Origin of the sequence: Vibrio sp. SALL6 (assembly GCF_002002385.1) — a bacterium.
GTDB lineage: Bacteria > Pseudomonadota > Gammaproteobacteria > Enterobacterales > Vibrionaceae > Vibrio > Vibrio parahaemolyticus.
Window position 1 is genome coordinate 230,686 of record NZ_MQVK01000023.1, and the last position, 115,343, is coordinate 346,028.

General features: G+C 45.0%; 109 protein-coding genes, 1 tRNA gene, 2 riboswitches and 1 other annotated feature (1 of these 113 running past the window's edge). Of the genes, 38 read left to right on the top strand and 72 right to left on the bottom strand.

Annotated features, from left to right (window positions below):
• Window positions 1-102: 102 nt before the first annotated feature.
• Together BIW15_RS15715 and BIW15_RS15720 are read left to right on the top strand one after the other, a co-directional pair.
• Window positions 103-915 carry an ABC transporter permease gene (locus BIW15_RS15715; protein ID WP_005495697.1) on the top strand — a complete coding sequence of 271 codons (813 nt, stop codon included), beginning with the start codon at window positions 103-105 and terminating at the stop codon, window positions 913-915.
• Window positions 916-1,152: 237 nt separating this feature from the next.
• Window positions 1,153-1,290 (top strand): hypothetical protein, encoded by a 138-nt coding sequence (locus tag BIW15_RS15720; RefSeq protein ID WP_005478877.1) that lies wholly within the window; start codon window positions 1,153-1,155, stop codon window positions 1,288-1,290.
• Between the two features lie 72 nt (window positions 1,291-1,362).
• Here BIW15_RS15720 and focA read toward each other — a convergent pair whose 3' ends face one another.
• Complete coding sequence (gene focA / locus BIW15_RS15725) at window positions 1,363-2,223, bottom strand: formate transporter FocA (RefSeq protein ID WP_005462425.1); 861 nt, start codon at window positions 2,221-2,223, stop codon at window positions 1,363-1,365.
• A 299-nt stretch (window positions 2,224-2,522) separates the two neighbouring features.
• On the opposite strand from focA, the gene BIW15_RS15730 reads away from it, so the two are divergent.
• Window positions 2,523-2,759 (top strand): TIGR02647 family protein, encoded by a 237-nt coding sequence (locus BIW15_RS15730; RefSeq protein ID WP_005462432.1) that lies wholly within the window; start codon window positions 2,523-2,525, stop codon window positions 2,757-2,759.
• Window positions 2,760-2,843: 84 nt separating this feature from the next.
• Here the strand turns inward: BIW15_RS15730 and BIW15_RS15735 are convergent, their stop codons facing one another.
• The gene (locus BIW15_RS15735; protein WP_015296537.1) at window positions 2,844-3,266 is read right to left on the bottom strand and encodes a PACE efflux transporter; all 423 of its coding nucleotides are present in this window, start codon (window positions 3,264-3,266) and stop codon (window positions 2,844-2,846) included.
• A gap of 88 nt (window positions 3,267-3,354) precedes the next feature.
• Here BIW15_RS15735 and BIW15_RS15740 point away from each other — a divergent pair, with 88 nt between their 5' ends.
• The 3 genes from BIW15_RS15740 to BIW15_RS15750 are packed head-to-tail and all read left to right on the top strand — an operon-like array spanning window position 3,355 to window position 5,710.
• Window positions 3,355-4,239, top strand: coding sequence for a LysR family transcriptional regulator (locus BIW15_RS15740; protein ID WP_077281274.1), 885 nt, complete (start codon window positions 3,355-3,357; stop codon window positions 4,237-4,239).
• An 8-nt stretch (window positions 4,240-4,247) separates the two neighbouring features.
• Entirely contained in the window at window positions 4,248-5,075 is an 828-nt protein-coding gene (locus BIW15_RS15745; protein ID WP_025524856.1) for an NAD-dependent epimerase/dehydratase family protein, read from the top strand.
• A complete protein-coding gene (locus BIW15_RS15750) occupies window positions 5,072-5,710 on the top strand; it encodes a YdcF family protein (protein WP_005462434.1) in 639 nt (212 codons plus the stop codon). Before BIW15_RS15745 ends, BIW15_RS15750 begins: the two co-directional genes overlap by 4 nt.
• Window positions 5,711-5,782: 72 nt before the next feature.
• Here the strand turns inward: BIW15_RS15750 and BIW15_RS15755 are convergent, their stop codons facing one another.
• Both BIW15_RS15755 and cysS read right to left on the bottom strand, forming a co-directional pair.
• The gene (locus BIW15_RS15755) at window positions 5,783-6,361 is read right to left on the bottom strand and encodes a thymidine kinase (RefSeq protein WP_005450744.1); all 579 of its coding nucleotides are present in this window, start codon (window positions 6,359-6,361) and stop codon (window positions 5,783-5,785) included.
• A gap of 82 nt (window positions 6,362-6,443) precedes the next feature.
• The gene (cysS, locus tag BIW15_RS15760; RefSeq protein ID WP_005478905.1) at window positions 6,444-7,826 is read right to left on the bottom strand and encodes a cysteine--tRNA ligase; all 1,383 of its coding nucleotides are present in this window, start codon (window positions 7,824-7,826) and stop codon (window positions 6,444-6,446) included.
• A gap of 203 nt (window positions 7,827-8,029) precedes the next feature.
• Here cysS and BIW15_RS15765 point away from each other — a divergent pair, with 203 nt between their 5' ends.
• From BIW15_RS15765 to BIW15_RS15780, 4 genes are all read left to right on the top strand, one after another.
• Window positions 8,030-8,524, top strand: coding sequence for a peptidylprolyl isomerase (locus tag BIW15_RS15765; protein ID WP_005487618.1), 495 nt, complete (start codon window positions 8,030-8,032; stop codon window positions 8,522-8,524).
• A gap of 60 nt (window positions 8,525-8,584) precedes the next feature.
• Complete coding sequence (gene lpxH, locus BIW15_RS15770) at window positions 8,585-9,313, top strand: UDP-2,3-diacylglucosamine diphosphatase (protein ID WP_024702734.1); 729 nt, start codon at window positions 8,585-8,587, stop codon at window positions 9,311-9,313.
• A gap of 108 nt (window positions 9,314-9,421) precedes the next feature.
• Window positions 9,422-10,636 (top strand): EAL and HDOD domain-containing protein, encoded by a 1,215-nt coding sequence (locus tag BIW15_RS15775; RefSeq protein ID WP_017448335.1) that lies wholly within the window; start codon window positions 9,422-9,424, stop codon window positions 10,634-10,636.
• 73 nt (window positions 10,637-10,709) lie between these two features.
• Entirely contained in the window at window positions 10,710-11,213 is a 504-nt protein-coding gene (locus BIW15_RS15780) for a YchJ family protein (protein ID WP_077281275.1), read from the top strand.
• Window positions 11,214-11,280: 67 nt separating this feature from the next.
• Here BIW15_RS15780 and hisIE read toward each other — a convergent pair whose 3' ends face one another.
• From hisIE to hisG, 8 genes are all read right to left on the bottom strand, one after another.
• Complete coding sequence (gene hisIE / locus BIW15_RS15785; protein ID WP_005460001.1) at window positions 11,281-11,916, bottom strand: bifunctional phosphoribosyl-AMP cyclohydrolase/phosphoribosyl-ATP diphosphatase HisIE; 636 nt, start codon at window positions 11,914-11,916, stop codon at window positions 11,281-11,283.
• Entirely contained in the window at window positions 11,913-12,686 is a 774-nt protein-coding gene (gene hisF / locus BIW15_RS15790) for an imidazole glycerol phosphate synthase subunit HisF (RefSeq protein ID WP_020840389.1), read from the bottom strand. Before hisF ends, hisIE begins: the two co-directional genes overlap by 4 nt.
• A complete protein-coding gene (gene hisA, locus BIW15_RS15795) occupies window positions 12,668-13,405 on the bottom strand; it encodes a 1-(5-phosphoribosyl)-5-[(5-phosphoribosylamino)methylideneamino]imidazole-4-carboxamide isomerase (RefSeq protein ID WP_005495717.1) in 738 nt (245 codons plus the stop codon). The genes hisF and hisA overlap by 19 nt, the downstream gene beginning before the upstream one ends.
• Before the next feature lie 12 nt (window positions 13,406-13,417).
• On the bottom strand, window positions 13,418-14,032 hold the full coding sequence (hisH, locus tag BIW15_RS15800; protein WP_077281276.1) for an imidazole glycerol phosphate synthase subunit HisH: 615 nt from the start codon (window positions 14,030-14,032) through the stop codon (window positions 13,418-13,420).
• 26 nt (window positions 14,033-14,058) lie between these two features.
• Window positions 14,059-15,132 carry a bifunctional histidinol-phosphatase/imidazoleglycerol-phosphate dehydratase HisB gene (hisB, locus tag BIW15_RS15805; protein ID WP_069515391.1) on the bottom strand — a complete coding sequence of 358 codons (1,074 nt, stop codon included), beginning with the start codon at window positions 15,130-15,132 and terminating at the stop codon, window positions 14,059-14,061.
• A 65-nt stretch (window positions 15,133-15,197) separates the two neighbouring features.
• Window positions 15,198-16,238, bottom strand: a complete 1,041-nt coding sequence (gene hisC, locus BIW15_RS15810; protein WP_005480420.1) for a histidinol-phosphate transaminase — start codon at window positions 16,236-16,238, stop codon at window positions 15,198-15,200.
• A 15-nt stretch (window positions 16,239-16,253) separates the two neighbouring features.
• Window positions 16,254-17,549 (bottom strand): histidinol dehydrogenase, encoded by a 1,296-nt coding sequence (gene hisD, locus BIW15_RS15815; RefSeq protein ID WP_005460022.1) that lies wholly within the window; start codon window positions 17,547-17,549, stop codon window positions 16,254-16,256.
• A gap of 5 nt (window positions 17,550-17,554) precedes the next feature.
• Window positions 17,555-18,451, bottom strand: coding sequence for an ATP phosphoribosyltransferase (hisG, locus tag BIW15_RS15820; RefSeq protein WP_005480403.1), 897 nt, complete (start codon window positions 18,449-18,451; stop codon window positions 17,555-17,557).
• A gap of 54 nt (window positions 18,452-18,505) precedes the next feature.
• Window positions 18,506-18,643: a sequence feature (His leader region), on the bottom strand.
• Window positions 18,644-19,007: 364 nt separating this feature from the next.
• On the opposite strand from hisG, the gene BIW15_RS15825 reads away from it, so the two are divergent.
• Window positions 19,008-19,961, top strand: coding sequence for a sigma-54-dependent Fis family transcriptional regulator (locus tag BIW15_RS15825; protein ID WP_005480409.1), 954 nt, complete (start codon window positions 19,008-19,010; stop codon window positions 19,959-19,961).
• Window positions 19,962-20,137: 176 nt separating this feature from the next.
• Window positions 20,138-22,510, top strand: a complete 2,373-nt coding sequence (locus BIW15_RS15830) for a hypothetical protein (RefSeq protein ID WP_077281277.1) — start codon at window positions 20,138-20,140, stop codon at window positions 22,508-22,510.
• A 105-nt stretch (window positions 22,511-22,615) separates the two neighbouring features.
• Here BIW15_RS15830 and tet(35) read toward each other — a convergent pair whose 3' ends face one another.
• The gene (gene tet(35), locus BIW15_RS15835; RefSeq protein ID WP_005460042.1) at window positions 22,616-24,217 is read right to left on the bottom strand and encodes a tetracycline efflux Na+/H+ antiporter family transporter Tet(35); all 1,602 of its coding nucleotides are present in this window, start codon (window positions 24,215-24,217) and stop codon (window positions 22,616-22,618) included.
• Between the two features lie 113 nt (window positions 24,218-24,330).
• A riboswitch (Lysine riboswitch) is annotated at window positions 24,331-24,511 on the bottom strand.
• 597 nt (window positions 24,512-25,108) lie between these two features.
• Between tet(35) and BIW15_RS15840 the strand changes: the two genes are divergently transcribed.
• The gene (locus tag BIW15_RS15840) at window positions 25,109-25,516 is read left to right on the top strand and encodes a DNA-binding protein H-NS (protein WP_005460020.1); all 408 of its coding nucleotides are present in this window, start codon (window positions 25,109-25,111) and stop codon (window positions 25,514-25,516) included.
• 126 nt (window positions 25,517-25,642) lie between these two features.
• On the opposite strand, the gene BIW15_RS15845 is transcribed toward BIW15_RS15840, so the two are convergent.
• Both BIW15_RS15845 and BIW15_RS15850 read right to left on the bottom strand, forming a co-directional pair.
• On the bottom strand, window positions 25,643-26,947 hold the full coding sequence (locus BIW15_RS15845; protein ID WP_005459989.1) for an inosine/guanosine kinase: 1,305 nt from the start codon (window positions 26,945-26,947) through the stop codon (window positions 25,643-25,645).
• A gap of 117 nt (window positions 26,948-27,064) precedes the next feature.
• Entirely contained in the window at window positions 27,065-27,334 is a 270-nt protein-coding gene (locus BIW15_RS15850; protein WP_005459999.1) for a hypothetical protein, read from the bottom strand.
• Between the two features lie 189 nt (window positions 27,335-27,523).
• Here BIW15_RS15850 and mnmA point away from each other — a divergent pair, with 189 nt between their 5' ends.
• The 3 genes from mnmA (at window position 27,524) to purB (ending at window position 30,788) form a co-directional block, all read left to right on the top strand.
• Window positions 27,524-28,648, top strand: a complete 1,125-nt coding sequence (gene mnmA / locus BIW15_RS15855) for a tRNA 2-thiouridine(34) synthase MnmA (protein WP_005459992.1) — start codon at window positions 27,524-27,526, stop codon at window positions 28,646-28,648.
• 10 nt (window positions 28,649-28,658) lie between these two features.
• Window positions 28,659-29,276 (top strand): high frequency lysogenization protein HflD, encoded by a 618-nt coding sequence (gene hflD, locus BIW15_RS15860; RefSeq protein ID WP_005495726.1) that lies wholly within the window; start codon window positions 28,659-28,661, stop codon window positions 29,274-29,276.
• 141 nt (window positions 29,277-29,417) lie between these two features.
• Window positions 29,418-30,788: an adenylosuccinate lyase gene (purB, locus tag BIW15_RS15865; RefSeq protein WP_005460028.1), complete on the top strand. Its 1,371-nt coding sequence runs from the start codon at window positions 29,418-29,420 to the stop codon at window positions 30,786-30,788.
• A 126-nt stretch (window positions 30,789-30,914) separates the two neighbouring features.
• Here purB and BIW15_RS15875 read toward each other — a convergent pair whose 3' ends face one another.
• The 9 genes from BIW15_RS15875 to htpX form a co-directional block, all read right to left on the bottom strand.
• Window positions 30,915-31,454, bottom strand: coding sequence for a DUF3833 domain-containing protein (locus BIW15_RS15875; RefSeq protein ID WP_029823691.1), 540 nt, complete (start codon window positions 31,452-31,454; stop codon window positions 30,915-30,917).
• A complete protein-coding gene (locus tag BIW15_RS15880) occupies window positions 31,451-32,044 on the bottom strand; it encodes a chalcone isomerase family protein (RefSeq protein WP_042761917.1) in 594 nt (197 codons plus the stop codon). Before BIW15_RS15880 ends, BIW15_RS15875 begins: the two co-directional genes overlap by 4 nt.
• Complete coding sequence (locus BIW15_RS15885) at window positions 32,004-32,516, bottom strand: DUF2878 domain-containing protein (protein ID WP_077281278.1); 513 nt, start codon at window positions 32,514-32,516, stop codon at window positions 32,004-32,006. Before BIW15_RS15885 ends, BIW15_RS15880 begins: the two co-directional genes overlap by 41 nt.
• A gap of 5 nt (window positions 32,517-32,521) precedes the next feature.
• A complete protein-coding gene (locus tag BIW15_RS15890; RefSeq protein ID WP_025550604.1) occupies window positions 32,522-33,778 on the bottom strand; it encodes a cyclopropane-fatty-acyl-phospholipid synthase family protein in 1,257 nt (418 codons plus the stop codon).
• 35 nt (window positions 33,779-33,813) lie between these two features.
• Window positions 33,814-34,590, bottom strand: coding sequence for a DUF1365 domain-containing protein (locus BIW15_RS15895; RefSeq protein WP_179115292.1), 777 nt, complete (start codon window positions 34,588-34,590; stop codon window positions 33,814-33,816).
• Between the two features lies 1 nt (window position 34,591).
• Complete coding sequence (locus BIW15_RS15900; RefSeq protein WP_025570964.1) at window positions 34,592-35,884, bottom strand: NAD(P)/FAD-dependent oxidoreductase; 1,293 nt, start codon at window positions 35,882-35,884, stop codon at window positions 34,592-34,594.
• Between the two features lie 11 nt (window positions 35,885-35,895).
• Window positions 35,896-36,621, bottom strand: a complete 726-nt coding sequence (locus BIW15_RS15905; RefSeq protein ID WP_025556010.1) for an SDR family oxidoreductase — start codon at window positions 36,619-36,621, stop codon at window positions 35,896-35,898.
• The gene (locus BIW15_RS15910) at window positions 36,618-37,037 is read right to left on the bottom strand and encodes a nuclear transport factor 2 family protein (RefSeq protein ID WP_005495742.1); all 420 of its coding nucleotides are present in this window, start codon (window positions 37,035-37,037) and stop codon (window positions 36,618-36,620) included. The genes BIW15_RS15905 and BIW15_RS15910 overlap by 4 nt, the downstream gene beginning before the upstream one ends.
• 215 nt (window positions 37,038-37,252) lie before the next feature.
• Window positions 37,253-38,116: a protease HtpX gene (htpX, locus tag BIW15_RS15915; RefSeq protein WP_005459987.1), complete on the bottom strand. Its 864-nt coding sequence runs from the start codon at window positions 38,114-38,116 to the stop codon at window positions 37,253-37,255.
• 357 nt (window positions 38,117-38,473) lie between these two features.
• On the opposite strand from htpX, the gene BIW15_RS15920 reads away from it, so the two are divergent.
• On the top strand, window positions 38,474-38,641 hold the full coding sequence (locus BIW15_RS15920) for a hypothetical protein (protein ID WP_005459995.1): 168 nt from the start codon (window positions 38,474-38,476) through the stop codon (window positions 38,639-38,641).
• Between the two features lie 82 nt (window positions 38,642-38,723).
• On the opposite strand, the gene bioD is transcribed toward BIW15_RS15920, so the two are convergent.
• Genes bioD through bioB form a run of 4 tightly spaced genes read right to left on the bottom strand, consistent with a single transcriptional unit; the run spans window position 38,724 to window position 42,403 of the window.
• Window positions 38,724-39,410: a dethiobiotin synthase gene (bioD, locus tag BIW15_RS15925; RefSeq protein WP_005460040.1), complete on the bottom strand. Its 687-nt coding sequence runs from the start codon at window positions 39,408-39,410 to the stop codon at window positions 38,724-38,726.
• Window positions 39,407-40,213 carry a malonyl-ACP O-methyltransferase BioC gene (bioC, locus tag BIW15_RS15930; RefSeq protein WP_077281280.1) on the bottom strand — a complete coding sequence of 269 codons (807 nt, stop codon included), beginning with the start codon at window positions 40,211-40,213 and terminating at the stop codon, window positions 39,407-39,409. Before bioC ends, bioD begins: the two co-directional genes overlap by 4 nt.
• On the bottom strand, window positions 40,213-41,364 hold the full coding sequence (bioF, locus tag BIW15_RS15935; protein ID WP_031812361.1) for an 8-amino-7-oxononanoate synthase: 1,152 nt from the start codon (window positions 41,362-41,364) through the stop codon (window positions 40,213-40,215). The genes bioC and bioF overlap by 1 nt, the downstream gene beginning before the upstream one ends.
• The gene (bioB, locus tag BIW15_RS15940) at window positions 41,351-42,403 is read right to left on the bottom strand and encodes a biotin synthase BioB (protein ID WP_077281282.1); all 1,053 of its coding nucleotides are present in this window, start codon (window positions 42,401-42,403) and stop codon (window positions 41,351-41,353) included. Before bioB ends, bioF begins: the two co-directional genes overlap by 14 nt.
• Window positions 42,404-42,532: 129 nt before the next feature.
• Here bioB and bioA point away from each other — a divergent pair, with 129 nt between their 5' ends.
• Entirely contained in the window at window positions 42,533-43,813 is a 1,281-nt protein-coding gene (gene bioA, locus BIW15_RS15945; RefSeq protein WP_077281283.1) for an adenosylmethionine--8-amino-7-oxononanoate transaminase, read from the top strand.
• A gap of 69 nt (window positions 43,814-43,882) precedes the next feature.
• Here bioA and BIW15_RS15950 read toward each other — a convergent pair whose 3' ends face one another.
• From BIW15_RS15950 to lrp, 6 genes are all read right to left on the bottom strand, one after another.
• On the bottom strand, window positions 43,883-44,149 hold the full coding sequence (locus tag BIW15_RS15950) for a DksA/TraR family C4-type zinc finger protein (RefSeq protein WP_077281284.1): 267 nt from the start codon (window positions 44,147-44,149) through the stop codon (window positions 43,883-43,885).
• Window positions 44,150-44,345: 196 nt separating this feature from the next.
• Window positions 44,346-45,653: a serine--tRNA ligase gene (gene serS / locus BIW15_RS15955; RefSeq protein WP_005495761.1), complete on the bottom strand. Its 1,308-nt coding sequence runs from the start codon at window positions 45,651-45,653 to the stop codon at window positions 44,346-44,348.
• A 91-nt stretch (window positions 45,654-45,744) separates the two neighbouring features.
• Window positions 45,745-47,034 (bottom strand): replication-associated recombination protein A, encoded by a 1,290-nt coding sequence (locus BIW15_RS15960; RefSeq protein ID WP_021447448.1) that lies wholly within the window; start codon window positions 47,032-47,034, stop codon window positions 45,745-45,747.
• Window positions 47,035-47,100: 66 nt separating this feature from the next.
• The gene (gene lolA / locus BIW15_RS15965) at window positions 47,101-47,727 is read right to left on the bottom strand and encodes an outer membrane lipoprotein chaperone LolA (RefSeq protein ID WP_005460060.1); all 627 of its coding nucleotides are present in this window, start codon (window positions 47,725-47,727) and stop codon (window positions 47,101-47,103) included.
• A gap of 74 nt (window positions 47,728-47,801) precedes the next feature.
• Window positions 47,802-50,888, bottom strand: a complete 3,087-nt coding sequence (locus BIW15_RS15970; RefSeq protein WP_077281285.1) for a DNA translocase FtsK — start codon at window positions 50,886-50,888, stop codon at window positions 47,802-47,804.
• Window positions 50,889-51,040: 152 nt separating this feature from the next.
• Window positions 51,041-51,535 carry a leucine-responsive transcriptional regulator Lrp gene (gene lrp, locus BIW15_RS15975; RefSeq protein WP_005378234.1) on the bottom strand — a complete coding sequence of 165 codons (495 nt, stop codon included), beginning with the start codon at window positions 51,533-51,535 and terminating at the stop codon, window positions 51,041-51,043.
• A gap of 156 nt (window positions 51,536-51,691) precedes the next feature.
• Between lrp and ald the strand changes: the two genes are divergently transcribed.
• Window positions 51,692-52,816 carry an alanine dehydrogenase gene (gene ald / locus BIW15_RS15980; protein ID WP_077281286.1) on the top strand — a complete coding sequence of 375 codons (1,125 nt, stop codon included), beginning with the start codon at window positions 51,692-51,694 and terminating at the stop codon, window positions 52,814-52,816.
• Window positions 52,817-52,908: 92 nt separating this feature from the next.
• Here ald and BIW15_RS15985 read toward each other — a convergent pair whose 3' ends face one another.
• Together BIW15_RS15985 and cysB are read right to left on the bottom strand one after the other, a co-directional pair.
• Window positions 52,909-54,105: a methyltransferase gene (locus BIW15_RS15985; RefSeq protein WP_025518570.1), complete on the bottom strand. Its 1,197-nt coding sequence runs from the start codon at window positions 54,103-54,105 to the stop codon at window positions 52,909-52,911.
• 57 nt (window positions 54,106-54,162) lie between these two features.
• Window positions 54,163-55,137, bottom strand: a complete 975-nt coding sequence (cysB, locus tag BIW15_RS15990) for an HTH-type transcriptional regulator CysB (RefSeq protein WP_005459882.1) — start codon at window positions 55,135-55,137, stop codon at window positions 54,163-54,165.
• 314 nt (window positions 55,138-55,451) lie between these two features.
• Here cysB and BIW15_RS15995 point away from each other — a divergent pair, with 314 nt between their 5' ends.
• The 4 genes from BIW15_RS15995 (at window position 55,452) to BIW15_RS16010 (ending at window position 59,646) form a co-directional block, all read left to right on the top strand.
• Window positions 55,452-56,216 (top strand): hypothetical protein, encoded by a 765-nt coding sequence (locus BIW15_RS15995; protein WP_005459911.1) that lies wholly within the window; start codon window positions 55,452-55,454, stop codon window positions 56,214-56,216.
• Window positions 56,217-56,341: 125 nt separating this feature from the next.
• Window positions 56,342-57,112: a tRNA isopentenyl-2-thiomethyl-A-37 hydroxylase MiaE gene (locus BIW15_RS16000; RefSeq protein WP_025571265.1), complete on the top strand. Its 771-nt coding sequence runs from the start codon at window positions 56,342-56,344 to the stop codon at window positions 57,110-57,112.
• Window positions 57,113-57,361: 249 nt separating this feature from the next.
• On the top strand, window positions 57,362-58,690 hold the full coding sequence (locus BIW15_RS16005) for a sphingomyelin phosphodiesterase (protein WP_025571266.1): 1,329 nt from the start codon (window positions 57,362-57,364) through the stop codon (window positions 58,688-58,690).
• The gene (locus tag BIW15_RS16010; RefSeq protein WP_179115293.1) at window positions 58,687-59,646 is read left to right on the top strand and encodes a chromosome partitioning protein ParA; all 960 of its coding nucleotides are present in this window, start codon (window positions 58,687-58,689) and stop codon (window positions 59,644-59,646) included. Before BIW15_RS16005 ends, BIW15_RS16010 begins: the two co-directional genes overlap by 4 nt.
• 71 nt (window positions 59,647-59,717) lie before the next feature.
• Here the strand turns inward: BIW15_RS16010 and trpS are convergent, their stop codons facing one another.
• Entirely contained in the window at window positions 59,718-60,740 is a 1,023-nt protein-coding gene (gene trpS / locus BIW15_RS16015; RefSeq protein WP_077281288.1) for a tryptophan--tRNA ligase, read from the bottom strand.
• 637 nt (window positions 60,741-61,377) lie between these two features.
• Between trpS and BIW15_RS16025 the strand changes: the two genes are divergently transcribed.
• Window positions 61,378-62,334 (top strand): AEC family transporter, encoded by a 957-nt coding sequence (locus BIW15_RS16025; protein ID WP_005495781.1) that lies wholly within the window; start codon window positions 61,378-61,380, stop codon window positions 62,332-62,334.
• Between the two features lie 74 nt (window positions 62,335-62,408).
• Here the strand turns inward: BIW15_RS16025 and BIW15_RS16030 are convergent, their stop codons facing one another.
• The 7 genes from BIW15_RS16030 to BIW15_RS16065 all read right to left on the bottom strand — a co-directional run bounded on the left by BIW15_RS16030 (window position 62,409) and on the right by BIW15_RS16065 (window position 73,444).
• On the bottom strand, window positions 62,409-62,861 hold the full coding sequence (locus BIW15_RS16030; protein WP_015296501.1) for a MarR family winged helix-turn-helix transcriptional regulator: 453 nt from the start codon (window positions 62,859-62,861) through the stop codon (window positions 62,409-62,411).
• Between the two features lie 201 nt (window positions 62,862-63,062).
• Window positions 63,063-66,224 (bottom strand): multidrug efflux RND transporter permease subunit VmeB, encoded by a 3,162-nt coding sequence (gene vmeB, locus BIW15_RS16035; RefSeq protein ID WP_077281289.1) that lies wholly within the window; start codon window positions 66,222-66,224, stop codon window positions 63,063-63,065.
• 2 nt (window positions 66,225-66,226) lie between these two features.
• Complete coding sequence (vmeA, locus tag BIW15_RS16040) at window positions 66,227-67,366, bottom strand: multidrug efflux RND transporter periplasmic adaptor subunit VmeA (protein ID WP_077281290.1); 1,140 nt, start codon at window positions 67,364-67,366, stop codon at window positions 66,227-66,229.
• Between the two features lie 424 nt (window positions 67,367-67,790).
• Complete coding sequence (locus BIW15_RS16050) at window positions 67,791-69,428, bottom strand: methyl-accepting chemotaxis protein (protein ID WP_005485898.1); 1,638 nt, start codon at window positions 69,426-69,428, stop codon at window positions 67,791-67,793.
• Between the two features lie 457 nt (window positions 69,429-69,885).
• Window positions 69,886-69,973, bottom strand: a tRNA-Ser gene (locus tag BIW15_RS16055).
• 144 nt (window positions 69,974-70,117) lie between these two features.
• Window positions 70,118-70,567 (bottom strand): L-alanine exporter AlaE, encoded by a 450-nt coding sequence (locus BIW15_RS16060; RefSeq protein ID WP_005459815.1) that lies wholly within the window; start codon window positions 70,565-70,567, stop codon window positions 70,118-70,120.
• A 456-nt stretch (window positions 70,568-71,023) separates the two neighbouring features.
• On the bottom strand, window positions 71,024-73,444 hold the full coding sequence (locus BIW15_RS16065; RefSeq protein ID WP_077281291.1) for a hybrid sensor histidine kinase/response regulator: 2,421 nt from the start codon (window positions 73,442-73,444) through the stop codon (window positions 71,024-71,026).
• Between the two features lie 53 nt (window positions 73,445-73,497).
• Between BIW15_RS16065 and BIW15_RS16070 the strand changes: the two genes are divergently transcribed.
• Window positions 73,498-74,109: a YecA family protein gene (locus BIW15_RS16070; protein WP_005459839.1), complete on the top strand. Its 612-nt coding sequence runs from the start codon at window positions 73,498-73,500 to the stop codon at window positions 74,107-74,109.
• A gap of 73 nt (window positions 74,110-74,182) precedes the next feature.
• Here BIW15_RS16070 and BIW15_RS16075 read toward each other — a convergent pair whose 3' ends face one another.
• The 21 genes from BIW15_RS16075 to aspS all read right to left on the bottom strand — a co-directional run bounded on the left by BIW15_RS16075 (window position 74,183) and on the right by aspS (window position 93,618).
• Entirely contained in the window at window positions 74,183-75,349 is a 1,167-nt protein-coding gene (locus BIW15_RS16075; RefSeq protein ID WP_017448283.1) for a glutathionylspermidine synthase family protein, read from the bottom strand.
• Window positions 75,350-75,351: 2 nt separating this feature from the next.
• Entirely contained in the window at window positions 75,352-75,921 is a 570-nt protein-coding gene (locus BIW15_RS16080; RefSeq protein WP_077281292.1) for a DUF1190 domain-containing protein, read from the bottom strand.
• 8 nt (window positions 75,922-75,929) lie between these two features.
• Complete coding sequence (locus BIW15_RS16085; RefSeq protein WP_005459831.1) at window positions 75,930-76,346, bottom strand: DUF350 domain-containing protein; 417 nt, start codon at window positions 76,344-76,346, stop codon at window positions 75,930-75,932.
• Window positions 76,346-77,389, bottom strand: a complete 1,044-nt coding sequence (locus tag BIW15_RS16090) for a potassium channel protein (protein ID WP_023585413.1) — start codon at window positions 77,387-77,389, stop codon at window positions 76,346-76,348. Before BIW15_RS16090 ends, BIW15_RS16085 begins: the two co-directional genes overlap by 1 nt.
• Before the next feature lie 118 nt (window positions 77,390-77,507).
• Window positions 77,508-78,569, bottom strand: a complete 1,062-nt coding sequence (nadA, locus tag BIW15_RS16095) for a quinolinate synthase NadA (protein ID WP_005459805.1) — start codon at window positions 78,567-78,569, stop codon at window positions 77,508-77,510.
• Between the two features lie 211 nt (window positions 78,570-78,780).
• The gene (ybgF, locus tag BIW15_RS16100) at window positions 78,781-79,536 is read right to left on the bottom strand and encodes a tol-pal system protein YbgF (RefSeq protein ID WP_015296493.1); all 756 of its coding nucleotides are present in this window, start codon (window positions 79,534-79,536) and stop codon (window positions 78,781-78,783) included.
• 15 nt (window positions 79,537-79,551) lie between these two features.
• Window positions 79,552-80,076 carry a peptidoglycan-associated lipoprotein Pal gene (gene pal / locus BIW15_RS16105; RefSeq protein ID WP_077281293.1) on the bottom strand — a complete coding sequence of 175 codons (525 nt, stop codon included), beginning with the start codon at window positions 80,074-80,076 and terminating at the stop codon, window positions 79,552-79,554.
• A gap of 30 nt (window positions 80,077-80,106) precedes the next feature.
• The gene (tolB, locus tag BIW15_RS16110) at window positions 80,107-81,459 is read right to left on the bottom strand and encodes a Tol-Pal system beta propeller repeat protein TolB (RefSeq protein WP_005459807.1); all 1,353 of its coding nucleotides are present in this window, start codon (window positions 81,457-81,459) and stop codon (window positions 80,107-80,109) included.
• A gap of 10 nt (window positions 81,460-81,469) precedes the next feature.
• The gene (gene tolA, locus BIW15_RS16115) at window positions 81,470-82,540 is read right to left on the bottom strand and encodes a cell envelope integrity protein TolA (protein ID WP_005483633.1); all 1,071 of its coding nucleotides are present in this window, start codon (window positions 82,538-82,540) and stop codon (window positions 81,470-81,472) included.
• A 12-nt stretch (window positions 82,541-82,552) separates the two neighbouring features.
• Complete coding sequence (locus tag BIW15_RS16120) at window positions 82,553-82,996, bottom strand: ExbD/TolR family protein (protein WP_005459813.1); 444 nt, start codon at window positions 82,994-82,996, stop codon at window positions 82,553-82,555.
• A 5-nt stretch (window positions 82,997-83,001) separates the two neighbouring features.
• Window positions 83,002-83,700 carry a protein TolQ gene (gene tolQ / locus BIW15_RS16125; protein ID WP_005485405.1) on the bottom strand — a complete coding sequence of 233 codons (699 nt, stop codon included), beginning with the start codon at window positions 83,698-83,700 and terminating at the stop codon, window positions 83,002-83,004.
• Window positions 83,690-84,109, bottom strand: coding sequence for a tol-pal system-associated acyl-CoA thioesterase (gene ybgC, locus BIW15_RS16130; RefSeq protein ID WP_005483618.1), 420 nt, complete (start codon window positions 84,107-84,109; stop codon window positions 83,690-83,692). The genes tolQ and ybgC overlap by 11 nt, the downstream gene beginning before the upstream one ends.
• 172 nt (window positions 84,110-84,281) lie before the next feature.
• Window positions 84,282-84,584, bottom strand: a complete 303-nt coding sequence (gene ybgE / locus BIW15_RS16135) for a cyd operon protein YbgE (protein WP_005495828.1) — start codon at window positions 84,582-84,584, stop codon at window positions 84,282-84,284.
• Window positions 84,577-84,684, bottom strand: a complete 108-nt coding sequence (cydX, locus tag BIW15_RS16140) for a cytochrome bd-I oxidase subunit CydX (protein ID WP_000270284.1) — start codon at window positions 84,682-84,684, stop codon at window positions 84,577-84,579. Before cydX ends, ybgE begins: the two co-directional genes overlap by 8 nt.
• 12 nt (window positions 84,685-84,696) lie before the next feature.
• Window positions 84,697-85,833 (bottom strand): cytochrome d ubiquinol oxidase subunit II, encoded by a 1,137-nt coding sequence (gene cydB, locus BIW15_RS16145; RefSeq protein WP_005483614.1) that lies wholly within the window; start codon window positions 85,831-85,833, stop codon window positions 84,697-84,699.
• Window positions 85,834-85,850: 17 nt separating this feature from the next.
• Window positions 85,851-87,437 carry a cytochrome ubiquinol oxidase subunit I gene (gene cydA / locus BIW15_RS16150; RefSeq protein ID WP_005457265.1) on the bottom strand — a complete coding sequence of 529 codons (1,587 nt, stop codon included), beginning with the start codon at window positions 87,435-87,437 and terminating at the stop codon, window positions 85,851-85,853.
• A 460-nt stretch (window positions 87,438-87,897) separates the two neighbouring features.
• Entirely contained in the window at window positions 87,898-88,902 is a 1,005-nt protein-coding gene (gene ruvB, locus BIW15_RS16155) for a Holliday junction branch migration DNA helicase RuvB (RefSeq protein ID WP_005457270.1), read from the bottom strand.
• 21 nt (window positions 88,903-88,923) lie between these two features.
• Window positions 88,924-89,538 carry a Holliday junction branch migration protein RuvA gene (gene ruvA, locus BIW15_RS16160; protein ID WP_005486097.1) on the bottom strand — a complete coding sequence of 205 codons (615 nt, stop codon included), beginning with the start codon at window positions 89,536-89,538 and terminating at the stop codon, window positions 88,924-88,926.
• Window positions 89,539-89,616: 78 nt separating this feature from the next.
• Window positions 89,617-91,068 (bottom strand): methyl-accepting chemotaxis protein, encoded by a 1,452-nt coding sequence (locus BIW15_RS16165; protein ID WP_069525022.1) that lies wholly within the window; start codon window positions 91,066-91,068, stop codon window positions 89,617-89,619.
• Window positions 91,069-91,189: 121 nt separating this feature from the next.
• Complete coding sequence (gene ruvC / locus BIW15_RS16170) at window positions 91,190-91,711, bottom strand: crossover junction endodeoxyribonuclease RuvC (protein ID WP_005457261.1); 522 nt, start codon at window positions 91,709-91,711, stop codon at window positions 91,190-91,192.
• Between the two features lie 128 nt (window positions 91,712-91,839).
• A complete protein-coding gene (aspS, locus tag BIW15_RS16175) occupies window positions 91,840-93,618 on the bottom strand; it encodes an aspartate--tRNA ligase (protein ID WP_077281294.1) in 1,779 nt (592 codons plus the stop codon).
• A 273-nt stretch (window positions 93,619-93,891) separates the two neighbouring features.
• Here aspS and BIW15_RS16180 point away from each other — a divergent pair, with 273 nt between their 5' ends.
• The 7 genes from BIW15_RS16180 to BIW15_RS16215 all read left to right on the top strand — a co-directional run bounded on the left by BIW15_RS16180 (window position 93,892) and on the right by BIW15_RS16215 (window position 100,535).
• On the top strand, window positions 93,892-94,758 hold the full coding sequence (locus BIW15_RS16180; protein WP_179115297.1) for a DUF72 domain-containing protein: 867 nt from the start codon (window positions 93,892-93,894) through the stop codon (window positions 94,756-94,758).
• A gap of 143 nt (window positions 94,759-94,901) precedes the next feature.
• Complete coding sequence (cmoA, locus tag BIW15_RS16185) at window positions 94,902-95,639, top strand: carboxy-S-adenosyl-L-methionine synthase CmoA (RefSeq protein WP_005457217.1); 738 nt, start codon at window positions 94,902-94,904, stop codon at window positions 95,637-95,639.
• Window positions 95,640-95,751: 112 nt separating this feature from the next.
• Entirely contained in the window at window positions 95,752-96,723 is a 972-nt protein-coding gene (gene cmoB / locus BIW15_RS16190) for a tRNA 5-methoxyuridine(34)/uridine 5-oxyacetic acid(34) synthase CmoB (RefSeq protein ID WP_005457248.1), read from the top strand.
• 221 nt (window positions 96,724-96,944) lie between these two features.
• A complete protein-coding gene (locus tag BIW15_RS16200) occupies window positions 96,945-97,691 on the top strand; it encodes an ATP-dependent zinc protease (RefSeq protein ID WP_005457212.1) in 747 nt (248 codons plus the stop codon).
• Window positions 97,692-97,702: 11 nt separating this feature from the next.
• Complete coding sequence (locus BIW15_RS16205; RefSeq protein WP_005495851.1) at window positions 97,703-99,208, top strand: inactive transglutaminase family protein; 1,506 nt, start codon at window positions 97,703-97,705, stop codon at window positions 99,206-99,208.
• 3 nt (window positions 99,209-99,211) lie between these two features.
• A complete protein-coding gene (locus tag BIW15_RS16210; RefSeq protein WP_005457241.1) occupies window positions 99,212-100,180 on the top strand; it encodes an alpha-L-glutamate ligase-like protein in 969 nt (322 codons plus the stop codon).
• Window positions 100,181-100,382: 202 nt separating this feature from the next.
• A complete protein-coding gene (locus BIW15_RS16215) occupies window positions 100,383-100,535 on the top strand; it encodes a hypothetical protein (protein WP_005457235.1) in 153 nt (50 codons plus the stop codon).
• A 168-nt stretch (window positions 100,536-100,703) separates the two neighbouring features.
• On the opposite strand, the gene mukB is transcribed toward BIW15_RS16215, so the two are convergent.
• From mukB to cmoM, 4 genes are read right to left on the bottom strand one after another with little or no spacing between them, the layout of a single operon-like run.
• Entirely contained in the window at window positions 100,704-105,167 is a 4,464-nt protein-coding gene (gene mukB / locus BIW15_RS16220) for a chromosome partition protein MukB (RefSeq protein ID WP_077281313.1), read from the bottom strand.
• Between the two features lie 2 nt (window positions 105,168-105,169).
• Complete coding sequence (gene mukE / locus BIW15_RS16225) at window positions 105,170-105,895, bottom strand: chromosome partition protein MukE (RefSeq protein ID WP_005483111.1); 726 nt, start codon at window positions 105,893-105,895, stop codon at window positions 105,170-105,172.
• Window positions 105,876-107,213 (bottom strand): chromosome partition protein MukF, encoded by a 1,338-nt coding sequence (gene mukF / locus BIW15_RS16230; protein ID WP_005483103.1) that lies wholly within the window; start codon window positions 107,211-107,213, stop codon window positions 105,876-105,878. The genes mukE and mukF overlap by 20 nt, the downstream gene beginning before the upstream one ends.
• A 2-nt stretch (window positions 107,214-107,215) precedes the next feature.
• Window positions 107,216-108,007: a tRNA uridine 5-oxyacetic acid(34) methyltransferase CmoM gene (gene cmoM, locus BIW15_RS16235; protein WP_021485426.1), complete on the bottom strand. Its 792-nt coding sequence runs from the start codon at window positions 108,005-108,007 to the stop codon at window positions 107,216-107,218.
• A 114-nt stretch (window positions 108,008-108,121) separates the two neighbouring features.
• On the opposite strand from cmoM, the gene elyC reads away from it, so the two are divergent.
• On the top strand, window positions 108,122-108,907 hold the full coding sequence (gene elyC / locus BIW15_RS16240; RefSeq protein WP_005457224.1) for an envelope biogenesis factor ElyC: 786 nt from the start codon (window positions 108,122-108,124) through the stop codon (window positions 108,905-108,907).
• Between the two features lie 69 nt (window positions 108,908-108,976).
• Here elyC and torR read toward each other — a convergent pair whose 3' ends face one another.
• Window positions 108,977-109,690, bottom strand: coding sequence for a two-component system response regulator TorR (torR, locus tag BIW15_RS16245; RefSeq protein WP_005457237.1), 714 nt, complete (start codon window positions 109,688-109,690; stop codon window positions 108,977-108,979).
• Between the two features lie 265 nt (window positions 109,691-109,955).
• Here torR and torD point away from each other — a divergent pair, with 265 nt between their 5' ends.
• The 5 genes from torD (at window position 109,956) to BIW15_RS16270 (ending at window position 114,332) form a co-directional block, all read left to right on the top strand.
• On the top strand, window positions 109,956-110,603 hold the full coding sequence (torD, locus tag BIW15_RS16250; RefSeq protein WP_005457256.1) for a molecular chaperone TorD: 648 nt from the start codon (window positions 109,956-109,958) through the stop codon (window positions 110,601-110,603).
• A gap of 437 nt (window positions 110,604-111,040) precedes the next feature.
• Window positions 111,041-112,045: an HTH-type transcriptional repressor PurR gene (gene purR, locus BIW15_RS16255; RefSeq protein WP_015296483.1), complete on the top strand. Its 1,005-nt coding sequence runs from the start codon at window positions 111,041-111,043 to the stop codon at window positions 112,043-112,045.
• A gap of 266 nt (window positions 112,046-112,311) precedes the next feature.
• Window positions 112,312-112,401: riboswitch (cyclic di-GMP riboswitch) on the top strand.
• 116 nt (window positions 112,402-112,517) lie between these two features.
• A complete protein-coding gene (locus tag BIW15_RS16260) occupies window positions 112,518-113,108 on the top strand; it encodes a TfoX/Sxy family DNA transformation protein (RefSeq protein WP_005457243.1) in 591 nt (196 codons plus the stop codon).
• A gap of 211 nt (window positions 113,109-113,319) precedes the next feature.
• Window positions 113,320-114,012 (top strand): TVP38/TMEM64 family protein, encoded by a 693-nt coding sequence (locus BIW15_RS16265; RefSeq protein ID WP_077281296.1) that lies wholly within the window; start codon window positions 113,320-113,322, stop codon window positions 114,010-114,012.
• Window positions 114,012-114,332 carry a putative signal transducing protein gene (locus BIW15_RS16270; RefSeq protein WP_005483105.1) on the top strand — a complete coding sequence of 107 codons (321 nt, stop codon included), beginning with the start codon at window positions 114,012-114,014 and terminating at the stop codon, window positions 114,330-114,332. Before BIW15_RS16265 ends, BIW15_RS16270 begins: the two co-directional genes overlap by 1 nt.
• A 41-nt stretch (window positions 114,333-114,373) precedes the next feature.
• On the opposite strand, the gene BIW15_RS16275 is transcribed toward BIW15_RS16270, so the two are convergent.
• Window positions 114,374-115,177 carry an alpha/beta fold hydrolase gene (locus tag BIW15_RS16275; protein WP_005495870.1) on the bottom strand — a complete coding sequence of 268 codons (804 nt, stop codon included), beginning with the start codon at window positions 115,175-115,177 and terminating at the stop codon, window positions 114,374-114,376.
• 122 nt (window positions 115,178-115,299) lie between these two features.
• On the bottom strand, window positions 115,300-115,343 hold the 3' portion of the coding sequence (glgA, locus tag BIW15_RS16280) for a glycogen synthase GlgA (protein WP_077281297.1). Its footprint extends 1,414 nt past the window's final position; only the last 44 of its 1,458 coding nucleotides appear in the window; its start codon lies off the right edge, out of view — the gene reads right to left on this strand; it ends in the stop codon at window positions 115,300-115,302.

The window sequence follows — 115,343 nt, forward strand, 5'->3', positions numbered from 1 at the left end:
CTCTCGCAATTTCCACCATGAAAAAAGCAAAAATTACCCATTGAGATTCATATAGAGAATGGGGTTGGTTACAATTCTAAGCGGCAATTTCAAGGAGTGATTATGAACAGTGTGGTGGACATTAGTTGGGCAAAATTAGCGGCTTTCAGTTTGATTCTGTTAGTGCCACTTGCGATCAATGCACGCTATAGATTAGGCATCGCGAAAGATGCATCAGTCAGCGTTGTGCGTATGACTTTACAGCTCGTTCTGATCGGTGTTTATCTTGAATATCTCTTTCAATTAAACAGCTTGATCATCAACTTACTTTGGCTTGCGATTATGCTCGTCGTAGGAGCAAGTTCCATTGCAGGGAAAGCACGTTTACCGAAAAAGCCGCTCATGCTGCCACTTCTAACTGGGCTTGTATGTGGCTTGTTTCCATTACTAATTGCGATCACCGCTGGCTTGGTGCGCCCTACTCCGCTTTACAATGCACAATATATGATCCCATTGGCAGGCATGCTGTTAGGCAATAGTCTGAGCAGTAATATCATCGCGCTACAAAACTTATTCTCTGCTTTTGAAGAGCGTAAATCTGAGTACGAAGCTGCCATCTCACTGGGTGCCGCCCCTAAATACGCTTCCTTTCCTTTCGTTCAGGAGGCTCTGAGAAAATCGTTAGCGCCAACGCTAGCCTCAATGACCACGATGGGCCTTGTCACGCTTCCTGGTATGATGACGGGGCAAATCCTAGGGGGCGCAAGCCCATTGGTTGCCATTAAATATCAACTGGTCATCATGCTAGCTATTTTTGTCATGATGAGCGTCTCTGTTGCCATCACACTTGAAATGACATTGAGCTTTGTACAAACAAAAGAAGGCCGTGTTACGGTCAAAGTACGCCCAGTTGATGGAATGAAGCGAGGTCAGTAATTGGCCACATAACCCCCTAATTTTATGAAATTTTCTGGATCTTCAGAGATACTCACGATCTTTGATACAGGTTATCCACAGAAAATGTGGATAAGCCACCAAAAGATATACGCAACCAGAAACATAGCCACATTTCTGAGTCTCCTGTCTTATCAACATGCAATGGTCACATTTTAGTCAACTCAATGACATCTTCGGCTTCTACATTGTGCTTAGAGACAAAATGGAGCAGATATCATGGACGTATTGATCATGGCGGAAAAACACGATGAGTTACTGTCTGACTTGCCGGTTGAATGGCTTGTGCAAGAGCCAAAAGAGATCACTTCTCACTGGTTGCCAAACGAGTTTGGAATCAATGAAGAGCTGATTTAGAAAGCACTTTCACCCAAATACGACGTACAAAAAAGGCGAGCTACCTAGCTCGCCTTTCTCTTTCTTTGGGCTCTATCGCAGATGCTTGTCTTCATCACGTAGATAGATCATCCAGTACCACATACCGACGAACACACCGCCGCCGATGATGTTACCGATCGTGACTGGGATAAGGTTGTTAACGATAAAGCCCATCATGTTCAAGTCCGCATAATTTGCGATATCAGCACCTGTCATTTGCCAGAAGGCTTCTGGCGCAAAGTATTTGATACCAATAGCCATTGGAACTTGGAACATGTTCGCAATACAGTGCTCAAAACCAGCGGAGACGAACATCGCTACTGGCAAAATCATTACCGCGATTTTGTCTGTTAATGTACGGCCACTGAATGTCATCCAAACCGCAATACAAACTAACACGTTACACATGATGCCAAGTGCAACCGCCGCAAAAAAACCATGGTGCAATTTATGTTGTGAAATGGCCATGGCATTCAAACCAACTTGACCGTGATCGAACATGTATTGCTTTGTCACCAACATACACGCCACCAGCAAAATAGCGCCAACCATATTGCCGAAATAAACCACAAACCAGTTTTTAACCAGCGTTTTCCATGAAATTTTGCCACTCGCACGTGCAACCAGAGTCAGAACCGAACTGGTAAAAAGCTCGCCGCCAGTAACCACCACCAAAATCAAACCAAGGCTAAATGCTAGACCGCCAATGAGTCGTGTGATGCCCCAAGGCAGATCGCCCGCGCCTGTCGTTACTGTGGTATAGAAAATGAAAGCAATACCAATATGAAGCCCCGCAGAAATGGCGAGCAGAAAAGATTTGATTGGAGCTTTCGTTGCTTTGCCTACACCTACTTCGGCGGCACGTTCAGCAGCCTGAGGTGGCAATAAAGAGTCAAACTGATTGAAGTTCATGGAAGTGTAACATTTAGAAACAATTAAAGAGGCGCGGATAATCGCTCCATTTCCTGACTTTTTCAAGGGCTATTTTTCATGTTTACTAAAAATGTTGTTGGTGAGACGGAAATCGATAAAACTCAACTATAGTTTGTTGTCTTAACTATCATTGATATTAAACAAGATACTCAGCGTTCGAACAAAAATTCCACGTTATATCAGTCTGATAGCAATGCAGTTAACACTTCTTGTTGTTTTGTGTTGCTCAACACTGGTTTTAAGACTAGCTTGGATAAAAAAGCGCAAAGGAATTATCTATGAAATATTCAGCTGAACACATCGCCGAACTGAACCTTCTTCTTCAATTCGATTTAAGCAGTGCAGCGACAGGCATTAAAGTCCATTCAGATGCCTCAGAAGAGATGCAAGCAGCAGTTGCGCGTCTTTACCAAAAGCAATTGTGTACGCAACCTGATGGTGGTTATCTAACCGACGAAGGCATTGAAGTTGCAGAACACGCAGACAAAATCTTACGCGTACTTTCTGCAGAATAACTACCGCCCACTGACCAATAAAGCCACCGAAATACGGTGGCTTTTTTCTAGTTACTCCAATCGCATTTGGGGAATCTCACTCGGCTACACCAGTAACTTTCTCATTTTCCCAAACGGTTGAACTTTATCGTACAACCAGTTAAAGCCTGTGGCGTAAAACAAGAAGAAGACTAGAAACCCCGCTTCGAGCATCAATGCTTGAAGGAACGTAATCTCCAAGAACCATGCGATCACAGGTATAGAAATAAAGATCAACCCACCTTCAAACCCAACAGTGTGACCAAGGCGCATTGCTAAACTCCTGTCTGCTCGGTTGCTGCCAAACCACTTATCGAAGTACAAGTTGTAAATGTAGTTCCAAACTACGGTGTACAAACTCAAACCGATCCCTACTAACGCCAAATCACTTGAACCTTTGCCTGTGATCAACGCAGCTGCAGGCACAATGATCGCTAACGCCATCAATTCAAAAAGTACTGCGTGGAAAATTCGTTCGTTACGAGTCATGATTATCTACCCATTTGTTCTACTCAATGACTGAAATTTTATCTATGATTGAGATAATAAAAAATTAGATACCATCGGTAAAAGCGATATGTTTACTATCGAACAATTGCAGGCGTTTGTTGCCACATCCGAATCCGGCTCATTTTCCGCAGCAGCGAGAAAGTTAGGTCGAGCCCAATCCGTGATAAGCCAACACATTATGAACATGGAACTCGACTGTGGTGTCGATCTGTTTGATCGATCCGGCCGTTATCCCAAACTGACCGAGAACGGCAATGCTCTGATGCCTTACGCGCAAGCGGCGATCAGTCAACTCGACCGATTAAACAATAAAGCGACTCAGCTCTTTTCTGCGCAGGCGAGCGAGCTTGTTCTCGCGATTGATGAAGGGATTCCGCTGACTCGATTACCGGATGTGCTTAAAAACCTAGAGCAACAATTTCCGCAACTACAAGTCGAATGTTTAACGGCATCTAGCCCAGACATTATTGAACTGGTGAAATCTGAACGTGCGACCACCGGAATTATTCTGAGCGATCTGCAAATGCCTAGGCATATCGATTTCACCAATCTTGGTAATATCGCATTCGATGTGTATGTCTCTTCCGATCACCCATTAGCGGCTCAGCGAATTACCCATATCGATCAACTCAAACAATATCGCCAACTGGTGATACGCTCAAAGAGTGCAGAGCCAGGTAGCCTCAACCAAGCATTGAGCCCAGATATCTGGTACGCTGATAACTACTACATTTTGTTGGAATTAGCGAACAAAGGGTTTGGATGGTGCTTCCTGCCGGAGCACTTAGTCGCAGACTCACCAAACACGTTAAAAAAAGTTGGGGATGATTTCACAAAGCTGGCTTGGCAAGTCAATGTTGACCTGATTCAGCATCAAAAATGGCATTCTGATCCCCTCCATCAACAAGCCAAAGCAGAGCTCATTACTCTCTTTGAGCAAACAATTAAGTAGGATAAATAATGGCAAACACATTGATTGTAGGTGCAGGTTGGCTTGGTACTCCGCTAGCGCAAGCCTTGTTAGTCGAGGGACATGATGTAGTTATTACGCGTCGTAGCCAAGCTCGGTTAGATGAACGGCCATCCACTATTGCTAACGCCGCCCTGCTTGATCTCAACGATGAAAACGCAACGCAAAAACTGGATGAAATAATTCAGTCGAATCATATCGAGCGTATTGTTGGCGCGTTTCCACCTGGGTTTCGTAGAGGGTCTGGTCGAGAGTATGCGCAGCAATGGTCAACGTTAGTTAAAGCGGCAAAACAGAATGCGATTGAAAAGCTCGTCATGATCAGCTCTACAACGGTCTACCCTAATTTACCAACGGAGATGAAAGAAGAATCCGCATCGCTCGCTCTCGCGCAAACCCACCCTCACTTTTCTGACAATGCGAAAATCATGCTCGAAGCGGAGCAATCCGTTATCGACTCTGGCATAAACTACGCCATCTTACGTTGCAGTGGTTTGATTGGCCCAGACAGACACCCCGCTCGCTTTGCCATGCGCCTAAAACAAGTCAGCCGTAAAGCCCCAGCCAACATGCTTCATCAAAGTGACGCAGTCGCTGTGGCACAATTTGCATTGGATCACCTGAGTAATCAGATCATTAATGTCACAACGCCTCACACCGTGAGCAAAGCTGAGTTTTACCAAGCAGCAATCACCAAAAGTGGCGCAGAGATTTCGCTACCTCCCGTTACAGAAGATGCCGATAAACGCATTTTAGCGGACAAACTGGTTTCACTTGGGTATCAATTCCGATTCAATTCAACGCTGGATGCACTATGAAGTTATATCAACATATAGAAACGCTTTGGGATTACATGCAGCTAAAACAGGATTTAAAGCCTGCCGACTGCTTGTTTGTTATGTGCAGTAACGACGTGCGAGTTGCTGAGCACGCCGCTGCGCTTTACCACCAAAAACTCGCACCATTGATTGTGTTCTCCGGTGGTGAAGGCCGTTTTACGGATGGGTTGTTTGAAAAAAGTGAAGCCGAAACATTTGCAGACATTGCGCGTTTAGCTGGCGTACCAAGCGATGCCATTTTAGTAGAAACACGTTCAACCAATAGTGGAGAAAACGTCCGTTTCACCGAGCAGTTATTAAAAGAGAAAGGCATCCAATGCGAATCTATTATTTTAGTGCAAAAGCCATTTATGGAACGCCGCGCCATCGCTACGTTTGAGAAGCAATGGCAATCGCCCTACTCGCAAGTGCAAGTCAGTTCTACCGCTCATCCATTCTTTGAATACATCAACGAAGACATGCCGCTAATGATGGTGTTAGAAGCGCTGATGGAAGATTTTTCCCGCGTCAAAAGCTATCCCGAAAAAGGATTTCAAACTAAACAAGACATTCCAAAGCAAGTGGATTCATCTTATCAAGTCTTGTTAGAGCGATTCGGTTTTGATCTCGTCTGAGCGAAATGAACAATTAAAAAGCCACCGAATTCGGTGGCTTTTCTGTACTGCTTTGAAGCTGAATGGATAGGTTTATTTACCTAGGGCTTCTTTGTAGTGCTGACGGCAAACCGAGACATAACGGTCGTTGCCACCAATCGCCACTTGGTCACCTTCTTTGATTGCGACTCCGTGTTCGTCGGTGCGGATAACCATGTTTGCTTTTCGGCCACAGTGGCAAATCGTCTTCAACTCAACCAGCTTATCAGCCCAAGAGAGTAGGTACTTACTGCCTTCAAAAAGTTCGCCAAGAAAATCGGTACGAAGACCATAGCAAAGTACTGGAATATGCAGCTTATCCACTACTTCTGTAAGTTGGTAAACCTGCTCTTTCGATAGGAACTGACACTCGTCAATAAGAATACAGTGACGTTTTTCGACTTCATGCAGGGCTGCAATCTCTTGGTATAGGTTCGTATCTGGACGGAACAAATGCGCGTCCGATTGTAAACCAATACGAGAACTTACTTTGCCTACACCATAGCGGTCGTCCAACGCCGCAGTGAAAATCACTGGCGTCATACCGCGTTCTTGGTAGTTAAATGAAGATTGAAGAAGAGTTGTCGATTTACCCGCATTCATTGCTGAGTAATAGAAATACATCTGAGCCACAGAGCATTACCTAAAGTTAAAATTTTATTGATGAAATTGGAAAATAAAAGGGCTGAATCATCAGCCCTTTTAAAAGATTCAATTACTTACGACGCCATGTTGTGCCTTCTGGGCCATCCTCAAGGACAATGCCCATCTCCGTCAGCTTATCACGTGCCATGTCGGCGTTTGCCCAATCTTTCGAAGCACGCGAGTCGTTACGCAGTTTGATTAACGCTTCAATTTCAGCGACTTCATCATCGTTGCCAGCATTACCTTTTAGGAAAGCTTCAGGATCTTGGTAAAGAATACCAATCACGTCTGCTAGTTCGCGCATTAGCGCACCAAGTTCACTCGCTTTCTCTACGCTTTCTGTCTTAAGGCGGTTAACTTCGCGCGCCATATCAAACAGAACTGAGTATGCTTCTGGTGTGTTGAAGTCGTCGTTCATCGCCGCAGTAAAGCGAGATACGTACTCCTCACCACCCGCTGGTGCTGCATTTAAATCCAGACCACGCAGAGAAGTATATAGACGCTCAAGAGAAGCGCGTGCTTGGTTTAGGTTATCTTCACTGTAGTTCAATTGGCTACGGTAGTGACCAGACATTAGGAAGTAACGCACGGTTTCAGCATCGTAGTGACCAAGAACGTCACGAATAGTGAAGAAGTTGCCTAGAGATTTAGACATCTTTTCGCGGTCTACCATCACCATGCCACTGTGCATCCAAGTATTTACGTACTTAGTGTCGTGTGCACAGCAAGATTGTGCGATTTCGTTTTCGTGGTGTGGGAACTGTAGATCAGAGCCACCGCCGTGAATATCGAAATGATCGCCTAGGATCGTAGAGTTCATTGCTGAACATTCAATGTGCCAACCTGGACGACCTGGACCCCATGGCGATTCCCATGTTGGCTCGCCTGGTTTAGACATTTTCCAAAGAACGAAGTCTAGTGGGCTACGTTTTGCTGTTTCGATATCAACGCGCGCACCAGCTTGAAGCTGATCAAGATCTTGCTTAGAAAGCTTGCCGTACTCGTCAAACTTACCCACTTCAAACATGACGTCGCCATTGTCTGCAACGTATGCGAAACCACGTTCGATAAGCTTTTCAACCAATTCGATGATTTCTGCGATAAATTGTGTTGCGCGCGGCTCAACGTCAGGACGCTTCATGTTCAATGCATCAAAGTCTGCGTGCATGTCGCCAATCAAACGTTCTGTAAGTGATTCACAAGATTCGCCGTTTTCTGCTGCACGTTTGATGATTTTGTCATCAATATCTGTGATATTGCGAACAAACGTTAGGTCGTAACCAAGGTAGCGCAGATAACGTGATACTACGTCAAAAGAAACGAAGGTGCGGCCGTGGCCGATGTGACAGAGATCGTAGATGGTTACCCCACAGACATACATGCCAACTTTACCGGCTGTAATTGGTTTGAATTCCTCTTTCTGTCTTGTGAGTGTGTTATATATCTTTAACATGATCTCTATCTATGATTGTGAATGAATACAAGAACGTCGAGTATATCAAGTCCGACCTTATTAGGTAATAGCAATTAACCGATAAAACGATAATCGGCTAAACTTCAAGCACAAAACGAAGAATTTACTCTTCTCGAGTTTTTAATGCGTTATAACTTAGGCTAGAATCTCGGGCTCAACACAACACAGTAAAGGAAAGTAGCATGATCACCCTTCACACTAATTTTGGTGACATCAAGATTCAACTAAACGAAGAGAAAGCGCCAGAGACAAGCGCAAACTTCCTTCAGTACTGCCGCGACGGCTTTTACGACAACACTCTTTTCCACCGTGTTATTGACGGTTTCATGATCCAAGGCGGCGGCATGGAATCAGGTCTACGTGAAAAATCAACACGTGCACCTATCAAGAACGAAGCAAACAACGGCCTAAGCAACAAAGTAGGCACAATTGCTATGGCTCGTACGATGGAACCACATTCTGCAAGCTCTCAGTTCTTCATCAACGTAAACAACAACACTTTCCTAGATTTCCGTAGCGAAAGCCTAGATGGTTGGGGTTACTGTGTATTCGGTGAAGTTGTAGAAGGTATGGACGTTGTAAACAAGATCAAGGGCGTTAGCACTGGTTCTTACGGCATGCACCAAGACGTACCACTAGAAGACGTGGTAATCACTGGTACTACAATCGCAGAGTAATTCTTGCGAATTATTCCCAAGAGATAAGTAATTGGGGAGGCTTCGCCTCCCCTTATTTCTATGACGACATTATTTATATCAGACTTGCACCTTACGCCGTCACGTCCTGACATCACAGAATGTTTCATTACATTCATGCGTACGGAAGCCAAAAATGCCGAAGCTCTTTATGTATTAGGCGATCTTTTCGAGTTTTGGGTCGGTGATGATGACAAAACACCGTTTGCAAACCAAATTCGTACCGAGTTCAAAACGCTCACCGATCAAGGTGTCCCGGTTTTCTTTATTCAAGGCAATCGTGACTTCTTGTTGGGCGAACGCTTTTGTAAAGAGACGGGCATCACTTTGCTTGATGACGTTTGCACCATCGACTTATATGGCACAAAAGCGGTGATTTTACACGGCGATACCCTGTGTATTGATGACGTGGAATATCAGAAATTTCGTAAAACTGTGCATCAACCTTGGTTACAATGGATCTTTAAACGCATCCCATGGTGTTTAAAGAAAAAAATTGTCTCTAAAGTTCAATCAGACATTCGCGACGATAAACAGATGAAGTCTTTAGATATCATGGACGTGAATCAAAGCGAAGTTGAAAAAGTGATGTCTCAGAATTGCGTCAACTTGATGATTCATGGCCACACTCATCGCCCAAATACACATTTTTTTGACGCAAATGGTGCTAAAAACACGCGCATCGTCTTAGGGGACTGGTATACGCAAGGCTCAGTTTTACAAGTGAATTCTGATGGTTTTGAACTGCAAAACCGGCCTTTCAACACATAATTTACGCTAAGCATGTCGAACATGTAGAAGATTCGCATTCAAAGCGTAGATATTTTGTAAAAAATCGCTATTATCATATTACTAAGTTAAACAGAACGAAGTACCTAATTGAAGTATTCTTACGTAGCTCGCCAACCGATTCTAGACAGAGAAAAGCGAACCATAGGTTACGAACTTCTCTTTCGAGACGGCCCCAAAAATACCTTCCCTGAAGTAGAACCTGAGCTTGCTACTAGTCGACTGCTATCTGATCATTTTTTGTCGACGCATTACAACACGTTAGGTAACAAACTCGGTTTTGTTAACTTTCCCCACCAAAGCTTGGTCAACCTTGTTCCGACACTGTTTCCGAAAGATTCTCTGGTTATTGAAGTACTCGAAGATTGTGAGCCTACGCAAGAGCTTCTCGATGCAATAAAACATCTGCACGAATGCGGCTACCGAATTGCACTGGACGACTTTGTACCAACTAAGGCTTGGAAACGCTTTCTTCCGTACGTATCGATGATCAAATTTGATATTCGTTTAGTACCAATTGAAAAAGCGGCAATTTTCATCCAAGCATTGAGCCAGTTTAATATCGATTTTTTGGCTGAAAAAGTCGAAACCTATGAAGAGTTTGAACAAGCGCTTGACGCTGGTTTTAACTACTTCCAAGGTTACTTCTTTAGTAAACCAGAAATGATCCAAAAGAAGCGCCTCAACCCGGCGTTTTTAACCGTCATCCAGTTGTGTAAAGAGATTGCTGACAAGCCCATCGACTTCAATGAAGTGGAGCGTCTGTTCTCTATTGATGTGACGCTTTCCTATAAGTTGCTCACTTACGTCAACTCGGGTTACACGCTCACAACCAAGATCAAATCGTTTAGACAGGCGCTGATTTATCTGGGCGAAGAACGTTTACGACGCTTTATTTCACTGGTTGCAATCGCTTCTGTGCAAGAGGACAAGCCCGATTCACTCTACTCGCTTGCTATTCAACGCGCTCGTATGTGTGAAATTTTGCTTAGCCAAATGAACACCAAGTACGATCCTGGACAAGCCTTTCTGACTGGTATGTTCTCATTATTAGGCTCGCTTCTCGATCAGCCTCTGTCGGATGTGATTGAAGACATTCCCGTCGATGAAGACATCAAGCTTGCACTGACAAGTCGAAAAGGTGTGCTTGGGTATCTCCTTTCTATGTGTATTGCTTACGAACAAGCAGATTGGGAACTGGCTGAAAGATACTGCTCCGTATTGAAGTTAACGGAAACTCAGCTAGCTGATGCATTCAATGAATCGACAGAGTGGGCTCAAGAACTGCTTTCTCAAACACCTTAACTCGCTATAATGCTTCTCTCCCACTCTATTGGGATTATTTGTTTCATCGCTTTACCTAACGAGATTTCATCTTATGGCTTCTTCTTGTCCTTGCGGCGCTAACCGTACCTACCAACAGTGTTGCGAAATTGCGCACAACAATCACGCTGACGTCAAAACACCAGAACAGTTAATGCGCTCTCGCTATAGCGCTCATGTGCTAGGCCTCGTTGACTACGTTGTGAAAACATATCACCCAAGTTGTAACGCAGAAGAACAACGTGAAGGTATCGCACAATCGATCGACAGCGATTGGTGCAAACTGGAAGTCGTCAAAGCAGAAGCTGGCAGCCATGAAAATGAAGGCTTTGTTGAGTTCAACGCCTATTTCAATGAAGACGGCCAACGCTACTGCCTGAGCGAGCATTCACGCTTCGTGAAAGAAGATGGGCTGTGGTATTACATTGATGGCACTTTCCCTGAAGAAGAATCCGAGCAAGATCCGCGACTTAATCAATCCATCAGCAGCTTAAAAGTAGGCCGTAACGACCCATGTATTTGTGGCAGCGGTAAGAAATTTAAAAAGTGCTGCGGATAAAATCGCACTATCAAGAAAAAACAAAGGCTTCCACATGGAAGCCTTTGTTTTATTTCTTTGATTTGAACTACTTGTGACGCTCTTTAAGCTTATTCACCACATCGTTCATTGATAAACCTTGGTCTTGTAAAAGCACCAACAAGTGATAGATCAAATCTGCAGATTCACACACTAACTCCGCCTTATCGCCCGACGTCGCCGCAAGCGCGACTTCAACGCCTTCTTCGCCCACTTTCTGCGAAATACGCTTGGTACCACGGGCATAAAGACTGGCGGTATAAGAGGAGTCTGGATCGGCACTCTTGCGGGCAGCCAGTAGCTGCTCAAGTTGATGAAGCCACACCATTTGTGATTCCTCTTGTGCATCGCCGTCCCAACACGTTGTTGTGCCTGTGTGGCAAGTAGGCCCAATAGGGTTCACTCGAACCAGCAAAGTATCATTGTCACAATCTAGAGAGATATTCACGAGTTGAAGAACATTGCCAGACGTCTCACCTTTAGTCCATAAACGCTCTTTAGTGCGAGAGAAAAATGTCACCTGACCCGTTTCACCCGTTTTTGCTAGCGCGTCTTGGTTCATGTAACCCATCATAAGCACTTGGCTCGATTGGAAGTCTTGCACGATGGCAGGTACCAAGCCATCCACCTTTTCCCAATTGATTCGCTCCGACAGCGAACTGACTTCGGCGGCTTTAAAACTCATAGTCGTACCTCAATGCCTTGTTGTTTCAAATACTGCTTTAGTTCACCAATATTGATGACTTGCTTGTGGAATACCGAAGCGGCCAGCGCACCATCCACGTTTGCTTTTTGGTATGCTTCTGCAAAGTGCTCCATGGCACCTGCACCACCGGAAGCGATGAGAGGAACTTTACACACTTCGCGTACCATATTGAGCTGTTCAATATCGTAACCGTTACGCACGCCGTCTTGGTTCATCATGTTGAGCACGATTTCACCAGCGCCGCGCTTTTGCACTTCTTGTACCCAATCGCGCGTTTCCCACTTCGTCGCCTTTGTACGTTCTTCGTCGCCAGTAAACTGGTAAACCTGATATTTACCAGTATCTTTGTCGTAGTAGGAATCGATACCAACTACGATACACTGAACGCCAAATTTATCTGCTAAATCAGTAATAAGCTGCGGGTTAGCCAACGCAGGCGAGTTGATAGAGACTTTGTCTGCACCAAACTCCAGAATACGTGCAGCATCCTCCGCGGATTTAATACCACCAGCCACACAAAAAGGAATGTCGATCACTTCCGCGACACGAGCCACCCAACTTTTATCAACTACACGACCATCGCTTGATGCAGTGATGTCGTAAAACACCAGCTCATCAGCGCCTTCTTCAGCGTAGCGTTTAGCGAGAGGGACAATGTCGCCGATGATCTCGTGGTTGCGAAACTGAACGCCCTTCACCACTTGTCCATCACGAACATCAAGACATGGAATTATTCGCTTTGCCAGCATGCAAATGCCTCCTCTGCTGTGAACTTACCATCTAACAACGCGCGACCAACAATCACGCCTGCCACACCGCTGCCTTTTAGCGCTTCGATATCCGCTAATGAGCCGATACCACCTGAAGATTGGAACTGCACTTGTGGGTACTGTTTACATAGGTCGACGTAAAGCTCTACGTTTGAGCCTTCTAGCGTACCGTCACGAGAAATGTCAGTACACAGCACGTGCTGTAGACCTACCGTCAGGTAATCGTTGATCAGAGCTTCAATAGTCACGCCTGAATCTTCTTGCCAACCAGAGATCGCCACTTTACGCGTGCCGTCTTGGTCGATGTTGATGTCCAACGCGAGAACGATTTTCTCTGCGCCGTATTTTTCCATCCAACCTTTTACTAACTCAGGCTGTTTTACTGCGGTTGAACCAACCACAACGCGCTGTGCACCCGCTTCTAATAAGTCCACAACGTCTTGTTCGGTACGCACACCGCCACCGATTTGGATGTTCGCAGGCGTGCTTGCTAATAGCTTTGCAATCAAATCAAGTTGGCGCGCAGATGTATCTTTCGCGCCCGTCAGATCCACCAAGTGCAGCCAGTTAGCCCCTGCTTGGTGATACAAGTTGAACTGCTCTGCTGGGTCGACTTTGTACTCGGTTACTTGGCCGTAATCACCTTGATAAAGGCGAACCACCTGTCCTTCAATTAAATCAAGAGCTGGAATAATCACACTAAATCCCTTTTATAATTCTAAGAAGTTTTGAATAAGCTTCGCGCCCGCCTTTGAAGAACGCTCTGGGTGGAATTGCACACCATAATAGTTACCACTTTGAACCGCAGCAGTGAATGGATTTCCGTAATCACATTCTGCAATGGTGTAGTCTCCAACAGGCATCGCAAAGCTGTGCACAAAATAGAAGTACTCACCCTCTTCAATGTCTTTGAACAACGGATTGCCTGCTTTTGCAGAAACGGTATTCCACCCCATGTGTGGCAGTGGCAAATCGCCAGTTTGTAGCAGCTTCACTTCGCCATCACAAAGTCCAAGACACTCAACTAACTCGTAGGCTTTCTGCCCTTTCTCTTGAGAAAACTTACCCAATAACTGCATACCTAAACAGATACCAAGCAATGGCTTTTCAACTTGCTTAACGAGATTGATAAGATCACGCTCTTCAAGGTTTTTCATCGCTTCGCTTGCTGTACCCACACCAGGTAGGAACAACTTGTCTGCTGACAGCACCACTTGAGGATCTTTTGAAATCGTTACGTCATAACCTAAGCGTTCAATGGCAAACCTCACCGAAGAAACATTGGCACAGCCCGTATCGATAATGACAACTTTTTGTTCTGTCACTGCTTTTCTCCTTGCTCACATGAGCCTTAAAGGACGCCTTTGCTGCTTGGCAGCTCCGTACCTTCCACCTTGATTGCTTGGCGTAACGTTCGACCAAACGCTTTGAATAGGCTCTCAATGATGTGGTGATCATTATCGCCATCAGAAGAAAGGTGTAGCGTACACGCTAGTGTGTCAGTTAAAGAACGGAAGAAGTGAACCACCATCTCTGTCGACAAGTCTCCAACTTGATCACGGCTAAATTTCGCGTCAAATTTCAGGTAAGGGCGACCAGACAAATCCAACGCACATTGCGCCAAGCACTCATCCATCGGCAGGCTGAAACCAAAGCGACCAATGCCACGCTTATCGCCCAACGCTTCTTTTAATGCCTGACCAAGGGCTAATGCGGTATCTTCAATCGTGTGGTGATCATCAATGTGTAAATCACCGTCGACTTTGCACACCATTTGGAAGCCACCGTGAGTGGCAATTTGATCCAGCATGTGGTCAAAGAAACCAAGACCTGTTGAGATATCATTGCCACCTTGCTCATCCAGATTAACGGCAACTTTAATGTCGGTTTCTTTAGTAGTACGAATCACTTCGGCAACCCGTGCTTTCACCGTCAGATCTTTCAATATCTGCTTCCAGCCCATGGTTTCTGGATTGTATTGAATACCGCGAATTGCCATGTTTTCCGCCAATTGCAGATCCGTTTGACGGTCACCAATCACGACAGAATTTTGGAAATCCACTTTACCGCCTTGAAGATACTCTTTCACCATGCCTAATTTAGGCTTACGGCAAGAGCAGTTGTCTTCTTCAAAATGCGGACAAATCAGCACATCATCGAACTTCACACCTTGAGACTCGAAGATCTCCATCATCATGTTGTGTGGCGCATCGAAGTCTTCTTGAGGGTAGCTGTCTGTGCCTAGACCATCTTGGTTTGTCACCATCACTAGACGGTATCCCGCATCCTGCAACGACAACAGGCTTGGGATAACAAACGGTTCTAGTTTTAACTTATCCAAGCGGTCAACTTGGAAATCAATCGGTGGCTCGACAATCAGCGTGCCATCTCGGTCGATAAATAGGATTTTTTGTTGCTTGCTCACTCGAACTTCCTTATTACTAATCTTGTTTCGTTCTCGGCATGAACCGAGAACGTTGAGAATTCTATTTATGAATAGTAGTTTCTAATGAAACCCAGTGTCTTTTCACACTCGTCGCGGTTACCAACGCTGATACGCACGCAGTTTTCAATTGGTGAGTTACGTAGAATGATTCCGGTATCCCACGCCGCTTTAAACAGCGCATCACCATCTGGGAATTTAACCAATAGGTAATTGCCCCACCCTTCGAAAACTTGCAATCCTGGAATCATCGACAAACCAACCTGCAGATAAGCGCGGTTTGCATTAAGGTCGAGGACTTGGAATTTCGCTCGAGCCAAACCTGCTTCTGACAAGGCTTGAACCGCAATTTCAGCAACAGGCACTGGTACTGGGTACGGCGCGATGACTTTAAGTAGGACGTTGATTAGCTCCTCGTTTGCAAGCGTGAAACCACAACGTAAGCCTGCAAGCGCGAACGCTTTTGATAACGTACGTAGAATCGCGAGATTTGGATATTGAGCTAACAAATCCACCGTTGACGCCTCAGGGCAAAAATCGATATACGCTTCGTCCATGACCACGATTGCTCGGTCTTTTGTCATCTCAAGCAGAGAGACAATATCTTCACGCTTAACGAGGTTACCGGTTGGGTTGTTTGGCGAACAAACAAAAACCAGCTTGACGTTATCGAGATTGGATTCGATGCCAGCAAGGTCAAGTTGCCAATCCGATGTTAGCGGTACAGTCTTACGTTCAACACCAATGGTTTCAGCACTGATTGCGTACATACCGTAAGTCGGGGGGCAGTACAAAATCGCGTCTTGTCCTGGCTCACAGAAAGCGCGAACTAACAGCTCGATACCTTCGTCAGCGCCACGAGAAGTAAGCGTCTGTTCTGGCTTTACACCCGCGTAGGCAGCGTAAGCAGAAATAAGCGCTTTTGGCTGGCATTCGCTGTAGCGGTTTAGGCGAGCAAAATCCGTTTTGTACTCATTATTAAATGGAGATTCATTGGCGTTGAGCCAAACGTCACCCGTGCCGCCAATTCGGCGAGCAGATAAATACGGGGTTAATTCTTGAACTTGTTTGCGTGCTAGCTTTTCCATCTCTTTACTCTCTTATTATCTATTTTTGGTCAGCTTTTCTACTCGGATGGTGACTGCACGTTTGTGAGCGTCGAGACCTTCCGCCTCCGCCATCGTAACCACAGTCGGAGCGAGATTCTGTAAACCTTCAGCCGATAACTCTTGCACTGTCATTCGTTTAGAAAAGTCGGCAAGGCCAAGGCTTGAGTAAGTACGAGTATACCCGTAAGTTGGAAGCACGTGGTTAGTTCCCGACGCATAATCACCTGCAGATTCAGGAGACCAATCGCCAAGAAAGATTGAGCCCGCATTATCTAGTAGTGGAAGTAGCTCACGAGGGTTCTTCGTTTGCACAATTAAGTGCTCAGGGCCGTAGTAGTTAGAAATAGAAACCGCTTGTGTGATTGACTCAGAAATAATAATCAGACTTGAAGCCAACGCCTTCTGCGCGATGTCTGCACGAGACAAGGCTTTTAGTTGACGCTGAACGGCATCCGTTACTTGATCCGCGACAATAGGTGATGGTGTCACAAGAACCACCTGTGAATCAGGGCCGTGCTCAGCTTGGCTTAACAAGTCTGCTGCGATGAAGTCTGGATCTGCAGTTTCGTCTGCAATCACAAGAACTTCAGAAGGACCAGCCGGCATGTCAATCGCAGCACCACGGAAGTCATTGCTTACTTGACGTTTTGCCTCCGTCACATAGGCGTTACCCGGACCAAAAATTTTATCGACTTTAGAGACGCTTTTCGTACCGTAAGCCATTGCAGCGACCGCCTGTCCACCACCGACATTGTAAACTTCATCAATGCCGCACAACTTGGCGACGTACAAAATTTCATCTGCAATCGGTGGAGGAGAACAAAGCACCACTTTACGACAACCAGCGATTTTTGCAGGCACGCCCAGCATCAATACCGTCGATGGCAATGGCGCGCTACCACCAGGAATATACAACCCTACTTTTTGAATGGGACGTGTCACTTGCTCACACATCACACCAGGTTGTGTCTCCACTTTAATTGGTTGTGGCTTTTGTGCTTTATGAAATTTAGCAATGTTGCTGTAAGCCTGCTCCAGTGCTTGTTTCATTTCCGCAGAAAGGCGCTCTGAAGCCGCATTAATTTCTTTGGATGGAACTCGGATTGATTCCGGTTTTACACGGTCAAACTTTTCTGTAAGTTCTAATAGCGCTGCGTCACCTTGAGTACGCACCTTTGCGATCACATCCGCAACTGCAGCGGTAATATTCGCGCCTTCCGCAATGGCAGGACGCTCTAAAATTGCATCTTGTTGCTCTTCACTCAGTGATTGCCATACAACAGTTCTCATTGCCGTTACTCCATCATTTTTTCAATTGGTAGTACTAGAATTGAGCTCGCACCCAGTTCTTTTAGCTGTTCCATGGTTTCCCAGAACAAATTCTCTGTACTCACCAAATGAACGGCAACTTTCTGTTTGTCCGCTGATAGTGGTAAAACGGTTGGATCTTCTGCGCCCGGCAGTAATGCTTTGATTTGCTCCAACTTTCCAGCTGGTGCGTGCAGCATGATGTATTTTGATTCTTTTGCCTGTTGAACGCCTTGCATGCGAGTTAGCAATTTATTGATCAACTCTGCTTTGTCTGCGTCGAACTCACCAATGCGTTGGATAAGCGTCGCTTTGGATCTGAAGATGACTTCGGCTTCTTTCAGGCCGTTTGCTTCTAATGTTGCACCTGTAGAAACCAAATCTGCAATCGCATCCGCTAAGCCCGCTCGTGGCGCAACTTCCACAGAACCAGTGAGCATACAAGTTGAGAATGGCACGCCGGCTTCATCCATGTACGCTTTAAGAAGTTGAGGGTAAGTCGTTGCGATGCGTTTGCCTGCGAGATCTTGTGGACCGTTGTATTCTTCATCTTTATCGATGGCGATGGACAAACGGCAGCCACCAAAATCCAGTCGACGAAGTTGAACAAACTCACATGGCTCACCCAAAGCTTTGCGATCAAGACGAACTTCTTCTAGTTCGTTTTCTCCGATGAAACCAAGGTCAACCACGCCATCCATGATCAAGCCAGGGATGTCGTCGTCACGAACCAAAAGCAAGTCAATTGGCATGTTCTCTGAGTGAACAACAAGACGCTCACCCATTACGTTAAATTTCACGCCGCATTGCTTTAGTAGAGCTTGGCTCTCTTTGCTAAGACGACCTTTTTTCTGAATTGCAATTCTTAAGCGTTGTGTTTGCATTGCTTTATCCCTGTGCAAGATTTTGATATCTAAGTAATTTTTAAACCAGTAAAACTAAAAAACCCTCGAGAGATTGGTGTCTCCCGAGGGTTTAAAATCTGTTCTTACTTTGATTTTCACCTCCGGGAGTTTCCTGCCTCCCGGGTATGCGTACATCTCCCGAAAGACTAGGCTGGGTGATGATGGTGATGAATGTTCATTACAAAATTACGCATACTTATTTAAGACTTTAGTTAGTTGCTTCGTTAGTAACCACACTAACCAAGGATTCTTAATTTTTCAATACCGAAATTGAACTTTTCTTAACTATTTTTTCAAGTCTATGTTTTTTAAATGTTTATTTTTAGTTTCATTGCGATAGAGTGCAAGAAATGAAGTTGCTATACAACGATTTTCCTAGCAAAAAAAGTCCCTAGTATAAATTTTCTCCGAAACAAACATTTAGACTTTACCACCCACAGTAATTAACAAACTTCTCAATAAAGAGACATTCACTCACGATTGAGACGGCTAATTCAAAACTATTATTTCAGTGGGGCAAAAATAGTGATTAATGATGAAACTGCGAAAAGGTAGTACCAAACAAACGGTGCAATTCAGCGAGGCGGAGCTATATCCTCTTATTGGGAATAGCGCTTGTATCCACGAGCTTCGAAATGCCATTAAAAAGTACGCGCAATGTGACGCTGAAGTACTCATACAAGGTGAAACTGGTGTGGGTAAAGGGTTGTGTGCTCGACTGATCCATCAGTTATCTAGTCGACGCTCATCACCCTTTGTAGAGGTTAACTGCGGTGCGATTCCAAGTGGCTTGATTGCTTCCGAACTTTTTGGCCACGAAAAAGGTGCATTTACAGGTGCCATTTCTGACCGGATTGGTTTTATTCAAAAAGCACACAAAGGCACTTTATTTCTCGATGAGATTGGAGATATGCCTTCGGATCTTCAAATACATCTCCTTCACTTTTTAGAAAGCAAACAAATACACAAAGTAGGTGCGGATAAATTTATCGATGTTGATTGTCGTGTGATTGCCGCCAGCCACGTGGATTTAAAAAGCGAAGTCGTACAAGGAGAATTTAGGGAGGATCTATTTTATCGACTCAATATATTACCGCTGACCATTCCTCCACTTCGAAAAAGAGGCAAAGACATTTTGATGCTGTCTGAGCACTTTTTAACAGATTTATCTCATGGTCAAGTACACAACATGTCCGAAGAAGTGAAAGCAAAACTGCTTAAACATCGTTGGCCTGGAAATGTACGTGAGCTGCGTAATGTGATTCAGCGAGCAATTGTCATGTGTGAAGACAATACCCTACTCGTTGCTGATTTAGGGCTTGAGAACAGTGAAAGGCAATTACTCCCTTCAGTTGATCAAATTGACCTCGACTATTTGTTACAGGCCATCGAAGAAAATAAACACAATATGAGCGCAGCCGCACGCCATCTAGGTATTTCTAGAACAACACTTTATCGGCTGATTAAGAAGTACAATATCAACATCTGACAATGTGTACATGTGTAACGCAACACAGTGTAACAACGAAATCACGGCATATCATTTACTTAGCTTTTTCATATAAAACACGTCATGTAAGGCTCTTTTAAATCAATAAGTTAAAATAGGCATACTCTTTGCCTTTGTATCCTGTGTCGTCACTCATGATGACACAGGAGCAAAAAATGAATATCAACAGGTTTTTATCCAAATTAAGGACAACAACTCTTGCGATATCTTCGTTAGCTATCATGTTTGCTGTACCAGCTTTCGCTAGATTAGATGGCGCAATATTCACGACGACACCTGCTGGTGATATCGTCAATGAAAATGTCCGCTACGAGTCTAAACAAGAAGTATTTTTAGATGGAGGCCCAGGGCCTAACGCCCCAAGAACAGCCGCAGCACTGCCTGCTGGTTTGTATTATTTTCAAGTTACCGATCCATCAGGTAAATGTTTGTTATCAAGTACTTTAGATAGCGCAGACACCAACGGTGGTACCTGCTTTCAAGATGTAAAAATCAAAGGCAAGAATGCTAGAAACGCCGAAGAGTTTTACGCAGAACCATTAGCCTGTCGTCTTTTCTATTTCGACGGTGAAGGTGGTGTGACATATATGAATGACGTCGTCACCATCACTCAAGAAGTTAAAGTTCGCGGCAAAATGGTCACCCAATCGATAGACATAGAATGTCGACATCAATTGGGAAGTGAGTATTTAGATGTCGACCCAACTTCTCTGCCTGATGGAGAAACCATACAGCTATTTCCATTTGCCAACACACCTAACTCCGGTGGGGTTTACAAAGCTTGGGTATCCACAGCAGCGAGCGTAGAAGCCGCGTGTGAAGGTACTGACCTGTATGGCGAAGAAACTGGTGAAAACTGTGCCGGGTTCTTTGGATTTATCCCTCGATTCTCGAAAACAGATAACTTCAAAGCGAAGACTGCAGAGCCAGAACCGCCAAACTTTGATATTGCTTTTCGTGCGTTCCACGACAGAAACCTGAACTGCCAATATGATCCTATCATCGATGAAGTTATTCCTAATTGGGAGTTTGGTATTCGTGACTTAGCGATGGAGATGGGCGGTATGCGTAATACTAAACTTTCCAATGATTCTCCTGACGAGCCAATCACGTTTAGTGTTTTTGGGGTTGAAGACCATCAATGGAGCTTAGACCAATTCATGTGGTGGGCGAAAAAAGTTGGCTTTACCGCAATGAACACCCCATTCACTCACTTCACAACCTTCGCAGATTTAAGAGACTTTGCACCGACGTTCGAAGATGGCGATCTACATATAGGCTTTGCAAACGCTCTAGCATGTGAAACCAACTTCGACGAAACCATCAAACGTTCTGCTGGTGAGGACACAGATGAAGCCAGCGGTAATGAGGAGAATGACGTTGGTTTCATGCCTAGTGCTTGGGCTCAACCAACCTTTGATGATGATCCCGTGTTAACCATCCGTTTTGGTTCTATCGGTATTGCCAATCTTAAAGTGTGTAAGTCGTTCGATATGAACGGTAACGGTATTCATGATGAAGGCGAAGGCTTGATTCCGAATTGGCCGGTCAACCTTTACATACCTGACAGTGTACCAGTTCCTAAACCATTCAACCCTGAGTATCCAGAAAATGGTGAATTCTTAGTGATAGAACAACTTCTTCTTGATGCCGGTGTTCTTCCAGAAGGCGAGAATTTAGCGGAAGTCGATACCAATGGTTACGTACAGCGGATGACAGGAGAGGATGGCTGTGCCACATTCTTCGTTCTCGTTCCAAATGTTCGCGGTGAAGATCCCGCGCCTTATGAAGTGAGCGAAAGCCTTTCTGCTGCATGGAACAATACCAGTGATCACACCATTTCGTTCGACGTAAAATCTGTCATGAAAATGGAAAATGGCGTCCCTCTCATTATCGGTGAAGTTTACAACCGCAGTGACGCACTTGATGGTAATGAAGTGCACTTCAATAACATTTGTGAAATCACTGCAGACTTTGACACCAAAGGTTACTGGCACAACAAAAATGGCTTAAGTGAACTAACTGAAGCCGACAGAGTATATGTGAATGGATTAGCCCCTTACGCCTCTCCAAGTAACTACTTTGGAGCTGGTGACGAGCCATTTGACGGTAAATTTACTGGTGGAGAGCCAGTTGAAGCAGCATTTAGCGGCGATTCTGCTATTTGGATGGCCGGGACTTGGCAATCCGAAGTGTCACAATTCTTGGTCGATAGCAATGGCAACGCAGACCTTAACGAGCATAAAGAGCAGCTAGCTCAGCAACTACTCGCATTTATCTTTAACACTCGACATCGTCCAACCTCTGAGGGTTTAACCCAAACTACCGTTATTTGGTTTGGCGATCAGTGGATGTCTATTGGAGATATCATTAGTAACGCGGTCAGTGCTTGGGAAGGTTCAGACATCAATCAAATTGATCAGATTAAGACGGTTTTGGATGGTTTGAATAACAACGATGATGTTCCAATTCTGCCATCGTCGTATGAAGACTGTCCAACACCTGACTTCACACAGCCAGAATCTTAAAGGTTATCCCCAAAAACGCGATTGCCCCCCTCACCTAAATCGCGTTAAAAAAAAGCTCCGCTAGTTACTAGCGGAGCTTCCTCTTTTCAACAAATCATATTGCCATTAAGCGCTCTGACATGATGCTATTTTCGATTTCGACAACCATGATAGAACAGCACAGACGATAACGAATGTAATCGACGCTGCAATGAAAGAGAACGCGATTGACGTTGTCATACCAAGTGCAATAAAGCCGACACATGAAACCAAAGCAACAGACAGCGCATAAGGTAACTGAGTTGATACGTGGTCAATGTGATTACAACGAGCGCCTGTCGAAGACAAAATAGTCGTGTCCGAGATTGGTGAACAGTGGTCACCGAATACTGCACCGGCCAAAACCGCACTTAGCATAGGAAGCATTAGTGCGATGTCAGTTGCACCCGCCATATCACCAGCGATTGGTAACATGATACCGAATGTACCCCATGAAGTACCGGTTGAGAACGCCATTAGACCCGACAACAAGAACAGGATTACAGGTAACCAATGCGGATTAATGTTACCTTGAGCCATAGTCGATAGGTACGAACCCGTCTTCATGTCACCGATAACAGAACCGATTGTCCACGCAAACACAAGGATAAGAATCGCACCAAACATTGATTTAGCACCAATCCACAGTGTACGAGTAATCTCAGTCAGTGGTAGACCTTGTTTTAGAACAGTAAACAAAGCAACGGCCAAACCAAGCAAGCTACCGTAAATAAGAGACGTACCCACATCGGTATTCTCGAATGCACCTAACAATGCAAACTCTTTACCGTCAGCAGCCAACGCTTGACCACCGGTGTACATCATCGAAGCAATTGTCGCGACGATAAGCGTAACAATCGGTAGGATTAAGTCAGAGACTTTACCTTTTTCACTCTCACGAATGTCCAACTCTTCGTTAAGCTCATGCGCTTCTTGAGTGTCGTTCTCTTTGTCTTTGTCAAAACCACGACCTTGAGACGCTGCAATTTCATGCTCGCGCATCTTGCCTATATCTAGACCAAACCACGCTACTGCAAACACCATTAACAGCGCAAATACAGCGTAGAAGTTCATTGGGATAAGACGCACATACGCCCCAAGCGCTGAATACTCAGTAATACCATGTGATACTAAAATACCGCCGATGATAGTAATGATGTAAGCACCCCAACTAGAAGCTGGCATGATGACACACATAGGTGCAGCGGTTGAATCTAGGATGTAAGCCAGTTTCGCACGAGATACATAAAAGCGATCCGTTACTGGGCGTGAAATCGCACCTACAGCAAGACTATTAAAGTAATCGTCGACAAAAATGAATACGCCTAAAAAGGCTGCAAGAAGTTTAGAGCCGCGTTTACTTTTCACACGAGACTGTGCCCATTCAGCGAATGCGCGAGTACCGCCAGAAAGCGTCAATAGAGCCGTTGTCATGCCTAATAGAATTAGGAAACCAACAATGCTCATGTTCCAAGTGTTAATTCCACCATCTTCAATGAAGACAGAAGACACTTGAGTACCTACATAGCTTGCAGTTCCACCAATTGACCAGCTGTTAAGTAGAACCGCACCAAGCGCGATACCTACACCAAGAGAAACTAATACACGTCGAGTCAGAATCGCCAATGTCAGAGCAACAATAGGAGGCAATAATGAAACAGGAGAATGAGAAAAATCTATTAAATTCATGATCTTCAAAAACCAAAGTTTGGCTAGAGATCTACTGCAGACAAGTCACGCCTTCTTTATAAGAAACGTGCTCATGTTGAACTTAGCGACAGGGAAGCGAACACTCCACCCAACCCTACAGTAGCGCTCCATAGTTTAATGTAAATATACTATGGCAGTGTTGTTCCTTTCAGATACAACCCCAGCAAGGCGTTTTGATATACGACTTACTTCGGCAATCTTCGCCTTCCACTATTATTCATTGGCATCACCCCAATAATAGCTACTCTTCGAGACTGCGCCTCTACGGCAACAACAAACAATTAACCGTTAATTGTACAAATTAACAACAAATTATCTGCAATATTGCATCAGGTAGCAGCCATTGTACTTATGATGAGAACCAATGCAACACATCAAACTAAATTAAACTAATAAATAATCGCCAACCCAATTTATAAACGTCGAACAAACAAATTGAGCATTGTGCAACTGAAATCACGTTAATTTGGTTGTTTATGAAACTTTATTACTACCATAAAAATATCATGGATTATCTAATATCGATAATTTAAAGAAATATGAATAACAAATACCGTACACATTACAGCTTTCGTTTTCTGTTGCGCAAATACAAAGCTCGCCTTTTATAAAAAACACCATTCAATAGCTCTCTTGATTAGAATAATCACGTAAAACTTGAATTCACTATCAATTAAGATTTATTTCGAGTTAATTAATATTAGTTTTCAGTCAAAAAATAGCTCAATTTAAACAAAATCATGATTTAGCATTTGCACATAAGGAAAAGATAAAGTTAAATATAAGGACTTATCTTTATTTGTAGATTGGTATTATTTAATCGTAACGATTAAAAATGCCAAACACGTTAACCTATTAATAGGAATCGTTATGTCAGAGCTGACTAAAACACTTCTAAATATCCGTAGCCTTCGTGCATTTTCTCGTGAGCTGACTCTAGAACAATTGGAAGAAGCTCTAGATAAACTAACTACTGTTGTTGAAGAGCGTCGTGAAGCTGAAGAAGCAGAGCGTGAAGCACTAGCACAACAAGAAGCTAAGCTAGCAGAGATTGCAGAAAAAATTGCTCAAGACGGTATCGACGTTGAAGCACTAATTAGCGCACTATCTGGCGAAACTAAGACTAAAGCAAAATCTAAGCGCGCTCCTCGCCCAGCTAAGTACAAGTACATCGACACAAATGGCCAAGAAAAAACTTGGACAGGCCAAGGCCGTACACCTTCTGCAATTCAAGAGCAACTTGACGCAGGTAAATCACTAGACGATTTCCTAATCTAATCGTTCTTGTTTAAAAAAGGCTCCCGTTGGGAGCCTTTTTTATTTGTCTTGCGCAAATAAAAAATGGCGTATTTTTTCAAACACGCCATTTTAACATTAGTTATAAAGTGGTTAATTCGATATGAATTAACGTTCCCAGTATGCTTCTTCCAAACTGTCTTCTCGCTCTGGTAAGCCACGAGACAGACGAGGAGAATGTTGCACGAGAACTTCGTAGCTCGCACGGTTCGCATATTTACAAACCTGAGAAAAAGATGAGTAAGTTAAATACTCATTGCTGTGCTTGCTAGAGTTGGGCACATTTTCTTTATGGTATTTATTCGCCGCCATGTCATGAAGAACAGCAGACAACGCAGCATCACCCGCACCGTTTGTGTTCTTAATTTTCTCTGGCCCCCCCATGTAAGGAGAAATATGCGAATAAACTCGAATTGGATTCTGACAAGCATCTTTTTTAGCCGGACGGCTGAACTCGTAACGATTAAATTCAGCAATCGAGCCAGGAAGTAATGGCAACGTGGTTTCACGCTTCGCACTGTCTTCAGTGTAACCCGCCATAAACAGACCAACAGGACCTGCGGTACATAACACCATATCAGCCCACTCTAGCGTCTTATCAGAAGCGGCTAGCGGATCAGTTTCGCCTGTTAGAGCTTCTGCTTCGTCTTCGTTCATTGCGACAACAGAAACGTGTTCACGAATAAAGTCTTGCCAGTATTTAGGATCGTCTTGAATAACAAACTTAGTACCTAGCGTTAATACAACAGGAACGTCGTTCTTCTTCGCAAACTCAATGGCTTTCATTGTTGCTTCAGGCATTGGATCGCCTTCTTTACAACGAACTAAGTAAGATGTCAGTACTAGTGCAGAAGCATTTTTGAAAATTTTCTCAGGAATGCTGTCTGGATGAAGCTGGTTCATTTGACCTTCGCTGATCGCAAAAGTACGTTCACCGTCTTCAGTGATCAAAGCAAAACAACGACCGATAGCACCATCAACACCTTGCAGGTAATTCAGGTCCATGCGGCTCGATGTATTACAAAGGTAACGATAGCCGTAGCTGCCGATTTTGATATCCTGGCTCATCACACCAAGCAGCGTAGAACGATCGTCTGCAAGAACCGAGTAGTTATGAAGTGTATTGCCAATCGTACCACCAGCGTATTCGTTAGTGATCAGATTCTCTTCTTTTAACTGCTGGTATAGCTCTTCTGCTTTTACATCATCAATAACCAGCGAGTGACCTTTACTCAAACCGTACTTTTCAATCACATCTGACGTTACTTTTGCCTCGATATCCACCAAAGTTTGGTCAATACCGATGATGTGAGTGCGCGTCATCTTCTTGCTTTCTTGTGCTTGGCTCACCAAAGGATCACGAGCATGAACAGGAAAATAGTGCTTCGATTTGCGTTGTCCAGGAAATTTCATATTGTTAGTCTGAGTAAGGGGATGAAAAGGAGAACGGATTCTATACCGCTAATAATAAAGCGGCAATAAAAGCAATTATAGCAAACGTTTGCTGGATGCTTTTTTCTTCCGGGTTACTTATTCGCCTTCCATGAAGCTCAAATCAGGCAGCTGATTTAGGTGTTCAGTGTAACGCTTTAAATTGAACTCCCCTTCGTTTTTCATTACATCAAAGATTTCAATCGACATAGCACATGCCATCATAGCTACCGCTTCTTCTCTTGGTGTACCAGTCATCATCAAACGCATCAATGTTTCTTTAACTTTGATAGGGTTCCCGTCTTCAAGCTGATTCTCAACAATTTCAATCAACTCAGCTTCTTGCATAAATTGGTTTTCGTCACTCATTTATATTGTCCTCTTGGATTTTTGCCAACTATGCCATATATATCCTTTCTATACTTATGAAATTACTATTTAGTGATGCTGTTGCGGAAAAAGGCAGCAAAAACGAATTGTGATTTCGATCTCGGATCTGTCACCGGTCTGTGGATTCTGTTAGAATCTGCGTCCCGTTTATTTTAGTGGTGTTTAGTAATGTCTGATAACAGCCAAAAGAAAGTCATCGTCGGTATGTCCGGCGGCGTTGATTCATCTGTTTCTGCGTATCTTCTAAAGCAACAAGGCTACCAAGTAGAAGGCCTGTTCATGAAGAACTGGGAAGAAGATGACAACGAAGAATATTGCACAGCAGCAGAAGATTTAGCCGATGCTCAAGCAGTATGTGACAAGCTAGGCATCCACCTACACACCATCAACTTTGCAGCAGAATACTGGGATAACGTATTCGAATACTTCCTTGCAGAATACAAAGCCGGTCGTACTCCAAACCCAGACATCCTTTGTAACAAAGAAATCAAGTTCAAAGCATTCCTTGAATTCGCTGATGAAGTGCTTGAGGCAGACTACATTGCCATGGGTCATTATGTGCGTCGTTCTTTCCCTGAAAACGGCGAAAAGCCACAAATGCTGCGTGGCCTAGATAGCAACAAAGACCAAAGCTACTTCTTGTACACACTAAGCCACGAACAAGTTGCTCGTAGCCTATTCCCTGTAGGTGATTTGGAAAAACCAGAAGTTCGCCGTATCGCGGAAGAACAAGGTCTAATCACAGCGAAGAAGAAAGATTCAACAGGCATCTGTTTCATCGGTGAGCGTAAGTTTACTGAGTTCCTAGGCCGTTACCTTCCTGCTCAGCCAGGCAACATCGAAACGCCAGAAGGCGAAGTTATCGGTCAGCACCAAGGCTTGATGTACCACACACTAGGCCAACGTAAAGGCCTTCATATCGGTGGTCGTAAAGGCGGCGGCGGTAACGAAGACCCATGGTTCGTAGGTGAGAAAGACCTCGACCGCAATGTGCTTATCGCCGTTCAAGGTAAAGACCACCCGATGCTAAAATCAGAAGGTCTACTTGCATCACAACTTCACTGGGTAGATCGTGAACCAATTCGCGATGTTATGAAGTGCACAGTGAAAACTCGTTACCGTCAACAAGATATTCCTTGTACAATCATTCCTATCGACGACGAGAACATTAAAGTGATCTTTGATGAGCCACAAATTGCCGTGACTCCAGGTCAATCAGCCGTGTTCTACAAAGATGACGTTTGCTTAGGTGGTGGTATCATCGAGCAACGCATTAAATATTCTCAAGCTTAGGAGTTGTTACGTGGCGAATACACTTTATGACCGTACTATCGCTTTCGCTGGTATTTGCCAAGCTGTTGCTTTGGTTCAACAAGTTGCGAGAAACGGACATTGTGATCAAGATGCTTTTGAAACATCCATGAACGCCATTTTGAACACAAACCCAGCCAATACTATTGGCGTATTCGGTCGCGAAGCCGACCTAAAACTTGGCCTTGAGTGTTTGGTGAAAGGGATTGATAGCACCCCATCTGGCAGTGAAATCACCCGATACATCATTAGCCTAATGGCATTAGAGCGTAAACTAACCGCACGCACTGATGCCATGTCTCAGCTTGGTGATCGCATCCAAATGGCGAAACGCCAAACAGAACACTTTGAATTGCTAGAAGATCAAATGATCAGCAACCTAGCAAGCATTTATCTTGATGTAGTGAGCCCAATCGGCCCTCGTATTCAAGTAGCTGGCACACCATCGGTATTGCAGCAAACCGCCAACCAACACAAAGTTCGCGCTTTGTTGTTATCAGGCATCCGTAGCGCAGTACTCTGGCGTCAAGTGGGTGGCAAACGTCGCCACTTAATCTTCGGACGCAAGAAGATGGTTGAACAGGCTCAAATCCTGTTAGCCAGAATGTAATTCCATAGCTCGCGTTCATCGCGAGCTAATTTTTTTGACTAAAACAAATCTCGCGCAAACGTTTGCGCAATATTCGTGACAATTGCCACAGTTATTGGTATAAAGCTCACGAAATTTAGAAACCCAATTCAGGAGAACATCATGGAACTGTCAGCATTGACTGCTGTTTCACCAGTAGACGGCCGCTACGGAAGCAAGACAATTGCGTTACGCGAAATCTTCAGTGAATACGGTCTTTTAAAATACCGTACTATCGTTGAAATCCGCTGGCTACAAAAGCTTGCTGCTACTGCTGAAATTGCAGAAGTGCCAGCGTTTAGCGCAGAAGCAAACCAATTCCTAGACGACCTTGCTGCAAACTTCTCTGAAGCAGACGCACTACGTATCAAAGAGATCGAGCGCACAACTAACCACGACGTAAAAGCGGTTGAGTACTTCCTAAAAGAGAAAGTCGCAGACGTTCCTGAACTGCACGCAGTAAACGAGTTCTTCCACTTTGCATGTACTTCTGAAGACATCAACAACACCTCACACGCTCTAATGCTAAAAGAAGCGCGTGAAACCGTGATTCTTCCAGAAATCCGCAACCTTATTGACGCTATCAAAGCACTTGCTGTTGAGTACCGCGACATCCCTCTTCTATCTCGTACACACGGTCAGCCAGCTTCTCCATCAACAATGGGTAAAGAAATGGCAAACGTGGCGTACCGTATGGAGCGTCAATACAAGCAAATCGAAAACGTTGAAATCCTAGCGAAAATCAACGGCGCGGTAGGTAACTACAACGCGCACCTATCTGCTTACCCGGAACTAGATTGGCACAAGTTCTCTGAAGAATTCATCACTGAATCTCTAGGCGTAACTTGGAACCCTTACACAACACAAATCGAACCACACGATTACATCGCTGAGCTGTTCGATGCTGTGGCACGTTTCAACACTATTCTGATCGATTTCGACCGTGACGTTTGGGGTTACATTGCACTAGGCCACTTCAAGCAAAAAACCATTGCTGGCGAGATCGGTTCTTCGACAATGCCACACAAAGTTAACCCAATCGACTTTGAAAACTCTGAAGGTAACCTAGGTCTTGCGAACGCCGTGTTCGGTCACCTAGCACAGAAACTGCCTATCTCTCGCTGGCAACGTGACCTAACTGACTCAACGGTTCTACGTAACCTAGGTGTTGGTGTTGGCTACGCAATCATCGCCTACACTTCTACGCTAAAAGGCATCAGCAAACTGGAAGTGAACCGTGACGCGCTTCTTGCTGAACTAGACAAAAACTGGGAAGTTCTAGCAGAGCCAGTACAAACGGTAATGCGTCGCTACGGTATCGAGAAGCCATACGAGAAGTTGAAAGAGCTAACTCGCGGTAAGCGCGTAGACGGTGAAGCAATGCGTAACTTCATTGACGGCCTTGAGCTTCCTGAACACGAAAAAGCACGTCTAAAAGAGATGACGCCAGCGAACTATATCGGTCAAGCAATCGAGCTAACTGACAAGCTGTAATCTCTCAATAATGAGCGAAAAACTAAAAAGGTTGACGTGAAAGCGTCAACCTTTTTGTTTGGAAGCTTACCAACCGAGGCATTCAAATAGAGTATTTTCGCCCAATACGTGTTGAGCATCGCGGATTTAGGGTTGTTTTTGAAAGAACAAGGTTATTGTCCCCACCTCCACGCCAAACTTTTTAATTTTGGTCAGGTTGAATACGTGTTTGTCATCTTGTCGGTAAAGCCAATCATCAAAGGCAACGGTCACTGTCGAGTCGTCCATTTTTAACTCAAAGTCATATTGCCATTGCAGAGCGTTACCCTGCTCTTTTCCGTTTGCGAAACCAATAATGTCATCTGCTTTGCCTGTATACCTGCCATCCTCTGCACGAGAAATAGTCCAAACACGCTGGTCGGTTTCACCATCGTCAAAAACAAAGTCCTCAACAAGAACCAATTCATCACCCGTTATCGTACCGACAATATCAACCTCAAAGCGGCGTGTTTGTTTCTCGGAATAATCTTGCACCATTCCCCATGCCTTCACATTGCCATCAAAATATTCAAATAAATTAAATGGCGGCGTAGATGCTTGGTAATTGTCTATATCCGCCGAGCAGGCACTCAACGTAACAACAACGCACGCAGCAAAGTATCGCAATATCGTTTTAAAGATATTCACCGTCTGACTTGTCCTATAAGTTGTTTACGCAGCTTTGGAAATTCCGTTTTTGGTGACAACCAAATGGACAGGAATGCATCATTCATACGTTCGTCCGTTATTTCGCCAACCATTTTTTGCGTTTTAGTTCCTGCTTGGCGATAGATGATCTGTCCCTTATCTCCATCAGTGATGTAGGTAAGTTCATCGCCATTTTTGATACTTGGGAAGATAACTCTCAATTGAGTAATCCATTGTTGTCGGCTCGACTTAGGGAAGCCCAGTTTTTGCCACTGTTCATCCGTCACCTCAAGCAATTGCTGCTTGCTTATGTCTCGTTGATAGTTGATCTCTAAAGCAAATGGATGCGGAGAAACATCCGTAGAAACAAGGTATTGTCCATTGGGTGCTTTTAGGCGAGATCGATAAATATCAAACACAAACCAAGTGAGCTGCGCTTCGCCAACTGTTTCCCATTCCTGCCAGTTTTCTACATTCAGTCTGTCAGTACTTCCTATATCTTGTGCCTGCGAAGGTATTGCGCCCATTGCAAACACAAACAAAATACTGCTACCCATACCCCTTACGAGTTTTCTCTTTAAGCTTGCCATTGCCATACACCTTGAGAATCACCAGCATTAACACCAACCATTCCACAAACAAGGCCAGTAACGTAATACTTGTATCAAATCCAAACTCTACCGCTTGAAGCTTGTAGCCAGCGAAGTAGCTGAGCATTCCTCCAAGCCCACCTAATATTGATACGTAGATTTTGGCGAAGCGGTGCAAAAGCACTTTCAGTTGGTAGGCATACCATGCAAACAATACCCATAGACCAATCAACCACACAGGGAGCCAAGGGGTAGGGAAAACCAAAAGCGAAAAGTGTTGATTTAGCGTATCGAGAACTAGCCCGAAAATGGTGACAAAGGAGATCGCTTTCACCGAGTGAAACGCCGTCAGAATGGAATACACCAAAGTCGCCAACGCCAGTATCATCATCAACCATTGCCACTCAAACGTACCAAGCACAGCAATAAACCAGCACAGTTGAAACCAAGTCGATGCAATCAACACTCTCATAATTGTTATGGGCGCTGGAAAGTCATGTGAACGGCGCTGATCGTACGTGCAAGAAAACCGCCTTCACAATAACTAAGGTAATAACGCCACATGCGGACAAACCGGTCATCGTACCCAAACCCTCGTACAGCATCCTCTGCGCGGTTAAAACGGCGATGCCACTCATTCAGTGTTTTTGCGTAGTCTAGGCCGATGTCAAACAAATCACGAACCACCAAATCACTGTGCTTAGTGGCCGCTTGTGTCAAAGACGTCACCGACGGCAAGAAACCACCAGGGAAAATGTATTTCTGAATAAAATCGACATTGTTGCTGTAATAGTCGTAGCGCTGATCCGCAATCGTAATCGCTTGGATAGCCATCAGGCCGCTAGGCTTTAATAACGACTCGCATTTTTTGATGTAGGAAGCTAAGAACTGTTTCCCCACGGCTTCAATCATCTCGATAGAAACCAATTTATCGTACGTCCCAGTAAGGTTGCGGTAGTCTTCTTTAAGTAAAGTAATTCGATCGGCTAAACCTCGTTGTACGATTTGCTGTCGAGCATACTCATGCTGCTCTTCCGAAATGGTCGTTGTTGTTACGCGGCAACCGTATTGCTCAGCCATGTATATCGCCATCGCACCCCACCCTGTGCCAATCTCAATCACATGGTCGGTAGATTGAAGATCCAACTGCTGGCACAAGCGTTTCATTTTGTTGATTTGAGCTTGCTCTAAGGAGTCGGCACTTGTGTGGTAAAGCGCTGATGAGTACAGCATGTTGGTATCTAAAAAAGCTTCATACAAATCATTGCCTAAATCGTAATGAGCATGGATGTTCTTCCGAGAATTTTCTTGCGAGTTTCGATTCGTCCAATGGCTAAACTTATAAAGTAACTTGGTAAGCCAACTACCCTGCTCCTCAAGCTTATCAAGGGCCCGCATATTTAGCGCCATCAGCTTCATCAATGCCGTTAAATCTGGACTGTCCCACCAGCCATCCATGTACGCCTCACCGGCAGCGATGCTACCACCTTGTAATATTCTGGAGTAAAAACCTGGGTGCTTAACCTCAATGGTCGCAACGACAGGTTGGCCACTGTATTCTCCGTTTGGCGCAGTAAAACGTTCACTGCGCTCCTTTGTCTCAGTATGAAACGATTCAATAATGGTTAAGCAACCCATTTCCATCTTTTGCAGACATTGAAAAATAACTCCGCGAGCCGCTTTCTGAGTCGTCGTCAGTTTGCGCGGCAATGTTATAGAAGTCGTATTTAACATGCAGAATTCTCCTTGTGCTTATTATTTTTCTTATCTTATTTGTCGCTAGAGGCTTGACGTTCATTGGACGCCAAATATTTAGGGTGAGAATAAAACGGCGCTCCTTTAATCCATAACCTCAACGCATGCCAGTAGATTCCAACCATCACTTTTACTGTTTGAATTGGTGTTCCGATCAAGCACTTCAATAAAGAACCGCTGGAAAATGGCTGTGCTTTCATAGCCATTGTGGCGTCGAAGTGTTTTTCACCTTTATGGCATTCAAGATGGATATTTAACTTGTCTGTAAGCGGTTTTATTTTCCAGCGGTACAATTGGTCTATCGGGTTGAACGGTGACACGTGGAATGCTTTGTCTTGCTCCCAACCAAAATCTTCATCCTTTGGGTCAGCCGCTATCGCGTAATAATGGCGCTCATTCCAAGGTGTATTGCTGACTTCGGCGAGAAGATATTGCCATTCACCATTTTGATCATACAGGTAGTAAAAATTCACCGGACTAAAATAAAGCCCGAGATAACGCAAATGACAGACAGCCAGCACTTTGCCGCTGCAACGTACGCCCGTAAGTTCTGCGACTTTATCTTGCACCGCTTTTTTCAAACTCCCTTCACCGAGGTAATCATCGCGTTTGAATCGAGCCCAATTCCACCAGCGAGTCCCAAAGCCCCAAACTTTTTTCTCAAGTACGCCAATTTCATCCAAATCAATCGCTGGCATAAACATTGAGTAATTCAGCTCGTGCTTAACGGGCGTAAAACGACGATGCCTTACATTGCCTATAAATAACTGGCTTTGAGGAGGGATACTCATATTACGCAGCACCTTGTTCATAAAGAGTGTCGTTTTTCTCGTTATGTTTAGCGGCAATTCCTTTCACAACATCCAAAGCACTGCGCACGCCATCTTCATGGAATCCGTTGTACCAATAAGCGCCACAAAACCACGTATGTTGAGTTCCTTGTATTTCTTCTTTGCGTTGCTGGGCAGCGATAGACTCCATCGTAAAGACAGGGTGATGGTAGGTGAACTGACGCAGAATCTTGTTCTCGTCGATATCTTCAGTACGGTTTAAGGTGACGCAGAATGTGTGTGAAGAGTCGATATGCTGCAAAATGTTCATGTTGTAAGTCAGGGACGGCAATCGTTGCTGCTCCTCTTCGCCTCCTTCCAGCCAATAGTTCCACGATGCCCATGCAGATTTTCGTTTCGGTAATACACTCGTGTCAGTGTGAAGAACCACATCATTTGCTTGGTAAGCCATATTAGACAAAATGTCGTTTTCACATGACGAGGCATCACTGAGCATCGCTAAAGCTTGGTCGCTATGGCAAGCAAAAATGACTTCATCAAACCACTCACACTGCCCATTTGCATAAATCGCTACACCTTGTTCACTGCGAACAACTTTTTCAACCGGACTATTCAATCGAATCTTGTCTGCAAATCCTTGCGTTAAAGGTGGAATATAAGCACGTGAGCCACCCTTGATAACATACCATTGCGGACGATTCGTCACGTCTAACAAACCGTGATTGAGGAAAAAGCGTAAGAAGAACATCAATGGAAAAGCGCGCATGTCAGCGAGGGAAGATGACCAAATCGCCGCGCCCATTGGCAGAATATAGTTGTCAGAAAAGAAATCACTAAACTGGTGCTCATCCAAAAATGCACCCAGCGTTTGAGAACTCGATATTTGCTCAGTAGTAGACGCTTTTGCTAGTTTATTGAAGCGTAAAATCTCAAGAATAAAGCGATAAAATTTTGGATTAAGCCAATTTCGCTTTTGTGCGAACAATGTTGTTAATGTGTGGCCATTATATTCCAAACCGTTGCCATCGTTTCTCACGCTGAAACTCATTTGCGTCGGAATACCTTCCACGCCAATTTCGTTCATCATTTTGATAAAGTTTGGATACGTACGGTCGTTGTATACAATGAACCCTGTATCAATAGCATAATCCTCATTCCCGACACGTACATCAACCGTCGCCGTATGACCACCAATATAATCGTTGGCTTCGAACAAAGTGATATCGTGTTGTTGGTGCAGATAGTACCCACATGTCAGTCCAGAAATTCCAGTGCCTACAATAGCGATTTTCATGCTTCTTCCTTTTAAGATACGAGTTTAGCCGTCAGCCTTGCTTGCCAACTGTATGGAAGCAACGAGATAAAGCGGAGAATGCCTGTGAATCTCGCCGGAAAATAAATGTGGCTTTTATTCGCCGCTAGCTGCTTTCTCAATAATTGAGACGCTTGCTTAGTTGAAATGATCATAGGCATCTCAAAGGTGTTTTTATCCGTTAGGGGCGTTTCAACAAACCCAGGAAACACAGTAATCACTTTGATGCCTTTCTTCTTAAGATCCACAGCGAGCGTGCGCGCAAAGTAGCTTACTGCCGCTTTTGACGCGCCATACGCTTCCGCTCTTGGCAGCGCGACTTCGGAGGCAATGGAGCCAACAATGACAACGCGGTGCCCTCGCTGAAAATACGGTTGGCAAGCTTCTATACAGTTAGCTACACCTACGACATTAACATTCATCACGCGCGCCATAAGTTGCGCATCTACAATGCCATCATCCATGTATTCGCAATCACCCGCGTTGAAGATCCATGTATCCGGAATCGTCTTAAGCGAAGACAGTACTCGCTTCGTCTCCTCATAATCGGTTACATCAAACTTCAGCGTTTCAATAGATGAAGAAGTTGCCGCTAGCTCGGCAAGTACAGCTTCATTGCGTCCACATGCGATGACACGCCAACCAGACTCAGCAAAATCGAAAGCCAGCTGTTTACCTATCCCCGAAGTCGCCCCCGTAATTAAAACGACACTATTCATCGCCCCAACCTTTGCTTAATGGTTTTGATGACAGAGCCAAGCAAAGGCAAATGCTCATAAAGCATTTCACCCAAATCAAAGTAATCTCGGTGATAAATGACTTGGCCATCGGAGAACTTCATGTGGGAAACACCGCTCACAGCGATTGGAGCCCCTTTGTGTAATTTCGGATGTTGAAGATCCATAGTCCAAGTCAGGAAACCCGTGTCCCCAACCTGCTGATGATCATGGATGATGAAATCACAGCGAATCACATTCGCGTACAATGACTGGAAATAATCAGAAAGAGCAGGCAGTCCTTCTAAGCGATGAGCCGAATCTTCAAACACCACATCTTGGTGATAAACGTCTTTCAGAAGATGCAGGTTCGCTTTGTTAAGCTTCTGGTAAATGTCTCCAACCGACTGTATGTCCATTCTTTCGCTCCCAAACGTCACTGATGGTTATACAAAAATATTATATGTACAAGATAGACCAATTAGAAAAAGTTGTACAAAAAAAAACTTGTATAACTTTGTTTCTGCGCTTTGATTTTTAGAAAGTAGTACGTAATCAAATTGGTGAGCGATCATCAGGCAAAAAAAAAGGCTTGGTAAAAACCAAGCCTTTTCAAAAAACTATGTAAGTCGTATTACTGGTTACGTAGCGCCGCAATACGTTTATCTAGTGGTGGGTGGCTCATCAGTAGCTCTGTTAGAGACTGCTTACCGTTGATACCGAACGCCATCATTGTGCCATCGAGTTTCGATTCTTGGCTCATCTTCAAACGCTCAAGAGCAGCAATCATTTTCTCTTTACCTACTAAACGCGCTGCACCTGCATCGGCATGGAATTCACGGTGACGGCTGTACCACATAGTGATGAAGCTTGCTAAGAAACCAAAGACAAGTTCCAACACCATAGACACACCAAAGTACACCATCATGTTCGTGCCTTGGCCTTCTTCATCGTCGTTCGATGCCACGATATTGGCGATAAAACGCGATAGGAAGATAACAAACGTGTTCACAACACCTTGCATTAGCGTCATCGTGACCATGTCGCCATTCGCAATGTGGCTCACTTCGTGCGCCAGAACGGCTTCAGCTTCATCACGCGTCATGTTGTGTAGAAGACCAGTCGATACAGCAACCAGTGAATCATCACGCTTAGCACCTGTCGCGAATGCGTTGATGTCTGCAGAATCATAAATCGCTACTGTTGGCATACCAATGCCCGCTTGTTGCGCTTGGCGGCCTACCGTCTCAAGCAACCAATGCTCTGTTTCGTTACGTGGGCTTTCAATCACCATGCCGCCAACTGAGCGTAGTGCCATGCCCTTTGACATCATTAACGAAATCAATGCGCCACCAAAGCCAAATACGGCTGCCATGACAAGTAAACCAGACAGACTGCCTGGTTGCATTCCAGTGGTCGCGTAAACAATATTCAGAACAACACTAAGAACCAGCACAACAGCTAGGTTAGTTGCTAGGAATAACATAATTCGCTTCATTACTTTTCTCCGAGGAAGCTTATCGTTTTTTTAAAACGGATTGTTATATGGAACATCTTTTAAGGGAAATCAAACGCTATAAAAGCCGATTCCACTTAGTTTCGTGCTCCGTTGCGTTATAGATATAGTCTATCCGCGATAAAAACAAGGTTAAGCAATAAATTGCAACATTTGTTTTCGAGACTGAAAAATCATAAACAAGTTACCAACCTAAAAACAGCACCTTAGGTTAAGTATAGACTTTGGTCTTATTGTGATGACAAATGAACATGCTAGATTCAAGCGAGATGAACAAAACAGAGCACGCTCTAAGAGCGTTATTGAAGCTCGAAACTTCCATGTCTTGAGGGAAATATCATGGTAGAAACTAACGACTATCAAATGGCTATCGATTTACTACGTTGTCACCTAGGGATCTCAGAGGATGAGGCCAAACAGCAACTCGGTATTTCAACCGATCATCACTTGTCTAAACGTGTTGCTGAGACACAGCAAGCGCTGATGGGACTTAGCCAAGAAAAGTAGCAGTAATCTTATTAAGCTACACCAATAGAAAGGGCTGCAAATTGCAGCCCTTTGGTTTTGAGTACGTTTACAAGAAATGCTCTTAATCGATGTTCAGTAATGGCTCAACGTTAATGTATTTACCCAACTCTTTGCGCTTCGCACTTGGAATGTAAGGGATCTCACCTAACTTCGGTGCATCAATGCGCGATTCAAGCATTTCAATAATGTCCGCGTAATGCTCTGTGCCTGGGTTAACTCGGTTCGCAATCCAACCCACTAGGTTTAGACCATCTGCTTTGATGATTTCCGCCGTTAATAAAGCGTGGCTCAAACAACCCAGTTTAATACCCACGACAAGTACCACTGGTAGCTGCTCTTGCTGTACCCAAGTAGACAAGCTGTCTGTGTCTGACACAGGAACACGCCAACCACCAGCACCTTCTACCAATACAACATCGGCTTGCTCTTTATGTTGAGCGAGCTTTTCACTCAGCAAATCGTATTCGATTTCAACCTGCTCGTGCTTGGCTGCGATGTGAGGAGAAGCTGGTAATTCCAAAGCGTATGGGTTCACATCTTCATAAGCCACTTCTAAGGTTGCGGCTTTTTGCAAGTGCAGTGCATCTGAATTGCGCCAACCTTGCTCTGTTTTTTCGCTTCCTGCAGCCACTGGTTTGTAGCCAATGGTATTTAGTCCTTTTGCTGCGAGTGCTTGCAAGACGGCTTTCGACGCCACCGTTTTGCCTACATCAGTATCCGTACCAGCAATAAAAAATGCATCAATCATAAATGTATGACTCCAAAACAAACCTGATAAGTTGCAGGTAGAAGACCTTGATCGTTTTTGAATGCTTGGTACGCGCGCTCGACTTGCAACAAAGTACGACGACTTGTTAGACCATGTGAGCGCCCGCTTACGTGATTTGCACCAATACCTTTGAGATCACGCATAACAGAAAATGCTGAGTCGTACCAAACTGTGATGGTGGTCGAGTCTAGATGATGGTTATGGCATCGAGATTGCGCTAACGCAATTTTTACCTGATTGAGAGTAATAAAGTTATTCACGTGTTGATATGTGTCAATTTTTGCCCACGAATCACGCAGTTCGCGTAGCGAGCCATCAACAAGTGTTGAGAAGCACCCTTTCCCATTAGCAGTTAATATTCGGCGAATTTCTCTCAACGGATAACTTAAATCGACACACCACTGTAGCGCGAGACTTGAAAACACATAGTCAAAACTAGCGTCCTCGAATGGCAAGCTTTCCGCGTCTGCTACCACATAACGAACATTATGGTCACCACAACGCTCGCGCGCTTTGTCCAACATTCCTTGCGAAAGATCGGCACAAACAACGCTTGCGCCTCGCTCTAGCAATAGCTGAGAAAAATATCCGGTTCCACACCCCAAGTCCAAAACGCGCTTGTTGCTAAGATCGCTTGGGAGCTTTTCCAACAAACGATGGCCAACATCTCGTTGAAATGCAGCATGTTTGTCATAGGTGTCAGCCGCTTTGCCAAAAGACGAAGCAATCGCCTCTTTGTCTTGGTGTACGTTGTCCAACACCATGTTTTCGGCATTATCCATTACAGCGCTCCTAATGCTTGTTTCAATGCGATTGAAAGCGTTTTAACTTGTTCTGTACTATGGTTCGCAGTGAGCGTGATACGAAGGCGTGAGGTACCTTTCGGAACGGTTGGTGGACGAATCGCGGTGACCCATATGCCATTTTGTCGACAAGCGTTCGCAACCTGCAAAGCAAGTTCTGATTCGCCAATCACAAATGGCTTGATCGGGGTATCTGTTTCAACAAAGCCATCCAGATCGCTTAGATTCGTTTGATAAACCTCATTTAGCTCCACCAGCTTTTCGCGTCGCCAAGACTGCTCTTGAATCATAGAAACCGCATGTGTCAACGCGTAGGCCTGCGCAGGTGGCATTGCTGTTGAATACACATGGTGACGAGCAAACTGGGTCAAAAAGTCACCCGTTGCTTGATCACACAAAATCGCCGCGCCGGACATGCCAAACGCTTTACCGAAGGTCACGACTAAAATCTCTGGTTTGACATTAGCAAGTTCACAAGAGCCTCCACCCGATTCGCCGAGCACGCCAATACCGTGAGCGTCATCCACTGCTAACCATGCTTTACGTAAGCGAGCTACTTCCGCAATGTCTTTCAACGGCGCGCAATCGCCGTCCATACTGAAGACACCTTCAGTCACGACCAGATGATTGCCTTCGTTAGTAAACAGCGTTTCTAAATGCTTAATGTCATTGTGCTTAAAACGCTTCATTTTCGCCGTTGACAGTGCGCCGGCTTCCATCAAAGATGCGTGGTTTAATCGGTCTTGAATCAATACGTCTGATTTTTCTAGCAGAGTAAAAAGCAACGCTTGATTAGCACTGAAACCAGAGCCAAATAATATCGCCCTCTCGAAGCCCAACCATTCAGTTAACGCCGTTTCTAAGTTGCTGTGCGCAGCACTGAAGCCAGTGACCATGGGTGATGCCCCACTGCCACTACCATAAACGCTCAGACCTTGCTGCCAAGCACGTACAAGCGCTTGGTCATTGGCTAAGCCCAAATAATCGTTGCTTGAGAAGTTGATGTAGCGTCTGCCATCATGTTCTAAAATCGATTGGTTTCCGGCGAATACCACATTCATTGAACGATTCAGCCCTTGCGCTTTACGAGCAGAAAGAGCAGATTCGATTCGAGATTTAAAGGCTGGCATCGTAGAAAAGATCGTCTTTAGTTGGACGTGCAGCAACGCGCTCTACCACGCGATCCAGCAATTCGTTTTCTTCGATTTCATCAGGTTTTTGAGACACTTCTTGGCTGTTAATGCCCAGCTTCTTAAACAGCATCATGTCTTTGTCTTCAGAAGGGTTTGGGGTCGTTAGAAGTTTGCAGCCATAGAATACTGAGTTTGCACCTGCCATAAAACACAGCGCTTGCATCTGTTCGTTCATGTTTTCGCGACCAGCAGACAAACGCACAGCCGATTGAGGCATCATGATTCGTGCGATCGCAATCAGGCGGATAAAGTCGAATGGCTCAACATCGTCCACAGTCTCCAGCGGTGTGCCCTTCACTTTTACCAGCATATTGATTGGTACGCTCTCAGGGTGTGTAGGAAGGTTCGCCAATTCAACCAGCAAACCTGCACGATCGTTGGCACTTTCACCCATGCCGATGATACCGCCAGAACAAATCTTCATACCTGCATCACGAACGTGAGACAGCGTATCCAAACGGTCTTGGTAAGTACGAGTGGTAATGATGTTGCCGTAAAATTCAGGCGACGTATCGAGGTTGTGGTTATAGTAATCCAGACCTGCGTTTGCCAGCTGCTTCGCCTGCTCTGGCGTTAACATACCTAACGTCATACAGGTTTCCAAACCCATGTCTTTTACGCCTTTGATCATATCGGTCAAATGCGGCATGTCGCGCTCTTTCGGGTTCTTCCACGCAGCGCCCATACAGAATCGCGTCGAACCTGCATTTTTCGCTTTTTGAGCAGCGTCGAGTACACGTTCGACTTCCATCAGACGCTCTTTTTCGATGTCTGTGGTGTAACGAGCGCTCTGAGGACAGTACTTACAATCTTCTGGACAAGCACCCGTCTTAATCGACAGAAGCGTGCTTACTTGAACATGGTTGGTTTGTTGGTATTGACGATGAACAAGCTGCGCTTCAAATAGGAGATCCATGAATGGCTTTTCCATGAGATCGCGCACTTCAGCATGCGTCCAGTTATGACGAACTTCCACGTGTATTCCTTTAATCACTTTTTTGTTGTGTTGACAGTCTACTTAGTCTCGATAAACTGTCAACACAACAAGAAACAACAAAGTTTACATTGGTTTATTTTTTAACCTTAGCAACTATTGGAATAGAACATGGATCTCGCCTTCGACCGCCATCACATCTGGCATCCTTACACTTCAACGTTGACACCTCTGACCTGCTACCCAGTGGCCTCAGCAAATGGTGTACATATTAAATTGGAAGATGGGACAGAGCTTGTCGATGGCATGTCTTCTTGGTGGTCGACTATCCACGGCTATAACCATCCCCACCTAAATCAAGCGGCTCACCAGCAAATCGATCAAGTGTCACATGTCATGTTTGGCGGGATTACCCACCAGCCTGCAATTAGTTTGTGTAAGAAGTTGCTGTCCCTCGCACCAAATAACCTTGAGCATGTATTCCTTGCCGATTCAGGTTCCGTTGCCGTAGAAGTTAGCCTAAAAATGGCTCTGCAATATTGGCATGCGAAGGGCGAACGCCGACCGAAGTTTCTGACTTTGCGCCACGGTTATCACGGTGACACCTTTGCAGCCATGTCGGTTACCGATCCAGATAACTCAATGCACTCTCTCTACAAAGGCTTTTTACCTGAGCATATCTTTGCCCAGTCACCTACTTGTGGTTATTGGGATGAGTGGAAGCCAGAAGACCTTGCTGACTTTGAACACAAGATTGACTCGCACCATCAAGAGCTTGCAGCGGTGATCCTAGAGCCTATCGTTCAAGGTGCGGGCGGCATGCGTATCTACCATCCAGAATTTCTCAAAGGCGTTCGTAGGCTTTGTGATAAATATGACTTGTTATTGATTGCGGATGAAATCGCAACAGGGTTTGGACGCACTGGCAAATTGTTTGCCTGCGAACATGCAGATATTCAACCAGACATTCTGTGCGTCGGCAAAGCACTCACTGGCGGCTACATGACCCTTTCAGCGACGCTGGCGAGTAAACATGTCGCTGACACGGTTTGTGGTGGTGACGCAGGTTGTTTCATGCACGGACCAACCTTTATGGGTAATCCCCTCGCCTGCGCTGTAGCAACGGCGAGTTTAGAATTGATCGAACAAGGTGACTGGCAGCAGCAAACCCAGCAAATCGAAATGCTGTTTTCTGAATTACTGCCAAAACTTGAAGAATACGACTTGGTGAAGAATACCCGTTGGTTGGGTGCCATTGGCGTCGTAGAAACGCATCGCCCAGTGAATATGGAAACCATCCAAGCACTGTTTGTTGAGCACGGTATTTGGATTCGTCCATTTGGCAAACTGATTTATATGATGCCGCCATTCATCAGCAAACCAGAAGATATTGAAAAGTTAATTAATGCGATTGATGCAGCGTTGCAACGTAAAGACTGCTTCGCTTCATAGTTCAACTCAACACGAAAACGGTTTGAGTATGAGACTCAAACCGTCTCTTTATTTACAAGAACAGCAAAGCTATCGAAGTTGACTGTCTTTACTCGCTCGTCGATTAAATAATGCTTGGCGTTGAGACACCAATTCGATTGTTGACTGACATTCGATACAAAGACGAACACCTTTCATTGCAACTCGACGCGCTTCAGGTATCTCGTCTCCACATTCATCACAATAGTGAGCACTTACGCCCCCTTTAATATTGCCACGAACACGGGAAATCTCGTCGTCGATGGTATTTTGAATTTGTTGGCTAACGCTATCGTCACTTGCCCACCCTACGGCCATAAGCCCTCCTCGTTACTTGAATGAGAAAATCTACTTACCGTGGTAAGGGGGATGATTATATCGATTACAAATAACAAGATAATTAGGGTGAATTAGAAAACACTATTGCAGCTTAGTAATAATCAATTTTCACTCGACGCAGATAACAAAAAACCCAGCGCTGAGGCTGGGTTTTGGTGTTCTAGTGGCTAATGAATTAACCGATGTGCGTTGCGCCGCCCATGTACTTCTGAAGTACTGCAGGGATTGCAATGCGACCATCTGCTTCTTGGTTGTTTTCTAGGATAGCAACCATGGTACGACCAACTGCTAGACCAGAACCGTTTAGCGTGTGTACAAGCTCAGGTTTCTTCTCACCTTTACGACGGAAACGCGCTTGCATACGACGAGCTTGGAAGTCCCACATGTTAGAACATGAAGAGATTTCACGGTAAGTTTCTTGAGCAGGAACCCAAACTTCTAGGTCGTAAGTTTTACGAGCGCCGAAGCCCATGTCGCCTGTACATAGAACGACTTTACGGTAAGGAAGTTCAAGAAGTTGTAGAACTTTCTCAGCGTGACCTGTTAGCTCTTCTAGCGCGTTCATTGAATCTTCTGGCTTCGTGATTTGTACTAGCTCAACTTTGTCGAACTGGTGCATACGAATCAGACCACGAGTATCACGACCGTATGAACCCGCTTCTGAACGGAAACATGGCGTGTGTGCTGTCATCTTGATAGGTAGATCCGCTTCGTCAGTGATAGTGTCACGAACTAGGTTCGTTACTGGTACTTCTGCTGTAGGGATTAGAGACAGTTTACGTGGCTCTTCGTCGTTTACTTTTTCCGCTAGAGGCTCAGTGTGGAAAAGATCTTTACCGAACTTAGGAAGCTGACCAGTACCGAATAGGCTGTCAGAGTTCACTAGGTAAGGTACGTACATCTCTGTGTAGCCATGTTCTTCTGTATGAAGATCTAGCATGAACTGAGCAATTGCACGGTGTAGACGAGCAAATTGACCTTTCATCACGATGAAACGTGCGCCAGTGATCTTAACTGCACTTGCGAAGTCTAGACCGCCACCCATTTCGCCTAGGTCAACGTGGTCTTTCAAATCGAAGTCGTAAGTCTTAGGCTCACCCCAACGAGAGATTTCAACGTTGTCATTTTCGTCTTTGCCATCTGGCACTTCATCTGCTGGGATGTTTGGTACAGAAAGCGTGAATTCGTCTAGCTGAGCCATTACTTGCTCAAGTTCAACTTTCTTCGCGTCAAGATCGCTACCTAGAGTACCGATTTGTTTCTTGATCTCTTCTGCGCCTTCTTTGTCGCCAGCCGCCATTTTTTGGCCGATTTGCTTGGAGATGGAGTTACGCGTGGATTGTAAATTTTCTACTTCTACTTGAATGGACTTACGTTGTTCTTCAAGTTTACGAATAGTCTCTACGTCTAGCTTAAAGCCACGACGCGCCAGTTTAGCAGCTGTTTCATCCAGCTCTGTACGAAGTAATTTAGAATCCAGCATTGTTAATCCTATGCTTTTTGTTGTGAAATCACGCGCACTTTCCAAGCGTACGCGTTAAAAAAATTTACTGAACAAATGTATCCAAAAACGCCTACTTTTCATAGCGCTTTTGTTGGCTATTTGCATCTAATTTAGCCAAGTAATCTAACTTTTCGCCGATTTTGGTTTCTAGACCGCGATTTGTCGGCTGATAGTACTTACGATCCGCCATTTCTGGTGGCAAATATTGCTCACCCGCTGCATAAGCACCCGGCTCGTCGTGAGCATATCGATATTCTGCGCCATAGCCCATGTCTTTCATCAGACTGGTGGGTGCATTACGCAAGTGATGCGGCACTTCATATTCAGGCAAGTTATGTGCGTCAGTGAGCGCTTGTTTCCAAGCAACATAAACGGCATTACTCTTTGGAGCGCACGCGAGATAAACAATTGCTTGAGCAATCGCACGCTCACCCTCTGCTGGACCAACGCGTGTAAAACAGTCCCACGCGGAGAGTGCAACTTGCATGGCTCTAGGGTCCGCATTGCCGACATCTTCCGATGCTATCGCAAGTAATCGACGGGCAATGTAAAGTGGATCACAACCTGCAGCTATCATACGAGCAGCCCAATACAAAGCGGCATCTGGGTTTGATCCACGAATAGATTTGTGCACAGCGGAGATCAAATCGTACCAAATGTCGCCTTTATTATCGAAGCGAGAGACTTTCTCCCCGGCTACTTCAGCAAGCAGTTTGAGTGTTATCTCTTTTTCACCCTGCGCATTGTCCTCTGCCATATCGTAGAGAAGTTCAAGGTAGTTAAGCGACATGCGAGCATCGCCGTTCACCAACTCGGCTAGACGGTCTAACACATTATCAGCAAAGTTCGCTGGCGTATCGCCCAGGCCTCGTTCTTTGTCGTTAATCGCTTGATTTAGTGCGAGTGAGATCTCTTCTTTATCCAGTGAAGTCAGCTTGTAGACTCGAGCACGAGACAACAATGCGTTATTCAGTTCGAAAGATGGGTTCTCTGTCGTTGCGCCAATAAACGTGACGGTTCCATCTTCAATATGTGGTAAGAAAGCATCTTGTTGCGATTTATTGAAGCGATGAACCTCATCCACAAACAAGATGGTGCGGCGACCCGCCATTTTGTTCTCGCGCGCTTTTTCGATTGCAGCACGAATCTCTTTCACACCGGACGTCACCGCAGACACGCGTTCAACTTCCGCATTGGCGTAATTAGCAGCGACTTCCGCTAACGTGGTTTTACCTGTACCAGGAGGCCCCCAAAGGATCATTGAGTGGACATGGCCAGCCTCTAACGCGCGACGCAGGGGTTTACCCGGGCCAAGAATGTGTTGCTGACCGATGTACTGCTCAATAGTTTGCGGTCTCATACGAGCAGCAAGGGGACGAAAATCTTCGTCCCCCGAGAAATCTAATGTGTAATTACTCACTACCTATTAATTCCTTTGATCGTCCACTTCCACGCCTTTTGGAACTGTGAACGTAAATCTGTCTGCTTTTGGTTTGCCAAGCTTAACATTACTGAATGTAAAGAGCCCTTTCTGACCATCTTGCTCGATGACGTTAAAGCCTTTCACTACGCCTTTCGCGTCAATATTGATCTGGAACTGACCTTGAGTAGAGTCTACTGCAGTTGGGATAAGCGTAAATTCATTCCCTTTCTGGGAGATCTTATAATTATCCCAATCACTTGCTCTGTTGCGAGTTAAGAGCACAAATGGTGTTTGCTCGGTCGCTTGCTCTTGCCAGTAAATGCTGACTTGCTCAATAAACGGGCTGTAGTACCACAAAGTTTTACCGTCTGAAACCAGCAAGTTCTCATCTGGGAATGTCGTGCTCCAACGGAACAGGCTTGGACGAGCGATTTCAACCGTGCCTTCCCCTTCCATGACCGTTTCCCCTTCAGGGCTGATCACTTGCTGAGAGAAATCGGCACTGAAGCCCTCATTCATCGCGAGGCGTTTGTTCAGTTCATCTTTTGGAGAGGCTGCATTTGCAGCAGAGAAGAAAGAAATGCTTAAAACTAGCGCTGAGAAAAGTTTCGCTGAAAATCGTTTTTTCATTCAGATACCTATCAGAGGGTCAAAGACCTAAAGTTACTCACCTCAGTTGGACTAAGGTGAGTAAAACAAGTTCATTAATCTTTTGGTGGCGCAGGAGCCAAGACTTCACGGTTACCATTGTGACCCGGCGCACTCACGATGCCTTGAGCCTCAAGCTGCTCGACAATTCGTGCGGCACGGTTATAACCGATTTTGAATCGACGCTGCACGCCAGAAACCGAACCACGGCGCGACTGAACCACGTGCTCAACCACCTGATCAAACAATGGATCCATCTCTTCATCTGATTCCATTTGTTCGCCCGGAAGCAAACTTTCTGGGCCTTGGTCACCACTGATGATTTCATCGATGTAGTTTGGCTTACCACGCGCCTTCCAGTTGTTCACCACAGCATGTACATCATCATCCGATGCAAATGCGCCGTGAACACGAATCGTATGGCTAGAACCTGGAGGCAAGTACAGCATGTCACCCATACCAAGTAGCGATTCCGCGCCGCCTTGGTCAAGGATAGTACGCGAGTCCGTCTTCGTTGATACAGTAAACGCCACGCGTGTTGGAATGTTTGCTTTAATCAGACCTGTAATAACGTCAACCGATGGACGCTGAGTTGCAAGAATCAAGTGAATACCAGCCGCACGCGCTTTCTGAGCCAAACGAGCAATCAGTTCTTCAACCTTTTTACCCACAACCATCATAAGGTCGGCAAATTCGTCAACAACAACGACGATGTATGGCAATTTCTCAAGCAACGGCGGTTCTGTATCCATACTGTCGCCTTCTTGCCAGAATGGATCGTGAATTGGGTGGCCGGCTTCAGCTGCCATCTTCAACTTCTCGTTAAAGCCTTTCACGTTACGTACACCCAGTGCCGACATCAGTTTGTAACGGCGTTCCATTTCACCCACACACCAACGTAGAGCATTGGATGCGTCTTTCATATCAGTAACAACTTCGGCAAGAAGATGAGGGATACCTTCGTAAATAGAAAGCTCCAACATTTTCGGGTCGATCATAATGAAGCGTAGATCTTCTGGAGAAGCTTTGTAGAGCATACTCAAGATCATGACGTTTACACCGACCGACTTACCTGAACCTGTCGTACCCGCAACAAGTACGTGAGGCATTTTAGCGATGTCAGCAATGACAGCTTCACCCGCGATATCTTGACCAAGTACCACCGTCGTTGGCGATTTAGCTTGCTCAAATTGAGGGCTGCTGATGACGTCTGATAGATAAACCGTCTGACGACTCATGTTTGGCAACTCAAGACCGACATAAGGTTTGCCTGGAATCACCTCTACAACACGTACCGCCATCGCCGATAGAGCACGCGCCAAGTCCATAGACAGACCAGAAATTCGACTTACTTTCACACCTGGCGCCAAATCGAGCTCGAATCGAGTGATGACTGGGCCTGGGTAAATGCCGACCACGTCAGCTTTAATTTTGTAGTCTGCAAGCTTGCTTTCGACTAAACGCGCGACTTGCTCAAGCGCTTCACGATCGATGAAGTTTTCACGTTTTTCCGGATGGTAAAGCAATTCAAGTGTTGGCAGCGGCTCTTCTGGCACTGGTAAATTCTGCTCTTGCTTCATCAAGAATGGGTTTTGCGTCGCGGCAACTTTTGCTTGCGCGCTGGATACCATGCTTTGGAATGCGGCAACATCTTGATCGCCATCTTGCACTTCCTCAACCTCAACTTCTTGTGGCGCTGGTTCAAACACTACACTCGGCTCAGGTGCCTGTTCTGGTTGAATTTGAGAAACCGATTGTGGTTTAACTATAGGTTGAGGCTCTGGTGAACGCGACTGAGGTTGAGGAGCAACATATGCCTCCTCTTCATCTACTACATCAAAATCAGAGATGGTTGGTTCAATATGTTCACTTGGCTCAGCGTGGTCGGTAATGTCATCAAGCGCACGAGTGTCAATAACAGGCTCTTCGTGTGGCGTTGGTTCCACATGGCGTTGCTGTTCTTGCTGAGCAGCAAACTGTTCATACTCTTCATAGCTTGATTCTCGTTGAGGCGTATCGTGTTCAACAACCTCTTCATGCTTGGCTTGCACCTGTTCTTGATAGACTGCGTTTGTATCCGCATAAGATTGGCTTGTTTGTTCTTCTGACGCCCAATCATCTGCTTGCTGCGCTGCAGCTTCCAACTCTTCGATGGTTACATTCAGCTGCTTGGTACGCTCAACCATTGGATCCACGTTATCTGTGCTGACCGCTTTAAGTTGTGGTTCTGGTTCAACATACGTTGGCGTCGCATTTACTGCCGCAACTCGTTGAGTTTGGGGCTCTGGCGTCGGTTTTACCGTAGACGTTTCTGATTTGGCTTGCGGCATATATATAGGATATTCGTGTACTGCCGCTTTCTCTTTTGGCTCTTCAACTTCGTAAGCCGTTAAGTGAGGAAGCGTCTCGTCGTCTTGTTGATCGTCTTCAACGTGTTTTGTTGATACTTTATCCTCAACAAACTCATCAAGCTGAGGCTCTAGCGTCTCTTGTTCTGAACCTCTGAACTTATTCGCGATGGCAGCCAATACCGCTAACGAGCGATCACCAAGCCATTCGACGATGTTCAGCCAAGAAATCCCCGTAAACAGAGTAAAACCAGCCCCCCACAGAAATAGAAGGACGAGTGTTGTACCCAGTACATTCAACGTCGGCAAAGCAAGGCTTGATAGAACATCGCCTACTACACCGCCCGATGAGAAGTACCAAATATCATCGAAGTTAATATCGGCAAGGCCGCAACTGGTCATGATAAGAACAGTTAGGCCCAGTAAACGGGTTCCCCACAGCATAAAATCAATTGGCTCATCTTCCCCTCGCTTACGACAAATCACCCACGCAGCGGCAGCCAGTAGGAAAGGAATCGGATAGGCGAGAGAGCCAAAAGTGAAAAATAGAGTGTCGGCAAGCCATGCGCCAAACAGGCCACCAGCGTTATCGATCTCCCCACCCCATGCAGTTTGGGACCAAGATGGATCAGCTGGACTAAAGGTAAATAGTGCTACAGCGAGCAATACCGAGCTAAGAACGCCAACGATAAAGCAGCACTCTTTTAAGCGTTGGAAGCCATTTAAGCGTGAAGACTGAGGCTCTTCACTGGTTTTAATGATGGTTTCGACTTTCTTTGCGTTCTCTTTGAACATAAATCAACTTGAATATGGAAATGAAATAGGAATTTGCAAAACATTCCGAGCGGCATCAAGCCGCTCGGTAAATTGATTTAACCATATCAAAGAGAAAAACCCAATTACTCTATGGCGAAAGCGGAAGCATATACCGCTTTCTTTGCAAGAAATTAACGAGTTTTAATCACAAGCTGGTTAGATTGTTTCACTTCTTCCATAACTACGTAGGTGCGAGTGTCATTTACGCCAGGTAGACGTAGTAACGTATCGCCAAGTAGTCGACGGTAAGCACCCATATCAGATACACGGGTCTTCAGAAGATAGTCAAAGTCACCTGAAACTAGATGACACTCTTGAATGTCGTCTAGCTTTTGAACAGCTGAGTTAAACTGTTCAAACACATCTGGCGCACCACGGTTTAACGTAATCTCAACGAATACCAGTAGTGATGCATCTAGGAACTGCGGATTAAGTAGCGCAGTATATCCTGTGATGTAGCCTTGACGCTCTAAGCGACGCACACGCTCCAAACATGGCGTTGGAGAAAGTCCTACACGTTTTGAAAGCTCAACGTTTGAAATACGACCGTCTTTCTGCAGTTCATTAAGAATGTTGCGGTCGATACGGTCTAGTTCCTTGGACGGCTTTTTATAGTTGTCTGCCATTTTTTATTCCACCTTATTACTTCCTTGCAAAAAAATATACTACAACTTTTTAATATTTGGTGCCAAATTTTACAAACCTATAACTATACTAGTTACAAATTCGACAATAACACCCTACAAATAGTTTTTACAACCATTATAGAAAGAGGATACAGGATGATCATTGGCGTACCTAAGGAAATCAAGAACCACGAATACCGTGTGGGTATGATCCCTGCTAGCGTGAGAGAACTCATCTCACATGGCCACCAAGTTTTAGTTGAGACCAATGCAGGTGCCGGCATTGGTTTTTCAGACGATGATTACATCGCCGTCGGCGCATCCATTCTCCCTCATGCTACAGACGTTTTCGCGCAAGCAGACATGATAGTAAAAGTAAAAGAACCCCAAGCAGTTGAGAGAGCAATGCTCCGCGAAGGGCAAATTTTATTTACTTATTTACACCTAGCACCAGATTTTCCACAAACTGATGAGCTAATCAAGAGCAAAGCTGTCTGTATAGCCTATGAGACTGTAACAGATAATATGGGTCGTTTGCCACTGTTAGCACCAATGTCAGAAGTGGCAGGTCGGATGTCTATCCAAGCGGGTGCGCAAACGTTAGAAAAATCACACGGTGGTCGTGGTTTACTTCTTGGCGGCGTACCTGGTGTTGAGCCTGCTAAAGTCGTTATCGTTGGTGGTGGTGTCGTTGGTGCAAACGCAGCTCGTATGGCTGTTGGCCTTCGCGCAGACGTAACAATTCTTGACCGCAACGTAGACACTCTGCGTAAACTGGATGAAGAATTCCAAGGCCAAGCGAAAGTCATTTATTCTACAGAAGACGCTATCGAGAAGCATGTTCTAGAAGCAGACCTTGTTATTGGTGCAGTTCTAATCCCGGGCGCGGCAGCTCCGAAACTGGTAACAAAAGAGCATATTGCTAAGATGAAGCCAGGCGCAGCAATCGTTGACGTAGCTATCGACCAAGGTGGTTGCTTCGAAACGTCTCACGCGACAACACACGCCGAGCCTACTTACGTGGTTGATGATGTCGTTCACTACTGTGTAGCAAACATGCCTGGTGCAGTTGCACGTACTTCAACTTTCGCATTGAATAATGCCACTCTCCCTTACATTGTGAAACTTGCAAACAAAGGCTATCAACAAGCTCTTCTGGAAGACAAAGGCTTCCTAGAAGGTCTAAACGTGATTCACGGTAAAGTCACTTGTAAAGAAGTCGCAGAAAGCTTTGACCTTGAATATGTAGATCCTGAACAAGCTATCGCCATGTTCAACTAACAACAAAATTAAGCAATTTTGTCACGTTTTGTTTACAAAAGCCCGCAGTAAAGTGGGCTTTTTCATATAGTCGATTTAGATATAAAAAATAACTAATTCTTATATGCACAAATTAAAATATTTCTCGGCGTGACTGATTTAGGGCAAAACTCTGCCAATCTAACACGATAACCACGTTCTTCAAGATAAAGCACTTTGTCTAATGCGAGCCAGATCTCCAAAGGTCGCTGAAAAACCAGTTGCACTAAGCTCATCCTTTCCATATGCCAAAAACGTTTTATTGCCCGCTTTTCAAACTCGGCAAAGTCAATCGCTTGGTTAATCTCGATACCTTTTTCTTTCGCAGCCCAGAGACACAATGCCTCAAAACCATCACTTAACTGTGATTTTCGAATGCTTGGCACGGGTTGATACTCATCGACTCCCAAAATCTCACGAGTCAGTAAATCAAAGCCAAGCCTGAAGACCATCTCTTGTTGACGATGACGACGCACACGTTCACCGCCTGTCACCGTCTGTTGCAGTGGAATGCGCAGTTCATGCTTAGACAAAATGAGTTCAGACGCTCGTACTGATTGGGATAATGCCTGGTACGTCTCGCTTTGAATCAAATGATAACAGCAAGGTGAAATCGTCATCGCCGCGATGCCAGCTTCAGTTCCATATTCCATCAACCGAACATGAAGGTCACCACAAGCATGCAGTGCGACAGCATGTTGCGTGGGTTTGAATACTGCCTTGTTTTGAGGATCAAACGCGTCACCTTGGATAAAGGTCATTTTCCAATGATGTTCATTCGCGGCTTGTTGGCCGGAGTCGCATAACGCTTGTTGATATTCAAAACTGGTCACTGGTTGATCGGTTTGCGTGGTTAAGATCCGACCTAAGTATCCTTTACCCGAGCACCACTCTAACCATTCCTCACCTTGATGAGATTGAATCGCTGCCTCCCCCATCGCTGTGATCTGTTCTAGCTTGCGCCCTGGGATTCCACTGTCTAACCCTCTTTCCAGCGCTAGGCCATCTAATGCCATCGACTCTAACTGTGTATGCCTAAGTAAGGATGGTAAATCTGGCAAAAACACACTGATTTCAGCCAACGCAAGGTCTGGGTCAGCTTTGAGAGTTTCTATTTGAGAGGGAGAAAGCGATTCTAACCATTGGCAAAGCTGAGGGTGTGTTTCCTGCCAAGGTAATGATGGTTGAATGCTACTTTGAAATGGCTCGAATCGCCATAATGGTTGATTCTCAATTAAGCAGTCATTAATAAATTGAAATTGCGTTTGCATAGCCCCCCCCTACAATTTGGGATGGATTGTAGGGGGAATCATCACTTGAATGAAGTGTTATCTTACCGGAAGCTCGATGTCTTTAAACATCTCTTCAATTTCAGCATTCGACTTAAGAGAAATCGCCTGTTCTACAACAGGGCGCGTTAAGTGCGGTGCGAAACGCTCCATAAAGTCAAACATGTAAGAACGCAGGAACGTGCCACGGCGGAAACCAATACTGGTTGTACTTGCACCAAACAAATGGCTCGCATCAATAGCAACCAAATCGCGGTCTTGCTCTTCATCGACGGCCATGCTCGCAATCACACCAACACCGATACCCATGCGCACATACGTTTTGATCACATCCGCATCGGTTGCAGTGAACACGACTCGCGGCGTCAAACCTTCACGGTTGAAGGCCGTATCTAACTCAGAGCGACCAGTAAATCCAAACACATAAGTCACCAAAGGATAAGCTGCTAAATCGTGAATAGTAACTAAGTCTTTCTTCGCCAACGGATGATCTTTTGGCACCACAATCGAGCGATTCCAGTGGTAACAAGGCAACATGATAGCATCTTGGTAAAGATGGAGAGCTTCTGTCGCAATCGCAAAGTTGGCTGTACCTTTTGCAATCGCTTCAGACATTTGAGAAGGCGTACCTTGATGCATGTGCAAAGACACTTTAGGGTAACGTGCCGTAAAACCTTTGATGACATCGGGCAATGCATAGCGCGCTTGAGTATGGGTTGTTGAAATATTTAACGTGCCCATTTCAGGGTGAGTATGCTCGCCCGCTACCGCTTTGATACTCTCAACCCGAGCAAGGATTTCTTGGGAAATACGTACTATCTCTTCACCTGCTGGTGTCACTTGCGTTAAATGTTTACCACTTCGTTCGAAGATCTGGATTCCCAGCTCATCCTCTAGTAAACGAACCTGCTTACTAATACCAGGCTGAGAGGTGTATAAACTCTCTGCCGTCGCAGAAACGTTTAGGTTATGGTTCACAACCTCAACAATGTACTTCAGCTGCTGCAGTTTCATCGTAATCCCTTACTCATTCACGAGATAATAATGTCATAACTAAATTGACCGCTCTTACGAGCGATATAATGATTAGTTATAACGCGATCACAACGAAATGAACAGTAATTTCTAACATATAGCTGATAACCTTAAGCAAAGAAACAATATGCACAATGTTGAGCTTATAAAAACATCGATTTTAGTGATGTTGGTTCTATCAGTAACGAAAACGTGGGTGAGGCAAAATAATCAAACAAATAAGGTGCCGAGTAAGATAAGATTCATGTATTCTTGAACGCTAGCCGTAGAAAAGTAAAAGCAGACGCAAAGATATGAATATTGGTTTAATAATCGCTTTGGTAGCCATCCTACTGGTATTAATCCTAGGCTATAACATCATGTTGCAATACAAGGTTAAAGTTGAAACCGCCAAAAGGCAGGAATCGGCACGCTATGTTGCACTTATTGATGGCACTGAAGAACTGATTGGTCACGCACACCATATTCCTTTTAGTAAGGAGCTTCTGCTGTGCCTAAACAATCGTATTCTTGATGCACTAGAAAGCATGCATGAGCTTGACCCGAAAAATAAGCAACTCACTCAACGCATAGAGAATATGAAGCAACAAATCGGACAGCTAAAAGAAAACGGTCCGACTGGTGAAAGTACCTCTTTCAAAATGCCAAGCAGCGATAAGCAAGCCATCGTGATGCTTAAGCTGGTTAAGCGCCTGCGTGACACCGTTCGAAACGAGCACAACAAAGGCCGATTAGACACCCAGACTTACGTAACCGAAAATGCGCGTTTGGAAACGATGCAAATTCGCATCAACATCGAAAACGTGATTAAGCGAGCGAACGATTCCATTGCTCGCGGCCAACCGGGCACTGCGCTACAACTGCTTCGCAAAGGTATCGATGCGCTGAGTACAAAAAGCGATCCGTACTCCATCCAAGCAAAACAAAAGCTTGAAGAGATGCTTGGCGACTTAGACAAAAAACGCCAAGACAAAAGCGATGCAGAAATGCAGCAAATGGCAGACAAAGAGCGTGACAACGACATGGAAGCACTCTTCGGCGAGAAGAAAAAGTGGTAATATTCCCACCAGCTTTTCGCCCTATTCCGATTAAAGGCTGCGTTTGCAGCCTTTTTTCTATCCAGATTTCCGTTTTACTTATGCTCTGGATGAACCAAATTTGAACGTAACGTACTAAAAATAAAATGATTAATCTCGACGCCTATCAAGATCTTCTTGCTCCTATCAAGCAATTTCTGCAATGCAGCACACCCAACGAATGGGTTGAAGAAGCAAAGAAACCAGAAAACTTGCAAACCATTTTATTGGATCACTTACTGTGCGAGCTAAAAGCAGGTCAGTCAGCCATGTTCTTGATCCGCAAATACGCAGTAGATAAAGACAGTTCACATGCCTTACTTGACTGGTTCAAACCGTATGAAGATTTCGCTTACCGAAAAATCGGCTCATTAGAGACATTAAAAGGTAAGAGCAATATTTCGAAAGCCATCATGGCAAAATCGAATTCGCCGTATAGCCAAGATCTGATCGATAAAATGGTTCTCTTGATCAAAGAAGAATTACATCACTTCTATCAAGTACTGGAAATCATGGAGAGCCGTGGCGTGGAATACAAAAACATTCCCGCAAGCCGCTACGCAAAAACGCTGATTTCACACATGAAGACTCATGAGCCCGAGACGCTTATCGATAAGCTCATTATCGGCGCTTACATCGAAGCTCGCTCATGTGAACGTTTCGCCAAACTTGCGCCGCACATGGATGAAGACATTGCGAAGTTTTATGTTTCCCTACTCCGCTCTGAAGCACGCCATTATCAAGACTACCTTGTACTGGCTGAGCAGATTGCAGGCAAAGATATTAGCGAGCGTATTGCATACTTCGGCCGTATCGAAGCTGAGCTGATTTCAACCCCCGACGAAGACTTCAAGTTCCACAGTGGCATACCTGCATAGCCGCGCTAAACCGTCACAAAAAAGCCAGATGTGAGTCTGGCTTTTTTGTTTTACATCTCACCATTTCAACGTACCCCTCCGTCTGTATAAACCGCGCCTGTAACTTCATTTTGTTTACAACTCAGTTAGAACCAAGGTCACAAGTAGCGAACTATTTTCATCGAACCATAGGCTGTCATCCATCTTTAACGCTCGAGTAACATTTATAAATAAGAATGATTGCTCTAACACAAATCATGGATAAACAAGATGAAATTTTCGCAGTGGAGTCTTTTGCTGAGCACTTTAGTAGCATTGCCGAGCTTGGCTGATACGGACGTATACCTCACCAATAACTCAGACCAACCATTAACCATTCAGGTCAAACACAATGGCAGTGATTTGCTGCAATACGGAGAAGAATGGCAGCAACACGTAGAAGTATTAGGCCCTTGGGAAACAAAGCCCGTACTGAGTTTTAATCGGTGGGAAGGAGTGAAATCGGGTCAGAACTATCGCTTTGAAACTGTCGTATCTAACCCGCAAGGTGAAAGCATTACACTCCACCAAGTCATGGAAGGACATTGGTACAACTCGACCATTGAATACGGTTTGTCAGCCGCCGACGTGAACTTGGCATTAAAAGACGATCGCACGATTCATCGTTCAAATACCGAGGCGTTTGGCTCTCGCAGCGCAGAGATAGCGTTTAAATCGGATAGCACCGCGCGTTATGACGATTTGTACTACACCGTCACACCAAGCAAAGTGGATGAAGCCGTCGATAACAACGAGCAAAATCTCAAACTGATGACTTACAACATTTGGGCCTTGCCTGCGATTGCGTCACATATTGGTGACCGTTACGAGTTAATCCCCGATTACGTAAAAGGCTATGACGTACTGGCATTGCAAGAGGTTTTTGCTAGTGGTCGTGATGCATTTTTACGTGAGCTTGCAAAAGAGTACCCATACCAAACGAAGATGTTGGATAAAGATGGCTTCAACGTTTACGACGGAGGCGTAATCATTGTGAGTCGTTACCCTATCGTCAACGAGGCACAATACGTGTTCCCAGATTGTTCGGGTACCGATTGCTTCGCTGATAAAGGCGTAAACTACGCAGAGATCATCAAAGGTGGTCAGGCCTACCATGTTTTTGCTACACATACCGCGTCTTTCGATACTGATACAGCGCGTGAGTATCGTCAGCGTCAATTTCAACAAATGCGCACTATGGCGCAGTCTCTCAACATTCCGAATAACGAAACGGTCGTTTACAGTGGTGACTTTAATGTAAACAAGCTGAAGTTCCCTGGAGATTACCAGCAGATGATCGCAAACCTAAGTGCGATGGAGCCTCAATACTCTGGCTATACAGCGTCTACGTTCGACCCTCGTATCAATAACTTCGCAGGCGAAGCGCTATCTGGTGGCGAAAATGTGGAATACCTCGATTACGTCATGGTGAGCAACGAATATGACGTGAAATCGTTTAACGACAACCGCGTTGATGTTCCACGTTCAACGGCTGAGGGGTTGTGGAAACATTACAACCTGTCGGATCACTTCCCTGTCAGCGCCGTGATCAAGCCATGAAGCTTAGCTTACTAATCACTGTGTCCGCCGCTTTGGCGGGCATAGTTTGGTTTTCAGTCAATGTCGACGAGCGCGATCAGTTAACGCAGCTTTCTTCGGAGTTGCAGGATAAATCAATCACATTGGTTGATAGTGATTCGACGCCACCCCAGCGCCAAAGCAGTACACAAAAGTCCAAGTCAAAATCAGACAACATGCCCACTGAGACTCAAGATCTTGCAGAGCGACTAAACCGTTCTAAAGGTCGAGCATTGAAAGCAGAAATCGAGACGTTTTGGCACACCTGTATGTCCGAGCTTAATTGCGAATTCAAACTTAATGAACTTGCCACAGATTTGTCTGCAGAGCGCTTTAATTTGTTAGCGAACTACCATCAACTCGATGATCTTTGGCAGCAAAGCGTTGGCAATCTGTTGTTTGATGAGCAGCAACCGCTCGCCTCTCGTATCGCGCGATTAAAATCCGAAGCGAGAAAGATTTGGGGAGAGCTCGCTGAGGTTATTTTCGCCGATGAGTTCGCACTTTACGACTTCAGCTTACAAGCCGAGCAACTTGACGCCGTATCGGCTCAAGATTACGTGAAAGCATTCGAGGATTTAATCACCGAATGGCAGGGGAACGAAAATGCCTTGGGGTTAGACAGCAACCAAACAAAATATGAACGAGCGGTGGCTCTGATCCCTGCAAGTATGAAGGGGATCGAGAGACAAACCTTGATTCAAGAGTTGCAGAAAAACTATCTGTCGGAACAAGAAAGCAACCAAATCCGCACTCGTGAACAACAAATAGCAAAACAAAAGCAGCAAGTTCGCAGTTATCAAACCGAGCTAAAACAGCTCGAATCCAGATTGGCAACGCAAAGAGCCACCAGCCACGCGAGTTGGTCTGAATCTGACTGGCAGCGTTACTATCAACAAGAGATAGCGAATTTTCGTCGCGAGTTCTTTGCTTCATAAGGTGGGCATACAAAAAAGGCACGTAGCAGGTTAGCTTTCGCGCCTTTTTACTTTGTGTTCCCGAACCTATTTCAGAACAAGTTCAAGCCAAACACACTCTTAACATCGGACAAAACTTGTTCTGTTTTTTCTCGAGAGACTTGGCTGCCATGTTTAAGAATCTCAATAAGTTGCGCTTTGTCGTTCAAATACAATGCCCGTTTCTCTCGAATCGGACGCAGCATTTCTTGAAGGCATTCTTCCAATACTTTTTTCGTGGTTCCATCTCCTAGCCCGCCACGGCGATAGTGCGCTTTGAGTTGCTCGACATGCTCTTTGTCAGAGTGAAAAGCATCGAGATAAGTGAACACAATGTTGCCTTCTACTTGACCATGATCTTCGATGCGCAAATGGCTTGGGTCGGTGTACATGGATTTCACTGCAACTGAGATTTCCTTTTCAGTCGCCCCTAAGTTAATGGCATTGCCCATGCTTTTCGACATTTTATTTTTGCCATCAGTACTCGGTAAACGTGGCGCATCACTAAGCAACGGACGGCACTCTTTTAGGATCTCTTGTCCGCCAAGGTGGTTAATCTTTCTCACGATTTCATTCGTTTGCTCAAGCATTGGTAATTGGTCATCCCCAACCGGAACAAGTGTAGCGCGAAAACCCGTTATATCAGCGGCTTGAGAAATTGGGTAAGTCAGGAACCCTGCAGGAATTGAACGCTCAAAACCTTTGCTTTGAATTTCATTTTTTACGGTTGGGTTACGCTCTAAGCGAGCAATGGAAACTAAGTTGCTGTAATACATCGTCAATTCTGCGAGGGCTGGCAGCTGAGATTGCAAACAGATAGTGGTTTGAATGGGGTCGATGCCAACTGCAAGGTAATCTGCGACTACGTTTAGAATGTTCGAAGATACCTTTGAAGGATTGTGCGCGTTGTCGGTCAGGCCTTGCATATCGGCGACCAGAATGGTTTGGTCATGCTCCGATTGTAATGCCACGCGCTGTTGTAACGAACCGATGTAATGACCAAGGTGTAAAGGCCCTGTAGCTCGGTCCCCCGTGAGAATGATTTCGCGTTGTTGATGCGTTTCTTTGATGTTCATGGTTATCTCCTAGTCAAAATAGATCGCTACTGGAGATAAAAAGACAAGACACTCTTCGCTACCTTCCAGCAGCGTAAGAATGTAAGAATTCCGCGCCGCTCTACATAGAGCGCCACCAGAAAAAGTATGATGATGAAGGTGTGAAGAATAAGTTCATGCGTCTTAAGCTAACAGGGACTAAGACAATGCTCAATCCCAATGTGAAGAAAATGCAGTGTGTGAAAATTTGCCCGATTACATCGGCAAGGACATTGCGATAACGAGAACAGCACCAAATACCGAACCAGAAACAAATGCACATAGAACGGTTTTGTTGTGTTTACTTTTCATCGATGGACTCCTATTTATCACCACCAGAGCCGCACAAGGAATGAGCGCGGCTCAACTTCATTTCACTTGTCGGCGCTGGAGCTCTGTTTTATCTCCAGTGCGATAAGTCGGAGTAGTAAACCAATATATGCAACCTTCGACCAGTCGAGCTTGGTCAAACTGAGATATTAGGCTCATATCGGAATGCAACGTACATCCTAATCAACATAAGAATAAAATTTCATCGCTTCCCTATTCCCCGCCCCCTAGTTTGTGGCTTAATAGCGAAACAATAATGACTTTTTTCTTTTTTGCTGCGGATACTTACATGGATTCTGTTTTACATCAGTTGCAATTCTCTTTGTCGATCACCGGCCCCATCTGCTTAATGTTGGTGCTTGGCGTTATCTTTAAACGGTTTGGTCTCATCAACGATAACTTTATTGAAATAGGCTCTAAGCTGGTTTTTAAGGTCACGCTGCCAGCCATGTTGTTTGTCAGTATTGTGGCTTCTGAGCATGATTTTTCTGCCGCCAGTGGTTTCATCAACTACGGCGTAGTCGCGAGCATTCTGTTTTTTATTTTCACCTACATATCCGTTTCTGTTCTGTTTAAGTCTTCTCCCGATCAGGGCGTGTTGATTCAAGGTGGGTTTCGCGCCAACACTGGCATTATCGGCATTGCATACGTTGCTAATGCTTATGGTTCACAGGGTGTCGCATTAGCTGCTCTTTATGTCGCCATCACCACGTTTATCTACAACGTTCAAGCGGTGATCTGCCTGTCACCCAAAGGCGCTACGTCTGCCTCTCAAGCAGCAAAAATGATGGGAAGAACACTGACGAAGAACCCGCTTATCATCTCCATCGTTTTAGGTATGCTTTTCTACTTGTTGTCGATTCCGGTTCCAAACGTAGTCATTGATGCGGGTAACTATCTGTCGAAAATGACGTTGCCGCTCGCATTGTTATGTACAGGTGGCTCGTTGGATTTTAGTTTGATGAGAAAGGAAAAAGGCCCGTCTTGGTTTGCAAGCAGCTACAAGTTGATTGTTGCCCCAGTGTTTATCACGTTAGGCGCGTATTTTGTTGGTTTTCGAGGTATTGAATTGGGGATTTTATTCTTCATGAACGCCTCACCCGTTGCGGCAGCGAGTTACGTCATGGCCCGCTCAATGGGAGGAAACGCGGTACTGGCAGCCAACATTATTGCTTTGACAACAGTGCTTTCAACCGTCACCTGCACGTTCGGTATTGTGGTTCTAAAATCGTACGGTTTGATCTGAAAAATGAAATAAAAAAGCCTCAGAATATAGCTGAGGCTTTACAAAAAGGCTTAGATTTAACGCAGAGAAAACGCTTACGAATGATTGGCTAATGTCATTTTCCTTACCAAACGAAAAAACTCTGCCGACTCATCTTCTGATAAACAAGAGAAGAATTCGCGCTGCAAGTTCCTCATTATTTGATGAACTTTCTTTATCGTTGCTTCACCTTCTTTCGTCAAACTGAGCATTTTCAGTCGTTGGTTCGCCTCACTCTTCGAAACGCACACAAAACCACGTTTTTCCAAGTTATCGACCATGCGCTTTGCAACGCTTCGTTCGGTCAAAACGGCATCGGCTAACGCTTGTTGACTCATTGGCTGAAACTCTTCTAACGCTGCCAACGCACTGGCCATCTCTAAGGTCATCTGATTTTGACGACATAACTCTGCTTGCGCTCGGTTGCGATACATCCGTTGCATCACCCCAGAGACAAACATTGGGCTTTGATCCAAAACGGAGATAGGTGAAATTTTTTGCTCTTTCATAGCCGCCTATTTAACTTATGGCTTCATGTTATGCTTTCTGACCTTTTTATGAGGAATTCGAAACGTGATCACTCTTCCTAGGCTTGATTCAAAATCGGTGGCGTATTAAACCATCGAGTTGAAAGCATAAACAAAGAGCGCTTACGCGCCCTTTTATTATGTTTATTGTTATTAGTATAACTCAGTTAAGCTTACGAAGTCTTACTCCGACTTTTCCGTTGCTGGAGCGAGTTCTTGAGATCGCTCTTTCTGCGCTTCTTTTTGGGCACGGCGATCAAACAAACGCTCTACCACAACAAAGAACACCGGAACAAAGAAGATACCAAGCAAGGTTGCACTGATCATGCCGCCAAGCACACCAGTACCTACCGCGTTTTGACCAGCAGAGCCCACGCCAGCACTGATTGCCAACGGAACCACACCCAAGCCAAACGCCAAGGACGTCATGATGATTGGACGAAGACGTACACGCACGGCGTGCAGTGTAGCTTCAATCAGACCTGCACCTTTCTCGTAATATTCTTTCGCGAACTCAACGATCAAAATCGCGTTTTTCGTAGCCAAACCCACTGTGGTTAACAAACTCACTTGGAAGAACACGTCGTTGTCCATTCCACGACCAAGTACTGCGAGCACAGCGCCTAATACGCCCAAAGGTACAACCAACACGACCGCAAGCGGTACAGACCAGCTTTCATACAACGCAGCAAGTACTAGGAACACGACCAAAATGGACAACGCGTACAACATTGGAGCTTGGTTGCCGGACAAACGCTCTTCATAAGAGATGCCGTTCCAGTTCACCGTAAAGCCTTCTGGTAACTGCTCAACCATCGCTTCAATCTCAGCCATTGCTTCACCCGTACTGACACCTGGAGCAGCGCCACCTTGAATGTTCATCGCGGCTAGGCCATTAAAGCGTTGAAGCTGCGGTGAACCATACGTCCATTCACCACTTGCAAACGCCGAGAACGGCACCATTTCACCTTGTGCATTGCGTACATACCATGAGTTAAAATCTTCTGGCTGCATACGGAACTCTGCGTCACTTTGCACCATCACTTTTTTAACGCGACCACGGTCAATGTAGTCGTTGATATACGCTCCACCCCAAGCGGCGGATAGGATTTGGTTCACGTCGTTGATGCTGACATCCAGCGCGCGCAATTTAACGTGATCTACATGCACTTGGTACATTGGCGCATCAGATTGGCCATTCGGACGAACACCAACTAGTTTTAGATTCTGCGCTGCCATTCCCAGTAATTGCCCTTGTGCAGCAACTAATGCTTCGTGACCAAGGCTCAGGGAGTCTTGTAGATAGAAATCAAAACCCGTTGCGTTACCCAACTCTTGGATGGCAGGAGGCGCAAACGCAAATACCATGGCTTCTTTGATGGTTGAGAAGTAACCCATAGCACGGCCTGTCAAAGATGCTGCATCCGAACCCGGCGCTTCGCGCTCAGACCAATCTTTCAAGCCAATAAACGCCATACCCATGTTTTGGCCTTGACCAGCAAAACTAAAACCAGCCACGGTAAACACGGATCTCACGTTGTCTTTTTCTTCTTCCAAGAAATAGCTACGCACTTTATCGAGTGTTTTTTCTGTCTGCTCTTGAGTCGAGTTCGGCGGCAAAATTGCCATCGAGAACACCGTACCTTGGTCTTCATCTGGTAGGAAAGACGTCGGCAGATTCATAAATAACCAACCCGCACCAGCGCTCATTGCCACAAACACCAACAACATGCGCCCAGTGCGTTTTAGCAACTTGGCTACACCAGCCTCATAACCTGCGGTCATCGAATCAAATTTACGGTTAAACCAACCGAAGAAGCCTTTTTTATCCGTAAATTCAGCGTCACCTTTTTTCAGTAACGTAGCACACAGCGCGGGTGTCAGGATGATCGCAACCATCACTGACAACGTCATCGCAGCAACGATGGTGATCGAGAACTGACGGTAAATTACCCCGGTCGAACCTGACATAAATGCCATAGGGACGAATACTGCCGATAAGGTCAAACCAACACCAATCAACGCGCCAGTGATCTGCCCCATCGATTTCTTAGTTGCTTCTTTTGGATCGAGCCCGTCTTCGTGCATCACACGCTCAACGTTTTCTACCACAACGATGGCGTCATCCACCAACAAACCAATCGCCAGAACCATCGCAAACATCGTCAGGGTATTCACGCTGAAACCTGTCGCGTAAAGAATGGCAAACGTACCCAAGAGTACAACCGGAACCGCAATCGTCGGGATGATCGTTGCACGGAAGTTCTGTAAGAACAGGTACATAATCAAGAACACCAACACAATCGCTTCCAGTAGCGTTTTCACTACTTCTTGAATCGATGCTTCTACAAACGGTGTTGTCTCAAATGGATAAGCGACTTTCAGACCATCTGGGAAGTTTTCACTCAACTCCGCTAAACGCTCTTTGACTGCAGCCGCCGTTTCCAGCGCGTTCGCACCTGTACCAAGTGAAATACCTAAACCAGACGCCGGCAAACCGTTGTACTGACCTTGAATATCGTAACTTTCTGCTCCGCGCTCAATACGAGCAACGTCTCTTAGATAAACGTTTGCACCGCTCGCATCTGATTTCAAGATGATGTTTTGGAACTCAGCCACACTGCTTAAACGACTCGCAGAAGAGATCGTCGCGTTAAGCAATTGACCTTTCTGCGCAGGTGCTGCACCCAATTGACCAGATGACACTTGCGCATTCTGCTCACTGATCGCATTTGCAACGTCAATTGCCGTCAGGTTGAACTGAGTCAGCTTAAACGGGTCAAGCCACACACGCATCGCATATTGAGAACCAAAAGCCTGTACTTGACCCACACCCGTCACACGGCTGATTGGGTCTTGAATGTTGGTTACAACAAAGTCGGCAATGTCGTTTTGTGTAAAATCTGGATCGTCAGAATAAACCGCCACCACCATCAAAAATGAGGTGTTAGATTTGTTCACCACAATACCTTGGCTTTGCACTTCCATAGGAAGCGAAGTCAACGCCAATTGCAGTTTGTTCTGCACTTGAACCTGCGCGATATCAGGATCGGCTTCGCTATCAAAAGTCAGTGTAATGGTCGCATTGCCGAAAGCGTCACTGCTCGAAGACAAGTAACGTAGGTAATCCAGACCTGTCATGTTTTGCTCGATAACCTGAGTGACAGAGTCCTCCACCGTTTTAGCAGAAGCACCAGGATAGCGCGCACTGATGGTGATCGTGGTCGGCGAAATGGTTGGATATTGCGACACTGGCAAGTTGAACAAGGACATGATCCCTGCAAGCATGGTCAGAATCGCCAATACCCAAGCAAAAACCGGACGATCAATAAAAAATCGAGCCATGATTATCCCTGCTCTCCCGTTTGGATGGTGACTGGGCTACCCGGACGCACCTTTTGCAAACCCGCTGTAATGACTTGATCACCGGCTTTTAATCCATCAATGATGCGCCATTGGTTGTCTATGACTTCCGCCGTGATGACTGGCGTAATCGCAACAGTATTATCAGCACTCACCGTCATCACCGAAGCTTTACCTGTTGCATCGCGAGTCACGGTGTTTTGCGGGATCAAAATCGCACTAGGGTCAACACCAGTAATCACGGTCGCACGCACGAACATACCCGGGAGAAGTAAACCATCAGGATTTGGGAATTCCGCACGCAAAGTTACGCTTCCCGTACTTTCATCCACGTTAACTTCCGTGAACTTCATTGTGCCTTTGTGCTCGTAAGTCGAGCCATCTTCAAGCGTCAATGCGACTTGCGCAGATTGATCTTCTTGCATGTGACCTTGAGAAAGCGCCGCTTTTAGTCGCAGCAATTGAGCAGAAGACTGAACGATATCCACGTTGATCGGATCAAGTTGTTGAATCGTCGTTAGCTTGTCGGCTTGGTTTGCCGTAACCAACGCTCCCGCAGTCACATTTGACTTGCTGATCACGCCACTGATCGGCGCTTTCACACGGGTATAAGTCAAATTGATCTTTGCAGTATTGATCTTCGCTTTGGCTACGAGCACTTGCGCTTTCGCTTCTTTGTAAGCCGCTTCTGCTTCATCCAGATCTTGTTGACTGATCGATTTCTTGGTAATCAATGCGCGGTAACGTTTAACGGTTGCAAACGTCGATTCTTCAGAAGCTTGCGCACGAATCAGCTCCGCTTCTGCACTAAGCAAATCCGCTTGAAATGAAGAGTCATCAATTTGATACAACGACTGACCTTTTTCCACAACGCCACCTTCAACAAAGTTACGTTCTGAAATAATACCCGTTACCTGTGGGCGGACTTCCGCCTCTTTAGATGCACGGCTGCGGCCTGGCAACTCAACCGTCAAAGCTTGTCGAACAGGTTCAACCGTCAACACATTCACTTCGGTTGCGGGAGCGGCGCCACCACCTTGCTCAGTTCCTTCTTGGCTTGGTTGACATCCCGCCATAAACAGGCTCGATGCAATCAGCAGCGATAGCGTGGTTCTACGTCTCATGAAACATCTCTCTTATTTTGCAAGCCCTACAAATATCCAATTCAATGCGTTCTGAATGGCTCGATTATGATTAGTGGATATGCATCTATCCCAAACAAATTAGTTAGAATGATAATTACCCAGTGTTGTACATACAACAAAATTTACGTTTCTATACGCTTGTCGAATACGTTTGTTGTAAAGGTGCAATAGAACTCTCAGATTTGAAGATATTGTGTTGGAAATCACACTTTTCTGTGTACAAGTGGACGGGTCAAAAAGTGTGTAAATTGATGATAAAAAAGGCGAGTGTTTGTACAGAGTTTTGAGGTCAAGTCCAGATTTAATTGATTAAATCCAATTGGCGAAAAGCTACGTTAAACATCAGCTAAAAAAGAGCCCGCACATCAGCGGGCTGTTTCGAATCAATTTCAAATATCAGAACTTAAACTCGGAACTGGCTGACTTGCTGATCCAATCTCTGAGTTTGTTGTGACAGCATCGCAAGTGATTGCTGAGCCTGCGTGACAATATCAACAATCGATGTACTGCTGTCTGCAATACCCTGAACGTTGGTATTCACTTCATCGCTCACTGTACTTTGTTGACTCGCTGCAGTTGCAATGTGCGTGTTCATCTCATTCATGCGTGAAATTGCATTGAGAATTTCAGCCAGAGATTCGCTTGCTCGCCCAGCAGATTGAATGGTCTCTTCACTGCTGTTTTGGCTACCACGCATCACTTCTACAGCTTGCCCTGCACCAGACTGAAGCTTTTCAATCATAGCTTGGATTTCACCCGTACTTTGCTGCGTACGACTTGCAAGAGAGCGTACCTCGTCAGCAACCACAGCAAAACCACGACCTTGCTCACCCGCTCGCGCCGCTTCAATCGCCGCATTCAGTGCAAGTAAGTTAGTCTGTTCTGCAATGCCGCGAATTACATCTAGTACAGAGGCAATATCGCTCACATCATTATCTAGCGTATTGATCACATGGCTTGCGCTTTCGATCTCTCCAGCCAAGTCACGAATCGAGCCGACCGTTTGCTCCAAAATCACATTGGTATTAGAAAGCTCATCATTCGCGGTTTGGCTTGCAACTGCTGCTTCATTTGCACTCTCGCTCACATTGCGGCTAGTCACTTGCATTTCATGCACTGCCGCAGCAACTGCTTCGCTATCGCGCTGTTGAGAAACTGTCGAATCTGCAATCGTCGCGGTGAGCGAGCTTAAGTTTGCCATCTCTTGACGAAGCGTGTTTGAGCTATCAATCACCTGTGACACGGTCGCTTGGATTTTAGAAACAAACTCGTTAAATGCCTTCGCCAGCTGACCAATTTCATCTTGCGTATTAATTTGGATTCGTTGGCTAAGATCACCATCACCCGAAGCGATTTGCGCCATTGCATCTTTGATGTCGTTTAATGGTTTAAGTACTGTGCGTAGCAGCAGGAACACCATACCAAGCGCCGCTAAGATCACAACGATGATACCCATTTCTAAAATCGATTCTGCTCGTGCAGTCGCCGCTGAAATGTCTGACTTCAACTCACCTTGCTTATCTTCGATAGCACTTTTCACGACATTGAGCTGGGCTCGAACATCAACAAATTGCTCCTCAAACGTGTTCTTGTGCTCGTTGTAGTAGCTTAGCCATTGAGATTGAGGCTTGCTCAACATCACTTCGTAACTTTGTAGCCACTTTTGACCTAAAGTCACCAGTTTTTGCACATCAGCACCGTGTGATGCAGGCATCACTCCCGCACGTGATAGCTCAATCACTTTTTCCATACGCGGCAACGCTTTGTAAGCATTGTCTTTGTACTCGTGAATGTGATGATCAATATCTGCTTGTGTTTCTGCTAAGGCAATGCCTTGAACAGCAGAAGTCGCTTGGTAAAGATCGCGGTACGCATCTTCAATCGTGAACAGGTTGGGTACGATCTGTTCATTTAAGGTGTCGCTTAATTCAGATTGCTTGCTCGTTGTCATAACATTTAATACTGAGCTCACGGTGAACAATCCAATTATCAAAGATAGAGGAATCACTATCTTTTGTTTGATTGTAAAGTTTTGGAACATGAATAGATTCCCTTAATATATATGTACAATTCGTTCACTATCATATCAAACAAATGGACTATTCAACTGAGTAACTAGATCAACTTTATCTAATATTTTTTGTCTTTTTGATAACGGTTCTGTTTTCAACAATTAATTGATTTATAGGAAATTTTCTTTAATCGAGGCAAATCACAAGAATGATGAAAAATAAATGATTCACGACGTAAAAAATGTAACAAAATAGTACTTAAGTTTATTTCAACGTCGCCTGATTTTATTCATATTTTCCTTAGAATCACACCAAACAGTGAATGACGTTAGGCAGATGATCTATTTATGTTTAAAGCTTACAGCAACAAATAAATTGAGATAGATGGATATAAATAGGCGTTTCGAAAAGAACAAGGAAAGGAAGAAGAAAAATACGAATTGATAAAACGAAAAAGCCCTAGCATTTCTGCTAGGGCTTCGAATGTGGCGGTGAGTGAGAGATTCGAACTCTCGATACGTTGCCGTATACACACTTTCCAGGCGTGCTCCTTCAGCCACTCGGACAACTCACCGAATCAAATTGTGGTTAGCATTCTTGGCTAACGAGGCGCTAATTTAATGATTATGAGCCTCATGGTCAAGGCTAAACCGTAAAAAAAGCCTTCTTTTACACTCGTTTGCTCACTAAGTAACTAAATTGAACAAAACAGTGTCAATCAAACGCCTTGATGATAACCCGGAACGCGGAACCAACGACGGCACATATCCAAAAAGTAGCCGTATAACACGCCCATTCCACAAGAAACCACAGCGTTGCTCGCAACTGCCGTAACAATTTGATCATACGATGCACCAACGGCTAAAAGAATGCCGGCGTACACAGGTGATTGGAAAAGCACATACGATACAAGATCAGACACATTTTTCATGAAAGAGGAAGGTGAAAGTTTGTTACCTTGGCGCAAAACCCAATCACGGAACATGCCATAAGGCCAAGCAATCGCAATATTTACTGGTATAGACAACGTGCGTGATGCCAGAGACTGCTCAAACGTCATTCCTGAAATCAAAATCTCGATAATCATCCCTGTAATAAAGCAAAAAACAACCATAGCAAAAGTATCCGCTGCGGCATGACGAATACAAAATGGTCCACGAGACTTCATTTACAACCCCTAAAATCAAACACTGCAATTAATAAAGAACTAAATATGATTAACTGCCACACAACTTAATTACCAGTTAATGACACTATTAAATCACAACATTTGTAGATTATGGCTCCATATTTAAAATGAAGTTGTAAATTAATAACCAACTTTAGAAACAAAAGTAGTTTTTTTCACCGTTTTAGCGAAAAAACAGGATTTTACGGGTAAAAAAGGCACAAAAATATGGAAATGACTTACTTTTAAGAGGGTTGAAAATGAGTAGATGGTATAGAATTGGAACAAAATTTGGTTTTATTACACCAATTGCAAACGCTTATGCTACCTAGATGTAAAAACTCAGAGTATAAATGACGGCACAAAGCACTACCGATATGGTAAAAATACGCTGAAGTTCAGGAAGAGCCAAAAGAGCGGCGAAGAAAACAAATGGACTGCTTTTTTATCTGTAAATTACGGCGTAGCAAGTAACATAGTTAATGTGTCTATATCTTCCTGATCGGGTAGAGATTGACGCAGTAGATCGCGTTTAATCCTAGTGATTACCTCCGACAATACCTCATCTGTATTAGGTTGAAGGCTATCCATTATAGCAAGCAGCGCATCAAGCGCGTCTCCGAGATTGCCATTATCTAGAGCGACATAAAAGCTAATCAGCAAAGAATCGGTTCCCAACACTTCTAATGCTTGTTGATTTTGCTTGGTTTGATATTGATACAGCAAATCGGCATGTCGGTACAAAGCATCATCCAGTTCGGACTCCACTATTGGTTTAGCAATGATATGGTCAGCGCCTACGCCTAACATGCGCTCTTGGGTCTCTTTGAACACATCCGCAGTACAACCAAATATCAGTACCGACTTCGCAGCGCTGCTCATGGAGCGAATTGCTGAGATTGCCCCAACTCCATCAAGGACAGGCATATGGTTGTCCATCAATATTAAATCGAACGGCTCTACAGCTATTTTATTTACCGCTAGCTGTCCATTTTCAACACTTGAGCATTCAAAGCCCTTTGCTCTTAAGAAGGTTTCCATAATGATGGCGTTGGTTCGATTGTCCTCTACTATCAAGGCCTTCAAACCATTGCAATTGAGCTTGTGCCTATGTCCTGATTCCACTTTCCCCGGTTCGCAAGGAGAGATCTCAACTTCAACCGTGAATGTGGTGCCGATATTTTCTTGGCTTTGCACAGTCACATGACCGCCCATGTGCTCGGCGATCTCTTTAACAATTGCAAGGCCAAGGCCAGTCCCGCCGAAGCGCCTTGTGGTTGATGATTCTGCTTGCTCAAATGGGCGAAATATACGTTTTTGCGCCTCTTTAGATATCCCTATTCCCGTGTCTTTTATCGCGATAACCAACACAGTTTTGTCATAGTGAGTTTGCTCACTCAGCGTCACTTCAACAATGCCTCTGTCAGTAAACTTCACGGCGTTATTGAGTAAATTAAACAACACTTGACGAAGGCGCGCTTTGTCGTTGTCATACCAGCGTCCCGCAGGGACTAACGACGTCACCTTAAACTGCAATCCTTTCTCTGCACACAAGGTATGATAAACGCTTTTTATACTGCCGATGATCGATTCTATGGGAAATGGCGAGTTCGAAAACTCTACATGTCCCTGCTCTATCTTGGAGTAATCAAGAATCTCGTTCAGGAGCGTCATCATGTGATCACCAGAATCGTATAGTGTACTAAGGTGTTTTCTTTGTTCGTCCGTTAACGGCGTTTTGAGCAGGATTTGGGCGGTGCCGAGTACCCCATTCATCGGCGTACGGATTTCATGCGACAAAGTGGCAAGAAAAGCAGTTTTGGCATTTGTCGACGCTTGGGCTTTTACTCTCTCTTGTTCGAGGTAAATGGTCTTCTCGTTGAATTTGGTAATGAGATGGCCGATTTCGTCCTCACTTCCGTAATCGATATCAATGATCCCGCCAGTTTTGGAATCATCAATTTTTGTAGCGATTCGTACGATAGGTTCGACAATGTATCGGTTAAGTAAATAGTACCCAACGAGAACGCATAGCAATAAGAATGGGATGATGCCGCCTTCAACACTCATGACTTGCTCGAACACTTGATCTGCCACTTTCGCCTTAGCATTGACAACTTCTAGCTTCCAATGAAATTCACCAAAATCGAGTTTACTAATGTACATTTGTTTGGTGATTTGAAAGTTGTGTTCGATGATGACATTCGAGTTAGCATCTCGAATGACCACACCCAAAGAGTATTGGTTGGTGTGCTCACGAATGAACTGGAATAAGGCCTCCAAAGAAAGGTCGACCGTCGCAACGCCTGCAAACTCTCCATTTCTATAATACGGCGCAGAGGCGGTAATCATTTGAACTTGAGTGAAAGTATCAATATACACCGCAGACCAACTCACCGAGCCTGACGGTCGTTCAGCGGCTGCGCGATACCACGGCTCATTGTCATAACCGCCAGATTCTGGATTGTTGTATGAATGAATCTGATCGATGTTCCCCTCACTGTTCTTGTTAAAAAACAAACTGGTAAACCGCCATCGTTCTTCTTTGAGTTCTGGTTTGGGCCACAATCCACCACTGACGATGATCTCGTCGCTTAATCTTAAAATCTGAGGAATGGTCGATTTAAGGGAATTGCTTTGGTTTGAGCTTTGCGCAAGCCCAACTAAGCTATTCAGCACGCCCGTGGATGTGATGAGCGGCTCTTTTATCTGGGAAGCAAGCAGTTGGGTACGTAAATCGAGATTTCTTTCTAGTTTGTCACGGACAGGTGGCTCAACCACCAAGTACACCACCGACCCTATCGTAGCGATAAAAAAACACAGGTACAGTGTGAGAGCGAGAATGCTTTTTTTTCTAAGTGACGAACGAATTTCCATATCTGTAGACGAATCATTCCCTAATATCGATTTATCACTGATTGATTGGTAAGATGAGCGCAACCAATCAGCCCATTAACAAATGGTATTCTATTTTGAAACTACAAGACATGCTTTCTCTTCCAGAACTTGATGGAAAACTACTAAACCTAGCGAAAACTCAAGGCTTTGTAACCGCGATGGCATCAGCGCCAAATGTGTTGAACCCTCAAGAGTGGCTACCATTCTTATGGGGCGGCGAAGAGACTGCACCTTTCTCAGATGGTGAACAACTAGAACTGTACATTGATGAAATTGTACAAATGTGGAACCAAACTCGACCAGCTTTGCTAGAAGGTTCTTGGCAATGGCCTGAAGGTTGTACTCTCGATGAGCAAGACATTGTCTCAGCAAGTACTCGTGATTTCTGTGAAGGTGTACTTCAAGGTTGGCAACTGACACGTGATGATTGGGAAACGTTAATGCCAGAAGACAGCGAAGACAGTGCCCTATTGGGTGGAGTGCTGCTCTCTCTTACCATGTTGTACGATCCAGAAACCACCATTGCAACGCTTGCAGAGCAAGGCATGGAAGGCTTAGAGCAATTTGAAGAGATCTTCAATGCTATACCTGTGATGCTATGTGGTCTTACTCAACGCGGTGTTGCGTTGGCTGAAGAGCAATAAAATAACGTAATCGTTGATCATTGAAATTGAACATCTGATATGAAAAAGCTCTCCGAATGGAGAGCTTTTTTGATCACGTCAAAATCACATGTGGAATGTAGCGCGCCATATCTTGCGTCACTAGGCTACTGTCTTCACGAATCGAAATACCCGCCGCTCTATCATTGACGAGCCAACTACCGATTAACGTATGGTTCTGCCCAAACTTAGGCAACGGATGATATTTCTGGACGATATTGAACTTCGATTCATAAGGCCCCGGCGTTTTCACCAAGCGCTTTCCATCTTTGACGATCTCAATATTCGCCCCCTCCCGTGAGAATAACGGTTTGATGACATAATCGTTCAAACAACTCGCTTTTGGGTCATTAGCAAAATAGGCAGGCAAAAGATTGGGATGATTTGGAAAGCGTTCCCACAACAATGGCAAAAGTGCTTTATTGGATAAAATCGATTTCCACATGGGTTCTAGCCAATTGACATTTGCAGTCGCTAAGTATTTCGCGTATTCCTCTTCAAACATGAATTCCCAAGGATAAAGTTTGAACATCCAACGAATGGCTCGTTCGTCCACATCCACAAATTTTCCGTCTTCCGTTACACCAATATCTTCGACGTGCACAAAAGCTGTCGCTAGCCCCGCCTCGCGCGCGCAATCTTCTAAATACTGGACAGTCGCTTTATCTTCTTCTGTGTACTTGCAACAGCTAAAGTGGAGAGTTTGTCCCGGTTGATATTTGGCTATCTCCGCAAAACGCTCAATTAGAAAGTCTTGAAGAATATTGAATTGATCCGCAGCTTGATGAATTCGACCTTTGTTAACTACATCTTCCAGCCACACCCATTGCCAAAAACCCGTTTCAAACAAACTTGTCGGTGTATCGGCATTGTTTTCGAGTAGCTTTGCTGGTGATGTTCCGTTATACGCAAAATCCAAACGAGAATAGAGTGAAGGCTCTTTTCGTTGCCACGAAGACGCTACCTGTTCCCACATCAACTCAGGAATCGCACATTTCGTCAGTAGTTGCTCACAGCGAACCACCTCATCCACAATAGACAAGCACATCTGATGCAGTTCTTCAGTGGGGGATTCTAGGTCGTGCTCGATTTGCTCCAGCGTAAATTGGTAGTAAGCACTCTCATCCCAATACGGTTGCCCATACATAGAATGAAAACCAAAACCAAACTGGCGTGCTAATTCACGCCAGTTTTCTCGTTCTTGTATCTCTCGTCGAAACATAATCAACCGCCACGACTGACCGAAACCGCTTTCCCGAATCCACCTCGAGACATTGCTCTTCCAATGGTTCCACCCCCACGTTTGTTTAAGTTACTGGTCGCGACTTTGGTCGACTGGTTACGATAGGAGCCAAAAAACTGGCCTGCACCGTTATAAAATTTGGACTTATAGCGGTACATCGGTTCCGAATAATAACTCTTGTTGTAACCTTTCAAATCATTAACTGAACGACTATAGAAAAAGCCGCCAAAATGAGGGACATAAGCACGAGAGCTTGAGCTGTAGTAACAATCGTCTTCGTAAAAGTCGTTTTCACATTCGAATTCATTGTTATAACGAGGAGCATTTCGTTCAGCACGAGCCAATGCCTCTTGGTAAGCAATATCACACTGCTCACTAAACACTGGCGAGTTGAATTTACATTCATCGGCGTCAGAAAAAATGTAGCCTTCAGTCTTTGATTCTTGGGTCGCAAGGAAGAAAATTCCGCCAAATGCCGCGAACGGTATGATTTTTCCAAGCTTTAAGCTTTTATCCATGGAAGAACGTTTAACGTTGGAACTGCGCTTCATCGTTCCTCCTAGTACGTCATACAAGCAGCATTCAACATGCCGACCGATATAGAAACCGCCGCAAGTACAATGCCTGCAGGCAGCTCATCTTTTTCGATACGCTCAGTAACTCTTGGCAGCAAAATAAAACGCACGATGGCAAATGCGATGATTTGCGCAAGCATGGCAACAACGCCCCAAACCATAAAGTCGACAATGTTGACTGAGTTTTTTGCCGCACCCGAAATCGCAATACAATAACCCAGAAAAGCGCCACTCAACGCCACTGCGGCTGCGGTATTTTGCTTTTCCTTGATCAGATGCCATTCATCATAAGGCGTAAGCTTGACGTAGATGAACTTAAACGCCAAAACAAAAATAATGGATACTGAGAAGTAGAGTAAAAAGTTTGGAAAACCTGCTAACAGGCCGGCAATCATGTGCATTATTGTTCCTTGTTCATTTCTTTCCATGCAAAATCATCAATACGTTCATCTGCAATGTAAAACAACTTGGTACCCGGTGGCACTTCCGCATCTAAATCTGGGTTGAGTTGGATACCGTTGCCGACATCAAACGCAATCAACGTCGCGTGGTGACACTTTTTGATAAAGCCAAAGATGCTCTCAATGGTGGTGATAGGTTGATTCTCAGGATAAATGACTGAGTACTGTGTCATCCCACGGGTGGATGCCAGTAATTCTTGGTGCAAGGCACTAGAGCCAGGGTCTACTGCCGCTTTCGCCAACATTTCTGCTCCTACGGCAGGAATGCACTCTGCTTTAGGGCAATGCTGACTGAGCAATCGACCTAAGGCGTCGTCTTTAAAATAAGCCAGCAAGTGTGCGTCAGGATTCACAGAGGCACAATAAAGCGCAGCGGAGAGCGTAATGTCATCCGAAAGATTATCAACAATGATACAACTCGCATCAGTAATGTTGGCGTTCTTCATTTCCTGTGCGTCGGTATAACTGGTCACTTTGATAAAATGAATCTCACCCGGCAATGGGTTTTCAATATCAGAGCGACTACACAACACGATAGGGCGCTTGCCTTCTTCTTCGTGTTGCAACATACGAATCAAGTGCATTGTTCTCGACCCGTTCCACCCAAGCAATACGATATGATTTTCCACTCTCACTCTCCGTTTACCCAAAATACCCGCTCGCCAATAATCGATTGCAGAACCAGCTACACGCCCCAATAACGCAGCAAACAAACTCAAGCCACCGGGAATAACAAACAACACAACAACCCACTTCCCTAAGTCTGTGACCGGAGAGTGATCTCCATAGCCCACCGTACTAGCGGTAACCATGAGGTAATAAATGAAGTTGGAGAAGTTGTCCGTTAGCGCTTTTTCACCCGCAAGAGCCAAAAGCCCCCACGATAAACTGATGTACAAAATACTAATAACAAGAAGGTTTCGGTTGCTTAATTTAAATAGGTGCGAACTAAGCCACTTTTTAACTACTAGCCACACAGCCATAAATATCCGATCCCTGCATTTACAAAATCAATCAATATTAAACCATTGATAATCAAAAACAAAAAAACCAGCCATATTCGGCTGGTTTTTTGGGATTTATCTTAATAAATAGAAGTGATTACGCGTTACCTTTCACTTGCATATTTAGCTGCTCAGCAAAATCTAGCATGCGGTTCAGTGGAATAAGAGACTTCACTCGTAGCGCTTCATCTACGAAGATTTCGTGCTCTTCTCCACCTTCACTAAGCGCTTTTTCAATCGCTTTCAAGCCGTTCATTGCCATCCAAGGACAGTGTGCGCAGCTGCGACAAGTCGCGCCAGCACCAGCCGTAGGCGCTTCGATCAATTCTTTTTCTGGCACCAATTGTTGCATCTTAAAGAAGATGCCTTTATCCGTTGCCACGATCATTTGTTGGTGAGGGAGTTCTTTCGCAGCCTTGATAAGCTGACTTGTAGAGCCGACAGCATCAGCCAATTCCACCACACTTGCTGGTGACTCTGGATGAACAAGAATCGCAGCATCTGGGTAAACACTCTTCATCTTGCGAAGTGCATCAGCAGAAAATTCATCATGCACTACACACTCACCTTGCCAAAGCAACATATCTGCGCCCGTTTTATTGGCAATGTATGAGCCCAAATGACGGTCTGGTCCCCAAATAATTGGCTTATCTTCAGCGTCTAAATGTTCCACGATTTCAAGCGCGATACTTGATGTGACCACCCAGTCAGCACGAGCTTTCACTGCCGCAGAAGTGTTTGCGTAGACAACAACCGTATGATCTGGGTGTGCATCACAGAATTCACTGAATTTGTCCGCCGGACAACCTAGATCAAGTGAACATTCCGCTTCCAGCGTTGGCATTAGAATTCGTTTTTCTGGTGTCAGAATTTTAGCCGACTCACCCATAAAACGTACGCCTGCAATAATCAGTGTGCTTGCTGGGTGGCGGTTACCGAACTTAGCCATTTCTAGTGAATCACCAACAAAACCACCTGTTTCTTCCGCGAGTGCTTGAATTTCAGGATCGGTGTAGTAATGCGCGATCAGTACTGCATCTTTTTGTTTTAGCAGCTCTTTGATGCTCGCGATATAAGACGATTTTTCTTCTTCGCTTAACGGAATTGGTTTTGGTGGGAATGGGTAAACAGTGTCGATTTTATCTAATATGTGGCTCATTGCTCTTGCTCTACGCAACTTCCTTTAATCCGCGTATTGTAACCTCGTTAATTTTCAAAAACCAACCTGTAACTAGAATTTCTAGCGGTCTAGACGTATATCTTTGTTACATGTGGCATTTTCTTATACGTGGCAATTTTGTAAAAAATTTAAAAAGCAGAAGACATCTAAAAAGAAAAAGGAAGCCGAAGCTTCCTTTTTAGAATGGTGTTTATTTTAACTTTGAGCCAGCCAGTTTAGCCGACGCACTACCTGGGTATTCATCGACAACTTGTTGGTAGTATTTTTTCGCTTGAGCGGCATTGTTATTACGCTCTGCGATTTCGCCTAACTTAAGCAAGGCGTCAGCTCGTTTGTTAGAGTCTTTATAAGACACTACCGCAGCAAAGCTTTTAACCGCGTCTTTATCCTGTTTCTTGGCGAAGTACAATTGGCCTAACCAATAGTGTGAATTCGCTGAGTATGTGGAATCAGGATAGTCTTTCTGGAACTGCTGGAACGCAGCAATTGCACCAGTGTAGTCACGCTTTTTAAGGATTAAGTCAACCGCATTTTGGTATGCCGTTTGCTCATCAACATTTGGCGTGTATTTACCACTAGTTTCTGCTGGTTTGGTTTCTTTTACCGGTGCCGACTTCATCTCACCGCGAATACGGTCAAGCTCGACAAACAACTCACGTTGACGCTGCAACATTTGCTGCATTTCGTAGCTATTTCGCTCTAATTGACCACGCAAATCACTGATCTCTTGTGACATTTGGTCAATCTGCTCTTGCATTTGAAGCTGAACACGGTTGCGATTTTGTAGTAGACGCTCTAATCGCTCGACTTCCGTTTCAGATGAACGGCTCTTAGAGGCTGAGGATGTGCTGTTGAGATCGGATACTGGAGCTGGTGCAGCGAACGCGAAGTTCGCTGCACTTGCCAGTAACGTAAGCGCAACAGCGCGCTTAGTGTTACTGAACATGAGGATTTCCTCGAATTAGTATACTAGAACCGCGCGACGGTTTTTAGCGTACACTTCATCTGATTGACCTAGAAGAAGTGGCTTCTCTTCACCGTAGCTAACGATTGAGATTTGATCTGCTTGTACACCTAGCGCTTGTAGGTAGTTAGCAACTGCTTGAGCACGACGCTCGCCTAGAGCGATGTTGTACTCAGGAGTACCGCGCTCATCAGCGTGGCCTTCAATCGTTACTTTTAGAGCAGGGTTCTTGCTTAGGTAAGAAGCGTGAGCTGTTAGCATCTCTTCGTAATCACCTGCAATTGTAGAGTTGTCAAACGCGAAGTAAATTGTTTGAGTTTCGCGAAGTGCTTGCTCTTTTAGCTCTTGTTCAGTTAGCTGACCGCTTTGATCGATCGGCGTCGCTACTGTTGTTTCTGCTGCAGCATTGTTGTTAGTTGCTGCGCCAGTGTTAGAAGCTGCGTCGTCGCTTGAACTACACGCAGTCATAGCCATTACAGGAAGCGCGATTAGTAGCCCTTTTAGAACCTTGTTCAGTTGCATCTTATTTTCCTTTATTAATCAAACTTATTACTACAAAAACGGTGACCACGCAGGCGCTCTCACACGCCCATTTGTTGCCGGTAATCTAGCTTTAAATCGACCATCAATTGACACCATCGATAGTACGTTTTTCTTGTTGTAAATCGAGCTATACACAACCATGCCACCGTTAGGGGCAATACTCGGAGACTCATCTAATAGAGTCTTAGTTAAGACTTGAAGAGCACCAGTTTCCAAATCTTGTTTCGCCAAATTAAAACCTGAATCACTGCGATTCACCATTACTAGGAATCGGCCATCAGGTGTGATTTGACCACCCAAGTTTTGGCTACCTTGCCAAGTCAAGCGATCGATAGAACCGCTGCCCAAATTTACTTGATAAATCTGTGGTTTACCACCCCTATCCGATGTGAAAATCAGCGATTTGCCATCAGGGTGCCAGAACGGTTCAGTATTATTTGATCTGCTACGCGTAATTTGGGTGAGTTTGCGAGTTTTCAGATCAAAAGTGTACACCTGTAGAGTGCCTGTCTTAGACAGTACAAGCGCTAACTTGTTACCATCAGGAGAGAATCTTGGCGCACCATTATGGCGAGGGTATGACGTAATTTTTTCACGTTCACCGGTATAGATGTTCATGATGAAAATTTCTGCTTGGCCATTTTGGAAGCTTACATACGCAAGTTTCTGCCCATCTGGAGACCATGCAGGAGACATCAGAGGCTGCTTAGAACGCAATACTAATCGCTCATTGTAACCATCGTAATCAGCGACACGAAGCTGGTACGGGAAACGGTCTTTGTCGTTTACAACCACGTAGGCAATACGAGTCATAAATGCGCCACGTTCACCTGTCAGTTGTTCATAGACAAGGTCAGAAATACGGTGAGCGTACTCACGCATACGAGGGCCTTTTACCGTAGCCACTTTGTTAAACAAAACATGGTCTTTAGATAAAACAAGCTCGCCGTCACTCCCCAGAGCTTTGCTCTGCCCACCAGTTAACTGACCGCGTACTACATCAACAAGCTGGTAATTTACAACGTAATCGCCTTGCTCATTTTGCTTGATAGAGCCAGTTAACAACGCATCTACACCAAGGCTTGTCCACGAATCAAAGTTAACTTCTGATTCATTGAATGGCGTTTGTGGCATTTTATTCGTTGGTACTGGGCTGAACTTACCACTGCGCTGTAGATCAGACGCAATGACAGCAGAAATGTCGGTAGGAAGTGGTTGACTGCCCTCCCATTTAAAAGGAACAACAGCAATTGGTCGTGCCGAATCAATACCATCAGTAATGACCAGCTCCAATGCAGCGTGCGCTACATTCGTTAGACTGCCTAGCAGTACAAACATTCCTAGTAAAAGACGTTTAATCACGGCTTATCCCTTATTGTTGTAGTGCGACCGTAAGGTTAATATCCTTCAGCCTTTGGTTAACTGTTGAATCGGTTGACATCGGGAAACTTGGTACTTGTGCAATTGCACTCTTTGCAGCAGCACATACTCTAGAGTCACCAGAAAGCACGTTAACTGACGAAACAATCATGTCAGTTCCCGTAGGAATCAGCTTAATGTTAACTCTACACTCCTTTCCCAATAGGTAGTCATCCTTTAGCAATCGGCTTTGAATGAGCTGAATATAGATTGAACTGTAGCGGGAAACCTCATCAGCCACAAATTTCCCCTGAGCCTGTTGGTTTGCACTCGCTTCACTTTCTAGGCCAGCAAAAATATCATCCAGTGCAGCTTCTTGCTCTTTGCGCTCACGTTCTAAACGCTTAAGGCGCTCTTTTTCTTTACGCGCTTTTTCCGCAGCTTCTTTTGCCGCTTTTTCTTTCGCAATGCGTTCTTGTTCAGCTTTTTGAGCCGCCTCGCGTTCACGTTTTGCCTTTTCTTCCGCTTCTTTTGCCGCCTTCTCGCGAGCTACTCGCTCTTGTTCCGCTTTAGCAATCGCCGCTTCTTTGGCTAAACGTTCCTGCTCTGCTTTACGTACAGCTTCTTCTTTCGCTTTACGCTCTTTCTCAAGTTTAGCTGTACGCTCTTTTTCTTGGCGAACACGTTCTTCTTCTGCTTTGCGTTCCTGCTCTTTTTGCTTGCGAGCCGCTTCAGCTTCTCTGGCCGCTTTTGCATCTTTCGCTTGCTGTTCTTTCAACTTACGAATTTGTTCTTCTTCAGCCTTACGGTTTTTCTCAAGCTGCTCCGCCTCGCGTCTTAATTTATCAAGACGATCTTGCTCTTTTTTGGCCGCTTTTTCACGCTGCTGACGAATTTCTTTCGCTTGTTGTTGCACCAGTTTAGGGTCTATCACGACAGCCTGAACCATCTGTCCGGTTGGCTCTGGTTTGGTCATCGCAAAATCAGTACCCCAGAGCAATGCTGCTACCAAGAGAGCATGCAGACCTACCGATATGACTATCGGTTTAGTGTACTCTTTCGATTGTTTCTTTTTGTCTTTCATGAATATTGACGTTTATTCCCTAATATCGGTCATTAGACCCACTTTTGGGATACCAGCTCGACTTAACTCATCCAGTAGCATCACAACGTCAGCGTATGGCGTTGCCGCATCACCGCCGACCGCAACAGGCGAATCAGGCTTGATGCTTCGCTCAGCTTTGACTCGTACAATCACATCTTGTAAAGACAGACCGCGTTGCACTTCTTCATCATTAACACTCAGACCTAAGTTCCCATCACGATCAATTTCAATGATGATAAAGCTGCTATCGGTGTTCCCGGCTATTTTTTCCATCGACTCAGCGGTAGACGTTTTTGGCAGCTCGACATCCACACCTTGGGTAACAAAGGGCGCGGTCGCCATAAAAATGATCAACAGCACAAGCATTACGTCGATGTAAGGGACAACGTTGATCTCTGCCGTCATTTTTCGCTTTTTAGGTTGATAACCCGCCATGCTTTTTATTCCTTATCCGCGCTATCTCGGCCAGCCATCGCTTGACGATGAAGGATGCTGTGGAATTCTTCTGAGAATGTCGCGTAAGTATGTTCCAGCTTACTTACTTTGTTGCTTAGTCGGTTATATGCCATTACCGCAGGAATTGCTGCGAATAGACCCATAGCAGTCGCGATCAACGCTTCTGCGATACCTGGGGCAACCATAGAAAGCGTTGCTTGTTTCACTTCACCCAGTGCAATAAACGCATGCATGATGCCCCAAACGGTACCAAACAAACCAATGTATGGGCTGATTGAACCGACAGTTGCTAAGAAAGGTAGGCTTGTTTCAAGCTCATCAACTTCACGCGCAACAGCAACACGCATCGCGCGACCTGTGCCTTCCATAATGTAAGCTGGTGAGTTCGCATTGCTCTTACGTAAACGAGCAAATTCTGTGAAACCTGCGTAGAAGATTTCTTCTGTACCTGCGATCTCGTCTTTGCGCCCTTTCACTTTTTGGTAAAGTTGGGAAAGGTCTGTACCTGACCAGAATTTGTCTTCAAATTGCTCTGCATTTTTTGATGCTTGGGAAAGCACTTTGCTGCGCTTGATGATCATTGCCCATGACGCGATTGACATGCCTAGCAATGTCAGCATCACAAGTTTTACCAACAGACTGGCCTGAAGAAAGAGATCTAAAATGGAAATATCAGCAGTCACTATTTGTTAGCTCCGAATTGATAAATGTTGGAATAGCTATTGGTTTCATTTTCTTATTATCGATACATGCTACCTTAACAAAGGCCTTGCACAATATCTTGCCTTGATCATTGACCAACTCTTGACAGAATTGCAAAGACGCACGTTTTATTTCTGACACTCGGGTTAATACTGTCAACTGTTCGTCCAGTCTCGCCCCTTGTTTAAAATCGATATCCATGTGTCGGACAACAAAGCCAATATTTTGTTCCAGTAACACATGTTGAGAAATGCCTTTTGCACGCAACATCTCGGTACGCGCGCGCTCAAAGAATTTTAAATAGTTTGAATGATATACAACGCCGCCCGCATCGGTGTCTTCATAGTACACGGTGATCGGCCAGCGGAAGGGATTTGATGTGCCTTGCAAGGGAGTACCAATATATTCAATTCTTTAAAGTGGTTACTATAACTGAAGCAACAGCAATTGGTACTGAACGGAAGGAATATTTTTGATTTTTGTAGAAAAAATAAAAGCCAGACAAACTGCCCGGCTTTTACTCGATGATTTAATAACCAACTTTATTGCAATGTAATTCAATTTACATGAAATAAAGCGCAGTTAGATAAATTAAGATAGCTAACGAGAAGTAAGGGCTAAACAACAATTGCCAGTACCAATTTCTCGGTTTGAAGCCTACGCCGAACACCATACTTGAGCACAATGCCCAAATCAGTGCCGGGGCGATCACTGCGTTAAAGCCACCAATCGCTTGATGGTACGCCTCTGGATCCCACATCACCAATCCTACGTGCATAAAGCCAAGGATGAGAGATAAGACTCTTAACAGAGTCTTATCCATTGGTTCGTGAAACTTCGCTACCTTGTCAGCGAGATTACTCACTGTCTTTGTCCATCATTTCTGAGTGCTCTAACCAAAGAGCGTTGATGATACCGAATGCACAAGCAAGTAGTACACCTAGAATCCATGCGAAATACCACATAGTAATTGCTCCTTAGTATAGTGAGTTTTTGTTGTCTTCAATGTACTGATCATCAAGGCGACCAAACATCTTGTAGTAAGTCCAAGACGTGTAACCAAGGATGATTGGAACCATAACAAACGCTACGCCTGTCATCAGGTTCAGAGTCAACTCAGATGATGTTGCATCCCACATTGTTAGACTGTGGCTTGGCATTAGATCTGAAGGCATGATGAATGGGAACATCGCAAAACCTGCAGTAAAGATAACACCAGCAACACCTAGGCTTGAAGTGATGAACGAAATCGCACACTTTTCAAGACGAGATGACAATACAGCAAGCAGCGGCATTGCAACACCTAGTACAGGAGCAGCCCATAGTAGTGGGTAGTTTTCAAAGTTCTTCATCCACGCACCAGCTTCACGGATTACCTCTTTGTTTAGAGGGTTAGAAGCTGCGTTTGTGTCGATGCCACCAACAATCACGTAACCGTCAATGTTTTGAACCCAGAAGCCTGCAGCAACAAACGCAACCACTGTTAGTAGACCCGTGATTTGAGCAACGTTGCGAGCACGTGTGTGAACTTCACCCGTTGTTTTCATTTGTAGCCAAGTAGAACCTTGCATCAAAATCATGAACAAGCTAACCAGACCACAAAGCAGAGCAAATGGGTTTAGCAGACCAAAGAATGAGCCATGGTATGTTGGCATCAAAAACTCGCTCAATTGGAATGGAACACCTTGTAGAAGGTTACCAAACGCCACACCAAAGATGATTGGCGGAACAAAACCACTGATTGAGATACAGATATCCCAAGTATTACGCCATTTTGGCTCTTCAATCTTAGAGCGGTAATCTAGGCCCAGAGGACGAAGCCAAAGTGCAGCTAGCGTCAGGATCATTGCTAAGTAGAAGCCTGAGAATGACGTTGCGTAAACCAAAGGCCAAGCGGCGAACAATGCACCACCAGCAGTGATAAGCCAAACTTGGTTACCATCCCAGTGAGGGGCAATTGAGTTAATCATGACACGACGTTGTGTGTCGTTTTTACCGATAATAGGTACAAGCGCGCCTACACCCATATCGAAACCGTCTGTTACTGCAAAACCAACTAGTAGAACACCGATTAGTACCCACCAGATGAGTCGCAAGATTTCGTAATCAAACATCTTGTTATCTCCTTACCTTACGCTTCTACTTGGCGGCTAACTTTGTCTTCAACAGAGTCAGCGTTTTGCTCAAAGTGGTAGCGGCCAGTTTTCAGACTGCTTGGACCTTTACGAGCGAATTTCAACATTAGGTAAACTTCTGCAATCAGGAATACCGTGTATAGCGCCAAGATTGCGAATAGTGACGTCCAGATTTCACCTGCAGTCAATGCTGAAGCCGCAACGTGCACAGGAAGAATTTCACCAACAGCCCATGGTTGACGACCGTACTCAGCGACGAACCAACCCGCTTCAATCGCAATCCACGGAAGTGGAATACTCAATAGTGCAGCTTTAAGAATCCATTGTTTTTGTTCGATTTTTTGACGACATGTTTGGATAAATGCCGCACCGAATACGAACAACATGATGAAGCCACAAGCAACCATGATACGGAATGACCAGAATAGTGGCCATACTGTTGGGATTGAATCATCCGCAGCAGCTTGAATTTGCTCTTCTGTCGCATCAACAACATTGTCTGTGTAGCGTTTTAGAAGTAGACCGTAACCTAGGTCACCTTTCACTTCATCAAACGCAGTCATGTTTTCTTCTGACTTGTCACCAGCACGAAGTTTCTCAAGAAGTTCGTAAGCGTACATACCGCCACGAATACGCTCAACGTGCTCATCACGAAGGTCGCGAAGACCTGTCACTTGCTCATCAAAAGAACGTGTCGCGATGATACCCATTACGTAAGGGATCTTGATTGCGTAATCGGTGTGCATGGTTTCTTGGTTAGGAACACCAAACAACGTAAACGCTGCTGGAGCTGGTTCTGTGTGCCATTCTGCTTCAATTGCAGCAAGCTTCACTTTTTGAACTTCACCAAGTTCGTAACCAGATTCGTCACCAAGAACGATGGTTGATAGGATCGCAGCAATACCGAAAGATGCAGCGATAGCAAATGAACGACGAGCAAACGCAATATCACGACCTTTTAATAGGTAGTATGAACTGATGCCTAGAATAAACATTGCGCCACAAGTGTAACCAGAAGCAACCGTATGCACGAACTTAACCTGAGCAACTGGGTTTAGTACAACTTCAGAGAAGCTTACCATTTCCATACGCATGGTTTCGAAGTTGAAGTCCGCGCCTACTGGGTTTTGCATCCAGCCGTTTGCGATAAGAATCCAAAGAGCAGAGAAGTTAGAGCCCAGCGCCACAAGCCAAGTAACAGCTAAGTGTTGGCGTTTAGATAGACGATCCCACCCGAAGAAGAATAGACCAACAAAAGTTGACTCCAGGAAGAAAGCGACAAGTGCTTCGATCGCCAGTGGCGCACCAAAGATGTCACCTACATAGTGGGAGTAGTACGACCAGTTAGTACCAAACTGGAATTCCATGGTAAGGCCGGTAGCCACACCAAGTGCAAAGTTAATACCGAACAGCTTACCCCAGAACTTGGTCATGTCCTTGTAGATTTGCTTGTTCGTCATTACGTACATCGATTCCATAATGGCCAAAAGGAAGGCCATACCAAGGGTCAATGGTACGAATAGGAAGTGATACATCGCTGTTAGTGCAAACTGCAACCGCGATAGATCAACTACGTCAATCATGGTAACTCCTATGTGTCGGCTGAATGACACTCTCTACATATTGCAATCCATATCCAGGTGTTATTCACACTTGAAAATTGTTGAATTATCACAACTCTTTGTTGCAAAAATGTGCTTCATTGGTTAGTTAATTGTTAAGCATCAGCTAATATAGCTGGGGCTAATATTACTTGTAAAAACAGATTGTTTCAAAAGGTTTATAGCCGGAATGCGCTTTGATATACATCAATGTTTATGCGCTGAATTTGCACAAAAATCCATCACATTGATCCAGATCAACCCGTATTAGAAGCGTATGTTAAGAGAGAGTAATCAGGAGAGAAATTAACCAGTTGCATGCAAACATCGAGTTAACAATCAGTGCTTTTTTCTTACCTAATTAGTATTAGAAGAAATTCAATAAATGAGAGGTTGGTCACTTATGGTGAAAGGCTGAGCATTTTTGCTCAGCCTTAGAATCTTATTTTTCAATTCCGAAATGAAGATATGCACGATCTGTGGCGATTCTTCCTCGGGGAGTGCGTTGTAAATAGCCTTGCTGAATCAAATATGGTTCTAGCACATCTTCAATGGTGTCTTTTTCTTCACCAATAGCGGCAGCCATATTGTCGAGTCCAACTGGACCACCACCAAATTTCTCCATGATAGCGAGAAGAAGCTTGCGGTCCATGTAATCGAAGCCCTGAGCATCCACATCCAACATATTAAGCGCTTTGTCAGCAACATCGGCACAAATATGTCCGTTGCCCTTCACTTCTGCATAGTCACGGACACGGCGCAATAGACGGTTTGCAATACGAGGCGTACCACGAGCTCGTCGAGCAACTTCTAACGCGCCTTCTGGCTCCATCGACAACCCTAGACAATCTGCACTGCGTTGAACAATGTTCTGTAGATCTTGCACTTTGTAGTACTCAAGACGCTGAGTAATACCAAAACGGTCACGCAGCGGAGAAGTCAAAGACCCCGCACGCGTCGTTGCACCAATCAATGTGAATGGTGGCAAATCAATTTTGATAGAACGTGCGGCCGGACCTTCACCAATCATGATGTCCAATTGGTAATCTTCCATTGCCGGATACAGCACCTCTTCGACCATAGGGCTAAGACGATGGATCTCATCAATGAAAAGCACGTCGTTTTCCTCAAGGTTGGTCAACAACGCGGCCAAATCGCCTGCTTTTTCGAGAACAGGTCCAGAAGTAGTACGGATGTTCACTTCCATCTCGTTAGCAACAATGTTTGCCAACGTCGTTTTACCCAAACCTGGAGGGCCAAAAATAAGTAGGTGGTCTAACGCCTCACTACGCAATTGTGCCGCTTTGATGAAAATCTCCATCTGATCACGGACATGATCCTGACCTTGGTAATCCGCCAACTTTTTAGGGCGAATAGCACGGTCAATAACATCTTCATCACGAAACGCTGGATTTTCAGGAGCGATTAAACGATCGGCTTCAATCATACTGTTACCTTGAACTTTCCGTTACACCATTGATTTTAGTGCTTCACGGATCAGCTGCTCGCTGCTCATGTCCGGTTTAGCAATTTGAGAAACTACTTTCGACGCTTGAGTTGGCTTGTAGCCTAGAGCAAGAAGTGCGCTGACCGCCTCTTCTTCTGCACTATTTGACGAAGCGGCAGCCGAGTCAGTAGGAGCGGCATCAGTAAACGGCGTGAATAAGTCGCCAGCTCCCCAACCTTTTAAGCGGTCTTTCATTTCAACGACCAAACGCTCGGCGGTTTTCTTACCAACACCAGGTAACTTCACAAGCGTAGAAACATCTTCACGCTCTACACAAGACACGAACTGGCTCGCTGTCATGCCTGAAAGAATACCCAAGCCAAGTTTAGGGCCAACGCCGTTTGCTTTGATCACTTCACGGAATAGCGCACGCTCTTTTACTGTATTAAAACCGTAAAGCAATTGCGCGTCTTCACGCACAACAAAATGAGTATAAATAATCGCTTCTTCGCCGATATTTGGCAGTTCGTAGAAACAGCTCATTGGCATCTGAACTTCATAGCCAATGCCGTTAACTTCAATTAAAACTTCAGGTGGTTGCTTTTCAAGCAAAATGCCGCGAAGACGTCCAATCACTATAAATACTCTTTGGAAATGAATTTGCGACAGGATAATAAAGAACTGGATAGACATCCAGTCCTTTATGCTGTGGGGTTAGATTTTTGAGACAACTTGATCAAGTTGTTGTGTGAGCGTCCGGACAGCAACAACTTGACCGCTGAGCTCTTTGCCATATTGAGCCACAATCTCGGCAATGGATTTTGTATTCACTACACCATTCGCCACTTCGCTACTCGCTTCATCAAGTTCTTTTAGCGCTGTCATTTGCGTTGCCATAATGCTTGATAAACTTTGTACGTCATGAGATATCGTCGTCACTTGCTGAATAATAGTGTTCATCCTCTCCGTGCTTGACGTCACCACGTCTTGACCATGCTTTACTTCTTGCTCACTACGATCAAGTAAGTGACGAATCTCAATAGCGGACTGGCTACTCTTCGCAGATAGCTCTCGTACTTGCTCGGCAACCACAGCAAAACCTCTGCCCTGCTCTCCTGCTCGCGCCGCTTCGATTGCCGCATTTAAAGCCAGCAAGTTGGTTTGCTCTGCTACAGAGGTAATCAAGTCTGCCACTTTCATGATTTCTTCATGGCTAGTAATGATCTGGCTGATCGCTTGGGTAGAATCCTCCAGCAATTCCGAGCTTTTCTCTGCTTGTTGATGAACGTCTTCACTCTTCTCACGCAGCTCTTCCACAAACTTGCTCGACTCTTCAATCCCTGTGGCCATGTGATGTACTTGTTGGCTCATTTGCTCTGCCGCACTTGCTTGAGATTCACTATTCACGTTGAGCGCATTGACTTGCTCATCCAACTGCGATGATTGCTCATCAAGCGTTTGCGAAACAGATTTCAGCTCTATCGAATTTAAATTAGCTTGTTCCAATACTTCAGCCAGATGCAGTTCACCTTCTGTTGCTTTTTTGGCGACTTGCTCACTCTCGACTTTTGCTGCTTCGGCATTTTCAATCGCATCATCACGTTGCTTAGCAGTAAATGCCTGAGCGATACAAATCACCACCAGCGGCAATACGGTACCAGACCAAATTTCTAATCTCTGAGAAGCTTCCGATAATACCAGTTGAGGAAACTCAAAACCCGAAACATGCTGATGTGTCATTAAGGCGGAAATGGCAATCACCACGCCACTCCAAGCAATAGCGATAAGACGAGTGCCAGATAAGAAGAAAGCGACAACCAACAAAGGCACCCAATAAGTTTGAGTTGAATCAACCACACCACCACTTTGATAAATGATATTGAGTGCATGCACCGACATCCCGACAAAACCAAGGTTAAGTGATAACGCAGGTTGCTTAAACCATTTGAGACTAGAAGCGGAAATAAGCTCAAGAGTAATCAGAATGACAGAAGTTAAGATCAAGCTTTCGTGTCCATGCTTGAACCACTTAATTAAGCTATAAATTCCGACCAGAAAAGCGATGAAGGTAAATAAAGAGAGGATGTCAGCTTGACGTTGTTGCGTTCTCGTCCATTGAGGTTGGCGCGGCATAAATACACTGCGCCACAGCGTGGCTGGATTCATGTTCAATCTTCCTTGATTGATTTCTTATTAGACATCCGACCACTATAGTTTTACAACATTTTCACAACAAATTTATTCCTTAAATCTGTCTGAGGTGTCTCATTTTTAGTACAGTGAGAGTCTAGCGATAACGCCCTTTTCTCGCACTGCTTGCTTTGCCTGCGAGCGCAACCAAGGTCTTGTTCGTATTGGCATGACAAATTGCCACACCGAGTGCATCCGCGGCATCGGCTTGAGGCTTCGCAGGTAATTTTAACATGTGCTGCACCATGTGCTGAACTTGCACTTTGTCTGCACCACCAGTCCCCACTACAGCTTGCTTAATTAGACGTGCAGCATACTCATACACAGGAAGATCCGCATTCACCGCCGCAACAATCGCACTACCGCGAGCCTGCCCTAGCTTTAGAGCAGAATCGGCATTTTTCGCCATGAACACTTGCTCAATTGCAAATACGTCTGGTTGAAACTGGGTGATGATTTCCGTGACGCCAGCATAGATTTGCTTAAGCCGACCTGGCAATTCTTTTTCTGAGGTACGAATACACCCACTGCCAAGATATTGCAGATGACGGCCTTGCTGGCGAATAACGCCGTAACCGGTAATACGAGAACCTGGGTCAATACCCAAAATAATTGACATGAAGCGTCCTAAATAACTCGCTATTTTTATTGGAATCTAAACCCAAGCATTCTTAAGTCGTTTGGATATATCCCATTAAAACAAAAACTCCCGCAGGTGCGGGAGTTTTTTCTTTAATTGTTGTGCGCTTATTCTGCGTCTTTTGCTTTCGCTGCAGTTACCGCAATCGCTAGTTCTTCTAGAGCCGCTGGGTTTGCAATGCTTGGAGCATCTGTTAGCAAACACGCCGCTGCTGTTGTTTTCGGGAACGCGATAACATCACGGATGTTCTCAGTACCACATAGCAGCATTACTAGACGGTCTAGACCGAATGCAAGACCAGCGTGTGGAGGCGTACCGAATTTTAGAGCGTCCAATAGGAAGCCGAATTTCAATTGTTGCTCTTCTGCATCGATACCTAGGATATCGAATACCGCAGCTTGCATTTCTGCGTTGTGGATACGTACAGAACCACCGCCCACTTCGTAGCCGTTTAAAACCATGTCGTATGCGTTTGAGTTCGCTACTGCTGGGTTCGCTTTTAGCTCTTCCGCTGTCACACCTAGAGGTGATGTGAATGGGTGGTGCATCGCGTGTAGGTTGCCTTCGTCGTCTTCCTCGAACATTGGGAAGTCAACAACCCATAGAGGAGCCCAAGTGCCTTCTTTAGTCAGACCTAGGTCTTTACCTAGTTTAAGACGAAGTGCGCCTAGTGCTTCCGCAACGATGTTAGCTTTATCTGCACCAAATAGAATGATGTCGCCAGATTCCGCTTGAGTGCGATCTAGGATACCGTTGATCACGTCTTCGCTTAGGAATTTAGCTACAGGAGATTGGATACCTTCCACACCTGCTGCACGGTCGTTCACCTTCATCCATGCTAGACCTTTTGCACCGTAGATACCTACGAACTCTGCATAGCCGTCGATTTGCTTACGAGTTAACTCTGCACCGCCTGATACACGAATAACTGCAACGCGGCCTTTTTCGTCGTTCGCTGGACCAGAGAATACTTTGAACTCAACGTCTTTTACTAGGTCTGCAACGTCTACTAGCTCTAGTGGGTTACGTAGGTCTGGCTTATCAGAACCGAAACGACGAATCGCTTCGCTAAATGGCATTACTGGGAATTCACCTAGGTCAACGTTCAGTAGCTCTTGCCACATTTCACGAACCATTTTTTCAGTTACTTCACGAACTTGATCAGCCGTCATGAATGACGTTTCGATATCGATCTGAGTGAATTCTGGTTGACGGTCGGCACGCAAGTCTTCATCACGGAAACACTTAACGATTTGGTAGTAACGGTCAAAACCAGACATCATTAGAAGCTGTTTGAATAGCTGTGGAGACTGAGGAAGCGCGTAGAAGCTGCCTTTGTGAACACGGCTTGGTACTAAGTAGTCACGCGCGCCTTCTGGCGTCGCTTTGGTTAGTACTGGTGTTTCGATGTCTAGGAAACCGTTGTCATCTAGGAAACGACGAACAAAGCTAGACGCTTTAGCACGTAGCTTGATACGGTCGCTCATTTCTGGACGACGTAGATCTAGGTAACGGTACTTCAGACGTTGCTCTTCTGAGTTCTTTTGGTTGAAGTCTAGAGGCAGAACGTCACTGCGGTTGATGATTTCAAGACCTTTCGCAAGGATCTCAACTTCACCTGTTGCCATGTCTTTGTTTACTTGGCTTTCTGGACGAACGCGAACTTCACCCGTCAATTTGATACAGAATTCATTACGAAGTGTGTTAGCCACTTCATACGCATCCGCCATATCTGGATCTACAACTACCTGAACGATGCCTTCACGATCTCGCATATCAATGAAAATAAGACCGCCTAAATCACGACGACGGTTAACCCAGCCGCAAAGTTCTACAGTTTGTCCTGCAAGGGACTTGTTCAGGTGACCACAGTAATGGGTACGCATAATGAAATTCCCAATCTCTCAAATATTGTTAACTACGCTCTGTCAGCCTCATTGCCGAGCAGAGTAAAGATTCCGTTATACGCTGAAAGTCTATGAAAATCGACTACTCAACATACAATTAAGTGTGTTTTATCATTCCCTGGTGGTTTTTAGTACAACAAATGTTCAAAAGCCCACCAAAGCGAAAAAATTGGTGGGGATTATAGCGTGAAATTACCTATTTCAGCAAAACTCTCGTAAAGTGCGTACAGGAGATACAAACAATAAAGAATGATGGATAATTTACCCCTTCGACTTGGTTTAACCATGTGGTCTCACAACCAATGGCAACAAAGCTTTTACGGTAGTGGAACTAAACCTGCTGAGCGTTTAGAAAAATACGCTCAGGTATTTCATACTGTGGAAGGAAATACCACCTTTTACGCCACTCCGACACACAACACGGTGCAAAACTGGAAAGCCGCGACTCACGACGATTTCAAATTCACGTTTAAGTTGCCCAAAGCCATCACCCACGAACAAATGCTCAAAGGCTGTAGCGAGCAGTTACGTGACTTCATGAAAGTCATGGAGCCGCTGCATGAACGAGTCGGTCAATGGACGATTCAGCTTCCTGCCGCTTTTGGTCCCGAACACCTCGATAGACTGAAGAAGTTTTGTGCCAGCTTCCCACCGAATTTCCCACTTGGGGTTGAAGTGCGCCACATGGCGTTTTTCTCCAAAGGTGAAGAAGAAAGGGTGTTTAACCAATGGTTAGTGGAAAAAAGCATAGACCGAATCATCATGGATAGCCGCCCTGTGTTTGCGGCAAAGCCTAACAATGAAGCCATCATTGATGCTCAAATGAAGAAACCCAAAGTTCCCGTTCATGCGATTGCAACCGCTTCACACCCGATGATTCGTTTTATTGGCCATCCGGAAGAACAAAAAAATTACGACTTCTTTGTGCCTTGGCTAAGTAAATTGCCACAATGGATTGCGGAAGGAAAACAACCATATGTGATGATTCACACAGCAGACAATATTATTGCGCCTGAGCTGGCAGCGAACATTTACAAGAATCTACAAAAGCATGTCGCCCTGCCAGATTTAGCCCCCTTCCCTGCCAATGATGGCAACTCGCAGTTACAGATGTTCTAACAATAATTTGCTCAACGCATGACAGAGGCGCGAATTTCTCATAAAATACGCGCCTTTTTTGATGCCTGACGTTTTTTGAAGACTAGACTAACTAGTTTTTTGAAGACGAATCGCCCCGTCAGCTTGTATGCAGAGATTTGGTTATGAACCCTAAGAGCAATCCAGATACTATTTTTTCGGCTCCAATCGATAAAATTGGGGATTTCACGTTCGATGAACGCGTAGCGGAAGTTTTTCCTGACATGATTCAGCGATCGGTGCCGGGTTACAGCAACATCATTTCTGCAATCGGTATGTTGGCAGAACGCTTTGTGAAGCCTCACTCAAACATCTACGACTTAGGTTGTTCTTTGGGTGCCGCTACGCTGTCTATGCGTCGTCATATCAAGCAAGAAGGCTGCAAAATTATTGCAGTAGACAACTCTCCAGCGATGGTTGAGCGTTGTAAGTTACACGTCAACGCTTATCGCAGCGACACGCCAGTAACTGTGGTCGAAGCCGATATTCGTAATATCGAAATTGAAAACGCATCTGTCGTGGTATTGAACTTCACGCTCCAGTTTTTATCACCAGAAGACCGTTACGCGCTGCTTGAAAAAATCTACGCGGGCCTGCGTCCTGGTGGCATTTTGATTCTGTCAGAGAAATTCGTTTTCGAAGATGAAGTGTCTAATGAGTTACTCATTGACCTTCACCACGACTTCAAACGTGCCAACGGTTACAGCGAATTGGAAATCAGCCAAAAACGTAGCGCAATCGAAAACGTAATGCGTCCGGACTCTAAAAAAGACCACAAAGAACGTTTCGCAAAAATTGGCTTCTCTAGCTACGACGTTTGGTTCCAATGCTTTAACTTCGGTTCTATGTTCGCGATTAAGTAAGGTTCGCGGTCGAACCCAGTTCAATTTGTACTCAAGCAGGCAAGTACTGATGCTGCCTTTGGCGGCGCTTTCACTCATTTAATTACATCATCAACTCAGCGATTAACTAACTATGTTTAACTTTGCAAATTTCTACCAATTGATTGCCCAAGACACGCGTCTTCAACCTTGGCTGAATGTGTTACCACAACAGTTAACGGACTGGCAAAATGCAGAGCACGGTGACTTTGGTCGCTGGTTGAAAGCACTGAACAAGATTCCGGAAGGCTCACCAGATCAAGTTGATATCAAGAACTCTGTAACCATCAGCAACGATACGCCTTTCCAAGAAGGCGAACTGAAAAAGCTAGAAAACTTACTGCGTACTTTTCACCCTTGGCGCAAAGGTCCATACACAGTGCACGGCATTCATATCGATACCGAGTGGCGTAGCGACTGGAAATGGGATCGCGTACTTCCACACATTTCTCCACTGAAAAATCGCAGCGTGCTCGATGTGGGTTGTGGCAATGGTTACCACATGTGGCGCATGTTAGGCGAAGGTGCTCGTCTTTGCGTGGGTATCGACCCGTCTCACCTGTTCCTGATTCAGTTTGAAGCGATTCGCAAACTCATGGGCGGCGACCAACGAGCACACCTATTGCCGCTGGGTATTGAGCAACTGCCTAAACTGGAAGCGTTTGATACCGTGTTCAGCATGGGTGTTCTCTACCACCGTCGTTCTCCACTTGACCATTTGATTCAACTAAAAGATCAGTTGGTTTCTGGTGGTGAGTTAGTATTGGAAACCTTGGTAATCGAAGGCGATGAAAACGCAGTACTTGTGCCGACCTCACGCTACGCTCAAATGCGCAATGTGTACTTCTTCCCGTCTGCGAAAGCACTAAAAGTGTGGCTAGAACTGGTTGGTTTTGAAGATGTTCATATTGTGGATGAGAACGTGACTTCTGTTGATGAACAACGCACAACAGATTGGATGACACACAACTCTCTACCAGATTACTTAGATCCAAACGATCCAAGCAAAACAGTGGAAGGCTACCCGGCACCACGCCGCGCTGTGCTGGTAGCACGTAAGCCATAATTAACTGAGATTTCTGACATTGTCTTAACTCTTTCCTGCCATTAAGACATTACCCTCTCTTCTATTCTCATCAAGGGTGCACTTTGCATCCTTGATTATTAGCTTTTCATCACTATTCCTCACTCAATAAGAGATAGAGAAAGATTCTTACTTGTGAGCCTTTATCGATATAAGCTAAACTCTTAAAAAACAAACAACTTAATCCAATCCCAAGGTTTTCAATGTTAATACGATTGACTCCGGTTGTTGCCATCGCCTTATTATCTGGATGCACACTTACTAAAGGCGAACAGTACCACCAAGAAACGTTAGCCGCTATTCAAGCTTCAGAAGCGAATTTCAATAATCGCATAACTAACTTAGAGCTGCAGATCAGTAACCAATCAGATTACATCGACAGCCTTGAAGACCAAGTCGATAAATTACAAGGTGATCTAAGCACCTTCCGCGAAGAGGCAATGGCAGAGGTTAAAAAACCGAAAGAGCCTATTATTGTCCAAGCGCCCGCCCCTATTGAACCAACGCCGACTCATGACATCGTTTTAGGTTCGATCGAAAAAGTGACCATCGACTCCATCAAACAAACGTTTGATGCGCGCGTCGATACAGGTGCGGCTACATCATCTTTGAATGCAGTTGATATTGAAGAATTCGAAAGAAACGGCAAAAACTGGGTTCGTTTCCATCTTGCTGATGCAACAAAATCAGAAGAAGAGAAAAATACATGGATCGAAGCGCCTGTTCTTCGTTATGTGAAAATTCGTCAAGTAACAAGTGAAGAACTGGAGCGTCGCGCTGTGGTCGAACTTTGGGTGCGAGTTGGAAAAATTCATGAAAAAGCGCAATTTACGTTGGCGGATCGCTCCCACATGAACCATCCTGTTTTACTAGGTAGAGAATTTATGCGCGACATCGCATTGGTTGATGTGAGCCGTACATACATTCAAACGGACGAAGATAAAAAATAATAAGGTAGATTATGACGTCAAAAATACCGTTTTACCTTTCAATCATCTTGTTGGTGGTTGCGGGCATTGCTTTGAGTGTTTTCAGACACCAAAATTACGGCGTGCCTTGGACGCCAGGCGAAACACGTCAAGTGTGGGATGTAGAGGCTCGTATCGAGTTCAATGCAAACGGGAATGAAGTGAAAGCTTCTCTTGCCGCTCCTCATACACAGAGTGGTTATACACTGATTGGCGAGTCTGCTTCTTCTTCTGGTTATGGCGTTTCCTACATTAACTCTGATTCAGGTCGCCGTGCCGAATGGTCGATTCGCCAAGCGAAAGGCCCTCAAACAATTTACTACAAAGCGCAGTTCTTAGTTGATCCACAAGCTAAAGTGGAACCACTGCCTCCTGCTGGCGATATCACGCCACCGACTTTATCCGCTCCGCAACAAGCGGCAGCAAGCGCCCTCATCGATCAAGCCATGAGCCGTTCTGCGGACAACGTGACGTTTGCACGCGAGTTAATCAAAGCGCTTAACGATCCAGACAGCCAAAACTCCGCTCTATTATTGAACGATTTTGACCGCACCGATGCACTGCACAAGATTCTTCTGTCAGCTGGCGTTCAAAGTAAAATTGTTGGCGTAATCGAGCTTGAAGATGGCCGTCGTCGTCAAACCATCCAACCGATGGTGCAAGTTTGGTCTGGAAAAGATTGGGTTCTGTTCTCGCCAAATTCAGAGCAGAAAGCCGTAAAACCTAACCTTCTTGTTTGGGATGAATCGAACGTTTCGTTACTTGACCTTGTGGGAGGTAAGAACAGCCAAGTTCATTTCTCCATGATCAAACAAGAAGTGACGCCTCAACAAGCGACAAACAACAAGGTTGAGGCCGATGGCCTGCTTAACTTATCAATCCACAGCTTGCCTCTAGAAGAGCAAGCGATGTTCAAGACCATCATGCTGATCCCAATTGGCGCATTGATCGTTGTGTTCCTGCGCGTGATTATTGGTCTTAAAACCTCTGGTACGTTCATGCCAGTACTGATTGCGGTTGCGTTCGTTCAAACGCAGCTTGTGACTGGTATTGTGGGCTTCCTATTAATTGTTGGTACAGGCTTGATCATCCGAAGCTACTTATCGCGGCTCAACTTACTTCTGGTAGCAAGGATATCCGCGGTTATTATCACGGTTATTATGATCATCTCGGTGTTTACCGTTGTAGCATTCAAGATTGGTTTGACAGAAGGTCTAACAATCACCTTCTTCCCAATGATCATCTTGTCATGGACGATCGAACGTATGTCGATTCTGTGGGAGGAAGAAGGCGCGAAAGAAGTAGCAATGCAAGGTGGTGGTTCACTACTGACTGCGGTACTGGTTTACTTGGCGATGACCAACTCGTATATCCAGCACTTAACGTTTAACTTTATCGGCCTACAGCTAATTGTTTTGGCGGGTATTCTATTACTAGGTACTTACACTGGTTACCGTCTAACAGAACTACGTCGTTTCAAACCGCTAGCGGAGGATTAAACGATGTTTGAACGTTACACTACGCCATCAAAACTTCGCCACAAAGGCATTATGGGCATGAACAAGCGTAACCATAGCTACATTGGTCGCTATAACGATCGCTCTAAATACCCATTGGTGGATGACAAGCTAAAAACCAAGATCATCGCTCAAGCTGCAGGGGCAACCGTCCCTGCCCTTATCGGCGTGATCCACAACCAAGCAGAAGTAAAAACCATCCACAACATGGTGAAAGACTGGCCGGGTTTTGTGATTAAGCCAGCTCAAGGCAGCGGTGGTAAAGGTATTCTGGTGGTGACATCGCATAAAGACGGTGTGTACACCAAACCTTCTGGTGCGACAATCAACAAAGAAGAAGTGGAACGCCACATCAGTAATGCACTGGCGGGGTTGTTCTCGCTCGGCGGTAAGAACGATGTTGCCGTGGTTGAGAACTTGATTAAGTTTGATGACTGCTTCGATGGTTTCAGCTACGAAGGTGTGCCAGACGTACGCATCATCGTATTTAAAGGCTACCCTGTCATGGCGATGATGCGCTGCTCAACATCAGCGTCTGATGGTAAAGCTAACCTTCACCAAGGCGCGGTCGGCGTCGGCATTGATATCGCAACAGGCAAAGCCATTCGCGCGGTGCAATTCGACCAACCAGTAACGCACCACCCAGATACGGGTAAAGATTTATCGACTCTGCAAGTGCCTCATTGGGAGCGTTTGCTAGAACTTGCGTCAAGTGCTTGGGAAATGACGGGGCTTGGTTACATGGGCACCGACATGGTTCTCGACAAAGAAGAAGGTCCGATGGTACTTGAGCTGAATGCTCGTCCTGGTTTGGCTATTCAAATCGCGAACGGAGCAGGATTGCTTCCTCGCTTGAAGCATATTGAAAGCCTCGGCACTCCAGCGGAGTACCCTAAGCCTATAGAGCGCGTAGCCTACGCGGTTGAGCAATTTGGTGTAAAACCAAAGTTCTAAACCTTACAAGCTAGCAATCAGCACATGGTTGCTAGCTTTTTTCTTTCTGCCATCGTTTTCACTCCCCTTCCTATCTCATTTCGCCGGTTTCATCATTTGAATCAATGATCGAGCTAACAGAATCAACATAGATCGTTTCTTTTCTACTGAGCCCATTGAGTATGATGTTTACTCCCCTTACTCAACTTAAAGAGGTTGGGCGATGCTAACAAAAGAAACAAATAATAATGAACCACAGCTTGTAGACCAGGAAACTTTTGACCAACACTTACAGCGTTTGTCTGAGCTTTCGGTTCAAGCACTTGAAGAGCTTGCTGAAATTATCGAAGCTGGAACCGATATTTCAGAGGAATAGCGCTTAGATTATTTCCAATACTCCCTGCTATTGGTCTAAGTGCTCACGAAAAAGCCGAGACTGTCGTCCTACAGCCTCGGCTTATTTTATGCCCGTTACCTGCATCTCCCTGTTAGTCAGATACAAAAACGCCCGCTTTAATTGCGGGCGTTTTTTATACTTCCAAGCCTATGATTCAAACTCTTCAATCATTTCTTGAACTTCACTCTTCGGTTTATCTGTTTGACCAAAGCCACGCAGACCAACAACGTGTACGTGTTCGTGATCTTTAAACACCTTACGTACCAGCTTGTAGGTTGTACCTTTCTCTGGGCTAATGTTCTCTGGCGCAGCAATCAACAGCTGCATATCCAGACGGTCACACAGTTCGAATAGCGTTGAAATCGACTTCGCATCCAGACGTGCCGCCTCATCGAGGAACAACAAACGACATGGGATGATGTCTTTGCTGCGTAGACGACGGGATTCTTCTTCCCAGCTCTGAACAACCATCAATAGGATAGACTGACCAGTACCGATTGCCTCACCCGTTGATAGCGCCCCAGATTCCGCTTGCAGCCAACCATCAGAACCACGGTTAACTTCCACACTTAGCTCTAGATAGTTACGATAATCCAGTAGCTCTTCACCCAGAACCTGAGGAGAACGTTGACCCATATCGATGTGAGGGTTCACGCGTTGGAACAGTTTTGCCATCGCTTCTGAGAAAGTGAAACGTGGAGATTCAAACAAATCTTTATGCTGTTCTTGCTGCGAAGACAGACCATGCAATAGCACTTCATGGCTTTCACGGATCTTCACGTTTAGACGCACACCTTTCACCTGACCGAACGAAATGTTCGACAAGCCTTGGTTTAGCATGCGAATACGGTTTTGCTCACGCTGAATCGTCTTCTTGATGATGCTTGCCACAGACTCAGAGCTGATTGCCAGACGGTTTTCGCGTTGAGTTAGCTCTTCAGTCAGACGCGCTAGCTCTACTTCCATTTCTTCGATGGCTTCTACTGGGTCATCTGTGCGGATGATGTCCTGACGAATACGCTCACGAAGGTGCTGGTAAACCGCAATGTAAAACAGAACTTTACGCTCTGGACGTGCATTATCTTCAGACAAACGTAACGCATCACGTAGGTCATCATTGTTTGCAACAGCAAGACGCAGCGCACCCAACGATTTATCCGACATTGAACGCAGTTCATCGGCAGACATGTACGCCAACTCGCGCTTGTGAAGACGACGTTCAACATCGTTTTCACGTGCCAAGCGAAGTACTGAACACCAGCCCGCTTTCGCAGCAACCACGAAGGTACGCAGCTCTGCGTATTCCTTCTGAACTTTCTTCAGACGTTTCGCCAGACCTTTCATCTCTAGCTCAGTAGAGGTGATGGTACGCTCGTATTCACTCTTACGACTACGAGATGTGTGTAGACGCTCGTGCAGCTCATCACGGCGACGGATCGCACGCTCTTCTGCTCCTTCATCGGCGTTAACGCCAAACTCTTGCAGTTCTTGTTTGAACTCTTGAACAGTTTCCAATTTCGCTTGGTGCGAGCTTTTCAATGATGCCAAGACTTGGTTGTATTGGTTCATTTGACCTTGCGCTTGTTTCAACTCTTCACGAGAGCGTGTACGCATTTGCTCAGCCTGAACCAGCTTCGTTTTTAACTGCTCACTAAGTTCACTGCTTTGGTTAAGCAAATCAACAGAGTCTGAATAGGCAAAGTAGTGACGACGCTCAACGAGGTCAGACAAGGCAAAGATCTGCTTCTTCAATTCTTGAAGTTGCTCGTCCGCAGCTTTGTATTCTGCTTCTAACGCATCGAACTGTTCAGGGTCTGCATCAAGTGCAGAAGCAATTTTTTCAAGCTCAGCCACGGCTTTCGCGTGGTTGTTCAAGAACGCTTTCGCTTCTGACAGTTGCGCAATTTTCTCTTCCAGCTCGTCGAAACGCGCTTGCAGCGTATCGTCTTCAATCAGAGCCATGTTTGGCGCGAGCTTGTCTAACGAAGACAGAGCTTGCTTGCTAGTCTGAAGCTGAGAACGATGTTGTTGTTCTTTCGCTTCCAAATCAGCCAATACACGGGCGATTTGACCGCGTTTTTCGCGAACATTTGCCAATGCTTGTTCTGGGTCAGCTTCAAACGCGACTTGAATGTGGTTAGCCACAAACTGGTTGAATGCTTGGTATAGACGCTGCATCTTTTGTGAATCGAAAGCCGCTTTAGCGTGCTTCTCAACCACTTCCTCACGTTCATTACGCAGTAGCTCTAAACGCTGTTCACGCGCCGCGCGTCCAAACAATGGAATTTCAGGGAAACGAGAGTAACGCATTTGGCGGTCGTTCATACGAACGCATACTGCACCTTCAAGTTCTTCTGCGTCAAACGAACTGTCATCAAAGGCATCTATGTCACCTTCAATGATGTACAAATCTTCCGGACAGTCGTCTAGCTCTACCAGTTTCTCTTCGATACCCGACAGGTCAGAAACCACAATCGCGTGACGTGCCGGACCATACATCGCGCTGAAGTACGGTGCGTCGTCGATTGTAATGTCGTCGTAAATCTCGGATAGAAGCACACCGCCTAGTGTATCTGCCAAGCCTTTCAGACGAGGATCGTTTGAACCACCAGGTGATGCCAATCGTTCGATTTCGCTTTCTAGTTGCGAGCGACGCTCTGCCAGTTTGTCTTTCGCTAGAGACAGTTCTTTCTCTTGCTCCAGAACAACCTGCATGTGGCTCATCACAGCATGGCGATCTTCTAAGTCTACACCGCTTTGCTCACGCAATTTTTCTAGCGCATCGTTCGCCGCAATCCATGTTGGTGCAATGGCTTCTAGCTTGTTGATTTCTGCCGCAGCATCTTGCTCTAGGCGACGCTGTTCGCTGCGTTGTTCACGCAGCTCTTCTTGCGTCATTTCTAGCGTTTCGATTTGCATCGCATGACGTTCGCGTTCTTGTTCAAACGTGATTTCGTCCGTCAGTTCAACATGGAACTGCTTTTGGTATTCATTCACTAGCTCGCGCGCTTGACGTTGCTGATTAAGGCTACGCTCAAGGTCGCGATGTTGAGCACGCCACTGTTGTTCGTTTTGTGCGACTTGCTGAGATTCACGCGCTTTCGTAATGACGATTTTCGCTTGTTCAGCTGCATCTTTACGTTCGACTTGCCCAACGATACTTTGTACGAGCTTCAGCGCAGTTTCAAATTGCTCTGCTGCTGCAGAAGACATATCCAACTTGTGCTTAACCGATAGCAGCGCGTTAGTGCTTTCTGATTCTTTGTTCTTAAGCTCAGAAACAAGTGCTTGCGCGGATTCTGCCGTCAGGCTGTCATCACCAAGTAGTTGTTTCACTTTCTCAAGTGCTTGAACCGCTTGTTGGTATTGAAGAGCACGAGTTTGCTGAACGTCTAGTGCTTGTTGGTAGTCAGCCAGTTGCGTCTTGAGGCTGTCCACCTCTTCTTCTGCAACGGTTGCTTGCTCTTCCACCATCATCACGCGTTCTTGCGCTTCTTCAACGACCATCATCTGCTCTTCAAGACGCTCGCTAAGCTCTTCAAGATCTTCTTGGTAACGTTCGATTTTCTCTTGCTGGCGCAGTGCGTTTTGCACCAATTGCAAGTGGTCAGAAGCCGCTTGATAGTCTTGCTCTAGTGCCGATTCCGATTCGATTAGAAGCTCAAGTTCTTCTTGAACGCGATTAAGCAGATTGTTTTGCTCAATCAACGTCTCGCGTGAGCCAAAGAGCTCAGAGCGCAAAGATAGAGTTTGTTCAAGCTTGTTGCGACGATCGTTAGCATGGCGCATGTAGTCAGCAGCCACGTAGTTTGTCGACTCGGTGATCAAGTGTTTGAACAAGTCACGGTCAGCCTGAGTGGTTTTGATCGCTTCTAGCGTCATGCGGTTTTCACGCAACGCCGATTCCATGTCTTGGAATGCTTTCTTCACACCACCGTTTTGTGGCAGAAGGTAATCGCGCAGTGAGCGTGTAATCGCACTTGAGATCCCACCGTAAAGCGAGGCTTCGATCAAACGGTAGAATTTAGAGCGGTCACTTGAGTTGCGCAGTTTCTTCGGAATCACACCGAACTCGAACATTTGCGCGTGGTAATCCACGATTGAAGAGAAGGCTTTGAATTGAACGCCTTCAAATTCCGCAATCGCATCTTTGACTTCATTGATTTGACGTACGCGCGCTTGAGTCGCCGATACGCTTTCAACTAGGATATCTGTTGGTTTCACATGGCTTGGAAGACCTTGGATAACAAACGGTTTGATATCTACTTTTTTGTCACGACCCGCGACTTGCTGCAGTTTTACTGCAAACAATAGACGTTGGTTACGTGAGTTCACTACGTCTAGCGCTGCGTAACACGCACCCGGCTGTAGCTTACCGTATAGACCTTTATCGCGAGACGATTGGCTGCTGCCCGCTTCGGTTGTGTTACGGAAGTGCAGTAGCGTTTGGTCAGGAATCAACGCTGTGATGAACGCTGCCATCGTTGTTGATTTACCGGCACCGTTACCGCCCGATAACGTCGTAACCAGACCATCGATATCAAACGTACGGGCAAAGAAGCCGTTCCAGTTGACCATGGTCAGCGATTGATATTTACCGCGTTCAATCATGCTCATGCTTCACCCTCTTCTGTCATTTCTTCTTGGGCTTGTTCTTCTTGATCTTCTTCAGACAGCAAGCTGCCTTGGCTCGGCTCTTTAGTGTGGACTACGGCTTCACCATCACGGATTAGACGCAGCTGCGCTTCACGGATGTCATCGCCCACACGAACATCAGCACCAAAACGGAATACCGCTTCGCTAATGCTGAATTTACCGGTTTCACCGATGTTGATGATCATCCCTAAACGACGTAGGCGACGAAGTGACGTACGTACTTTTTCAAACAGTTTTTCTTTGTCTAGATCCGAACCCGTTGCACGGTTCGTCACGAGTTTCATCAGCTTTTTCTCGTCTGCTAATGCAAGCAACTCGTCGTAAAGCTCTTGATTGGTGAAAATGCCTTCGTGCGCTAAGCGCTCTGGGCTTAGGTATAGGAAACACAGTACCTTACCCACCAGCATATCCAGCTCAGATAAAACACTGCGGCCAATCAATGATGTTGAACGTGGACGTAAGTAGAAAAAGCCTTCTGGCGCTTTTACCAACTCGGTGTTGTAGCGCTGGTAGAAAGAAGAAAGCTCAAGCTCGAAATCAGACAACAACGCGTGATTGTCGAGATCTTCAGTTGAAATATGACGCCCTGCTCGTAGCATGCTGTCTAGCGCTGGGAACAGAGGGTTAGAAATTGCTTTTGCCAGATTATCTGACATGTATTCATTAGTATCGGTCGATGACATTCGCTTGTACCTTTGCCCCAAATTCGTTGATTGCTTTCCAGTCAGGCTGAATCGCTTGATAATCCGATTCCGAATAACCAAGACGTACGGCTTGATCAACGATAATTCGAGCTAAATCAAAGTGATGAGTGTATGGATGTTGTGCAAGGTAATCTCGCAGCACCACACTTAAATCGATTGGCGTGCCTTGCTCTTTATGCGCTTTTAGCATGTCACCAATGCGTTCTGATAGCTCATCATTGACTTGTTGAAATTCTTCGTATTCCACTTCCATCGGAACTTGGCCGGTTACCTCGTCATCACGCAGTACCAAAGCTTCATCACGAAGGTCGGAAAGCCTTTCTGCATCTGCAAAAGTCAGATACCAAGGCATATCAAAATAGTCTTTTATCGATTGACGCAGACGCGAGCTAAATGCACGGTTCTTATCCATATCGATAGCGGTACGGATGAACTTGTGCACGTGTCGGTCGTAGCCAATCCAGAGGTCAATCGCTTGCTGGCCCCAGCTTGTGATTCGGTCTAGCTTCATTTGCAGACCAAACAAGGCTTCTTCGATGAACTCAAGCTCAGGATCACCGTAAACAATTTCTTGAATATCTAGGATCTGAGTTTGCAGTTCATCACTTGCAGCTTGCAGCGTATCTTGAAGTTCACGCAACGTGCTTGATGTTTCTGACAGAAGTGCTTCACAGTTGTTGATCGCTTCACGCCAGTCTTTGTTTAGCAGGTCGGCAATTTGTTGTTTCACAGATTGCTGCTGCTCATCCATGACACGTTGGTTGAGGTCGATTTGATCAAAGATTTCGCCTACAGAATATTTTAAAACTCCGTACACGTTTTTCTTCCAGTGGCCCGGTGTGCCACCTTTTTGTGCCGCTTCAATCGCTTTCGCCATTTCATCCGCTACCATCGATAGCTGGATAGACAGACGCAGTCTTGAGAACTCGCGATGACGCACGTAGTAATCGGTAATTCCTATCGCTAAAGGCGACAAGCGGTAAATGCTCGCTCCGTCAGTAATTTCACTGACAAAACGGCTAATAAGACGCTGCTTGACCATCTCGTTGATGGCGTTGTTCGCACGAAAAGCGGAGGCTTCGCCAGTCTCATCAAATAGTCGAGTGACGATGGCAAACGCATCGTGCAGTTCACCTTCACCCAGTTCTTCGTCGAACCTTTCATTACTCAGTACGGCGATGGCAATCAAAAATGCCAATCGCTCTGTGGTCAGGTTCAACGAGAAATCGTGCTGCTTAACCCAGCCAACCAACTCATCGATTGGTTGCTCTGCAGCATTGAGAGTCATCTCACTCATTGTTATTCCTGTTTATCGTTCTTTTTGGCCCACACGTGAATATAGCGGCCTAATGAGAGGTATGGCTCTTGTCGACATAGTTGTTTTTCTAGCGCCAACACATCTTCAAACTCGTAATCGCCCATGTATTGCATATTACCTATGTAATCACTAAAGGAACGAATACCAGATTTGCCACAAATGCTAAAACCAGCCTCTTCTATCCATTGATAGACATCTTCCGGTTTCAAGCCTTTTTGCGGCTGTAGTTTAAATCTTTTTCGGTGGGGCATGCCGTCTAAAATATGAGGAATGTTGCCACAAACCACGTTTTTGTAGACTAAACCATGGTGGTTATAGAACATCACTGATGCGATGCCCCCCGGCTTTACTTGTTCCAATACTGTCTCTAGCGCCGTTTTAGGATCAACAAGCCACTCCATGACAGCGTGGAACATAACGAGATCCACCTGTTCTTCCATGTGCTCCGCAATGGACTGAACAGGCGAATGAATCAGGCGATACTGCTCAAGCAAACCGTTTTTTTCAATATCCTGTTTGGCTAGTTGCAGCATTTCCGAAGATAGATCACATAACGAAACACGATGTCCGAGCTTAGCAAGCTTTTGCGACATTTGTGCTAAACCACCACCTGCATCAAGTACTTCTAGGGGTTGCTGGCTCGCATCCAATTCACTTAGAATCTGTAGAAAATCTTCCCACACAATGATTTGGCGGATCTCCCCTTTATCGGAGCCGTAAATATTTTTTGCAAATTTGTGGGCGATATCGTCGAAATTGCGGTCTTCTGTCACTTCTGCTGAGTTATCATATCGGATTGTGCCGCTATTCTGGCACAAGGAAAGCAGGAATAAAGAGGGTCACCCTCATTTTTATTATCAATTGATGTTTTTTCGGACTATTTATGTATGTTTGAGCTGAAAAAAGTAATGTCAGCCTTGCTTATGCCGCTTCCGGCATTGCTACTGATAGGCTTGTTAGGTCTTGCTCTCATTAGTTTTACCACAAAACGTAAAACTGGCTGCTTCGTTGTTCTGTTCTCTTTTGTTGGCCTTTTTCTAGTTGCCTTCCAACCTGTTTCAACCAAGCTTCTCATGCCACTTGAGCGCGAGCATAAGGCCTTTTTACCTGTGTCAGGTACCATTGACTACGTTATGGTGCTGGGTAATGGCCACGTGGTCGATGACGAAATTCCACCAACATCGCAATTAAGCCGCGCGGCGTTGATGCGATTAACGGAAGGCATTCGTATTTTGCGTATGTACCCAGGCGCAAAGCTAATTTTATCAGGTTATGATGGTGGCTCTGAGATCAGCCATGCTCGTATGATGGCAAACGTTGCTTTGGCATTAGGTGTTGCAAAATCCGACATTATTTTGTTGGAAGATGCAAAAGACACATGGGAAGAAGCAAGACAAGCCGCCGCTTTTGTTCAACAAAAAGAGATTGTGCTGGTCACGTCAGCGAGCCACATGAGCCGTGCGCTGTACGAGTTTAACGCAGCTGGAATTAAACCCATCCCTGCTCCAACGAATTTCTTAGCGATAGACGAAGTTAGCCAACCGTGGGACAAGTATTCACCTAAAGCTCGCTACCTTGAGCAAACTGAACTGTTTTGGCATGAATACCTTGGTAGCGTTTGGCAAAGACTGCGTGACACCGTAGGGCAAACGCCGATGGTGGAAGCGGAATAAACCCGATTTATAAACACAAAAAAGGAGAGCATTGGCTCTCCTTTTTCTTTGCTGCTTGTCTGATGGTGATTAATCACCTGCGAACATGTAGCCTTCACCGTGAACGGTCACAAAAATCTGTGGGTTCTTAGGATCAAACTCCATCTTTGCGCGCATGCGTCGGATAAGAACATCAATCGTACGATCATTTGGAGCATCAACTCGATGACTGATCATATTCAAAATACGTTCACGACTCAGCACTTGATTCGGATAAGACGATAACGCCACCAAAAGCTCATATTCTGCTTTGGTTAGTTTTACTGGCTCACCATTACGGCTAAGCGCTCGACGCTGAATATCGAATGTCCACTCACCAAAGCGAACAATGTGTTCATCGTTTGTTTCGCTTGCCGCTTTACTTGCTCCACTTCGCGCCGCAGAAATGCGCCACAGTAGATTTTTAACTCGAACTAGTAATTCCCTTAGTTCAAAAGGCTTTGTCACATAATCGTCTGCACCCATCTCTAGGCCTACGATTTTGTCGATGCTATCCGTGCGTCCTGTTACCAATATGATGCCGATGTCTGATTGACTGCGTAGCTCACGCGTAAGCATTAGGCCGTCTTCGCCCGGCAAGTTAATATCCAACATAATAAGGTCTACATCACCGCCTTGCAGAACTTCGCGCATCTCCGCGCCACTTTCTGCTTCGCTAACTTTGTAACCTTCATTTTGGAAATATCCCGCAAGCTTACTACGAGTTACAACATCATCTTCTACGACTAATACGTGATAGCTCATTTACACCACTTTCTGTCTTCTTATTATCCAAGACGTATTCTATTCATAACTAGTAACATTTCTAGTCATAGATACATTAAAAAGCAAGATTTAGCGTTTTTATTGATTCAAAACAAGCTTGCCCATCACCGTTAATAAGTGCACACAATTCAACATAATCAACAATAATTATAGTTACTGCTATTCATCTTATTTGATTACACTTAGGGGATATCCCTAATTGACTTTATGATGCAATACTCGAAGCATCCTTCAGGAGCCAAAAATGCAAGAAGTGAAAGCTTTTAATGAAAAGCGTGCTGAAATTTACTGGTGGTTTTCGAGCTTATTCGCTAAAGAACTCAGCGAAAAAGAACTAGAAACCTACCACAGTGTTGAAATTCGCAGTTTTTTAGCGGGCTTAGGTGAGAACGAATCACTCAAGCCAGCCGTTGATAGCCTAGTTGATGCCCTAAACCGACTCCAAGACCGCAATGATGCTCAACTAGAACTTGCAGCAGATTTTTGCGAGCTGTTCTTAAAAACAGATAAGTATGGGGCACTACCGTACGCTTCTATGTACATTGGTGAGTCAGGTTTGCTTAATGACAAACCTGCAGAAGAAATGGAAAAACTGATGGCAGATTTTGGGGTTCAGGTAGACGAAAACCTCAAAGAACCAGCAGACCATCTTGCTGTCGAATTGGACTTTTTGGGCAACATGATCATTCGCTCAAATGAGTTAGAGCAAGAAAAACATATGGAAGAGGCTTTCGTTAAACAAAACGATTTCATCCAAAATCAACTCATGTCTTGGTTGCCAAAATTTGCTGAAAAATGTAAGCAATTTGATGAATTTGGCTTCTACTTAAGCGTTGCGCAACTATTAATTGCATTTTGTAAACTGGACAGCGCTTACCTTCTTGGTGAATAATCACCGCCTATTTTTAGGGAGCCTGCCTGTCGGGCTCCCTATTTTATTCGCTTGCTTTTAATCTGGCTCAAAGACGTTCGTTCATTTAGCAGTCAAAATGTGACTTCAAATACACAAAACTCTTGCTGAAAATATTGCCAGTCAGCCCACATAGGGCTAAAATGTGAACGCAAACGATTAAATATGATTTATATGTAAACCGCTGAAATATAGCGGTTTTTGTTTTTTATTAATAGGTTGATGACCACTTCCTCATATTTAGTAGGAAGCCGAGTACCTTCAACCAAGTTGCTACAAATCTTTTTATACCGATTTCGGTACAACCGCTGCCTACTAGAATAGACACTACTGTTGTTGTGGTGTTTAGTTTGCGCAAAAAACTAAGCGTATGGTTGTATTCACTACGGTATTAAGTAGCTCGATACAGGACATCATTTATGGCCACTATAAAAGACGTTGCTCGCTTAGCCGGCGTTTCTACCACGACAGTTTCGCACGTTATTAATAAGACACGTTTTGTTGCAGAAGCAACCCAAGAAAAAGTAATGAAAGCGGTTGATGAGCTTAACTACGCACCAAGCGCAGTTGCTCGTAGTTTAAAATGCAACTCAACTCGTACTATTGGTATGTTGGTAACACAGTCAACTAACCTATTCTTCTCTGAAGTGATCGACGGTGTAGAAAGTTACTGCTACCGTCAAGGTTACACATTGATCTTGTGTAATACTGGCGGCATCTACGAGAAACAGCGCGACTACATCCGCATGCTTGCTGAGAAACGTGTAGATGGCATTTTGGTGATGTGTTCAGATCTAACCGAAGAACTAAAAGAGATGTTAGATCGTCATTCAGACATCCCGAAAGTTGTGATGGATTGGGGCCCAGAGAGTTCTCGTGCGGACAAGATCATCGATAACTCTGAAGAAGGTGGCTACCTAGCAACTAAATACCTTATCGATAATGGCCACACTGACATCGCCTGCCTGAGTGGTCACTTTGAGAAACTAGCTTGCCAAGAGCGTATCGCTGGTTTCCGTCGTGCCATGGCTGAAGCAAAACTGCCAATCAATGAAGATTGGATTCTTGAAGGTAACTTTGAATGCGATACTGCGGTACTGGTTGCAGACAAGATCGCCGCGATGGAAAAACGCCCTACTGCAGTATTCTGCTTTAACGATACCATGGCACTTGGCTTAATGAGCCGTCTGCAACAAAACGGCATCAAGGTTCCAGATGACGTTTCTGTTATCGGTTACGACAACATTGAACTTGCAGAGTACTTCTCACCACCGCTAACAACGATTCACCAACCTAAACGTCGTGTGGGTAAAAATGCGTTTGAGATCCTACTTGAACGCATTAAAGATAAAGAACACGAAAAGCGTGTGTTCGAGATGCAACCAGAGATTGTTATCCGCAACACCGTTAAGAAACTTAATTAAATGAACACAAGCGCCCTTAGGGGCGCTTTTTTTTATTAAAAAAATAACACTTCCCGCACACTTTGCCTCATTCTTAAAAACAACAACTTCCATAAGTTACTGTTTTCTTTACATGTGAATTATTAATTCCCGCTTCTTTTCAAACATTAAATACAATTCTCAATTATGAGTACCCATGCACAAAATGACATTATTTATTGAATCAAGATCACGTTTTAAAATCTAAAGTGTGATGTTAATTCAATATACGAAGTATCCTCATCTGGTCACGCACAGGGCAAACCATCCGAAAGGGTGGGACGCAAAGCCTCCGGCCTGAACCATAGTAGTATATGGAAGGTAGCGGGGTTACCGATGGCAAGTGTGCAACCAATGTCTTTACCCTTTAATGACATTGCCTTTGCGCACGTTTGCTACTCTCTCGGACCTGACTTTTGGTGGCGTAATATTAATTACACCGAGATAACAAAACATGGATAAACCGATACTCAAAGACTCTATGAAGCTATTTGAGGCACTTGGTACTATCAAGTCGCGCTCAATGTTTGGTGGCTTCGGACTTTTCGCTGATGAAACGATGTTTGCACTAGTGGTAAACAACCAGCTTCATATACGAGCAGACCAACAAACTTCATCTGACTTCGAGACACAGGGTCTAAAGCCTTACGTTTATAAAAAACGTGGCTTCCCAGTCGTTACTAAGTACTACGCTATTTCCAGCGAACTATGGGAATCTAGCGATCGCTTAATTGAAGTAGCGAAAAAATCCTTAGAAAACGCCAAACTTGAGAAAGAACAACAAGCGAGCACTAAGCCTAATCGCTTGAAAGATCTGCCGAATCTGAGATTGGCTACAGAAAGAATGCTTAAGAAAGCGGGTATTGATTCTGTTGCTCAACTTGAAGAAGAAGGCGCACTAAGTGCTTATAAAGCGATCAGAGACACGCACTCCACCACAGTTAGCCTTGAGCTACTTTGGGCCTTAGAAGGTGCTATTAACGGCACACACTGGAGTGTAGTTCCCCAGTCTCGTCGTGAAGAATTAATGAATGGCCTTTCGTAACAGAAGTCTTCTCTAATCTATCGACTAAAACCGCAGTGTGAACTGCGGTTTTTTTATGAAATTTTTTTAGCTCCCCTCGTGTCTACTCCTTTGTAAATCCCAAAACACCCGTATCTTCAGCGCCACGACTTAGTTTCGATAACGAGATTGTTAAAACAACATTCAGTATGAATACTTTAAGCGGTAGCCTAGATATAGAAACGGAGCACACATGAATAAAAAACTTATCTTTGGACTGATACTTGTTGCCACCATTCTTTTGTTAGGCGCTAATTTTGGTCAATATCTAACGCTTGAAAACGCAAAAGCGCAGCAAGAAGCGCTCAATTCATTCATCGAAGTCAACATCGCCTATGCCGCCACGGTGTATTTTTTAGCGTATGTTGCGATTACCGCATTTTCTATTCCCGGAGCAGCAGTGGTTACTTTGCTAGGCGCAGCTTTGTTTGGGTTTTGGTTTAGCTTACTTTTAGTTTCTTTTGCCAGTACGATCGGTGCGACCTTAGCTTTTTTGAGTAGCCGATATTTGCTTAGGGATTGGGTTCAATCGAGATTTGGGGAAAAGCTTGTTGCGATTAACCAAGGAGTAAAAAAGGATGGCGCGTTTTATCTGTTTTCTTTGCGCTTGATTCCAGTGTTCCCATTTTTCCTCATCAACCTACTGATGGGATTAACACCTATGAGCATTGCGCGCTTTTATTTAACCAGTCAAATAGGCATGCTCCCTGGTACTGCCGTTTACCTTAACGCTGGTACTCAGTTAGCAACCATTGATAGCCTTTCTGGTATCGTATCCCCGACGGTATTAGCATCTTTTGCTTTGCTGGGGCTGTTTCCAATACTCGTAAAATGGGTTATGAATAAGGTCAGGCCAACCTCTACTCAGCCAAATGGCAGTATTTGATGAAAATCTTTATCGCGAAAAATCCAGCAGAAGCGCACATCGTATGTGAACTATTAAAAACTGAAGATATATGCTGTGAGGTGCGTGGAGAAGGACTTTTTGGTCTGAAAGGTGAGCTTCCTTTTGGCGATGATACTGATCCTTATGTTTGGCTATTAGATCCAGAACAACAATTGAAAGCTCACTCAATTATTGAAGCATTTAGGCAGCAGTCACAAAGCAACATATATGAAGACTGGCAATGTCCTCATTGTCTTGAACACAACGAAGGACAGTTTGGTGCGTGTTGGCAATGTGGATATCAAATTGGGGAGCCATGATCGTTCCCCTATTCTCGCATTTCAGGTGTCTATATTAATGGCTAGGCGACGATACTTTGTTGCTTTATAAATTCGATAGAGTGTTGGTTAAAATCTTCAGGACGCTCTACATTGCAGACATGACCGCAGTTTGGAATTTCACGCAAGATACTGAGCTTATGCGCTGCAACCATCTCTTTCACCGGTTGGATAAACATATAGTCTCTATCACCCATCAAATACAATGTCGGTATGGGTAACTCTCTGTCTTTGAAGTACTTCATCAATGGGTTTACATCCGCGGCAAGAATAAACCAGCGTTTAAACTCTTTTTGGCACAGCTTCTTTGCTTCTCGAATAAACAAATGCCTTGATTCACGCTGACTTCGTTGCGGCATCACAATGTAGGCAAACAGCTTATACAACCACATATAAGGCAAGATATGTTTACAGAAGTTACCCAACTTAACCAAAATCTGCGAACGCGTATTCAAGCGTGTCACCGCACCGCCTAAAACCATCGAACGAACTCTTTCAGAAGACAACTCCGCTAAATTTCGAACAATGATCGTACCCAACGACATGCCAACAAAGTGCGCCGACTGGATTTTTAGGTGATCCAGCACTTTTAATATATCTTGCGTCACTTCCGTGAAGGTGTAACGACTAGTTATCAACTCTTTCAAAAGCTGATTGGATTTTCCATGTCCTCGCAAGTCGATCAGCAACAAATTAAAGTGCTGCTTATATGCTTTAATTTGTTTAAACCATATCGAAGAACTGCCACCAGCACCATGCACGAAAACAACCCACTCATTACTAGTAGGATGCAGATAGGTTTTGTGAAAAAGCAGTGGCTGAGTCATGAGTCAGTATAAGTAAGATTCTTTGTGATAGAGAGTGACAGAATCCTATCACACTCCGTAAAACCAAGGTAATAAAGGCACCTCAATAGGTGCCTTTGGTTACACTTTTTATCAAACTTGCGTCAATTTAACGATGAACGATAGAGTTGCAAATACGATTCTGCGG

Bases quoted from the DNA above. Each gene is read 5' to 3' on its own strand.
- BIW15_RS15715 (WP_005495697.1), top strand. From the start codon at position 103: ATGAACAGTGTGGTGGACATTAGTTGGGCAAAATTAGCGGCTTTCAGT.
- BIW15_RS15720 (WP_005478877.1), top strand. From the start codon at position 1,153: ATGGACGTATTGATCATGGCGGAAAAACACGATGAGTTACTGTCTGAC.
- focA (WP_005462425.1), bottom strand. From the start codon at position 2,223: ATGAACTTCAATCAGTTTGACTCTTTATTGCCACCTCAGGCTGCTGAA.
- BIW15_RS15730 (WP_005462432.1), top strand. From the start codon at position 2,523: ATGAAATATTCAGCTGAACACATCGCCGAACTGAACCTTCTTCTTCAA.
- BIW15_RS15735 (WP_015296537.1), bottom strand. From the start codon at position 3,266: ATGACTCGTAACGAACGAATTTTCCACGCAGTACTTTTTGAATTGATG.
- BIW15_RS15740 (WP_077281274.1), top strand. From the start codon at position 3,355: ATGTTTACTATCGAACAATTGCAGGCGTTTGTTGCCACATCCGAATCC.
- BIW15_RS15745 (WP_025524856.1), top strand. From the start codon at position 4,248: ATGGCAAACACATTGATTGTAGGTGCAGGTTGGCTTGGTACTCCGCTA.
- BIW15_RS15750 (WP_005462434.1), top strand. From the start codon at position 5,072: ATGAAGTTATATCAACATATAGAAACGCTTTGGGATTACATGCAGCTA.
- cysS (WP_005478905.1), bottom strand. From the start codon at position 7,826: ATGTTAAAGATATATAACACACTCACAAGACAGAAAGAGGAATTCAAA.
- BIW15_RS15765 (WP_005487618.1), top strand. From the start codon at position 8,030: ATGATCACCCTTCACACTAATTTTGGTGACATCAAGATTCAACTAAAC.
- lpxH (WP_024702734.1), top strand. From the start codon at position 8,585: ATGACGACATTATTTATATCAGACTTGCACCTTACGCCGTCACGTCCT.
- BIW15_RS15780 (WP_077281275.1), top strand. From the start codon at position 10,710: ATGGCTTCTTCTTGTCCTTGCGGCGCTAACCGTACCTACCAACAGTGT.
- hisIE (WP_005460001.1), bottom strand. From the start codon at position 11,916: ATGAGTTTTAAAGCCGCCGAAGTCAGTTCGCTGTCGGAGCGAATCAAT.
- hisF (WP_020840389.1), bottom strand. From the start codon at position 12,686: ATGCTGGCAAAGCGAATAATTCCATGTCTTGATGTTCGTGATGGACAA.
- hisC (WP_005480420.1), bottom strand. From the start codon at position 16,238: ATGGAAAAGCTAGCACGCAAACAAGTTCAAGAATTAACCCCGTATTTA.
- hisD (WP_005460022.1), bottom strand. From the start codon at position 17,549: ATGAGAACTGTTGTATGGCAATCACTGAGTGAAGAGCAACAAGATGCA.
- hisG (WP_005480403.1), bottom strand. From the start codon at position 18,451: ATGCAAACACAACGCTTAAGAATTGCAATTCAGAAAAAAGGTCGTCTT.
- BIW15_RS15825 (WP_005480409.1), top strand. From the start codon at position 19,008: ATGAAACTGCGAAAAGGTAGTACCAAACAAACGGTGCAATTCAGCGAG.
- BIW15_RS15830 (WP_077281277.1), top strand. From the start codon at position 20,138: ATGAATATCAACAGGTTTTTATCCAAATTAAGGACAACAACTCTTGCG.
- BIW15_RS15840 (WP_005460020.1), top strand. From the start codon at position 25,109: ATGTCAGAGCTGACTAAAACACTTCTAAATATCCGTAGCCTTCGTGCA.
- BIW15_RS15845 (WP_005459989.1), bottom strand. From the start codon at position 26,947: ATGAAATTTCCTGGACAACGCAAATCGAAGCACTATTTTCCTGTTCAT.
- BIW15_RS15850 (WP_005459999.1), bottom strand. From the start codon at position 27,334: ATGAGTGACGAAAACCAATTTATGCAAGAAGCTGAGTTGATTGAAATT.
- mnmA (WP_005459992.1), top strand. From the start codon at position 27,524: ATGTCTGATAACAGCCAAAAGAAAGTCATCGTCGGTATGTCCGGCGGC.
- purB (WP_005460028.1), top strand. From the start codon at position 29,418: ATGGAACTGTCAGCATTGACTGCTGTTTCACCAGTAGACGGCCGCTAC.
- BIW15_RS15880 (WP_042761917.1), bottom strand. From the start codon at position 32,044: ATGGCAAGCTTAAAGAGAAAACTCGTAAGGGGTATGGGTAGCAGTATT.
- BIW15_RS15885 (WP_077281278.1), bottom strand. From the start codon at position 32,516: ATGAGAGTGTTGATTGCATCGACTTGGTTTCAACTGTGCTGGTTTATT.
- BIW15_RS15890 (WP_025550604.1), bottom strand. From the start codon at position 33,778: ATGTTAAATACGACTTCTATAACATTGCCGCGCAAACTGACGACGACT.
- BIW15_RS15895 (WP_179115292.1), bottom strand. From the start codon at position 34,590: ATGAGTATCCCTCCTCAAAGCCAGTTATTTATAGGCAATGTAAGGCAT.
- BIW15_RS15900 (WP_025570964.1), bottom strand. From the start codon at position 35,884: ATGAAAATCGCTATTGTAGGCACTGGAATTTCTGGACTGACATGTGGG.
- BIW15_RS15905 (WP_025556010.1), bottom strand. From the start codon at position 36,621: ATGAATAGTGTCGTTTTAATTACGGGGGCGACTTCGGGGATAGGTAAA.
- BIW15_RS15910 (WP_005495742.1), bottom strand. From the start codon at position 37,037: ATGGACATACAGTCGGTTGGAGACATTTACCAGAAGCTTAACAAAGCG.
- htpX (WP_005459987.1), bottom strand. From the start codon at position 38,116: ATGAAGCGAATTATGTTATTCCTAGCAACTAACCTAGCTGTTGTGCTG.
- BIW15_RS15920 (WP_005459995.1), top strand. From the start codon at position 38,474: ATGGTAGAAACTAACGACTATCAAATGGCTATCGATTTACTACGTTGT.
- bioD (WP_005460040.1), bottom strand. From the start codon at position 39,410: ATGATTGATGCATTTTTTATTGCTGGTACGGATACTGATGTAGGCAAA.
- bioC (WP_077281280.1), bottom strand. From the start codon at position 40,213: ATGGATAATGCCGAAAACATGGTGTTGGACAACGTACACCAAGACAAA.
- bioF (WP_031812361.1), bottom strand. From the start codon at position 41,364: ATGCCAGCCTTTAAATCTCGAATCGAATCTGCTCTTTCTGCTCGTAAA.
- bioA (WP_077281283.1), top strand. From the start codon at position 42,533: ATGGATCTCGCCTTCGACCGCCATCACATCTGGCATCCTTACACTTCA.
- BIW15_RS15950 (WP_077281284.1), bottom strand. From the start codon at position 44,149: ATGGCCGTAGGGTGGGCAAGTGACGATAGCGTTAGCCAACAAATTCAA.
- serS (WP_005495761.1), bottom strand. From the start codon at position 45,653: ATGCTGGATTCTAAATTACTTCGTACAGAGCTGGATGAAACAGCTGCT.
- BIW15_RS15960 (WP_021447448.1), bottom strand. From the start codon at position 47,034: ATGAGACCGCAAACTATTGAGCAGTACATCGGTCAGCAACACATTCTT.
- lolA (WP_005460060.1), bottom strand. From the start codon at position 47,727: ATGAAAAAACGATTTTCAGCGAAACTTTTCTCAGCGCTAGTTTTAAGC.
- BIW15_RS15970 (WP_077281285.1), bottom strand. From the start codon at position 50,888: ATGTTCAAAGAGAACGCAAAGAAAGTCGAAACCATCATTAAAACCAGT.
- lrp (WP_005378234.1), bottom strand. From the start codon at position 51,535: ATGGCAGACAACTATAAAAAGCCGTCCAAGGAACTAGACCGTATCGAC.
- ald (WP_077281286.1), top strand. From the start codon at position 51,692: ATGATCATTGGCGTACCTAAGGAAATCAAGAACCACGAATACCGTGTG.
- BIW15_RS15985 (WP_025518570.1), bottom strand. From the start codon at position 54,105: ATGCAAACGCAATTTCAATTTATTAATGACTGCTTAATTGAGAATCAA.
- cysB (WP_005459882.1), bottom strand. From the start codon at position 55,137: ATGAAACTGCAGCAGCTGAAGTACATTGTTGAGGTTGTGAACCATAAC.
- BIW15_RS15995 (WP_005459911.1), top strand. From the start codon at position 55,452: ATGAATATTGGTTTAATAATCGCTTTGGTAGCCATCCTACTGGTATTA.
- BIW15_RS16000 (WP_025571265.1), top strand. From the start codon at position 56,342: ATGATTAATCTCGACGCCTATCAAGATCTTCTTGCTCCTATCAAGCAA.
- BIW15_RS16005 (WP_025571266.1), top strand. From the start codon at position 57,362: ATGAAATTTTCGCAGTGGAGTCTTTTGCTGAGCACTTTAGTAGCATTG.
- BIW15_RS16010 (WP_179115293.1), top strand. From the start codon at position 58,687: ATGAAGCTTAGCTTACTAATCACTGTGTCCGCCGCTTTGGCGGGCATA.
- trpS (WP_077281288.1), bottom strand. From the start codon at position 60,740: ATGAACATCAAAGAAACGCATCAACAACGCGAAATCATTCTCACGGGG.
- BIW15_RS16025 (WP_005495781.1), top strand. From the start codon at position 61,378: ATGGATTCTGTTTTACATCAGTTGCAATTCTCTTTGTCGATCACCGGC.
- BIW15_RS16030 (WP_015296501.1), bottom strand. From the start codon at position 62,861: ATGAAAGAGCAAAAAATTTCACCTATCTCCGTTTTGGATCAAAGCCCA.
- vmeB (WP_077281289.1), bottom strand. From the start codon at position 66,224: ATGGCTCGATTTTTTATTGATCGTCCGGTTTTTGCTTGGGTATTGGCG.
- vmeA (WP_077281290.1), bottom strand. From the start codon at position 67,366: ATGAGACGTAGAACCACGCTATCGCTGCTGATTGCATCGAGCCTGTTT.
- BIW15_RS16050 (WP_005485898.1), bottom strand. From the start codon at position 69,428: ATGTTCCAAAACTTTACAATCAAACAAAAGATAGTGATTCCTCTATCT.
- BIW15_RS16060 (WP_005459815.1), bottom strand. From the start codon at position 70,567: ATGAAGTCTCGTGGACCATTTTGTATTCGTCATGCCGCAGCGGATACT.
- BIW15_RS16065 (WP_077281291.1), bottom strand. From the start codon at position 73,444: ATGGAAATTCGTTCGTCACTTAGAAAAAAAAGCATTCTCGCTCTCACA.
- BIW15_RS16070 (WP_005459839.1), top strand. From the start codon at position 73,498: ATGAGCGCAACCAATCAGCCCATTAACAAATGGTATTCTATTTTGAAA.
- BIW15_RS16075 (WP_017448283.1), bottom strand. From the start codon at position 75,349: ATGTTTCGACGAGAGATACAAGAACGAGAAAACTGGCGTGAATTAGCA.
- BIW15_RS16080 (WP_077281292.1), bottom strand. From the start codon at position 75,921: ATGAAGCGCAGTTCCAACGTTAAACGTTCTTCCATGGATAAAAGCTTA.
- BIW15_RS16085 (WP_005459831.1), bottom strand. From the start codon at position 76,346: ATGCACATGATTGCCGGCCTGTTAGCAGGTTTTCCAAACTTTTTACTC.
- BIW15_RS16090 (WP_023585413.1), bottom strand. From the start codon at position 77,389: ATGGCTGTGTGGCTAGTAGTTAAAAAGTGGCTTAGTTCGCACCTATTT.
- nadA (WP_005459805.1), bottom strand. From the start codon at position 78,569: ATGAGCCACATATTAGATAAAATCGACACTGTTTACCCATTCCCACCA.
- ybgF (WP_015296493.1), bottom strand. From the start codon at position 79,536: ATGTTCAGTAACACTAAGCGCGCTGTTGCGCTTACGTTACTGGCAAGT.
- pal (WP_077281293.1), bottom strand. From the start codon at position 80,076: ATGCAACTGAACAAGGTTCTAAAAGGGCTACTAATCGCGCTTCCTGTA.
- tolA (WP_005483633.1), bottom strand. From the start codon at position 82,540: ATGAAAGACAAAAAGAAACAATCGAAAGAGTACACTAAACCGATAGTC.
- BIW15_RS16120 (WP_005459813.1), bottom strand. From the start codon at position 82,996: ATGGCGGGTTATCAACCTAAAAAGCGAAAAATGACGGCAGAGATCAAC.
- cydX (WP_000270284.1), bottom strand. From the start codon at position 84,684: ATGTGGTATTTCGCATGGATTCTAGGTGTACTACTTGCTTGTGCATTC.
- cydB (WP_005483614.1), bottom strand. From the start codon at position 85,833: ATGTTTGATTACGAAATCTTGCGACTCATCTGGTGGGTACTAATCGGT.
- cydA (WP_005457265.1), bottom strand. From the start codon at position 87,437: ATGATTGACGTAGTTGATCTATCGCGGTTGCAGTTTGCACTAACAGCG.
- ruvB (WP_005457270.1), bottom strand. From the start codon at position 88,902: ATGATTGAAGCCGATCGTTTAATCGCTCCTGAAAATCCAGCGTTTCGT.
- BIW15_RS16165 (WP_069525022.1), bottom strand. From the start codon at position 91,068: ATGAATCCAGCCACGCTGTGGCGCAGTGTATTTATGCCGCGCCAACCT.
- ruvC (WP_005457261.1), bottom strand. From the start codon at position 91,711: ATGTCAATTATTTTGGGTATTGACCCAGGTTCTCGTATTACCGGTTAC.
- aspS (WP_077281294.1), bottom strand. From the start codon at position 93,618: ATGCGTACCCATTACTGTGGTCACCTGAACAAGTCCCTTGCAGGACAA.
- BIW15_RS16180 (WP_179115297.1), top strand. From the start codon at position 93,892: ATGGATAATTTACCCCTTCGACTTGGTTTAACCATGTGGTCTCACAAC.
- cmoA (WP_005457217.1), top strand. From the start codon at position 94,902: ATGAACCCTAAGAGCAATCCAGATACTATTTTTTCGGCTCCAATCGAT.
- cmoB (WP_005457248.1), top strand. From the start codon at position 95,752: ATGTTTAACTTTGCAAATTTCTACCAATTGATTGCCCAAGACACGCGT.
- BIW15_RS16200 (WP_005457212.1), top strand. From the start codon at position 96,945: ATGTTAATACGATTGACTCCGGTTGTTGCCATCGCCTTATTATCTGGA.
- BIW15_RS16205 (WP_005495851.1), top strand. From the start codon at position 97,703: ATGACGTCAAAAATACCGTTTTACCTTTCAATCATCTTGTTGGTGGTT.
- BIW15_RS16210 (WP_005457241.1), top strand. From the start codon at position 99,212: ATGTTTGAACGTTACACTACGCCATCAAAACTTCGCCACAAAGGCATT.
- BIW15_RS16215 (WP_005457235.1), top strand. From the start codon at position 100,383: ATGCTAACAAAAGAAACAAATAATAATGAACCACAGCTTGTAGACCAG.
- mukB (WP_077281313.1), bottom strand. From the start codon at position 105,167: ATGATTGAACGCGGTAAATATCAATCGCTGACCATGGTCAACTGGAAC.
- mukE (WP_005483111.1), bottom strand. From the start codon at position 105,895: ATGTCATCGACCGATACTAATGAATACATGTCAGATAATCTGGCAAAA.
- mukF (WP_005483103.1), bottom strand. From the start codon at position 107,213: ATGAGTGAGATGACTCTCAATGCTGCAGAGCAACCAATCGATGAGTTG.
- elyC (WP_005457224.1), top strand. From the start codon at position 108,122: ATGTTTGAGCTGAAAAAAGTAATGTCAGCCTTGCTTATGCCGCTTCCG.
- torR (WP_005457237.1), bottom strand. From the start codon at position 109,690: ATGAGCTATCACGTATTAGTCGTAGAAGATGATGTTGTAACTCGTAGT.
- torD (WP_005457256.1), top strand. From the start codon at position 109,956: ATGCAAGAAGTGAAAGCTTTTAATGAAAAGCGTGCTGAAATTTACTGG.
- purR (WP_015296483.1), top strand. From the start codon at position 111,041: ATGGCCACTATAAAAGACGTTGCTCGCTTAGCCGGCGTTTCTACCACG.
- BIW15_RS16260 (WP_005457243.1), top strand. From the start codon at position 112,518: ATGGATAAACCGATACTCAAAGACTCTATGAAGCTATTTGAGGCACTT.
- BIW15_RS16265 (WP_077281296.1), top strand. From the start codon at position 113,320: ATGAATAAAAAACTTATCTTTGGACTGATACTTGTTGCCACCATTCTT.
- BIW15_RS16270 (WP_005483105.1), top strand. From the start codon at position 114,012: ATGAAAATCTTTATCGCGAAAAATCCAGCAGAAGCGCACATCGTATGT.
- BIW15_RS16275 (WP_005495870.1), bottom strand. From the start codon at position 115,177: ATGACTCAGCCACTGCTTTTTCACAAAACCTATCTGCATCCTACTAGT.